The organism is Baekduia sp. Peel2402 (genome assembly GCF_052567285.1).
In genome coordinates, this window is the sequence record NZ_CP199582.1 from 4,644,510 (window position 1) to 4,757,071 (window position 112,562).

106 protein-coding genes and 2 tRNA genes (2 of these 108 cut by a window edge) are annotated in these 112,562 nt (G+C 71.2%); 58 read left to right on the forward strand and 50 right to left on the reverse strand.

Annotated elements, in window-relative coordinates; translation table 11 throughout:
- Window positions 1-348 carry the 3' end of an alpha/beta fold hydrolase gene (locus ACT01A_RS22730; RefSeq protein ID WP_445149389.1) on the forward strand. Its footprint begins 837 nt before the window's first position, so the window shows 348 of its 1,185 coding nt (coding positions 838-1,185); the start codon falls outside the window, past its left edge; it ends in the stop codon at window positions 346-348.
- 14 nt (window positions 349-362) lie between these two features.
- On the opposite strand, the gene ACT01A_RS22735 is transcribed toward ACT01A_RS22730, so the two are convergent.
- A complete protein-coding gene (locus ACT01A_RS22735; RefSeq protein WP_445149390.1) occupies window positions 363-4,049 on the reverse strand; it encodes a hypothetical protein in 3,687 nt (1,228 codons plus the stop codon).
- A gap of 85 nt (window positions 4,050-4,134) precedes the next feature.
- Window positions 4,135-5,862: a GspE/PulE family protein gene (locus tag ACT01A_RS22740; RefSeq protein WP_445149391.1), complete on the reverse strand. Its 1,728-nt coding sequence runs from the start codon at window positions 5,860-5,862 to the stop codon at window positions 4,135-4,137.
- A gap of 167 nt (window positions 5,863-6,029) precedes the next feature.
- Here ACT01A_RS22740 and ACT01A_RS22745 point away from each other — a divergent pair, with 167 nt between their 5' ends.
- Window positions 6,030-6,638 carry a class I SAM-dependent methyltransferase gene (locus ACT01A_RS22745; protein WP_445149392.1) on the forward strand — a complete coding sequence of 203 codons (609 nt, stop codon included), beginning with the start codon at window positions 6,030-6,032 and terminating at the stop codon, window positions 6,636-6,638.
- Here the strand turns inward: ACT01A_RS22745 and ACT01A_RS22750 are convergent, their stop codons facing one another.
- Window positions 6,639-7,253, reverse strand: a complete 615-nt coding sequence (locus tag ACT01A_RS22750; RefSeq protein WP_445149393.1) for a hypothetical protein — start codon at window positions 7,251-7,253, stop codon at window positions 6,639-6,641.
- A gap of 172 nt (window positions 7,254-7,425) precedes the next feature.
- Here ACT01A_RS22750 and rplM point away from each other — a divergent pair, with 172 nt between their 5' ends.
- The 10 genes from rplM (at window position 7,426) to ACT01A_RS22800 (ending at window position 17,968) form a co-directional block, all read left to right on the forward strand.
- Window positions 7,426-7,860 (forward strand): 50S ribosomal protein L13, encoded by a 435-nt coding sequence (rplM, locus tag ACT01A_RS22755; RefSeq protein ID WP_445149394.1) that lies wholly within the window; start codon window positions 7,426-7,428, stop codon window positions 7,858-7,860.
- A gap of 2 nt (window positions 7,861-7,862) precedes the next feature.
- On the forward strand, window positions 7,863-8,702 hold the full coding sequence (gene rpsI / locus ACT01A_RS22760; RefSeq protein ID WP_445149395.1) for a 30S ribosomal protein S9: 840 nt from the start codon (window positions 7,863-7,865) through the stop codon (window positions 8,700-8,702).
- An 11-nt stretch (window positions 8,703-8,713) separates the two neighbouring features.
- A complete protein-coding gene (gene glmM / locus ACT01A_RS22765) occupies window positions 8,714-10,057 on the forward strand; it encodes a phosphoglucosamine mutase (protein WP_445149396.1) in 1,344 nt (447 codons plus the stop codon).
- 139 nt (window positions 10,058-10,196) lie between these two features.
- On the forward strand, window positions 10,197-12,071 hold the full coding sequence (gene glmS / locus ACT01A_RS22770) for a glutamine--fructose-6-phosphate transaminase (isomerizing) (protein ID WP_445149397.1): 1,875 nt from the start codon (window positions 10,197-10,199) through the stop codon (window positions 12,069-12,071).
- A gap of 27 nt (window positions 12,072-12,098) precedes the next feature.
- Entirely contained in the window at window positions 12,099-12,446 is a 348-nt protein-coding gene (locus tag ACT01A_RS22775) for a holo-ACP synthase (RefSeq protein WP_445149398.1), read from the forward strand.
- A 3-nt stretch (window positions 12,447-12,449) separates the two neighbouring features.
- Complete coding sequence (locus ACT01A_RS22780) at window positions 12,450-13,958, forward strand: NAD(P)H-hydrate dehydratase (RefSeq protein ID WP_445149399.1); 1,509 nt, start codon at window positions 12,450-12,452, stop codon at window positions 13,956-13,958.
- A 420-nt stretch (window positions 13,959-14,378) separates the two neighbouring features.
- Complete coding sequence (locus ACT01A_RS22785) at window positions 14,379-14,858, forward strand: CBS domain-containing protein (RefSeq protein ID WP_445149400.1); 480 nt, start codon at window positions 14,379-14,381, stop codon at window positions 14,856-14,858.
- A gap of 6 nt (window positions 14,859-14,864) precedes the next feature.
- Window positions 14,865-15,992, forward strand: a complete 1,128-nt coding sequence (gene alr / locus ACT01A_RS22790; protein ID WP_445149401.1) for an alanine racemase — start codon at window positions 14,865-14,867, stop codon at window positions 15,990-15,992.
- Window positions 15,989-17,401 (forward strand): HD domain-containing protein, encoded by a 1,413-nt coding sequence (locus ACT01A_RS22795; RefSeq protein ID WP_445149402.1) that lies wholly within the window; start codon window positions 15,989-15,991, stop codon window positions 17,399-17,401. Before alr ends, ACT01A_RS22795 begins: the two co-directional genes overlap by 4 nt.
- A gap of 3 nt (window positions 17,402-17,404) precedes the next feature.
- Complete coding sequence (locus ACT01A_RS22800) at window positions 17,405-17,968, forward strand: GrpB family protein (RefSeq protein WP_445149403.1); 564 nt, start codon at window positions 17,405-17,407, stop codon at window positions 17,966-17,968.
- 36 nt (window positions 17,969-18,004) lie between these two features.
- Here ACT01A_RS22800 and ACT01A_RS22805 read toward each other — a convergent pair whose 3' ends face one another.
- The gene (locus ACT01A_RS22805) at window positions 18,005-19,213 is read right to left on the reverse strand and encodes a M28 family peptidase (RefSeq protein WP_445149404.1); all 1,209 of its coding nucleotides are present in this window, start codon (window positions 19,211-19,213) and stop codon (window positions 18,005-18,007) included.
- Between the two features lie 45 nt (window positions 19,214-19,258).
- On the opposite strand from ACT01A_RS22805, the gene ACT01A_RS22810 reads away from it, so the two are divergent.
- The 4 genes from ACT01A_RS22810 to ACT01A_RS22825 are packed head-to-tail and all read left to right on the forward strand — an operon-like array spanning window position 19,259 to window position 21,393.
- Window positions 19,259-19,684, forward strand: a complete 426-nt coding sequence (locus ACT01A_RS22810; protein WP_445149405.1) for an HIT family protein — start codon at window positions 19,259-19,261, stop codon at window positions 19,682-19,684.
- Entirely contained in the window at window positions 19,681-20,460 is a 780-nt protein-coding gene (locus tag ACT01A_RS22815) for an enoyl-CoA hydratase/isomerase family protein (protein WP_445149406.1), read from the forward strand. Before ACT01A_RS22810 ends, ACT01A_RS22815 begins: the two co-directional genes overlap by 4 nt.
- Before the next feature lies 1 nt (window position 20,461).
- Window positions 20,462-21,046: a hypothetical protein gene (locus tag ACT01A_RS22820; RefSeq protein WP_445149407.1), complete on the forward strand. Its 585-nt coding sequence runs from the start codon at window positions 20,462-20,464 to the stop codon at window positions 21,044-21,046.
- Window positions 21,043-21,393 (forward strand): cupin domain-containing protein, encoded by a 351-nt coding sequence (locus ACT01A_RS22825; protein WP_445149408.1) that lies wholly within the window; start codon window positions 21,043-21,045, stop codon window positions 21,391-21,393. Before ACT01A_RS22820 ends, ACT01A_RS22825 begins: the two co-directional genes overlap by 4 nt.
- Here the strand turns inward: ACT01A_RS22825 and ACT01A_RS22830 are convergent.
- Window positions 21,372-22,595 carry an MFS transporter gene (locus ACT01A_RS22830; RefSeq protein ID WP_445152856.1) on the reverse strand — a complete coding sequence of 408 codons (1,224 nt, stop codon included), beginning with the start codon at window positions 22,593-22,595 and terminating at the stop codon, window positions 21,372-21,374. The genes ACT01A_RS22825 and ACT01A_RS22830 overlap by 22 nt on opposite strands.
- A 104-nt stretch (window positions 22,596-22,699) precedes the next feature.
- Here ACT01A_RS22830 and ACT01A_RS22835 point away from each other — a divergent pair, with 104 nt between their 5' ends.
- Window positions 22,700-23,341, forward strand: coding sequence for a hypothetical protein (locus ACT01A_RS22835; protein ID WP_445149409.1), 642 nt, complete (start codon window positions 22,700-22,702; stop codon window positions 23,339-23,341).
- Between the two features lie 48 nt (window positions 23,342-23,389).
- Here ACT01A_RS22835 and ACT01A_RS22840 read toward each other — a convergent pair whose 3' ends face one another.
- Window positions 23,390-23,884 (reverse strand): hypothetical protein, encoded by a 495-nt coding sequence (locus tag ACT01A_RS22840; RefSeq protein ID WP_445149410.1) that lies wholly within the window; start codon window positions 23,882-23,884, stop codon window positions 23,390-23,392.
- 13 nt (window positions 23,885-23,897) lie between these two features.
- A complete protein-coding gene (locus tag ACT01A_RS22845; RefSeq protein WP_445149411.1) occupies window positions 23,898-24,179 on the reverse strand; it encodes a hypothetical protein in 282 nt (93 codons plus the stop codon).
- A gap of 59 nt (window positions 24,180-24,238) precedes the next feature.
- Between ACT01A_RS22845 and ACT01A_RS22850 the strand changes: the two genes are divergently transcribed.
- Window positions 24,239-25,780 (forward strand): glycosyltransferase family 4 protein, encoded by a 1,542-nt coding sequence (locus ACT01A_RS22850; protein WP_445149412.1) that lies wholly within the window; start codon window positions 24,239-24,241, stop codon window positions 25,778-25,780.
- 51 nt (window positions 25,781-25,831) lie between these two features.
- The gene (locus tag ACT01A_RS22855; protein ID WP_445149413.1) at window positions 25,832-26,557 is read left to right on the forward strand and encodes a c-type cytochrome; all 726 of its coding nucleotides are present in this window, start codon (window positions 25,832-25,834) and stop codon (window positions 26,555-26,557) included.
- On the opposite strand, the gene ACT01A_RS22860 is transcribed toward ACT01A_RS22855, so the two are convergent.
- The 7 genes from ACT01A_RS22860 to ACT01A_RS22890 form a co-directional block, all read right to left on the reverse strand.
- Window positions 26,550-27,323 (reverse strand): hypothetical protein, encoded by a 774-nt coding sequence (locus ACT01A_RS22860; protein WP_445149414.1) that lies wholly within the window; start codon window positions 27,321-27,323, stop codon window positions 26,550-26,552. The two genes, ACT01A_RS22855 and ACT01A_RS22860, sit on opposite strands and share 8 nt — an antisense overlap.
- An 87-nt stretch (window positions 27,324-27,410) precedes the next feature.
- Window positions 27,411-27,569: a hypothetical protein gene (locus ACT01A_RS22865; RefSeq protein WP_445149415.1), complete on the reverse strand. Its 159-nt coding sequence runs from the start codon at window positions 27,567-27,569 to the stop codon at window positions 27,411-27,413.
- 4 nt (window positions 27,570-27,573) lie between these two features.
- Window positions 27,574-28,200: a cytochrome c oxidase subunit 3 gene (locus ACT01A_RS22870; RefSeq protein ID WP_445149416.1), complete on the reverse strand. Its 627-nt coding sequence runs from the start codon at window positions 28,198-28,200 to the stop codon at window positions 27,574-27,576.
- 8 nt (window positions 28,201-28,208) lie between these two features.
- The gene (locus tag ACT01A_RS22875; RefSeq protein ID WP_445149417.1) at window positions 28,209-29,048 is read right to left on the reverse strand and encodes a hypothetical protein; all 840 of its coding nucleotides are present in this window, start codon (window positions 29,046-29,048) and stop codon (window positions 28,209-28,211) included.
- Window positions 29,049-29,070: 22 nt separating this feature from the next.
- A complete protein-coding gene (gene ctaD / locus ACT01A_RS22880; RefSeq protein WP_445149418.1) occupies window positions 29,071-30,984 on the reverse strand; it encodes a cytochrome c oxidase subunit I in 1,914 nt (637 codons plus the stop codon).
- Window positions 30,981-32,030 (reverse strand): cytochrome c oxidase subunit II, encoded by a 1,050-nt coding sequence (gene coxB / locus ACT01A_RS22885; RefSeq protein ID WP_445149419.1) that lies wholly within the window; start codon window positions 32,028-32,030, stop codon window positions 30,981-30,983. The genes ctaD (ACT01A_RS22880) and coxB (ACT01A_RS22885) overlap by 4 nt, the downstream gene beginning before the upstream one ends.
- A gap of 175 nt (window positions 32,031-32,205) precedes the next feature.
- The gene (locus ACT01A_RS22890) at window positions 32,206-32,601 is read right to left on the reverse strand and encodes a helix-turn-helix transcriptional regulator (protein WP_445149420.1); all 396 of its coding nucleotides are present in this window, start codon (window positions 32,599-32,601) and stop codon (window positions 32,206-32,208) included.
- 129 nt (window positions 32,602-32,730) lie between these two features.
- Here ACT01A_RS22890 and ACT01A_RS22895 point away from each other — a divergent pair, with 129 nt between their 5' ends.
- On the forward strand, window positions 32,731-33,156 hold the full coding sequence (locus ACT01A_RS22895) for a CBS domain-containing protein (protein WP_445149421.1): 426 nt from the start codon (window positions 32,731-32,733) through the stop codon (window positions 33,154-33,156).
- 475 nt (window positions 33,157-33,631) lie between these two features.
- Window positions 33,632-34,066 carry a hypothetical protein gene (locus tag ACT01A_RS22900; protein WP_445149422.1) on the forward strand — a complete coding sequence of 145 codons (435 nt, stop codon included), beginning with the start codon at window positions 33,632-33,634 and terminating at the stop codon, window positions 34,064-34,066.
- 67 nt (window positions 34,067-34,133) lie between these two features.
- Here the strand turns inward: ACT01A_RS22900 and ctaF are convergent, their stop codons facing one another.
- The 5 genes from ctaF to ACT01A_RS22925 form a co-directional block, all read right to left on the reverse strand.
- Entirely contained in the window at window positions 34,134-34,376 is a 243-nt protein-coding gene (gene ctaF / locus ACT01A_RS22905) for an aa3-type cytochrome oxidase subunit IV (RefSeq protein ID WP_445149423.1), read from the reverse strand.
- A gap of 133 nt (window positions 34,377-34,509) precedes the next feature.
- Window positions 34,510-35,427 (reverse strand): heme o synthase, encoded by a 918-nt coding sequence (locus ACT01A_RS22910; protein ID WP_445149424.1) that lies wholly within the window; start codon window positions 35,425-35,427, stop codon window positions 34,510-34,512.
- Window positions 35,428-35,451: 24 nt separating this feature from the next.
- Window positions 35,452-37,179, reverse strand: a complete 1,728-nt coding sequence (gene ctaD / locus ACT01A_RS22915; protein ID WP_445149425.1) for a cytochrome c oxidase subunit I — start codon at window positions 37,177-37,179, stop codon at window positions 35,452-35,454.
- Window positions 37,180-37,202: 23 nt separating this feature from the next.
- Window positions 37,203-38,147 carry a cytochrome c oxidase subunit II gene (gene coxB, locus ACT01A_RS22920; RefSeq protein ID WP_445149426.1) on the reverse strand — a complete coding sequence of 315 codons (945 nt, stop codon included), beginning with the start codon at window positions 38,145-38,147 and terminating at the stop codon, window positions 37,203-37,205.
- A 165-nt stretch (window positions 38,148-38,312) separates the two neighbouring features.
- Window positions 38,313-39,116 (reverse strand): enoyl-CoA hydratase/isomerase family protein, encoded by an 804-nt coding sequence (locus tag ACT01A_RS22925; RefSeq protein WP_445149427.1) that lies wholly within the window; start codon window positions 39,114-39,116, stop codon window positions 38,313-38,315.
- Between the two features lie 86 nt (window positions 39,117-39,202).
- Between ACT01A_RS22925 and ACT01A_RS22930 the strand changes: the two genes are divergently transcribed.
- On the forward strand, window positions 39,203-39,991 hold the full coding sequence (locus tag ACT01A_RS22930) for a gamma-glutamyl-gamma-aminobutyrate hydrolase family protein (RefSeq protein WP_445149428.1): 789 nt from the start codon (window positions 39,203-39,205) through the stop codon (window positions 39,989-39,991).
- On the opposite strand, the gene ACT01A_RS22935 is transcribed toward ACT01A_RS22930, so the two are convergent.
- From ACT01A_RS22935 to ACT01A_RS22945, 3 genes are read right to left on the reverse strand one after another with little or no spacing between them, the layout of a single operon-like run.
- Complete coding sequence (locus ACT01A_RS22935; RefSeq protein WP_445149429.1) at window positions 39,919-40,479, reverse strand: gamma-glutamylcyclotransferase family protein; 561 nt, start codon at window positions 40,477-40,479, stop codon at window positions 39,919-39,921. The two genes, ACT01A_RS22930 and ACT01A_RS22935, sit on opposite strands and share 73 nt — an antisense overlap.
- Window positions 40,476-42,581 (reverse strand): hypothetical protein, encoded by a 2,106-nt coding sequence (locus ACT01A_RS22940; protein ID WP_445149430.1) that lies wholly within the window; start codon window positions 42,579-42,581, stop codon window positions 40,476-40,478. The genes ACT01A_RS22935 and ACT01A_RS22940 overlap by 4 nt, the downstream gene beginning before the upstream one ends.
- A 54-nt stretch (window positions 42,582-42,635) precedes the next feature.
- Window positions 42,636-43,235: an RNA polymerase sigma factor gene (locus ACT01A_RS22945; protein WP_445149431.1), complete on the reverse strand. Its 600-nt coding sequence runs from the start codon at window positions 43,233-43,235 to the stop codon at window positions 42,636-42,638.
- A 319-nt stretch (window positions 43,236-43,554) separates the two neighbouring features.
- Here ACT01A_RS22945 and ACT01A_RS22950 point away from each other — a divergent pair, with 319 nt between their 5' ends.
- Entirely contained in the window at window positions 43,555-44,103 is a 549-nt protein-coding gene (locus ACT01A_RS22950; protein WP_445152857.1) for an FHA domain-containing protein, read from the forward strand.
- Window positions 44,104-44,111: 8 nt separating this feature from the next.
- Here ACT01A_RS22950 and ACT01A_RS22955 read toward each other — a convergent pair whose 3' ends face one another.
- Window positions 44,112-46,160, reverse strand: a complete 2,049-nt coding sequence (locus ACT01A_RS22955; RefSeq protein WP_445149432.1) for a protein kinase domain-containing protein — start codon at window positions 46,158-46,160, stop codon at window positions 44,112-44,114.
- A 29-nt stretch (window positions 46,161-46,189) separates the two neighbouring features.
- On the opposite strand from ACT01A_RS22955, the gene ACT01A_RS22960 reads away from it, so the two are divergent.
- Genes ACT01A_RS22960 through trxB form a run of 3 tightly spaced genes read left to right on the forward strand, consistent with a single transcriptional unit; the run spans window position 46,190 to window position 49,363 of the window.
- Window positions 46,190-47,176, forward strand: coding sequence for a phosphatase PAP2 family protein (locus tag ACT01A_RS22960; protein WP_445149433.1), 987 nt, complete (start codon window positions 46,190-46,192; stop codon window positions 47,174-47,176).
- Window positions 47,173-48,327 carry a lysylphosphatidylglycerol synthase transmembrane domain-containing protein gene (locus ACT01A_RS22965; protein ID WP_445149434.1) on the forward strand — a complete coding sequence of 385 codons (1,155 nt, stop codon included), beginning with the start codon at window positions 47,173-47,175 and terminating at the stop codon, window positions 48,325-48,327. Before ACT01A_RS22960 ends, ACT01A_RS22965 begins: the two co-directional genes overlap by 4 nt.
- A gap of 19 nt (window positions 48,328-48,346) precedes the next feature.
- Window positions 48,347-49,363, forward strand: a complete 1,017-nt coding sequence (trxB, locus tag ACT01A_RS22970) for a thioredoxin-disulfide reductase (RefSeq protein WP_445149435.1) — start codon at window positions 48,347-48,349, stop codon at window positions 49,361-49,363.
- Between the two features lie 3 nt (window positions 49,364-49,366).
- Here trxB and ACT01A_RS22975 read toward each other — a convergent pair whose 3' ends face one another.
- Window positions 49,367-50,734, reverse strand: coding sequence for a hypothetical protein (locus tag ACT01A_RS22975; protein WP_445149436.1), 1,368 nt, complete (start codon window positions 50,732-50,734; stop codon window positions 49,367-49,369).
- Between the two features lie 124 nt (window positions 50,735-50,858).
- Complete coding sequence (locus ACT01A_RS22980; RefSeq protein ID WP_445149437.1) at window positions 50,859-51,410, reverse strand: matrixin family metalloprotease; 552 nt, start codon at window positions 51,408-51,410, stop codon at window positions 50,859-50,861.
- A 328-nt stretch (window positions 51,411-51,738) separates the two neighbouring features.
- Between ACT01A_RS22980 and ACT01A_RS22985 the strand changes: the two genes are divergently transcribed.
- Complete coding sequence (locus tag ACT01A_RS22985) at window positions 51,739-52,539, forward strand: LuxR C-terminal-related transcriptional regulator (RefSeq protein ID WP_445149438.1); 801 nt, start codon at window positions 51,739-51,741, stop codon at window positions 52,537-52,539.
- Between the two features lie 62 nt (window positions 52,540-52,601).
- Here the strand turns inward: ACT01A_RS22985 and ACT01A_RS22990 are convergent, their stop codons facing one another.
- From ACT01A_RS22990 to ACT01A_RS23000, 3 genes are all read right to left on the reverse strand, one after another.
- A complete protein-coding gene (locus ACT01A_RS22990; protein ID WP_445149439.1) occupies window positions 52,602-54,095 on the reverse strand; it encodes a S8 family peptidase in 1,494 nt (497 codons plus the stop codon).
- A 3-nt stretch (window positions 54,096-54,098) separates the two neighbouring features.
- Window positions 54,099-55,277 (reverse strand): hypothetical protein, encoded by a 1,179-nt coding sequence (locus ACT01A_RS22995; protein WP_445149440.1) that lies wholly within the window; start codon window positions 55,275-55,277, stop codon window positions 54,099-54,101.
- Window positions 55,278-55,397: 120 nt separating this feature from the next.
- Window positions 55,398-56,918: a hypothetical protein gene (locus ACT01A_RS23000; protein ID WP_445149441.1), complete on the reverse strand. Its 1,521-nt coding sequence runs from the start codon at window positions 56,916-56,918 to the stop codon at window positions 55,398-55,400.
- A gap of 447 nt (window positions 56,919-57,365) precedes the next feature.
- Here ACT01A_RS23000 and ACT01A_RS23005 point away from each other — a divergent pair, with 447 nt between their 5' ends.
- Together ACT01A_RS23005 and ACT01A_RS23010 are read left to right on the forward strand one after the other, a co-directional pair.
- Window positions 57,366-58,877 carry an MlaD family protein gene (locus tag ACT01A_RS23005; protein ID WP_445149442.1) on the forward strand — a complete coding sequence of 504 codons (1,512 nt, stop codon included), beginning with the start codon at window positions 57,366-57,368 and terminating at the stop codon, window positions 58,875-58,877.
- On the forward strand, window positions 58,874-59,632 hold the full coding sequence (locus tag ACT01A_RS23010) for a hypothetical protein (RefSeq protein ID WP_445149443.1): 759 nt from the start codon (window positions 58,874-58,876) through the stop codon (window positions 59,630-59,632). The genes ACT01A_RS23005 and ACT01A_RS23010 overlap by 4 nt, the downstream gene beginning before the upstream one ends.
- Before the next feature lie 335 nt (window positions 59,633-59,967).
- Here the strand turns inward: ACT01A_RS23010 and ACT01A_RS23015 are convergent, their stop codons facing one another.
- From ACT01A_RS23015 to ACT01A_RS23030, 4 genes are all read right to left on the reverse strand, one after another.
- Entirely contained in the window at window positions 59,968-60,558 is a 591-nt protein-coding gene (locus ACT01A_RS23015; RefSeq protein WP_445149444.1) for a methylated-DNA--[protein]-cysteine S-methyltransferase, read from the reverse strand.
- Entirely contained in the window at window positions 60,555-61,022 is a 468-nt protein-coding gene (locus ACT01A_RS23020) for an RNA polymerase sigma factor (RefSeq protein ID WP_445149445.1), read from the reverse strand. Before ACT01A_RS23020 ends, ACT01A_RS23015 begins: the two co-directional genes overlap by 4 nt.
- A gap of 125 nt (window positions 61,023-61,147) precedes the next feature.
- The gene (locus ACT01A_RS23025) at window positions 61,148-61,606 is read right to left on the reverse strand and encodes a hypothetical protein (RefSeq protein WP_445149446.1); all 459 of its coding nucleotides are present in this window, start codon (window positions 61,604-61,606) and stop codon (window positions 61,148-61,150) included.
- A 106-nt stretch (window positions 61,607-61,712) separates the two neighbouring features.
- Complete coding sequence (locus ACT01A_RS23030) at window positions 61,713-63,275, reverse strand: 3-hydroxyacyl-CoA dehydrogenase NAD-binding domain-containing protein (RefSeq protein WP_445149447.1); 1,563 nt, start codon at window positions 63,273-63,275, stop codon at window positions 61,713-61,715.
- Between the two features lie 35 nt (window positions 63,276-63,310).
- Between ACT01A_RS23030 and ACT01A_RS23035 the strand changes: the two genes are divergently transcribed.
- The 3 genes from ACT01A_RS23035 (at window position 63,311) to ACT01A_RS23045 (ending at window position 65,342) form a co-directional block, all read left to right on the forward strand.
- The gene (locus ACT01A_RS23035) at window positions 63,311-63,730 is read left to right on the forward strand and encodes a hypothetical protein (protein WP_445149448.1); all 420 of its coding nucleotides are present in this window, start codon (window positions 63,311-63,313) and stop codon (window positions 63,728-63,730) included.
- Entirely contained in the window at window positions 63,727-64,185 is a 459-nt protein-coding gene (locus ACT01A_RS23040) for an NAD(P)H-binding protein (RefSeq protein ID WP_445149449.1), read from the forward strand. Before ACT01A_RS23035 ends, ACT01A_RS23040 begins: the two co-directional genes overlap by 4 nt.
- 71 nt (window positions 64,186-64,256) lie before the next feature.
- Complete coding sequence (locus ACT01A_RS23045; protein WP_445149450.1) at window positions 64,257-65,342, forward strand: hypothetical protein; 1,086 nt, start codon at window positions 64,257-64,259, stop codon at window positions 65,340-65,342.
- Here ACT01A_RS23045 and ACT01A_RS23050 read toward each other — a convergent pair.
- The 5 genes from ACT01A_RS23050 to ACT01A_RS23070 all read right to left on the reverse strand — a co-directional run bounded on the left by ACT01A_RS23050 (window position 65,320) and on the right by ACT01A_RS23070 (window position 69,180).
- Window positions 65,320-66,276, reverse strand: a complete 957-nt coding sequence (locus tag ACT01A_RS23050; RefSeq protein WP_445149451.1) for a nucleoside hydrolase — start codon at window positions 66,274-66,276, stop codon at window positions 65,320-65,322. The two genes, ACT01A_RS23045 and ACT01A_RS23050, sit on opposite strands and share 23 nt — an antisense overlap.
- A complete protein-coding gene (locus ACT01A_RS23055) occupies window positions 66,273-66,872 on the reverse strand; it encodes an NUDIX hydrolase (RefSeq protein WP_445149452.1) in 600 nt (199 codons plus the stop codon). Before ACT01A_RS23055 ends, ACT01A_RS23050 begins: the two co-directional genes overlap by 4 nt.
- Window positions 66,844-67,248 carry an OsmC family protein gene (locus ACT01A_RS23060; RefSeq protein ID WP_445149453.1) on the reverse strand — a complete coding sequence of 135 codons (405 nt, stop codon included), beginning with the start codon at window positions 67,246-67,248 and terminating at the stop codon, window positions 66,844-66,846. Before ACT01A_RS23060 ends, ACT01A_RS23055 begins: the two co-directional genes overlap by 29 nt.
- A gap of 22 nt (window positions 67,249-67,270) precedes the next feature.
- Entirely contained in the window at window positions 67,271-68,545 is a 1,275-nt protein-coding gene (locus tag ACT01A_RS23065) for a DUF1015 domain-containing protein (RefSeq protein ID WP_445149454.1), read from the reverse strand.
- Between the two features lie 77 nt (window positions 68,546-68,622).
- Window positions 68,623-69,180 (reverse strand): CAP domain-containing protein, encoded by a 558-nt coding sequence (locus ACT01A_RS23070; protein WP_445149455.1) that lies wholly within the window; start codon window positions 69,178-69,180, stop codon window positions 68,623-68,625.
- A 250-nt stretch (window positions 69,181-69,430) separates the two neighbouring features.
- Between ACT01A_RS23070 and ACT01A_RS23075 the strand changes: the two genes are divergently transcribed.
- Both ACT01A_RS23075 and ACT01A_RS23080 read left to right on the forward strand, forming a co-directional pair.
- Window positions 69,431-69,504: transfer RNA gene (locus tag ACT01A_RS23075), tRNA-Pro, on the forward strand.
- Window positions 69,505-69,870: 366 nt separating this feature from the next.
- Window positions 69,871-70,302 (forward strand): hypothetical protein, encoded by a 432-nt coding sequence (locus ACT01A_RS23080; protein WP_445149456.1) that lies wholly within the window; start codon window positions 69,871-69,873, stop codon window positions 70,300-70,302.
- Here ACT01A_RS23080 and ACT01A_RS23085 read toward each other — a convergent pair.
- Window positions 70,299-71,255: an SIS domain-containing protein gene (locus ACT01A_RS23085; protein WP_445149457.1), complete on the reverse strand. Its 957-nt coding sequence runs from the start codon at window positions 71,253-71,255 to the stop codon at window positions 70,299-70,301. The two genes, ACT01A_RS23080 and ACT01A_RS23085, sit on opposite strands and share 4 nt — an antisense overlap.
- The gene (locus tag ACT01A_RS23090) at window positions 71,252-72,424 is read right to left on the reverse strand and encodes a hypothetical protein (RefSeq protein ID WP_445149458.1); all 1,173 of its coding nucleotides are present in this window, start codon (window positions 72,422-72,424) and stop codon (window positions 71,252-71,254) included. The genes ACT01A_RS23085 and ACT01A_RS23090 overlap by 4 nt, the downstream gene beginning before the upstream one ends.
- A 78-nt stretch (window positions 72,425-72,502) precedes the next feature.
- On the opposite strand from ACT01A_RS23090, the gene ACT01A_RS23095 reads away from it, so the two are divergent.
- The 3 genes from ACT01A_RS23095 to ACT01A_RS23105 are packed head-to-tail and all read left to right on the forward strand — an operon-like array spanning window position 72,503 to window position 75,669.
- Window positions 72,503-72,964 carry an Lrp/AsnC family transcriptional regulator gene (locus tag ACT01A_RS23095; protein WP_445149459.1) on the forward strand — a complete coding sequence of 154 codons (462 nt, stop codon included), beginning with the start codon at window positions 72,503-72,505 and terminating at the stop codon, window positions 72,962-72,964.
- Entirely contained in the window at window positions 72,961-74,232 is a 1,272-nt protein-coding gene (locus ACT01A_RS23100; RefSeq protein WP_445149460.1) for a glycosyltransferase, read from the forward strand. The genes ACT01A_RS23095 and ACT01A_RS23100 overlap by 4 nt, the downstream gene beginning before the upstream one ends.
- Window positions 74,233-75,669 (forward strand): NAD(P)/FAD-dependent oxidoreductase, encoded by a 1,437-nt coding sequence (locus ACT01A_RS23105; protein WP_445149461.1) that lies wholly within the window; start codon window positions 74,233-74,235, stop codon window positions 75,667-75,669.
- On the opposite strand, the gene ACT01A_RS23110 is transcribed toward ACT01A_RS23105, so the two are convergent.
- Entirely contained in the window at window positions 75,666-76,607 is a 942-nt protein-coding gene (locus ACT01A_RS23110; RefSeq protein WP_445149462.1) for a phytanoyl-CoA dioxygenase family protein, read from the reverse strand. The genes ACT01A_RS23105 and ACT01A_RS23110 overlap by 4 nt on opposite strands.
- A gap of 37 nt (window positions 76,608-76,644) precedes the next feature.
- On the opposite strand from ACT01A_RS23110, the gene ACT01A_RS23115 reads away from it, so the two are divergent.
- Window positions 76,645-77,025, forward strand: coding sequence for a GtrA family protein (locus ACT01A_RS23115; RefSeq protein WP_445149463.1), 381 nt, complete (start codon window positions 76,645-76,647; stop codon window positions 77,023-77,025).
- On the opposite strand, the gene ACT01A_RS23120 is transcribed toward ACT01A_RS23115, so the two are convergent.
- Complete coding sequence (locus ACT01A_RS23120; protein ID WP_445149464.1) at window positions 77,012-77,374, reverse strand: DUF1330 domain-containing protein; 363 nt, start codon at window positions 77,372-77,374, stop codon at window positions 77,012-77,014. The genes ACT01A_RS23115 and ACT01A_RS23120 overlap by 14 nt on opposite strands.
- Window positions 77,375-77,385: 11 nt before the next feature.
- A complete protein-coding gene (locus ACT01A_RS23125) occupies window positions 77,386-78,033 on the reverse strand; it encodes an aminoacyl-tRNA hydrolase (protein WP_445149465.1) in 648 nt (215 codons plus the stop codon).
- A 59-nt stretch (window positions 78,034-78,092) separates the two neighbouring features.
- Between ACT01A_RS23125 and ACT01A_RS23130 the strand changes: the two genes are divergently transcribed.
- A tRNA-Arg gene (locus ACT01A_RS23130) sits at window positions 78,093-78,166 on the forward strand.
- Here the strand turns inward: ACT01A_RS23130 and ACT01A_RS23135 are convergent.
- From ACT01A_RS23135 to ACT01A_RS23145, 3 genes are all read right to left on the reverse strand, one after another.
- Entirely contained in the window at window positions 78,128-80,107 is a 1,980-nt protein-coding gene (locus ACT01A_RS23135; protein ID WP_445152858.1) for an MMPL family transporter, read from the reverse strand. The genes ACT01A_RS23130 and ACT01A_RS23135 overlap by 39 nt on opposite strands.
- A 327-nt stretch (window positions 80,108-80,434) precedes the next feature.
- Window positions 80,435-81,100, reverse strand: coding sequence for a response regulator (locus tag ACT01A_RS23140; RefSeq protein WP_445149466.1), 666 nt, complete (start codon window positions 81,098-81,100; stop codon window positions 80,435-80,437).
- Window positions 81,097-82,260, reverse strand: coding sequence for a sensor histidine kinase (locus ACT01A_RS23145; protein ID WP_445149467.1), 1,164 nt, complete (start codon window positions 82,258-82,260; stop codon window positions 81,097-81,099). The genes ACT01A_RS23140 and ACT01A_RS23145 overlap by 4 nt, the downstream gene beginning before the upstream one ends.
- Before the next feature lie 167 nt (window positions 82,261-82,427).
- On the opposite strand from ACT01A_RS23145, the gene ACT01A_RS23150 reads away from it, so the two are divergent.
- The 8 genes from ACT01A_RS23150 (at window position 82,428) to ACT01A_RS23185 (ending at window position 91,682) form a co-directional block, all read left to right on the forward strand.
- A complete protein-coding gene (locus ACT01A_RS23150) occupies window positions 82,428-83,621 on the forward strand; it encodes an alkane 1-monooxygenase (protein ID WP_445149468.1) in 1,194 nt (397 codons plus the stop codon).
- Entirely contained in the window at window positions 83,618-84,211 is a 594-nt protein-coding gene (locus ACT01A_RS23155; RefSeq protein ID WP_445149469.1) for a TetR family transcriptional regulator, read from the forward strand. Before ACT01A_RS23150 ends, ACT01A_RS23155 begins: the two co-directional genes overlap by 4 nt.
- A gap of 32 nt (window positions 84,212-84,243) precedes the next feature.
- Window positions 84,244-85,926: a calcium-binding protein gene (locus tag ACT01A_RS23160; RefSeq protein WP_445149470.1), complete on the forward strand. Its 1,683-nt coding sequence runs from the start codon at window positions 84,244-84,246 to the stop codon at window positions 85,924-85,926.
- Between the two features lie 39 nt (window positions 85,927-85,965).
- Window positions 85,966-86,283, forward strand: a complete 318-nt coding sequence (locus ACT01A_RS23165) for a hypothetical protein (protein WP_445149471.1) — start codon at window positions 85,966-85,968, stop codon at window positions 86,281-86,283.
- Between the two features lie 140 nt (window positions 86,284-86,423).
- Complete coding sequence (locus ACT01A_RS23170) at window positions 86,424-86,900, forward strand: hypothetical protein (RefSeq protein WP_445149472.1); 477 nt, start codon at window positions 86,424-86,426, stop codon at window positions 86,898-86,900.
- A gap of 126 nt (window positions 86,901-87,026) precedes the next feature.
- Window positions 87,027-89,387 carry a protein kinase domain-containing protein gene (locus ACT01A_RS23175; RefSeq protein WP_445149473.1) on the forward strand — a complete coding sequence of 787 codons (2,361 nt, stop codon included), beginning with the start codon at window positions 87,027-87,029 and terminating at the stop codon, window positions 89,385-89,387.
- A 340-nt stretch (window positions 89,388-89,727) separates the two neighbouring features.
- Window positions 89,728-90,222: an SHOCT domain-containing protein gene (locus ACT01A_RS23180; RefSeq protein ID WP_445149474.1), complete on the forward strand. Its 495-nt coding sequence runs from the start codon at window positions 89,728-89,730 to the stop codon at window positions 90,220-90,222.
- A 155-nt stretch (window positions 90,223-90,377) separates the two neighbouring features.
- On the forward strand, window positions 90,378-91,682 hold the full coding sequence (locus tag ACT01A_RS23185; protein WP_445149475.1) for a hypothetical protein: 1,305 nt from the start codon (window positions 90,378-90,380) through the stop codon (window positions 91,680-91,682).
- On the opposite strand, the gene ACT01A_RS23190 is transcribed toward ACT01A_RS23185, so the two are convergent.
- The 3 genes from ACT01A_RS23190 to ftsH form a co-directional block, all read right to left on the reverse strand.
- On the reverse strand, window positions 91,672-92,670 hold the full coding sequence (locus tag ACT01A_RS23190) for a hypothetical protein (RefSeq protein ID WP_445149476.1): 999 nt from the start codon (window positions 92,668-92,670) through the stop codon (window positions 91,672-91,674). The genes ACT01A_RS23185 and ACT01A_RS23190 overlap by 11 nt on opposite strands.
- 90 nt (window positions 92,671-92,760) lie before the next feature.
- A complete protein-coding gene (locus ACT01A_RS23195; protein WP_445149477.1) occupies window positions 92,761-97,539 on the reverse strand; it encodes a hypothetical protein in 4,779 nt (1,592 codons plus the stop codon).
- On the reverse strand, window positions 97,536-99,425 hold the full coding sequence (gene ftsH, locus ACT01A_RS23200) for an ATP-dependent zinc metalloprotease FtsH (RefSeq protein WP_445149478.1): 1,890 nt from the start codon (window positions 99,423-99,425) through the stop codon (window positions 97,536-97,538). The genes ACT01A_RS23195 and ftsH overlap by 4 nt, the downstream gene beginning before the upstream one ends.
- Window positions 99,426-99,689: 264 nt before the next feature.
- Here ftsH and ACT01A_RS23205 point away from each other — a divergent pair, with 264 nt between their 5' ends.
- Genes ACT01A_RS23205 through ACT01A_RS23245 form a run of 9 tightly spaced genes read left to right on the forward strand, consistent with a single transcriptional unit; the run spans window position 99,690 to window position 109,576 of the window.
- Window positions 99,690-100,634 carry a hypothetical protein gene (locus ACT01A_RS23205; RefSeq protein WP_445149479.1) on the forward strand — a complete coding sequence of 315 codons (945 nt, stop codon included), beginning with the start codon at window positions 99,690-99,692 and terminating at the stop codon, window positions 100,632-100,634.
- A gap of 46 nt (window positions 100,635-100,680) precedes the next feature.
- Window positions 100,681-101,031 carry a hypothetical protein gene (locus ACT01A_RS23210; protein WP_445149480.1) on the forward strand — a complete coding sequence of 117 codons (351 nt, stop codon included), beginning with the start codon at window positions 100,681-100,683 and terminating at the stop codon, window positions 101,029-101,031.
- The gene (locus ACT01A_RS23215) at window positions 101,028-101,912 is read left to right on the forward strand and encodes an MBL fold metallo-hydrolase (RefSeq protein ID WP_445149481.1); all 885 of its coding nucleotides are present in this window, start codon (window positions 101,028-101,030) and stop codon (window positions 101,910-101,912) included. Before ACT01A_RS23210 ends, ACT01A_RS23215 begins: the two co-directional genes overlap by 4 nt.
- A gap of 22 nt (window positions 101,913-101,934) precedes the next feature.
- A complete protein-coding gene (locus tag ACT01A_RS23220) occupies window positions 101,935-102,306 on the forward strand; it encodes a hypothetical protein (protein ID WP_445149482.1) in 372 nt (123 codons plus the stop codon).
- Between the two features lie 12 nt (window positions 102,307-102,318).
- Entirely contained in the window at window positions 102,319-103,089 is a 771-nt protein-coding gene (locus ACT01A_RS23225) for an AAA family ATPase (RefSeq protein ID WP_445149483.1), read from the forward strand.
- Between the two features lie 12 nt (window positions 103,090-103,101).
- Window positions 103,102-103,512: a DUF3224 domain-containing protein gene (locus tag ACT01A_RS23230; RefSeq protein WP_445149484.1), complete on the forward strand. Its 411-nt coding sequence runs from the start codon at window positions 103,102-103,104 to the stop codon at window positions 103,510-103,512.
- A gap of 54 nt (window positions 103,513-103,566) precedes the next feature.
- Window positions 103,567-106,332 carry an ATP-binding protein gene (locus tag ACT01A_RS23235; RefSeq protein ID WP_445149485.1) on the forward strand — a complete coding sequence of 922 codons (2,766 nt, stop codon included), beginning with the start codon at window positions 103,567-103,569 and terminating at the stop codon, window positions 106,330-106,332.
- The gene (locus ACT01A_RS23240; protein ID WP_445149486.1) at window positions 106,329-107,411 is read left to right on the forward strand and encodes a class I SAM-dependent methyltransferase; all 1,083 of its coding nucleotides are present in this window, start codon (window positions 106,329-106,331) and stop codon (window positions 107,409-107,411) included. The genes ACT01A_RS23235 and ACT01A_RS23240 overlap by 4 nt, the downstream gene beginning before the upstream one ends.
- The gene (locus ACT01A_RS23245) at window positions 107,408-109,576 is read left to right on the forward strand and encodes an alpha/beta fold hydrolase (protein ID WP_445149487.1); all 2,169 of its coding nucleotides are present in this window, start codon (window positions 107,408-107,410) and stop codon (window positions 109,574-109,576) included. Before ACT01A_RS23240 ends, ACT01A_RS23245 begins: the two co-directional genes overlap by 4 nt.
- A gap of 6 nt (window positions 109,577-109,582) precedes the next feature.
- Here ACT01A_RS23245 and ACT01A_RS23250 read toward each other — a convergent pair whose 3' ends face one another.
- Window positions 109,583-110,737 (reverse strand): zinc-binding dehydrogenase, encoded by a 1,155-nt coding sequence (locus ACT01A_RS23250; RefSeq protein WP_445149488.1) that lies wholly within the window; start codon window positions 110,735-110,737, stop codon window positions 109,583-109,585.
- Between the two features lie 80 nt (window positions 110,738-110,817).
- Between ACT01A_RS23250 and ACT01A_RS23255 the strand changes: the two genes are divergently transcribed.
- Entirely contained in the window at window positions 110,818-111,585 is a 768-nt protein-coding gene (locus ACT01A_RS23255; RefSeq protein ID WP_445149489.1) for a hypothetical protein, read from the forward strand.
- A 15-nt stretch (window positions 111,586-111,600) separates the two neighbouring features.
- Here the strand turns inward: ACT01A_RS23255 and ACT01A_RS23260 are convergent, their stop codons facing one another.
- Window positions 111,601-112,170, reverse strand: coding sequence for a hypothetical protein (locus ACT01A_RS23260; protein ID WP_445149490.1), 570 nt, complete (start codon window positions 112,168-112,170; stop codon window positions 111,601-111,603).
- 22 nt (window positions 112,171-112,192) lie between these two features.
- Here ACT01A_RS23260 and ACT01A_RS23265 point away from each other — a divergent pair, with 22 nt between their 5' ends.
- A protein-coding gene (locus ACT01A_RS23265) for a limonene-1,2-epoxide hydrolase family protein (RefSeq protein WP_445149491.1) crosses the window boundary here: on the forward strand, window positions 112,193-112,562 show its 5' portion. Its footprint extends 56 nt past the window's final position; the window shows 370 of its 426 coding nt (coding positions 1-370); its start codon is at window positions 112,193-112,195; the stop codon falls past the right edge of the window.

Sequence of the window (112,562 nt, forward strand, 5' to 3'; positions counted from 1 at the left end):
GCGGGCGTGTCGCTCGCGTTGAGCACGCAGTCGAAGTGCCTGGGCGACCTGCCGGTCGCGGGCGTGGCGCCGTCGTCGCTGTTCAAGCCGGGCATCGACCTCGCGCCGGTCGCCAAGCTGCTGGACGCCAACGACCCGTCGCACCTGAAGATCAAGACCCCGGTCTTGGTCGAGCAGGGCCGCGCCGACACGACCGTCATCCCGCTCTTCACCGACCAGCTCGTGACCGAGTTGAAGGACAACGGCGGCAAGCCGACCTACCAGCGCTTCGCGGGCGTCGACCACGTCGGGATCACCGACAAGGGCGGGCCGGCGGCGACGAAGTGGATCAAGCAGCGGCTGCGCTGAGCCGGTCGCGCCGCCTACGCCACCCAGGCCGGCGCGCCGTGCGCGCTGCGCTTCGTCTTGGCCTTCGCCTTGACCGCTTTGACCCGCGCCGTCGCGCGCGGGCCGGCCACGCTGCGCTTGTCCTCGCCGCGGACGGTGATCGTCGCGGAGGTGGTCTTGGCGACCGCCGGGATCGTCAGGCGGGGCGTCTTGGTCGAGGTCATCAGCACGCGGCCGTCGCTGAGCTGCGTCGCGACGGTGAAACGGCGGCTCGCGGCGTCCTTCTTCCACGTCACGACCAGCTTCGTCCCCGAGCGCTTGACGTGCAGCGCGGGCTTGGCCGGGCGCGGCGGGGCCGGCGCGACGAAGCGCGCGACCACGATCGTCTGGCGCGGGATCCCGCGCTGGGCGACCTGGGCGATGACCGTGCGGGTTCCGCTCGGGCCGGCGGTCGGCGTGAACGCGACCGTCCCCTTGGTGTGGGTCCCGGCGTCGGCGATCTGCGCGCCGAGGCCGCCCTTGCCCTGCTCGGAGAACGCAACCGTCTGGCCCGGCAGCGGATCGATCTTGTAGGTCAACACCCGCTTGGCGCCGGCGCCTTTGGTCACCTTCGCGGTGACCTTCGGGGCGGGCAGGCCATTGGCGGCGCGCACCTCGGTGATCGGCGTCGAGTCGGCCTCCGGCACGATCTTCCACGCGCCCGCGGCGGGGCCCTTCACGGCGAACCACGTCAGCCGCTGCTCCACCGCCTGGAACGCGAACGCCTTGCCCGTGTTGATCGGCGCGGCGGGCTCAGGCTCCACGCGCGTCCCGTCGGGCCCAACCAGCGCGACGTGCGGCGGGCCGTCGCGCCCGACCACGCCGACCATCCCGGACGGCAGGCCCGCGTCGAACTTCACGGTGCGCTCGCCGGGCGTCTGCGCCGCGTGGGCGCGGGCGGCCACCGCCCGGTAGTCGCCGACGTCGCAGCCGACCGGCATCAGGTCCAGGTGCGAGATCAAGAACACCGGGTTGATCAGGCCCGCCCACAGGTTGCTGCCCCACGTGACGCCCGCGCCGATGTCGGCCACTAGCGCGTGTGCGCAGCCCGCAAAGCCCTTGGACGAGAACACGATCCGCCCGCCGATGCAGACGCCGGCGCAGATGTCGGCGTGCCCCTCGATGCTGAACGCGCGGTCGTAGAACCAGCCCTCGATGCCCGCCTCAGCCTTGAACGGCCCGATGCTGGCGTTGACGCTGCCGCCGGCTTTGATGTGGCCGTCGGTCACGTACTCCAAGAACGCCTTGGCCAGCGGGACGCCCATCACGCTGCCGACGCCGTCGCCGCGGATCGTCACCGGCTCGTTGTCGGGCAGCGTCACCCGCAGGTCGCCGTCGACCCGGACGACGCGGTCCGAGCCGTCCTTGGACACCAGCGGCCCGGCGCCGATGGTCAGCCCGCCGCTGAGCGACAGCGGGTTCTGATCCAGCTCCGCGCGGATCTCGGTGAGGTACGCGACGCTGAACGGGTCCAGCGGGAAGCCGGGCGCCGGCGGCGAGAACGCGCCGGCCAGCTTGGTCAGCACGCCGTCGCGGAACTCGATCGACGCCGCCAGCTGCATGCCCGGCGGGATCGCGAACTTTGCCGAGCCGCTCCACAGGCCGCCGTCCGGATCAAAGCCCAACGACGCGTCAGCGACGTCGAGCGGCCCGAGCTTGGCCAGCGAGAACCCGAACTTCAGCTCGCGCACGTGCAGCGAGGCGATGTTGTCGGAGCGCAGGACGAGGTTCGCCGTGACGCCGCCGAGCAGCTTCGGGAGCCCGACGTTGCCGGAGATCTCGACCGCACCGCGGACAAGCTTGATGTCGGCGCTGCCCACGAACTTGAACCCGAAGACCTTCGAGCCGACCTTGCCGACGTCGATGTCGCCCAGCGGGAAGATGTTGCCCTTGGGAACCGTCCAGTCGATCGTGCCGCTGAACAGCTTGATGGGGCTGGTCTTGCCGACCGAGATGTTGACCGGCCCGGTCGAGGTGACCTTCAGCTTGGTCGGGTCAAATCGGATCGACGCGCCCGCGATGTCCATGCCATTGACATGCACCCCGCCCTTGGCGACGAACGCGGTGCCGTCGCGCTCGAAGCAAGCGTCGGCGACGACGTCGAGCGCGGCCAGCTGCAGGACGCGGCAGCGCCGGTCCTCCGGCGAGGCCGGGGGTGGCGTGGGGGAGGGCGGCGGGGTCGTGCCGCCACCGTTGGAGCCGCCGCCGTTGGAGCCGCCACCACCACCGCCACCGCCGCCGCCCGTCCCGGGGTCCGGCCCCGGCCCCACCGGCGGCGGGGGCGTCGTCACGGGCAGCAGCGCATCGCCGAACGGGTAGTTGTAGCCGTACTGCGTCCCCTGGCGGGACCAGCCGACCAGGCCGCCGAAGCCCTGCGCGCCGGTGGCCTCGGCCAGCCATGGGTCGAGGTCGTTGGACGCGCCCCCCGTGCCAAGGTCGCGGTTGGCCCACTCCGGCTCGGGCACGAACGCGTTCGGGCTCCAGCCGATGCCGTCGTCGGAGGTCATGTACTGGACGTGGTTCCAGCGGGTCGAGCCGTCGCCGGGGAGCGCGAAGACGAAGTGCAGGCGCCCGTTGGCCTGATCCTCGACGAGGTTGGCCCGCGCCTTCCCGCAGCAGTTGAGGTAGGTCGAGTTGTGTCCGAAGCCCTGGCCGACGCTGAGATCGGGGTCCGGGATCTTCTTGTAGGCCCCGAGGACGCCGTTCTCCAGACGCCGCAGCCGCCACTCGTACAAGGTGTAGCCGGTGCTCGCCTCGTGAACGACGTGCCGGTACATCAGGAACGTCCCGAGCGGCCCCGTCACAAGGTGCGGCTCGTCGGACTCGACCTCGTCGGGGCCGGCGATCGGCGTCCACCGCGACGCGTCGTTGATCGCCGTCTGGGTCTCGTCCTCGGGATGGTCGTACTGGCGCAGCGCGATCTTGCCGTCCGGGTCGGTCCACGCCACGACGAACCGGCCGGGCCCGCGCTGGACGATCGCGGGATGGTCGCCGCCACCGGCGCGATTGCGATGGTCGGCGTCGTCGCTGAGTCGCGCGAGCGAGTGGGTGGCGACAATCCCCAGCGGCGCGCCCTGGACGAAGACGCCGCCGCGGTACTTGAGGTCCTGGGCGTCGGCGGAGACCGTGTTGTCGGCCTTGCTGACGACCGTCACGATCCGGCGCTGGGCGAGGTCGAGGACCGACGCCGTCCAGGTGAAGTAGGCCGCCGGGTTCTGCCAGGTGGAGTACGCCCGGCGCGAGAAGACCATGCCCCCGTCGAAGGTGTCGCCGTCGTCGGTCGACTGCCAGATGATGTTCATGTCCGGCGCGTACTCGTCGCCGGGCGGGTCGGCGCCGCAGGTGCCGTGCGTCATGACGATCACGTCGCCGAACGGCGAGATCATGACCTTCGGCCCGTCGATGTCCTGGCTGGACCCGTCGTAGCCGACGTAGCGGCACGGGTTGATGAACGTCTTGGTGTCCGCGCAGGTCTGCGCGCCGTGCGGGATGCGGCAGTAGACGACGCGCTCGTCGTCGAAGGTGTGGACGCCGGAGACGAGGTGCGTCGTGCCGTCGCGGTCCATGGCCGCGCTCGCGCCGTAGCCGTCGGCGATGTTCTCCGTCGCGCTCGCGCCCGCCGGACAGCAGGCGAGGGTGGCGAGCAGCGTCAGCAGGGCCCAGCGAGCCGCGCGCGTGGTCATGGCGTGCCACGCTAGACGCGCCGACTAGTGGCGTCATCGCTCCGAGGAGTGATCCTGCTCTTTTGGTCAGGGCAGGCCGGCGCGCCTACCCGGAGGTGGTGACGCGCAGCACTTCTTCGGGTGAGGTGAGCCCGAGGAGGACCTTCTCCTGGCCGTCCTCGCGCAGGCGCCTCATGCCCTTGCCCACAGCGCTGGCGGCGATCTCGTCGGCGGAGGCGCGGCGCAGGATCAAGGAGCGGATCTCCTCGTCCATCCGCAGGACCTCGAAGATGCCGACGCGGCCGCGGTAGCCGGTCTGGTTGCAGCGGTCGCAGCCGCCGGCGTTGAAGATCTGGACGGCCTCGCCCTGGACGTCGAAGCCGTGGTCGCGCATGACGGAGGCCTCGACCATCTTGGGGGCCTTGCAGTGGTCGCAGAGCTTGCGGGCCAGGCGCTGGGCGACGACGCAGTCGATCGCCGAGGACAACAAGAACGGCTCGACGCCCATGTCCAGCAGACGCGAGACGGCGTTGGGCGCGTCGCGCGTGTGCAAGGTCGACAACACGAGGTGGCCGGTCAGCGCCGCCTCGACCGCGATGTGCGCGGTCTCGCCGTCGCGGATCTCGCCGACCATGATGATGTCGGGGTCGGCGCGCATGATCGCCTTCAGGCCGCCGGCGAACGTCATCTTCGCCTTGGCGTTGATCGCCATCTGCTTGACGCCGTCCATCCGGTACTCGACCGGGTCCTCGACGGTCACGATCGTGCGCGTGCCGTTGTTGACGTGCGCCAGGCACGAGTACAAGGTGGTGGACTTGCCCGAGCCGGTCGGGCCCGTCACGAGCACGCCGCCGTACGGGCGCGCCATCGCGGCCTCGACGTTGCCGCGATCGGTGTCGAGCATGCCGATCTGCTCCAGGCCGACGGGTGCGCTCGACGAATCGAGGATTCGCGCGACGACCGCCTCGCCGTAGACCGTCGGCAACGTCACGATGCGCAGGTCGATCTCGTGGCCGTCGATCAGCAGCGACACGCGGCCGTCCTGCGGCTGGCGGCGCTCGGCGATGTCGAGGTTGGCCATGACCTTCATGCGCGAGATCACGCCGACCGACATGCGGCGAGGGATCGTGACGGCCTGGTCGAGCATGCCGTCCACGCGGAAGACCACGTGCATGTCCTCGGAGGACGGGTCGAAGTGGATGTCCGAGGCGCCGCGGCGGATCGCGCGCTTCAGGACCGAGTTGACCAACTTGATGATCGGCGCCTGGTCGTCGGCGCCGAGGTCGGTGACGTCGTTGGCGACCGGCGCGGTCAGGTCGACCTCGCCGTTGTCGTCGGAGCCGTCGTCGGAGAGGTCCGGGATGTCGTTGCCGAGCTTGACGCTCAGGCGGTGGATGTCGTCGTAGGCCGCGACGACCGGGCGCACCGCCATGCCCGTGATCATCGTGACGTCGTCGATCGCCAGCATGTTGGCCGGGTCGGCCATCGCCAGCAGGAGCTGCCCGTCGTCGTCCTGCCCGACCGGGATCGCGTCGTAGCGACGCACGAAGCTCGGGTCGACCAGGCGCGCCAGGTCGGTGTCGATCTTGAGGACCGTGAGGTCGACGCGCTCGATGCCGAACCGCTCGGCCAAAACCCGCGCGAGCTGCTGCGGGGTCAGGACGCCGTCCTCGATCAGGACGCGACCGGTGAGCCGGCCGGACTCGCGAGCGTGCATGACCGCGCGCTCGACGGCCTCTTCCTTGGCGAAGCCGAGCTCGACGACGACCTGGCCGATGAGGCGCGTGGAGCGGCCCCGGGCCAGCGGCGGAATCAGCCCAGGGACGTCCGACACCGCATGGTGCTCCGGGACTGCCGGCGACGTCGTGGCAGAGCTGTGGTGCGTGCTGGGGGGAGGGACCGACACACCCGGTACGTCGGCCGCATACGCAGACGAGTCCAGCCCATGGACGGATGTTCGGTCCGTCCGCGGACGCCGCCCCGCTCGCTACGGTCCGACGCATGGACGATCCCGTCGCCCGCAGCCTTGCGATCGCGCGCGTGCTCAACGATCCGCCGCAGGCCCATCCGCAGGCCGAGGGCGGCGTCTGGCGCACGAACACCGACTGCTATGAGTTCCTCGCCCAGCACGTCACGCCGGCCAGCCGCACGCTGGAGACCGGTCTCGGGATCTCGACCGGCCTGTTCGCGGTCTGGGGCACGGAGCACACGTGCGTGGTCCCGGACGCCGGCGAGGTGCAGCGCCTACAGGCGTGGGCCGACGAGCGCGGGATCGACCGGTCGCGGATGACCTTCGAGGTCGGGCCCAGCGACCAGGTGCTGCCGCGCCTAGAGCCGACCGAGCTGGACCTCGTCTTCGTCGACGGCGCCCACAACTGGCCGATGGCGATCGTCGATTGGTACTACGCCGCCGGCCGCCTGCGCGACGGCGGCGTGGTGGTCTTCGACGACGTCCAGCTGCCGCAGGTCCGGCTCGGCCTGTTCGAGTTCCTCCAGGCCGACCCGCGCTGGGAGCCGGTCGCGATGACCAACAAGTGGGCGGCGTGCATCCGGCGCTCGTCGGGGTCGCTGGCCGAAGGCCACCAGGACCAGGCGTTCCTCGGCGGCTGACTACGCGCGCGCCCGGTGCGGGGAGACGCCGAAGTAGCGGTCGACCGCGGGCCGATCAGCGGCTAGGAGCTCCTGCTCGGCCGCGGCCTGCTGCGCGGTCGAGACGTCGTCGGCGACCAGGACGCCGGGGTAGAAGTCGAGCACGAGCGCGCGCACTTCGAGCCAGTCGGACGGGTCGGTCAGCCGCGCCAGCTCCTCGTCGAGGTCCAACTGCGCGATCGCACTGCGCACGAGCCCGGTCAGCTCGCGCGAGGCGGGCCGGCGTCGCGCGATCAGGTCCGAGCAGAGGCGCTCGGCGAGATGGCCGCGCCACAGCGGCAGCGCGTCCTCGGTGAGGATCCGCCGCTGTAGGCGCCAGTCGCCGTCGGCCCACCAGCGCGGCGTGACCAGCGTGGCGTCCGGCGCGATCGCACAGCACAGGCGCGGCGCCATGCGGGTGCGCAGGAACTCGTCGCGTTCAGAGGCCGCCACGCGCGCGAGGTGCTCGGCGGTGGTGGGGCGGCCGCGGTCGGCGAGCAGCACGCGCACGGCGGCGGTGGGGAGCGGCACGCCGTACTGTGCGAGCAGGTCTTCGATCTCGCTCGCGATCGCTCCAGCGCGGCGTGCGCGTCTCATACGTAGAGCTTAACGTAGAGCACAGCGTGCGCCGAATCCCTTGTGTTCGTTGAGCGTGCGAGGATCGAACCGGCCCGGGATGCACACCGCACTGCACCCGAAGCGGCACGCACGCTAGACTCCTCCGGCCGGAACGGGTGGCATCCAGCCGCCCGGCCGAGCACTACAAGCCGTGAAGACCTACGTCGCCAACTCAGAAACCCGCGAGCGCAACTGGCTCGTCGTCGATGCGAACGGGCAAACGCTCGGTCGCCTCGCGACGCAGATCGCCGACGCTCTGCGCGGCAAGCGCAAGCCCGAGTACACCCCCCACGTGGACACCGGCGACTTCGTCGTCGTCATCAACGCGGAGAAGATCTCGGTCAGCGGCAACAAGCGCGCAGAGAAGCGCTACTACCGCCACTCCGGCTACCCGGGCGGGATCAAGTCCCGCACGCTCGAGGAGATGCTCGAGCGCCGGCCCGAAGAGGTCATCCGGCTCGCGGTCAAGGGCATGCTGCCCCGCAACCGCCTTGCCCGCAAGCAGCTCACGAAGCTGAAGGTGTACGCGGGCCCGGAGCATCCGCACGCCGCGCAGCAGCCCCAGCCCCTGGAGATCAAGTCTTAGGCATGTCCGACCAGACCCCGCAGGACCCGAAGGACGAGCAGGCCGCCGAGGAGCAGCTTCAGGCTGCCGGTGGCATCCCCGACGAGCCCATCGTCGAGGCCGACGTCGAGTCGATCGAGGCCGCTGACGAGGCGCCCGCCGCCGAGGCCGAGGCTGCCGACGAGGCGCCCGCGCCCGCCGCTGCCGAGGCCCCCGCTGCCGAGGCGCCCGCTGCTGAGGCGCCTGCCGCCGAGGCCGCCGAGGCCGAGGGCGACGAGGAGTACGAGGAGCCCAAGCCGCGCGAGAAGCCGGCGATCCCGGGTGCCGACCTCGAGGTCGACATCGTCCTGGACAGCGAGGATCGCCCCTCCTGGTCTGAGGACGAGGACCCTGACGGCGACGAGTCCCAGGCTTCCGGCGACGAGGACGACGTCGTCGACGAGCAGCCGATCACGGCGCAGATCCAGCTCGCCGAGGACGCGCGTTATCGCGCGACCGGCAAGCGCAAGACGGCGATCGCCCGCGTGATCCTCAAGCCGGGCACGGGCAACTACCTGATCAACGGCCGCACGCTGGACGAGTTCTTCCCGCGCGCCACGTTGCAGCGCACGATCCGCCAGCCCCTGGAGACGGTGGGCTATGAGGACCGCATGGACGTCATCGCCCGCATGCACGGCGGCGGCGTCTCGGCCCAGGCGGGCGCCCTGCGCCACGGCATCTCCCGCGCGTTGCTGGAGGCCGACCCGAACCTGCGGACCGAGCTCAAGCGCCGCGGCTTCCTGACGCGCGACGCGCGCGCCAAGGAGCGCAAGAAGGCCGGCCTCAAGAAGGCCCGCAAGAAGCCGCAGTTCTCGAAGCGCTAGGAGCGCCAGGTTTGGCGACGCCGAGCCGACGGCTCTTCGGAACCGACGGCGTTCGCGGCGTCGCCGGCCAGGTCCTCACCGCGGAGCTCGCTTTGGCACTGGGCCGTGCGGTCACGGCCCAGTCGCCCGCGGAGCGCCCGCAGGTGCTGGTCATCCGCGACACGCGCGAGTCGGGCGAGATGCTCGAGGCCGCGCTGGCCGCGGGCGTCACGTCCGCCGGCGGCGACGTCCTGCTCGGCGGCGTGCTGCCGACCCCGGCTGCGCCGCTGCTGATCGGCCGCTACGGATTCGACCTCGCCGCGGTCATCTCGGCGTCGCACAACCCGTTCGCCGACAACGGCATCAAGTTCTTCGGCCCCGACGGCTTCAAGCTGTCGGATGCCGACGAGGCCGCGATCGAGGCGCAGCTGGCCGAGCACGCCGACGCCGCGCCAACGGCGCCGCCCGCGATCGGCCGCGTCCGCCAGCAGCACGGCACGCTGGAGGACTACCTCCGCGAGCTTCAGACGCGCTTCGGCGACTTGGACCTCTCCAGCGTCGACGTCGTCCTGGACTGCGCCCACGGCGCGACCTACCGCGCCGCGCCGGAGATCTTCCGCCGCCTGGGCGCGACCAAGGTCACGGTCCTGGCCGACGAGCCCGACGGCCGCAACATCAACGCGGGCTGCGGCTCGACGCACCTCGACCTGCTGATCGCCACGATGCGCGAGGGCGGCCACGACCTCGGCTTCGCCTTCGACGGCGACGGCGACCGCGTGCTGGCCGTCGACCGCCACGGCGTGGTCGTCGACGGCGACGAGTTGATCGCGCTCGCCGCGCTGAGCCTGCGCGACGCGGGCCGCCTCACCGGCGGCGTCGCCGTGACCGTGATGACCAACTACGGCTTCCACGCGGGCATGCGCGAGGCGGAGGTCGAGGTTGCGATCACCGCGGTCGGCGACCGCTACGTCCTCGAAGAGCTGCGCACGCGCGGCTGGTCGTTGGGCGGCGAGCAGTCCGGCCACATCATCGACATGAACTTCGTGCCGTCCGGCGACGGCATCGCCAGCGCGCTGCTAACGCTGGAGGCGCTGCGCGGGGGCGACCTCGCCGACCGCGCCGCGATGGAGAAGATCCCGCAGAAGCTCGTCAACGTCCCGGTCGCCGACCGCGACGCCGCAATGACCTCGGAGACGCTCAACGAGGCCGTCCAGCGCGAGAGCGAGGCCCTGGAGGGCCGCGGTCGGGTGCTCGTGCGCCCGTCGGGCACCGAGCAACTCGTGCGCGTGATGGTCGAAGCGCCGACGCAAGACGAGACGGACGCGGTGTGCGCCCGACTGGTCGCGATCGTCGAGCAGCTGCCCGCCAACGCCTAGGCGCCGCAGCGCTCTCCTACCCGCCCGTCAGTCCAGGGCGGCAGGAATCCCCATTGCTACTCTCGAACGACCCTCCGACGGGCCGCCTCACGCGCCCGATCGGCCCGCCCCATCCCACGAGATCCCGAAGGAGGCGCACATGTGTGGCATCGTCGGCTACGTCGGCCAGCGTCCCGCGCAGGACATCCTGCTCGCCGGACTGCAAAAGCTGGAGTACCGCGGCTACGACTCCGCCGGGATCTCGGTCATCACGGCCGCCGATGAGATCGAGTCGGTCCGCGCGGTCGGCAACCTCGCCAACCTGAAGGCCGCCATCGACGCCGACGAGGCGCTGCGCGCGCCCTCCGAGGGCGGCGTCGCCACCGCCACGCGCGGCGCCACGACCGGGATCGGCCACACGCGCTGGGCCACGCACGGCCGCGTCAACGAGTCCAACGCGCACCCGCACTTCGACACGACCAACCGCGTGCACGTGGTCGTCAACGGGATCGTCGAGAACTACCTCGCGCTGAAGACGCGCCTGACCGACATGGGCGCGCAGTTCACCTCGGAGACCGACGCCGAGGTCATCGCGCACCTGGTCTCCCACCACCTCGCGACCGGCTCCCTGGTCGACGCCGTGCGCGCCGCCTACGCCGAGCTGCAGGGCCACTTCGCGTTCGTCGCGATGACGCTCGACGAGCCCGACGTCCTGGTCGGCGCCCGCCGGGAGTGCCCGCTGATCATCGGCCGCGGCGAGGGCGAGACGTTCCTGGCCTCCGCCATCCCCGCCTTCCTCGCGCACACGCGCAAGGTCCAGTACATCGAGAACGGCGAGCTGGTCGTCGTCACCGCCGAGGGCACCACGTTTCTGACGCCTGAGGGCGAGGAGCTGCCGCGCGACATCGTCGAGATCGACTGGGACGAGGAGACCGCCGAGAAGGGTGGCTTCGAGACCTTCATGTTGAAGGAGATCCACGAGCAGGCCGACGCGGTGGCGGAGACGATCGCCGACCGCACCGTCCGCCCGGACGGCGTCGACCTGGCCGAGGAGGCCTCCTTCGACGAGGACATGCTGCGCGGCGTCACCCGTATCGTCGTCGTCGCCTGCGGCACCTCCTACCACGCGGGCCTGATCGGCCGGTACGCGATCGAGGAGTGGGCGCGGATCCCGGTCGAGATGGACGTCGCCTCCGAGTACCGCTACAGGAACCCCGTCGTGGGCCCGGACTGCCTGGTCATCGGCATCACGCAGTCGGGCGAGACCGCCGACACGCTGGCCGCGATGCGCCTGGCGAGCGAGCGCGGCGCGAAGGTCATCGCGGTCACCAACGTGATGGGGTCGCAGGCCACGCGCGACGCCGACGGCGTCCTGTACACCCGCGCGGGGCTGGAGATCGGCGTCGCGGCGACCAAGACGTTCCTCTGCCAGGTCGCGGTCATGTACCTATTGGCCTTGCGGTTGGCGGAGCTGCGCGGGACGCTCGGCGTCGAGGACCGCACGCGCCTGATCAGCGAGCTCAAGCGCGTGCCGCACGAGATCGATCAGTTGTTGGCGTCCTTGGACGTCGAGGCGATCGCCCAGCAGCACTTCACCCGCGAGTTCTTCTTGTACTTGGGTCGGCATGTGGGGTTGCCGGTTGCGTTGGAGGGCGCCTTGAAGTTGAAGGAGATCTCCTACATCCCGACCGACGCGTACGCGGCGGGCGAGATGAAGCACGGCCCGATCGCGCTGCTGGACGAGTCGACGCCGGTCGTGTGCATCGCCACCGACTCGCCGATCCTCGACAAGGTGGTCTCCAACGTCCAGGAGGTCCGCGCCCGCGGCGCGCACGTCGTGGCGGTCGCCTCCGAGGGCAACGTCGAGATCGGCGAGCACGCCGAGGACGTCATCCGGATCCCGGCGCTGGACTGGATGCTCCAGCCGCTGCTGGCGGTCATCCCGCTGCAGGTGTTGGCGTACCACATCGCCCGGCTGCGCGGCCTGAACGTGGACCAGCCGCGCAACCTGGCCAAGACGGTCACGGTCGAGTAGGACCCGCCCGCCGGTAAGGTCGACGTCGTGAGCGGCGTCGGCCTGGACCTGCTGGAGATCGAGCGGCTGGAGCGCGCGCTGGCGCGCCGGCCGGCGCTGGCCGCGCGGCTGTTCACCGACGCCGAACGGGCGTACGCGGAGGGCAAGGCACGGCCGTCACAGCATCTGGCCGCGCGGTTCTGCGCGAAGGAGGCGGTGGCCAAGGCCTTGGGGTTGGAGGCGTGGTCGTGGCGCGACATCGAGGTGGCGGTGCCGGACGGCGGCGGCCCGCCGCGGATCGTCCTGCACGGCGCGCTGGCCGCGCGGGACGTGGTGGTCGATGTGTCGCTGACGCACTCGCGGGGAACGGCCGGAGCCGTGGCGGTGGTCCGCTAGATCATGGAGGCCTTGCTCGACGTCGAGCAGCTGCGCGCGAGCGACGCGTGGGCGATCGAGGAGCGCGGGATCCCCGGGCTGGAGCTGATGGAGCGCGCCGCGGAGGGGTTGGCGACCGTGGTGGGCGACGTCGCGCCGCGGGGTCGGGTCGTCGTGGTGTGCGGTGGCGGCAACAACGGCGGCGACGGGTACGCGGTGGCGCGGCTGCTGCGCGAGATCGGGCGCGAGGTCGACGTCGCGTGGACGAGCGATCCGGAGAAGCTGAAGGGCGACGCGCGGGCTAACTGGGAGCGGCTGGGCGGCGCGGGCGTGGCGCGCTTCGACGCCGCTGTGCTCCGGGGCGCCGCGGTCGTGGTCGACGCGATCCTCGGCACGGGGTTCAGCGGGACGCCGCGCGAGGACGTGGCGGGCGCGATCGAGGCGATCAACGACGCGGGCGTGCCGGTGGTCGCCTGCGACGTGCCGTCCGGGGTGGACGCGTCGAGCGGCGCGGTGGAGGGCGCGGCCGTGCGGGCCGTCGCGACCGCGACGTTCCACGCGGCGATGCCCGGCCTGTGGATCGCGCCGGGCAAGGGGCACGCGGGGGAGGTGCACGTCGTCGACATCGGGATTCCGAGCGACGATCCGGAGTACCCGATCGAGCCCCACACGTGGCTGATCGACCGCGACATCTTGAAGTCCTACGTCCGCCGCGGCGCCGAGTCAACCAAGTTCGCCTCCGGCCACGTGCTCGTCGCGGGCGGCTCGCGCGGGCTCACGGGCGCGCCGTGCCTGTCGTCGCTGGCCGCGATGCGCGCGGGCGCCGGCTACGTGACCGCGTGCGTCCCGGACAGCCTGAATGACATCTTCGAGATCAAGCTCACCGAAGTCATGAGCGTCCCGCTGCCGGATGACGGCGGCTCGGGGGCACACACCGAGGCCGGTGTCGACGGCGTCCTGGAGAAGGCCGAGCGCGGCGGCGCGCTCGTGCTCGGCCCGGGCCTGGGCCGCAGCGACGGCGCGTTCGCGTTCGCGCGGCGGCTGGCGCGCGAGGCGCAGGTCGCGCTGGTGCTCGACGCCGACGGGCTCAACGCGCACGCCGGCGACCTCGAGGCGCTCGCCGCGCGCAAAGCGCCCACGATCCTCACGCCCCACGCCGGCGAGCTGGCACGGCTGCTGGACACCGACAGCGCCGCGGTCGGCGCTCACCGCCTTCACCACGCGCGCGAGGCCGCCCGCCGCTCCGGCGCGATCCTCGTCCTCAAGGGCGACGACACGATCGTCGCCGAGCCCGAAGGCCGCGTCGCGATCTCGCGGGGTGGCGCGCCGGCGCTCGCCACCGCCGGCACCGGCGACGTCCTCTCCGGCATCCTTGGCGCTTTCTTGGCCCGGGGGATGGCGCCCTTCGAGGCGGCGGCTGCCGCCGTCTTCGTACACGTCGAGGCGGGCCGCGCCGCGGCGCGGGCGCTGGGTGGGCCGGATGGCGTGATCGCGAGCGATGTGGTGGAGGAGCTGGCGCGGACGCTGGAGTAGGCGCGGCGTCGGCGCTCAGCGCGGGCGCTTGTCGTGCCGCGCGGCGTGGTCCGGAGGCGGCGAGGGAGTGAAGGTGTGTGGCGTGGCCGCCGCCGGGCGTCGTCCGCGGGCGCCGGGGGAGAGGGCGGTTCGGGTCCGAATCGCGAACGGTTCGCATCTAACCCGCGTATATCGCGGGTTACGTGTGAACCATTTCGCTCACCGGTCGTCGATGGCACCTGACCCGCGCATATCGCGGGTTAAGTGCCATCGGGCTGCGGATCGCCCCCGGGAGCCCGGCGCGAGGCCTGCGGATGACACCAGGCGGTCGCCACGCCAACCCGGCTTCACTCCCTCGGTGCCCTCGAACCACATTCCGCGCCGCCGCGAGCCCCCGCGCTGAGCGCCGCGACCGCGAGCGCCCTTTAGAGTCCCGGGCGAATGCCCGTTCCCAGCACTGTTGCCGACATCATGGAGCGCGAGGCGCCGTCGATCGCGGAGACCGCGACCGTCGAGGAGGTCATCGCCCAGTTCCGGGAGCAGGATGTGCCGGCGCTGCCGGTCGTCAACGATGGCGGGCGGTGCGTGGGCGTGGTCACCGAGAAGGACCTCGTCATCGCGGACGAGGAGGGTGACCTGCACGTCCCGCACTACATCGAGCTGTTCGGCGGGCTCGTGTTCTTCCCGCCGGAGCTGCGGATCTTCGAGAAGCGCCTGAAGAAGGCGGCGGCGGCGAAGGTCTCTGACCTGATGAGCGAGCCGCCGGTCGTCGTGGAGCCGTCGACCACGATCCACGCGGCCGCGCACGTGATCGTCGAGCGCGGGCACTCGCGCCTGCCGGTCGTCGAGCACGGTCGCTACGTCGGCCTGGTCACGCGCGCCGACGTGCTCTCCGCCCTCAACACGCCGGCGGAGGACTGAGCGGGCGTGGCGGTTCGCGCGCTGGCGAAGGTCAACCTCGGCGCCGTCGAGCGCAACGTCGCGCGGCTGGCCCGCGAGGCGTCCGGCAGCGCGGTCTGCGCGGTCGTCAAGGCCGACGGCTACGGCCACGGCGCGGTCCCGTGCGCGCGCGCCGCGCTGGCCGGTGGCGCGACGTGGTTGGCGGTCGCCACCGCCAACGAGGCACGGGACCTGCGCGCGGGGATCGGAGACGCGATCCCCGTCCTCGTCCTCGGCGCGCTGAGCGGCGAGGAGCTGCCGATCGCGCTGGACGCGGGCGCCGACGTCGCGGTCTGGACCGTCGAGCGCGTGCAGGAGCTCGTGGCGCTCGGGCGCCCGGCGCGCGTGCACGTCAAGTTCGACACGGGCCTCGGCCGCCTCGGCACGCGCTCGGAGGAGGAGGCGACCGCGGTCGCGGAAGCGGTCGCCGCGGCGGAGCACCTCGAGCTCGTCGGCGCCTGGACGCACTTCGCGACCGCCGACGAGCGCGGCGACGCGTTCTTCGGCGAGCAGCTCGCGCGCTTCCGCGCCTGGGCCGAGCCGCTGCGCGCCGCCCATCCCGGCCTGCTGCTGCACGCCGCCAACTCCGCGGCGACGCTGCGCGATCCCGCCTCGCACTTCGACCTCGTCCGTCCCGGCATCGCGATCTACGGCCTGGACCCCTTCGGCGAGGACCCGGCCGCGCGCGATCTGGAGCCTGCGCTCGTGTTGTCGTCCTACGTGGCGGCACTCAAGGTGGCGCAGCCCGGCGACTCGGCCGGCTACGGCCGCCGCTGGACCGCGTCCAAGGAGACGCTCGTCGCGACCGTCCCGATCGGCTACGGCGACGGCTACCGGCGCGCGCTGACCAACAAGGCCCATGCCTTGCTCCACGGTCGCAAGATCCCCTTGATCGGAACCGTGTCGATGGACAACATCACCTTCGACGTCGGCGAGCACGGCCTCGGCGCCAAGCTCGGTGACGACGTCGTCCTGCTCGGCGCCCAGGGCGCCGAGCAAATCACCGCCGAGGACCTCGCCGCGCTGATCGACACCATCAACTACGAGATCACGACGGGCTTGACGAGCCGCATCACGCGCGCCCACCATCGTGATGGGGAGCCGCTCGAGGCGTGAGCGAGGCGGCGCTCGACGCGGTCGAAGCCGCGCTGAGCGGCGAGCGCGCGTGGATCGTCGGCGGAGCGCTGCGCGACGCGCTGCTGCGCCGGCCGGTCGCCGACGTCGATGTCGCGCTGCCCGCCGAGGCCGTCAAGGGCGCGGCGAAGGCGCTCGGCCGCGCGGTGCGGGGCCCGTCGTTCGAGCTGTCGGGTGCGTTCGGCGCGTGGCGCGTGATCGGCCCGAACAAGGCCTTCCAGGTCGACCTCGCGCCGCTCCAGGGCGAGACGATCGAGGACGACCTCGCGCGCCGGGACTTCACGGTCAACGCGATGGCACGACGCGTCGGCGGCGGCGAGCTGATCGACCCCCACGGCGGCGCGCGCGACCTAGAGGCCAAGCAGCTGCGGATGGTCGTGCCGCAGGCCTTCGACGACGACCCGCTGCGCGTCCTGCGCCTCGCGCGCTTCGCCTCCGAGCTGCCGCTCACGCCGGACGCCGAGACGCTCACAGAAGCCGCCGCCCGCGCATCGCGCATCACCACCGTCGCCGCCGAGCGCGTCTTTGCCGAGCTCAAGCGCGTCATCGCCGCCGACCGCGTCCTCGACGGCCTGGAGCTGATGGCCACGCTCGGCCTCACGCCGCACGTGCTGCCCGAGTTGACCGCGCTCCAAGGCATCGAGCAGAACCGCTACCACCACCTCGACGTCCACGACCACACGCTGGAAGTGCTCGCCGAGACCGTCGCGCTGGAGCTGGCGCCCGCCCCGGTCCTCGGCGACGACGCGCTGACCGAGCGCCTGCGCGCATACCTCGCGCAGCCGTTCTCCGACGAGCTCACCCGCGGCACCGCGCTGCGCTTCGGCGCGCTCCTGCACGACGCCGCCAAGCCCGAGACCCAGGCCTTCCACGACGACGGCACGGTCCTCGGCTTCCCCGGCCACGCCGACCTGGGCGCCGACGTCTCGCGCGCCGTCCTTACCCGCCTGAAGGCCTCCGAGAAGCTACGCGCCCACATCGCGCTGCTGGCCCGCCACCACCTCGGCCTCGGCTACTTGGTGCACAAGGCGCCGCTGGACCGCCGGACCATCCACAGGTACTTGACCAGGACCGCGCCGGTCGAGGTCGACGTCTCGCTGCTGTCGATCGCCGACCGCCTCGCCACCCGCGGTCGCAAGGCCGAGGAGGCGATCGCCAAGCACCTCGACGTCGCTCGCGTCGTCCTGCCGCTGGCGCTGGACTTCGCGGGCTGGCGCGCGCAGCCGCCGCTGGTCCGCGGCGACGAGCTCGCGCGCGCGCTGGACACCAAGCCCGGCCCGCAGATCGGCGCGCTGCTGGCGGAGATCGACGCCGCGCGCTACGCCGGTGAGATCACCACACCCGACGAGGCGATCGCGCTGGCGCGCGCCGCGCGTCGCCCTGAGGCGTGACGAATGCAGCGCCATCCATCGCTGGACGACCGCTTCGACCCGGCGATCCGCATCGTCGAGTACGACCGCGCGTGGCCGGCGCTGGCCGAGCGGGAGCTGCGGCGGATCGAGGAGGCGGTCGGCGACGCGGTCGTGCGGGTGGAGCACGTCGGCTCGACGGCCGTGCCCGGCCTTGCCGCCAAGCCGATCGTCGACCTCCAGCTCTCCGTCGACGCCATCGAGCCGCAAGAGCGCTACGTCGTCGCGCTGGTGGGTCTGGGCTACCTGTTCGCGCCAGCGCCGGAGTCGCCCGACTACCACTTCTTCGGCAAGCCGCCGGAGCGACCCCGCACGCACCACCTGCACGTCTGCGAGGCCGGCAGCCAGCACGAGCTCCGCCATCTCGCGGTGCGGGACTTCCTGCGCAGCCACCCCGACGAGGCGGCTCGTTACGCGGCCCTCAAGCGCGACGTCGCCGCGCGCCACCCGCAGGACCGGCTGGCCTACATCGAGGGCAAGGACGCGTACGTCACCGCGCTCGAGCGGCGTGCGGTCAGCTGGGCGCGCGCGACTTCTGCTTCGCCTTGACGGACGACTTGTAGGCCTTGGCCAGAGGAGCCGGCCTTAGGCCAGCGGCTCGCCGGTGCGGGCGATCGTCCCCATCACGACCTCGACCGCGCCCGCGACCGTGTCGTAGTGCACGCGGTCGGCTGTGTCGGTCGGCCAGTGGTAGTTGGAGGGGACGAGGTGCTCGGTGACCGAGCCGATCGAGGCGGCCTGGTAGCCGCGGCGCAGCGGCACGAGGCCGTCGGTGGCGAAGGTGAAGCGCATGCCGCGGTGCAGGTGGACGCCGGCGTCGCGCGCGGCGGCGGCGACGCGCTCCTTCATCGCCGACGGGTACTCGTACATCCTCAAGAAGCCCTCGCCCTCGATCAGCACCAGGTCGGGCGAGCCGATCGTGTCCAGCGAGAGGAAGGACGTGTTCGACGGCGTGAGCGCCGCGCCGAAGTAACGACGCGCGTAGGCGAGCATGCCCTCCTGGTTGGCCTCCTCGGCGCCGGCCGAGAGCAGGATGACGCGGACGCCGTCGGGCAGGACCGCGGGGGCGCTGCCGTCGCCCAACCGCCGCGCGACCTCCAGCAGCGCCGCGACGCCGCTCAGGTTGTCGTTGGCGCCGGGCACGACCGGCTCGTGGATCATGTGGCGCATCGTCGCCGCGGTCGCCGCCGCGGCGACGGTGCCGGCGGCGACGGTCTTGCGGTGGCGCATCGTCGCGCCGAAGGCCACCAGCGCGGGGCCACCGAAGACCAGGCCCATGAGCGGCGGCCACCGGTCGGACTTCTCCATCAGCGATGTCTTCTCCGCCACGAACTTCGTGAGCGTCTGATCGAAGATGAACGACGTGCGCGCCGCGTCGTGGTGGGCGTGCACGACGAGCGTGTAGGCGGCGTCGGCCGGGCCGAACTCCGCGACCACGTTGGTGGTGTGGCGGCGCTTGAGGAAGCGCCGCAGCGTGCGTTTGCGGGCGCCGGTGAGGTCCTGCCAGAGCCCGGCCGCCGCGACCGCCGCGACGACGCCGCCGACGACGCGCCGGCCGCCGAGCACCGCGATCCCGCCCAACGCGCCGACCGCGTTCAGGACGCCCAGCGGCGTGAAGTAGGTGCCGTGGACGAGCTCCTCGTCGACCCGCACGCGCTGGGCGCCCGCGGCCTCGAAACGCTGCGCGATCCAGGCTGCCGCCTCGGCCTCGCCGGGCGAGCACGGCAGTCGGTCGATCGTGGCGAGATGCGCCACGTCGGCGTTCAGCGCCGCCTGCGTCGGGGTCCCGGACATCCGCACCTCAGCGTACTGAGCGACGCGATGGATAAGGTCCATCCCATGTCCGCCACCGATCCGGATTGCCTGTTCTGCAAGATCGTCGCCGGTGAGATCCCCGCGACGGTCGTGGCCAGCGACGAGCGCACGGTCACGTTCATGGACATCAACCCGGCGACGCGCGGGCACGCCCTGGTCGTGCCTCGCACCCACGCGCGCGACCTGCTGGAGATCGACCCCGACGACCTCGCCGCCGTGGCGCAGGCCGGCCAGCGCCTGGCGAAGGTCGCCAAGGACACGCTCGGCGCCGACGGGATCAACCTCATCAACAGCTGCGGCGCCGACGCGTGGCAGACCGTCTTCCACTTCCACCTGCACGTGATCCCGCGCTACGCGGGCGACCCGCTGAAGCTGCCGTGGGTGCCCGGGCCGGGCGACATGGACAAGATCGCCGCGACCGGCGCCGAGTTGAAGGAGCACTACGCGTGAGCGACGTCGTCAAGCTGGAGCAGGACGGGCCGCTTGCGGTCATCACGTTCGACTCGCCGCCGCTGAACCTCTTCGACAACGCGGTCTTCGAGGGCTTTGACAAGGCGATCCGCGCCGTGGCCGCCGACCCGCCGCGCGGGCTGCTGATCCGCGCCGAGGGCAAGGTCGTCAGCGGCGGCGTCGACGTCGGCAAGGTCTTCGACGGGATGTCGCCCGAGGCTGGCGGCAAGCTCTGGGACGACCTCCTGGAGACGATCCACATCCTCGACGAGCTGCCGCTGCCGACGGTCTTCGCCGCGCACGGGCTGTGCCTGACGGCGGCGTTTGAGATCGCGCTGGCGTGCGACGTTCTGCTGGCCAGCGAGAAGGCGAAGTTCGGCCTGGTCGAGATCGTGGTCGGGCTGACGCCGTCGATGGGCGGTCCGCAGCGCCTGGCCGAGCGCGCGGGTCCCAACCGCGCCAAGGAGCTGATCTTCACCGGCGAGCTGTTCGGCGCCGCCGCGCTGGAGCGCTGGAACGTCGTCAACCGCGTCTACGCGCCCGAGGAGTTCGAGGCCGCGTCGCGCGCGTTCGCCGAGAAGGTCGCCAACGGGCCGACCAAGGCGCACGCGGCGACCAAGCGCCTGGTCGCCGCCCAGAAGGAATCGGGCGCGCGTGCAGCCGACGCGATCGTCGCCGAGGTCTCGGGCCCGCTGTTTGCGACCGAGGACCTCCAGAACGCGGTCAAGTCGTTCCTGACCGACGGCCCCGGCAAAGCGACCTACGAGGGCCGCTGAGATGCGCCGCCGCGCCGTCGTCCCGCTCGCGCTGCTCGCCGCCCTCAGCGGCGCTGCTGCGACCGTCGCCGTCGCGGCCACGCCCAAGCCGGTCACGCAGGTCGATCCCAAGGGCGACGTCAACGGGGCGCTGGACCTGCGCCAGGTTGTGCTCGCGCGCGGGACCGACGGGCGCCTGCGGGCGTCGCTGACGCTCGCCGCCGCCTGGGACGCCGACGACCTGCTCAGCGAGACCGGCCCTCCTGGCTCGCTGTGCCTGAAGGTCTGGACGGCGTCGACGCCGCCCGACGAGACGCCGGACTACCTGATCTGCGCGACCGCGAACGCTGACGGCGACCTGCGCGGCTCGGTGCTCAAGCAGCGCCCCAACCAGCTCCCCGAGCGCACCGGCGCCGCGACGATCACCAAGCCCACCGAGCGCACGATCACGATCCGCTTCTCGCAGACCGCGATCGCCAAGCCCGCGACCGTCCAGATCCAGGCGGAGACCACGCGCGCCGGGTGCCCGCGCGGCTCGTGCATCGACCTCGCGCCCGACGCGGCCAAGTACATGACCTTGAAGCTGCGGGAGAGCGACGCGAAGTGAGCGACGCGCCGTGGGTGCTGCGCGTCGCCGACGCGGAGCTGGGGGTCGACGAGCTGGACCCGACGAGCGTGCTGGCCGGGGATCCGGTGACGTCGAGCAAGGAGCTGTGGACATCCAAGGACGACACGGTCCACCACGGCATCTGGGAGATCACGCCCGGGACCGTCACCGACGTCGAGGCCGACGAGTTGTTCGTGGTGTTGAGCGGCAGCGCGACGATCGCCTTCGAGGATGGCCCGACGCTGAACGTCGGCCCGGGCGACGTGGTCCGCCTGCCCGAAGGCGCGCGCACGGTCTGGACCGTGCACGAGACGCTGCGCAAGATCTACGCGATCGTCTCGGACTGAGCCCGATGCGCCGCGCGGGCGCGCTCGCCCGTCGTGTGCTCGTGCGCCCAGCCGAGCAGGCCGAGCGCCGCGAGCGTCAGGCCGAGCACGCTGACCGCGCCCCAGCCGCCCGCGCTCCAGGCGATCGAGGCGGCCGCGCTGCCGAGCGCGCCGAAGGCGAAGTTCGACGACATGTAGGCCGTGGTGATGCGCGAGCGCGCGTCCGGCGCCAGGGCGTAGATCGTGCTCTGGTTGAGGATGTGCTGGCCCTGGATGCCGAGGTCGAGCAGGATCGCGCCGGCGATGATGAGCGTGACTGAGGTCCCGCCGAACGCCAGCAGGACCCAGGCGACTGCGATCGCGAGTAAGAACGCGCCGGTGGCGGCGTGCGTGCGGCCGGCGTCGGCCAGGCGGCCGGCTCTCTGCGCGGTGAGCGCGCCGACGAGACCCGCCAGGCCGAACAGCCCGATCGTCCCCTCGCCGTAGTTGAAGGGGTCGTCGCTCAGCAGGAACGCGATCGCCGTCCACAGCACGCTGAAGCTCGCCATCCCGAGCGCGCCGTAGAACATGCGGCGGCGTAGCAGCGGCTCGTCGCGGACCAGCGCGACCACCGAGCGCAGCGCAGCGCCGTAGGCCATGTCGGTCTCCGGCGGCGTCGGCGGCAGCATCCGGCGCAGGACGAACGCCAGCGCGACCATCAGCACCGCGCCGATCACGTAGACCATGCGCCACGACGTCGCCGCCGCGATCAGCCCGGAGGCGGTGCGCGCCAGCAGGATCCCGAGCAGCAGGCCGCTCATGACGTCGCCGACGACCTTGCCGCGCTCGTGCTCGGCGGCCAGCGTGCCCGCTAACGGCACGAGCACCTGCGCGACGACCGCGGTCACGCCCACGATCCCGATCGCGATCGCCAGGACCGCGAACGACGGCGCGGCGGCCGCGAGCGCGAGGAAGACCGCGGTGACGACGAGCATCCGCGAGACCATCTTGCGGCGGTCCAGCAGGTCGCCGAGCGGGACGAGGAAGACCAGGCCCGCGGCGTAGCCGACCTGCGACGCGGTCACCAACAGCCCCGCGGCGCCGGACGAGACGCCGAGATCCCGCGCGATGACGTCCAGCAGCGGCTGGGCGTAATAGAGGTTGGCGACAGACGCGCCGCACGCGATCGCCAGCAGCCAGACGACGCGCCGATCGAGCGAAGAGGGAGCGGGGGAGACGGCGATGTCTTCAGGCTAGCTGGAGGTCACGCTTCCTGAGAGCGGTCGCGCTGGGCGATTCCGCCCGCAACTTCGCCGCCGCGTCGTGTTGAATTCCCACGATGCCTCGTTTGCGCACCTTGCTGGCCGTGTTCGTCGGCGCCGGTCTGGCCCTGCCCGCCGTCGCCCCGGCCACGCTGGACCCGATCCCCACGCTCGATCCCGGCGACGCGACGCCGTCCTGCCCGGACAAGCCCTGCTACGCCCTCGGGCGCACGACCGGCTACCAGGCGAAGATCGGCACCAACCGCGGTCTGTACACGGTGCAGAAGGACGGCGTGCTCGTCTCCTGGACGCTCAAGCTGGCCAAGCCGACCCAGAAGCAGATCGACTTCTTCGACAAGTCGCTGGGCGGCGAGTCGCAGGCGGCGATCGCGGTCCTGCGCACCGGCAACAAGCTCCACGCGCGCCTGATCGCCCAGGGCGAGGTCCAGAAGCTCGAACCGTACTTCGGCCAGACCGTGGAGTTCGCGCTGCAGAAGTCGATCCCGGTCAAGAAGGGCTGGGTCATCGGCGTGACCGTCCCGACCTGGGCGCCGGCGCTGGCCGCGGGCCTCGGCGGCGACACGTCCTGGCGCGCCTCGCGCAAGAAGGGCACCTGCGACGACTCGCAGACCCAGACCGCCCAGGCCGTCAACCAGGTCGGCCAGTACTACTGCCTGTACCGCACCGCGCGGATCGTCTACTCGGCGCGGATCATCTCGACGCCGTAGGGCGCAGCGTCACGCGAGCTCGGGCGCGCCACGCGCGTCCGAGCGCGATCAGCCTGGGCAGGCGCCCGGGTTCTGCGAGCAGAAGTCGCTGAAGCCGCCGGAGTCCGTCGTGCTCGTGCCCGAGCCAGACGTTCCGGACGAGCCCGTGCCGCCGGTGGAGCCGGTGCCGCCCGTGGTCCCGCCCGACGACGTGCCGCCGGTCGAGCCGCCGCTGGTGCCGGAGGTGCCCGACGAGGACGTGCCGGAGGACGACGTGCCCGAGGACGTGCTCGGGGTCACGGCCGTGCCGGAGGTGCCCGACGAGGTGCTCGGCGCGGTGGTGGTGCTCGGCGAGGTGTTGGACGGCGACGTCGAGGACGCGTCGTCGCTGGAGTCCGAGTTGGTGCTCGCTGCCGAGCCCGACCCGATCGACGTGTTGCTGGGCGCGACCAGCTCGGCGGTCGTCTTGGGGACGACGTCGTGCGCGGCGCTTCCGCCGCCGCAGGCGGACAGGCCGCCTCCGGCGAGGAGCATCAAGGCTACGGCCGCGGCGCGACGGCGCACGAGAAGGCTCCGTCTAGCTGACGACGGGGCCCGCGAGGGGCTCCATGCGCCGGCCACAGGTCGGGCAGTCGTTGAGGTCCTTCTGCGCCATGGCGTCACACCAGTTGCAGAAGCGGAGGTTCTCGACCGCCCACGGCAGCTCGGACGGGCTGGGAGCCAGCGGCACGACCTTGCCGATGACCTCGAGCTCTTCGCCCGTGTCACGATCGCGATAGACCTTGCCGGGCTCGGCTTCGAGGAAGATCTCGCGCCCCGTCGAGGGGGTGCGCATGCGGTAGCGCTGCTTCGTGCTCACGAGGCAAAGCCTACCGGCCTGTGGTGTCGGAGGCGGCGTGAGCAGGCACAATCAGGGGCTTGCGGATCTTGATCTTCCACGGCTACCTGCTGCGAGGCACGGGCTCGAACGTCTACAACGCGCGGCTGGCGGGCGCGCTGGCACGTGCCGGCCACGAGGTGCACCTGCTCTGCCAGGAGCGCCGGCCGGAGGAGGTCGACGTCGTGGATGCGGCCGGCGACTGGGACTCAGGCGTGTTGCAGGTGCGGTCGCTGCGCTCCGAGCGGGCGGGAGCGGGCTCCGTGACCGTCTACCGGCCCGACATCGGCGGCGTGCTGCCGGTCTACGTGGCCGATCGTTACGAGGGCGTCCAGGCGCGGACGTTCGCGGAGCTGAGCGACGACGAGGTCGCCGAGTACGTGGCGCGCAACGTCGCGGCGGTGCAGGAGGTGGCCGCGCTGGTCTCGCCGGAGCTCGCGCTGGCCAACCACATGGTGATGGGTCCGCTGGTGCTGGCCCGCGCGCTGGGCGACACGGTGCCCTACGCGGTCAAGATCCACGGCAGCGCGCTGGAGTACATGGTCAAGCCGCAGCCGGAGCGCTTCATGGACGCGGCGCGCGAGGGGCTGGCGCGGGCGCAAACGATCCTCGTCGGCTCGCGGCACACGGCGGAGTCGCTGTGGGCGGCGATGGAGGATCCGTCCGTGCGCGAGCGGACCCGCCTGGGCCCGCCGGGCGTCGACGTCGAGGCCTTCAGGCGCCACGCGCCGCAGGACCTGGCCGGCGTCGCCGCGCGCCTTGCGGCCCTGCCAGCGACCGCGGCGGCCGACGACGCCTTCGCGCGTGACACCGCCGCCGCGGGCCGCGCGCTGGCCACGATCGACCCCGCGCGCGACCGGATCGTCACCTACGTCGGCAAGCTGATCGTCTCCAAGGGCGTCGATCTGCTGATCGCCGCCTGGCCGCTCGTGCTGGCGAAGGTCCCCGACGCCAAGCTCGCGATCGTCGGCTTCGGCGGCTACCGCGCGACGCTCGAGGAGCTCGTCGCGGCGCTTGCGCGAGGTGACGTGGACGCCGTCCGCGCGATCGCCGCCGCCGGCCGCGCGCCTGAGGGCGGCCCCGCGAAGCCGCTCGCCCACCTCACGGCCTTCCTGGACACGATCGACGCGTCCTACCTCGCCGCCGCCCGCGCGCTGCCCGAGCGCGTCGTCTTCACCGGCCGCCTGGAGCACGACGAGCTGCCGCCGCTGCTCGGCGTCGCCGAGGCGCAGGTGGTGCCGTCGACGTTCCCCGAGGCGTTCGGGATGGTCGCCGTCGAGGCCGCGGCCTGCGGTGCGCTGCCGGTCGTGGCGGATCAGTCCGGGCTGGGGGAGGTGCGGACGATCCTGGCGGGCGTGGTGCCCGAGGAGGCCGCGAGCTGGCTCGGCTTCCCGCTCGGCGACGGCACGGTCGAGGCGATCGCAGCGCGCCTGATCGCGTGGCTGACGGCGCCAGAAGCGACGCGTCAGGCGACCCGCGACGCGCTCGTCAGCGTCGCGCGGGAGCGGTTCTCGTGGGATGGCGTCGCCCAGACGATGGTGCGCGCTGCCCTAGGGGACGCTGCCGATCTGCCCAGGCCCTGACGCACGCCCTTGCTTTCCGGTCCTAGGTTGCGGTTAGGATCGCTCTCGATCATGGGGAAGAGGATCATGCCGCGCGCGGCGCTCTGCGCTGTCATCGTCGCCGTCGTTCCGGCGCTGTCTGCCTGTGGCGGGGTCAAAGACCCGCAGGCCGACGTCGTGGCCGGGAAGCAGCTCTTCGTGAAGAAGTGCGGCGCCTGTCACACGCTGTCGCGTGCCGGGACCAAGGGCACCACAGGCCCGGACCTCGACGAGGCGTTCCAGCAGTCGATTAAGGAGGGCTTCGGCACGACCGCGGTCCGCGGGGTGATCTACAAGCAGATCCTCTACCCGAACCGGCTGCCGAACGACAAGGGCATCAAGATGCCCGCCAAGCTGGTCAGCGGACAGGACGCCCACGACGTCGCCGCCTACGTCGCGAGCGTGAGCTCCAGGACCGGCAAGGACACCGGCCGCCTGGCGACCGCCGTCCAGGCCGCCGGCGGCGGCACCGCGACCGAGAAGGACGGCGTCCTCAGCATCGCCGCCGACCCCAACGGTCAGCTCGCCTTCGCCGCCGCCAAGGCCTCCGGCACCGCCGGCCCCGTGACGATCGAGATGCCCAACAAGTCCGGCATCCAGCACGACATCGTCATCGACGGTCTCGGCAGGGGCGAAGTCGTCTCCTCCGGCACCTCCTCCTTCAAGGCCTCCCTCGACGCCGGCAAGAGCTACACCTACTACTGCTCCGTACCCGGCCACCGCCAGGCCGGCATGCAGGGCACGCTGACCGTCAAGTAGCGCGGCGCAGGACCGCCAGGCGCGCGTCGCGCGTCCGCGGCCAGAGCTCGATCAGGAAGCGCTCGTCGTCTTGCTCGAACTCGTGGGCGTTGCGGCCTGAGACGCGCAGGCGGTACTTGCCAGAGGGCACGGAGACGATCGCGTCCGTGCCGCCGGTCTGGGTGAAGGCGAGATCGCCGGTCTGGAGGTCGAGATCGACCTCGCTGGACTCGCTCCAAGCCGCTGAGGGCGCCTTAGGGTCACGGTCGCGCAACGCGAGGGTCACGGGCGCGTCACCGCCCTCACAGCAGCCCGCGACCATCGCCTCGCCCGGGCCTCCGGCGACGACCGCGCCGGTGTCGCTGATCTGATCGATCGGATCCACGTCGTGGTCGGTGACGCGGTACCAGACGTCGGAGAGCATGAAGTAGCCGTCGCTGTAACTGACGCGCAACGCGATCTCGTCGCCCCGCTTCAGCGTGCGGCGCTCCGTGCCCGCGTCCGTCTCGACGTGGTTCCAGTGCGGCGTGAAGTGCGGCTTCTCGCGCAGCGCTTCGTACTCCGCCTCGCTGAGCCTGATGCGTTCGAGCTGGTCGACTTCGCCGTGCGCGTCGCGGACCTGCTGGGCGACGTGCGCGGCCGCGCTCGCGCGCGTCGGGTGGTGGTTGATCACGTAACCGGCGCCCAGCGCGAGGACGACGGCGATCGCGGTCGCGCCGAGCAGCGCGTCGACGGTGTGGCGGCGGTACCAGGCCAGCAGGCGCGGCGGAATGGAGAGACGGCGCACACCGGTGTGAGTCGTCCGTCGGTCGCTGGATCTTGAGCGCGACGTCAGCGCGCCCGGACGCGCGGCTAGAGCGCGTGGACGATCGGCTCAGAAGGCCGCGCGCGCGATCAGCACGACCGCGATGACGACCGCGAAGACCGCGATCGTCCACAGCAGCACGCGGAATGCGGCCGCCTCGGACCGGAACGGCTCCAGGACCTTGTTCAGGAGGGCGTTCCAGTCCCGCTGCGGCGCGTCGGAGTCCATCGGGTCAGATCACGTAGATCGTCGTGTACACGACGATCCACATCACGTCGACGAAGTGCCAGTAGATCCCCGGGATCTCGACGCCGTGGTGGTGCTCGGGCGAGAAGTGCCCGCGGAACGCCCGGACCGTGACGATCCCCAGCAGGATCAGGCCGATCGTCACGTGCGCGCCGTGGAGGCCCGTCAGCGAGAAGAAGACCGTCGCCTGCGCGTTGTCCTGCGGCGCCATGCCGATGTGGACGTACTCGTTGATCTGGATGAACAGGAACGTCAGGCCCAGCAGGAACGTCGCGGCCATGCCGGCCTGCAGCCCGAAGCGGTTGCCGTTCTTGATCGACGTCTGCGCCCAGTGCAGCGTCAGCGACGACGACACCAGGATCGCGGTGTTGACGCCCGCGACGGCGACCGGGAGGTCCTTGCCGTCGATCGGGAACCACCCGCCCGGCTCCGCGACGATCCGGATGAAGAAGTAGGCGGTGAAGAACGCCCCGAACACCATGATCTCGGAGATGATGAACAACAACATCCCGAGCAAGGCGGGCTCGACCCGCGAGCTGCGGTTGGCGGGCGGCGGTCCGTGGTGGTCGTGGCCGTGCCCGTCGTGGGCGGCGGCGATCGAGGCGGCTTCCATCTGCTCTCCTAGGCGGCGCTCGCCGCGCGATCGGCGGCTTCGATGTGCTCGACGGGCTTGTTGGTGACCTTGCGGACGCGGTCGATCAGGTCGGCGCGCAGCCAGCCCGAACGCGTTGCCGGCAGCGTCGAGATCACGATGTCATCGACGCGGAAGAACTGCAGGGCGTTCATCGTCGCCGTGTACGGATCGGGGTCGCCGATCATGCCCGCGGCGATGAGGCCCTCGGACACGAGCCGGTCGACGACCTGCGCCATGCGCGCACGGGCGCGCCCGGCATGCTGGCCCTCGCCGCCCTCCTGCGGGACGATCACGATGAACAACGTCGACTTGGCGTTGTCGCCGGCCTTCGCCTTCAGCGCGCTCAGCAGCTCGTCGCCGGAGGCCGTCTTGGCGGCGACCACGAGCGTCACGTCGAACGGGATGCCCTCGGCGTCGATGTCCTGCTCGACGTGCGTGACCGGCAGGCCTGAGGCCTGCTCGATGCGCTCGATCAGGTCACGGCGCAGCCAGCCCGAGACGGTCGCCGGGTAGGTCGACACGATGATCTCGTCCGGGTGATGCTCGGCGACCGCGTCGAGCGTCGCCGTGTACGGGTCCGTGTCGCCGATGTCGCCGATGGCCTGGATGCCCTCGTCGCGCAGGAAGCGGCGCGCCAGGTCGATCCGGACCTTCGCCGCGTCAAAGACGAAGTCGTCGTAGATGATGTTGCCGTGCTTGGGCTTGTTGCGGGGCACGCAGACGATCACGCGCGTGCCCTCGCCGCCGGCAGCGGCGCGCTCCTTGACGGTGTCCAGCAGCTTCGCGCCGGCCAGCGTCTCGTTTGCGACAACCAAGATGGTGCTCATGAGCTAGCTCCTCCCGCTAGGTTCATTCGGTTGGTGGCTGTGCATGGGTACCCGCCGGCGTGCCTTTGGCCTCGGCCGGCGCCGCGGGACCGAAGATCCCGTGGACCGCGCCCGGCACGCCGTACTCGTACGGACCGCCCACGACCGTCGGCACCTGGTCGAAGTTGAAGACCGGCGGCGGCGAGGAGACCTGCCACTCCAGCGTCAGCGCGCGCCACGGGTTGGCGGGCGCGCGGGCGCCGCCGCGCCACGAGGCAACCATGTTGTAGGCGAAGATCAACGTGCTCAGGCCGAGCCCGAACGACGCCAGCGAGATCACCAGGTTCCAGGTGGCGAACTGATCGGAGTAGTCCGCGACGCGGCGTGGCATCCCGTTGACGCCGATGATGTGCATCGGCGCGAACGTGGCGTTGAAGAAGATGAACGTCGACCAGAAGTGCAGCCGGCCGAGGCGCTCGTCGAACATCCGGCCCGTCATCTTCGGGAACCAGTAGTAGACGCCCGCGAAGATCGTGAACAACGATCCGCCGAAGAGCACGTAGTGGATGTGGGCGACGATGAAGTAGGTGTCGCTGACGTGGATGTCCAGCGGGACCATCGCGAGCATCACGCCCGAGATGCCGCCGCAGGTGAACATCGTCAGGAACCCGAGCGCGAACAGCATCGGCGTGTCCACGCGCAGCACGCCGCGCCACAGCGTGGCCAGCCAGCTGAAGATCTTGATGCCCGTGGGCACCGCGATGATCGCGGTCGTCACCATCATCGGGACGCGGATCCACGACTGCATGCCCGACACGAACATGTGGTGGGCCCAGACGGTGAAGCCCAGGACGACGATCGCCAGCAGCGAGAACGCCATCATCCGGTAGCCGAAGACCGGTTTGCGCGACTTCACGCTGAGGACCTCGGAGATGATCCCGAAGCCCGGCAGCATCATGATGTAGACGGCCGGGTGGCTGTAGAACCAGAAGACGTGCTGGTACATCAGCACGTCGCCGCCCTTGTTGGCGTCGAAGAAGTGGAAGCCGAGCCCGTAGTCCAGCAGGACGAAGAACTGCGACGCGGCGATGAACGGCGTCGCGATGACGACCAGCAGCGAGGTCGAGAAGTTCGCCCAGGCCAGCAGCGGCATCCGGAAGAACGACATGCCGGGCGCGCGCATGGTGATGATCGTCACCAGGAAGTTCAGCGCTGTGGCGATACTCGACGCCCCCGCGAACTGGACCGCGATGGTGAAGAACATCTGCCCGAGTGGCGCCGTGGTGCTGAGTGGCGCGTACGCCGTCCAGCCCGAGGCGAACGAGCCGCCGGGGGCGAAGAACGACGCCATCATCAGGACGCCTGCGCACGGCAGCAGCCAGAACGACAGCGCGTTCAGGCGCGGGAACGCCATGTCCGGCGCGCCGATCATCAGCGGCAGCACGTAGTTCGCCAGCCCGGCGAACACCGGGATGATGAACAGGAAGATCAGGATCGAGGCGTGGACGGAGAACAGCCCGTTGAAGGTGTTGGAGTCCACGAACTGACGGCCGGGCTGCGCGAGCTCGGCGCGCATCAGCATGGCCATCAGGCCGCCCACGAACAGGAAGAAGAACGAGTGGACGGTGTACTGGATCCCAATGACCTTGTGATCCGTGTTGGGGCGGAAGTAGCTCTTCCACGAGGTCGCGCCGTGCGAGGAGTGGTCCTCGGGGCGCGTCGGCTTGCCGGCCGCCCAGTAGAACCAGTAGTCAAAGCACCCGAGGCCGACCAGGAACGCCAACGGCAGGGCGAACATTCCGATCAGGATGATGGCCTCGGCGTCGAGGAAGTGCCTGTACGTGTCGTGCCCGTACAGCATGCGGGTCAGCCAGCTGAGCCCCAAGCTGAACGCCGCAGCGACCAGCATGTAATAGGCCGCGCGGTACCACCCGGCCGTGCGCACCTTCGCGATCACTTGCCCGCCACCTCCTCCAGGTACTTGACCATCGCGTCGAGCTCTGCCGCGTTGAGCAGCTTGCCGTAGCTGTCGGGCATGATGTTGGCGTTGAAGCCGTCGGCGATCTCGGCGTTCGGGTTGACGATCGACTCCTTGATGAACGCCGCGTCCTTGCCCGCCAGGACCTTGTCGAGATCCGGGCCGACGCCGCCGGTCGTGCCCGCGTCGGCGAGCTTGTGGCAGCCCCCGCAGGCGGTAGCGCCGGTCGTCGTCTCGCCCTGGGTGAAGAGGGCCTTGGCGTCGACGGCAGCGCCTGCGCCCTCGTCACCGCCGCCGGCCGCGCCCGCCGCGGGTGCCGCGGCCTGCGTCGTCATCTTCGTGACCCACTTGTCGTAGTCGGCCTTGCGGAGGACGTGCGCGGTCTGGCGCATGAAGGCGTGCCCGAGGCCGCACAGCTCGGCGCAGACGACCTCGTAGTTGCCGATCCGGTTGGGCGTGACGCGGTAGTTCGTCGTCAGACCCGGGACGGCGTCGATCTTCATCCGCCAGGCCGGGACCCAGAAGTCGTGCAGCACGTCGGCGGTCTTCACGTTGAACTTCACCGACTGGCCGATCGGCACGTACAACTGGGCGGAGGTGAACTTCTTGCCGCCCTCGTTGTAGTCGAAGGTCCAGGTGAACTGGGCGCCGTTGACCTGGATCTGGCGCTCAGCGCCCAGGGACTTCGCCGGCGCCTTCTCGATGTCGTGCAAGACGATGTAGGCGTAGGAGCACAGCGCGACGAGCATGATCGCCGGCACCGCGGTCCAGACGACCTCGAGCTTCGTGTTGCCGTGGATCGGCGGGCCGTCGAGGTGCTCCTCGCCGGGCTTCACCCGGAACTCCAGCGCCGAGTAGAGCACCACGGTCGTCACGAGGACGAACACGGGGACCGAACAGATGATCAACACGTCCCAGAACGTGTCGATCTTCTCGGCCTGCGTTGACCCCTGCGTGGGGAACCAATCGATGACGAGCCCGAGGGCGATGCCGAGGGCTGATGCGATTAGGCCGACGACCACCATCTGCGTGATGGTGCGTCGGCCTCCTCGTCCGCCCAGGGGATCGGCCTCCGCTCGAGTGCTCTCCTCACCCATAGCGTGGCGAGCCTATCCGCGGGGAGGGACGGGACGCAATGGAGATCCGCGAAGCGCGGACCTCCTGGCGTGCCGAGACGGCTAGAAAGCCGGTGCTAGAGGCCTAGGCAACGGCGGTGCCGCGGGGCACCGTCGGGGCGTCGGGACGCGTGAAGCGGCCGCTGGCGCGGTAGTCGGAAGGCGCGATGCCGTGGTGACGGCGGAAGGCCTTCGCGAACTGGGCGGGCTGGCGATAGCCCACCCGATGGGCCACGTCGCGGACCGTGAGCCCGCGGATCCGCAGCAGCTCGGCGGCGCGGTCCATCCGGACGGCGGTGAGGTGCTCACGGAACGTGGTCTCACCGATCTCCGAATAGGCGCGCTGAAGCTGGCGTCGCGACGAGGCGACCCGCCGCGCGATGTCGTCCAGCGACAGGTCGGAAGCGAATTCGGCTTCGACGATGGCGACCGCGTCCTCGAAGAGGCTGGTCCGCAGGCGGATGGTGGCAGGTCGGTGCATGGCTCCGTAGGGGATTACGTCACTGACGTGAGAACAGATCATCAACCGCCGTTGGCGGGACGGACATCACCTGATACGGTGATGCTTGAGGCAATCGTTGCAAAGTCGTCGAGAGGGAGAGAACTCGGGATGCAGGTTCGAGACGGGATGAGCAGCATGGTCCTTACGGTGGGACCTGGCCACACCTTGCGCGAGGCGTCGAAGCTGATGGCCGACCGCAGAGTCGGTGCGGCCGTCGTCCTTGACCCCGACGCCGCCGGCCCGGGCATCCTCACCGAACGTGACGTCCTCGACGCCATCGGCCGCGGCCAGGACGTCGACGCCGAAGTCGTCGCCGACCACCTCACCAGCGACGCCGTCTTCGCCTCACCGGACTGGTCGCTCGAAGAAGCCGCCGTCGCCATGGTGCGCGGCGGCTTCCGCCACCTGATCGTCTGCGAAGCGGGGGAGATCCAAGGGATCCTCTCCGTCCGCGACGTCGTGCGCTGCTGGACGGACGACGGCGCGATCTGCGACGTCCCGGCACCAGTTGCCGCTGGGCGCTTCGAGCGCTGACACGCCTGGCCTGTCGCGACTCCGCGCAGGCTTCGTCACGGAGCTCCTGAGCGCGCTCTCCGCACGATCCGGCGACCCTACGGTCGCCGGTCGTGGCGCAACATCGTGGACGTCTTCAGGTGCAAGGTCGAGATCTGCCGGGCGCGGGGTACTCGTGGTCGTGGGATCAGCGGTGGCCTCCGCGTGCGCATACGGGGATCTTCCGGCTACGAGGGCTGCGGACGCGTTTGGCTCCGCGGCAGCTGGCGGTCCGGGATGAGGCGTTTGCACTCGCCGAGCGCTGGGTTCAGGGAGCGGGCGAGATGGGTGGGGTATATGCCGCCGAGCCGATCTTCAGGACGTTCCAGAACCGGAATTTGCCGGCGCGGTTCGCGGATGCGCGGGTGGACTTAGAAGTCCTTGCGGGACGTGCGTTCCAGCGGGAGACTTCTTTGTGATGATGAAGGTGCTTCGTGGACGTGTGAAAGAGGGCACGATGGCCGATCTGCCGATCGGGCGCGCGCTTGTCGAGGCGGTGGCTCGCGTCCGGTGTGGAGAGGAGCCGCAGGCGCAGACGGTCGCGTTCGCGGTCGCCTGCGCGGTGCGTGATGGTGCAGAGGGTGCGACCGAGGCTCTGACGGGACTGCTCGGCGCAGTAGCGGCGGGCAGCGACGTACCGTCGGGCACGCTCGTGAACACGCTGACCGCCGTGCAGTTCGCGGCGATGCCGGCGAGTGAGACGTTCGCGGGGTGGACGCCGCCGGCAAAGGCGCTTGCTGGCGTGGTCGAGCGTGCGTTGGAACGCGACGTGATGCTGCAGGAGCAGGTCGATGACCTGCTCGGCACGCTCGTGCACCGAGCGTTGGTCGCGACGTGGCTCGGCGAGCCGCTGCGGCCGGCGATCGCCCGCCGCATCGAGCTCCTCTCCTAGAACGACGAAGGGCGGCCAAGAGGCCGCCCTTCGAGCGAAGCGTGTGCGCCGAGGCGCGGAAGGTGGGCTAGTGCCCGTGCCCGTCGCCGTCGTGGTGCAGCGGGAGCTCGGACATCTCCTTGCGGGCGTCGGAGATCCAGTTGACGAGCGTCCAGAGGGTGAGGGCGCCGCCGATGACGCAGAGGATCCAGGAGAAGGTCACGCCGATGAGCGCGATCGTGATGCCGATCGTGAGCAGGAGCGGCTGGGCGGATCCGGGCGGGAGGTGTATCTCCTCGCCGATGGGCGGCAGGTTCGGATCTCGGCTCATGCGACGTAGATGGCCGCGGCCAGGAAGGTCAGGCCGAACATGACGAAGCAGACGGCGCCGGCGATGAGGCCGGTGCGCACGTTCTTGCGGGCGAGGTTGCGATCCATACGGGCTTGATTCTCCCAGAAGAGGCTTACAGCTTGACGTCCGCCACCATCGAGGCGAACAGCAGGGCCAGGTACAACAACGAGAACAGGTACAGGCGCAGCGCGGCCTTGCGGGTCTTCAGGCGCGACAGCGCGACGGCCAAGGCGATGAACATCAGGCCCAGCAGGGCGGACGCGGCGACGTAGATGTAGTCGAGCCCGCCACCGCCGCAGAACGGCAGCTGCGTCACCGCGTACAGCAGGATGCTGTAGAGCAGGATCTGGCGGCGCGTCTCGTCCTCGCCGCGCACGACCGGCAGCATCGGCACGCCGACCTTCGCGTACTCGTCCTTCATCAGGATCGACAGCGCCCAGAAGTGGGGCGGGGTCCAGAAGAAGACGATCGCGAACAGGTAGATCGGCAGGCCCGTCAGGCCGCCGGTCACGGCAGCCCAGCCGACGAGCGGCGGCACGGCACCCGCGGCGCCGCCCCAGATGATGTTCTGCCACGTGCTGCGCTTCAGCCACATCGTGTACATCAGCGTGTAGCCGAGGAAGCCGGAGGCCGACAGCGAGGCCGCCAGGACGTTGGTCGTGAGCGTCAGCCAGACGAAGGCCAGGACGCCTAGCCCGATCCCGAACCACAGCGCCGTCCGCGGGGCGATGCGCCCCGCCGGGATCGGCCGCGTCGCCGTCCGCGCCATCTGCGCGTCGATGTCGCGATCGAACCAGTGGTTGACGGCGCCAGCGCCGCCGGCGCTCAGGTAGCCGCCGATGCACGTCGCGAGGATCAGGCCGATCGACGGCGACCCGGCGATGAGCATCGTCGTCACCGTGGTCAGCAGCAGCAGCGACTGGACCTTCGGCTTGGTCAGCGCGACCAGGTCGACGATCAGCTGCCGCGTGCCCGAAGACGCGGGCAGCGCGGCGGCCGGGGCAGCGCTATGAGCGCGTGAAGCCTCCATGGCGAAGCGAGCCTAACAGGCGGCCTAGTGGCCGTCGCCCGGCAGGCGACCAGCCTCCATGGCGGTCATGTAGGCCGGCTCAGCGGCGCCCGTCTGGGCGATGATCTGGCGGCGGATGTCCTTCATCGGCTCGACCGAGCGGATGCGCGGCACGGCGTCGAAGTTGTTCACCGGCGGCGGCGACTGGGTGTACCACTCCAGCGTGTTGCCCTTCCACGGATCCGGGCCCGCGACCGCGCCGTTCTTGACCGACTTCAGGACGTTGATCAGCGTCAGCAGGATGCCGAAGCCGAGGATGAACGCGCCGATCGTCGAGATCAGGTTGAGGATCGCCAGGTCCTGCGTGTCGCTGTACTCGTAGATCCGTCGCGGCATGCCCTCCATGCCGGCGGAGTGCTGCACGAGGAACGTCACGTGGAAGCCGACCAGCATGAACCAGAAGGACGCCTTGCCCAGTGGCTCGCTCAGCAGGCGGCCCGACATCTTCGGGAACCAGTAGTAGAGGCCCGAGAAGATCGTGAAGACCGCGCCGCCCATCAGCACGTAGTGGAAGTGCGCGACGACGAAGTAGGTGTCGTGCAGCTGCCAGTCGATCGGGAACACGGCGACGAAGATGCCGGTGATGCCGCCGATCAGGAACGTGCCGATGAAGCCGACGGCGAACAGCAGCGCCGTCGTGAACTCGATCGTGCCGCGCCAGAGGGTCGCGATCCAGTTGAAGATCTTGACGCCCGTCGGGACCGCGATCAGGAACGAGCTCATCATGAAGAAGATCAGGACGAGCGACGGCGACGGCGTCGTGAACATGTGGTGCGCCCAGACCAGCAGGCCCAGGAACGCGATCACCAGCGTCGCCGCGGCGATCGCCTTGTAGCCGAAGATCGGCTTGCGGGCGAAGACCGGCAAGACCTCCGAGATGATGCCGAAGCCCGGCAACACCATGATGTACACCTCGGGGTGCCCGAAGAACCAGAAGAGGTGCTGCCACAACAGCGGCGAGCCGCCGTTGGACGCGTCGTAGAAGTTGGTCCCGAAGTGGCGGTCGGTCAGCAGCAGCGTGACCGCGGCGGCGATGACCGGCAGCGCCAGGATCAGCAGCACCGCGTAGGTCAGGATCGCCCAGACGAACAGCGGCAGACGGCCCCAGCCCATGCCGGGCGCGCGCATGTTCGCGATCGTCGCGTAGAAGTTGATCGCGCCCACCAGCGAGCTGAGGCCCGTGAGGTGGATCAGGAAGATCCAGGCGTCGACGCCGCCGGAAGGCAGGTACTCCGTGTCGCTCAACGGCGAGTAACAGGTCCAGCCGCACTCCGGCGGGGAGAAGAAGATCGACCCGTAGAAGACCAGGCCACCGGCGGCCAGGAGCCAGAACGACAGCGCGTTGAGCTTCGGGAACGCCATGTCGCGCGCGCCGATCATCAGCGGCACGAAGTAGTTGCCGAACCCGGCCATGACCGGCACGACGAACAGGAAGATCATCGTCGTCCCGTGCATCGTGAACAGCTCGTTGTAGGTCTGCGGCGTCAGCAGGTCGTTGTTCGGGACCGCGAGCTGCAGGCGGATGAGTAGCGCCTCGACGCCGCCCAAGATGAAGAAGGCGAACGTCAGGACCAGGTACATGATCCCGATGCGCTTGTGGTCGGTCGTGGTGACCCACGACGCCCAGCCGGTGGCGGGCTTCTCGACCTTATGCGCGACGACCTGCGGAACAGGCGCGACGGTGGTGGTGGGTGCTTCGACGGTGGCAGCCATGCGTTTAGGTCAGGTCCTCGGGACTACTCGGTTTCCGCCTGCGAGTCCGACACGTCGCCGGGCTCAGCGGGGTTCTGGCCAGCGGCGGCAGGGCCGGTCGTGTTGCCGCCGTCCTGCAGCTTCTTGCGCTGCGCAGCGCCCTGCTCCTCGGCGGACTTGATGTCGGCCTTCCGCTGGTCGAGCCACTTCTGGTACTCCTCGACGGAGACGGCTCGGACGCGCGCGGTCATGTTGGCGTGGTTGCGGCCGCAGAGCTCAGCGCACTGGCCGAAGAAGACGGTGCCGCCGGGCTTCTCGCCGAACTTGCCGGGGACCTTGAACCAGGTGTGGTTCGTGTAGCCCGGGATGGCGTCCATCTTGCCGCCGAGCTTCGGGATCCACCAGGAGTGGGCGACGTCCTGGGCGTTGATGTCCAGCGTGACGGTCGTGTTGACCGGGACGACCATCTCCTCGTAGGAGAAGACGGCGCCCAAGTTCTTGCCGGCCTTGCAGTCCTCGGCGTAGGTGTAACGCCAGATGTACTGCTGGCCGTTGACGCAGATGTTCAGCGACTTGCCGCTCGGGGGCAGGCGGCGCGAGGTGTCCGCCAGCTGGAGGCCGTCGGCCGAGGAGTCCGGCGGGTTGCGGATCCCGTCGAGCTTGATGAACGTGAGCGTCGCGAGCACGACGAGGATGACGGCGGCACCGACCGTCCAGCCGATCTCCAGGCGCGTGTTGCCGCGGATCTGGGCCGGGACGGCGCCCTTGCGCGCCTTGAACTTGACGATCGAGTAGATCAGCACGCCCTCGACCCCGACGAACACGATGATCGCGACGGCGAAGACGAACTTGTAGAGCGTGTCGATGTCGTCGGCGTTCGGCGAACCGCCCGACTCCGGCGAGAAGAGATCTGCGCTCGCGACGGGGGCCAAAAGCAGGGCGCCCGCCACGACGGCGAGAAGGGTGAGGATGAGTCTGCGCGAAGTCATGAGGTTGCGAAGGCGTGAGGTCTCCAAGGCGGCGCGGATTCTATTCATGAACGCCGGTCTGACGGCCGCTCCCTGGGTAGTGCGGGCGCGGCCGGACTCCATTCGGGGCCGTACGGGTGTTCGACGGTCGTGATGCTGACGGTAAATCGGGCCCGCCTACCCGCGTTAGCGGCCCTTGAAGTTGGCGCCACGCTTCTGCAAGAAGGCCATCACGCCCTCGACGAAGTCGTCGGAGGCGGCCATCTCGCGCTGGATCTCGGCCTCGAGCTCCAGTTGGTCGTCCATCTTGGCGAACAGCCAGGCGTTGAGCTGGCGCTTGATGCCCGCGTAGGAGGCCGTGGCGCCGGACGCGAGGCGGTCCAGGAGGCGGTCGACGGTGGCCTCGAAGGCGTCGTCGGCGACGACCTGGTTGATCAGGTTCCACTCGAGGGCTTGGGGCGCGGGGATCTTCTCGCCGAGCATCGCCATCTCGATCGCGCGCGTGAACCCGACGCGCTCGGGGACGAAGAGCGAGCTGCCGCCGTCCGGGACCAGGCCGATGTTCGTGAAGGCCAACAGGAAGTACGCGGATTCCTTGGCGACGACGAGGTCGGCGGCGAGCGCGAGGCTGAGCCCGATGCCCACCGCGGGGCCGTTGACCGCGGCGACGACCGGCTTGGGCATCGTGCGCAGGCCCGTGATGATCGGGTGGTAGCGCTCGGTGAGCACCTTGTAGACGTCCGGGCGGCCGTTGGGCGTCTGCTCGTCTGAGATGTCGCGCAGGTCAGCGCCCGAGCTGAACCCGCGGCCCTGGCCGGTGATGCAGATCGCGCGGACCTCGTCGTTGTCGCGGACCGTCTCGACCGCCTGGAGCAGATCCAGCCCGAACTGCTTGTTCCAGGCGTTCATCGTCTCCGGGCGCGCCAACTCGATCGTCGCGACCCCGCCGCGCCGCTTGATGTGGATCGTCTCCAGCTCGATCGTGCTCATGGGCGGGCATCCTACGGCTCCTGGCTGTCCGGCCAGCCGGTCCGCGTGCGCCTGAGTCCGCCACGAGGCGCAATATCGTTGAAGGTATGGCCAGCAGACCTGTGATCGGGTTGTGTGCCGCGACCGAGACAGCGGCGTGGGGCGTGTGGACGACGCCGGCGCATTTGCTGCCGCGGGAGTACGCGGACGCCGTGCAGCGGGCGGGCGGGGTCGCGGTGCTGTTGCCGCCGGATCCCGCGGCGGTGGCGGACCCCGACTCGATCCTGGAGCTGCTGGACGCGCTGGTGCTCGCGGGCGGGAGCGACATGGATCCCGCGACCTATGGCGCGGAGCGCCATCCGCAGACGCTCGGGACCAACGCGGAGCGGGATGCGTTCGAGCTCGCGCTCGCGCAGCGGGCCGTCGAGCGGGACATGCCGTTCCTTGGGATCTGCCGCGGGATGCAGGTGCTGAACGTCGCGCGCGGCGGGACCTTGTTGCAGCACTTGCCGGAGTCGCACGGCCACGAGGACCACCGGCGCACGGCGGGGGCATGGGACGGCAACGACCACCAGGTGCGGCTCTCGGCCGGGTCGCTGGCGGCGCGGGCGGCGGGCGAGGAGTCCCACCGGACGCTCAGCCACCACCACCAGGCGGTGGACGCGGTCGGCGAGGGGCTGGTCGTGACCGGGCTCTCGGAGCTGGACGACCTGCCGGAGGCGGTGGAGCTGCCCGGCTCGCGGTTCGTGCTCGGCGTCCAGTGGCACCCGGAGGTCGACGAGACCAGCCGTCTGATCGCGGCGCTGGTCGAGGACGCGCGCGACTACGCGGCCGGCAAGTCCACGCGTGAGAGCTCAAGCACCGGGAACGGCGGCGGCTCGGTGCTGGCCCGGTAACGAGCCAGCGCGTCCTCGCCGAGCGACGCGAACGCGCGCTCGACGAGCTCGGCGTAGGAGCGCTGGATGACGACGGCGGCGTCGCCCGCACGACCGGCGGCGACGCGCGCGCGGCCCGGCTCGCGGCCGACGTAGGTCCAGACGCGCGCGCCTGAGAGCGCGGCGGGGACGGCGGCGGTGACGTCGATGCGCTCGTATTGGCGCTCGCGCGCGTCGAGTGCCTCGAGGGTCGAAGCGGTGGCCGGCAGGAGCGCGCCGTCGATGCTGGAGGCCGGCGACGGGGCGAGGTCGAGGAACGCAACGGCGCAGGCCGGCCGCGTGCCGTCGGGCAACTCGTACACCTTGTAGCCGGGGACCGCCACCGAGTTGTCCATGGCCACGCCCCAGACGCGGCGGAAGCCGTGGAGGGTTGCGGGCGTCGTGCCCGGCAGGGCGACGAGCGACGCGTAGCCGAAGACGACGTCGACGGCGCCGGCCTCGGCGCTCATGCCAGGCGCGAGATCGCGCCGTCGGACCCGACGAGGTCCACGCCCGCGATCGTCGGCGTGTTCGCGCTGGACGTCCAGCCCTGCGTCACCACCGACTGGGTGTAGCCCCGCGACACCGCGACGCGCACGTCCACCGACCCGCGCGCCGGGATCTTGTAGGTCTTGCCGTTCGCCTTCACGGTCTCCGCCGTCGGCCCGCCGCGGTAGTGCACCACCAACGTCGCCGGTGCGTCGAGCCACAGCGCGGCGGTGAGGTCCGCGGCGCACTGGATTGGGACGTCGGCTGGGACGATGTCCGGTGTCGACGCCGAGTAGCCGGGGGTCCGGCGCGGGCAGGGCAGGACGACCAGCGAGCGTGCGCGGGGCGGCTTGGACGGGTCGACCTCGACCAGCCGGCCGATCGTCGGCTCCGACCAGGACGCCAGCTCGTCCTTGAACGTCAGACGTGCCGAGGGATCGTTGACCAGCAGCCAGTGCGGCGTCGCACCGCAGCCGCGGCCCAGGACCACCAGCCCACTCGTGTCGAACCGCAGCGAGCAGACCTTGCCCTGGATCGCGCGGCCCAGGATCCCGGCCGCCGGCGCGTAGGCCTGGGTGATCTTGCGGTTGAAGAAGTCGATGTCGTCGAACTGCGGCGCGTTCTGGGTGACCGCGAGCAGCGCGACGTCGCCGCGGGCGTGGTCGTCGACCCACTCCAAGTTGTCGGCCATGACCGACCTGAAGGACTTGCCGGTGGTCGTCATCTGCCACCACGCCGCTTGGGACTGCACGACCAGCAGCAGCCCGACCACGCCGGTCACGATCAGCACGCCGTTGCGCCCGTCGCGCCGCAGCGCATAGGTCAAGGCCACCAACATGAGCGACACCACCACCAACCCGGCGGCGACGTCGACGCTGAAGACCTGGTGCAACCTGTAGGTCAAGCCCCAGGTCGCGCGCTCCTCGCCCATCATCTGCACCGTGGGCCGCACGACGAACGCCACCGCGCCCAGCGCCGCCACGACGTAGGACGCGCGCGTCAGCAGCTTGCGGTCCGCCAGCACCACGACCATCAGGATCAGCGCCAGCGGCACCGCGTAGGTGACGTAGCGTCCGATCGCCCACGGCGCCGGCGGGTAGCCCGCCAGGAAGAACCCCGACAGCAGCACGGTCGCGATCGCGCTCGGCCAGAAGACCGCCAGCAGCGGACCGCTGCGGTCATCGCGCCATGCGCGCCGCGACACGGCCGCGCCCGCCGCCAGCAGCACCGGCAGCAGGCCCGCGACTGCCGCCAGCTCGGCGAGTTGCAGCGCGCTCTTGTCCACCACCTTGCCCAGGCCGGGCCGGAACGAGAAGACGACGTCGTAGTCGCCGAACGCGTCGGGCGCGGCGAGCGCGATCAGCGCCACGAACAGGAACGCTGCGGCGGAGATGATCAGGTACGGCGCATAGGCCCGCACCCGCGCCATGCGGTCATACGGCGTCACGCGCGCGATGTCGATGAGGAACGCGGCCAGCAGCGCCGGGGCGAGGATCGCGTTCTGCAGGCGCACCCACGTCGCCAGCCCGAGCAGCACCAGCGCGAGCCATCCGAGGCGGGAGCCTGGCCGCCGCAGCGCCATCACCGCGCAGCACAGCGCCGCGGTCACCAGCGGGAAGGCCAGGACCTCGGTGACCGTCTCCGCGCTGGACAGCATCCACGTGCCGAGCACCGACAGCACGGCGGGGATCAGCGCGAGCCGCGCGTCGCGCAGGACGTCGCGCGCCAGCCACCAGACCGGGAAGACCTGCGCGCAGAGCGCGATCGTCCCCATCACCTTGCTCGCGTGCCACGCGTCGACCGACGACGAGAACAGCGCCCACGCGGGCACGATGAAGTAGACGTAGAGCGCCGCGGTCTGGTCGATCGGCGTGCCGCGCCAATCGCTGCCGGTCCCGTCCGCCATGCCGCGTGCCAGGTGCGAGTAGCGGAACTCGTCCGGGAACAGCACCGGCAGCGGCGAACGCAAGGCGAGCACCGCGTAGACGACCACGGAGATCAGGAAGAGCGCGGTGACCGGCAACCAGGCCGGTGCGGGGGCGCGCTGGGCAGCGTGGGGCTCGGCGGCCCGCGCGGTGCTCATCGCCCACGAGGGTAACCGCCGAGCCGGAGGAGAGCGCCGGCCCCGGGCCTGGCGCTACGCGACGCTGCGGCCGCCGACGGCGGCGGCGACGCCCGCGCGCGCCCGGCAGACCAGCGCCTTCGACGCGCCGGCCGAGACGCCGAGCACGCGGCCGATCTGGGAGTGGGAGCGGTCCTCGAGCTCGTGCATGACCAGCGCGCGGCGCTGGCGCTCGGGCAGCGCCTCCATGCCGCCGACGACCGCGTCGAGCTTCTGGCGGCTGGCGATCATCGAGACCGGGCCCGGGCCGTGGTCGGCCAGGACCGCCTGGTGGGGCTCCAGGTCGGTGGTCCGGTGCGGCTTGCGCAGCTGGTCGAGGCAGCGGTTGCGGACGATCGCGTGCAGCCACGGGCGCAGCGCGATCTCGGCGTCGTTGCGGCGCAGCGAGGACAGCGCGCGGACGAACGCGTCCTGCACGCACTCCTCGGCGTCGTGGTGCTGGCCGCCGAGGACCTGGCGGGCGTAGGCGACGAGCTGGGGCTCGTAGCGCTGGACGATCGCGGTGAAGGCGGCGTCGGACCCGACGCGCGTGGCGGCGACCAGGGCCTCGTCGGTGGCGTTGCCGGCGCGCGGGGAACGCGTCTTGGAGGGGAGGGAGGGGGCCGTGGTGCTCATGTACGACATGTTCGCCGGCCCCTGATCGTCCGGCTACCGACCCCGGGGTCACACCTTGGCCCCCACAGGTGAGGCGATTGCACACCTAGGTGTGAAGGACGGGCGGGCGGGTCCGTCTCCCCGCGGCGAGGGTGCGGTTGTCCTCACCTGACCGCGCCGGAGGGGTCTCTAGCCTTGGGCGCAGATGTCCGCCGACGACTCACCGCTCGCCGCCCACGCCGCGTCGCCCGCCGAGCTGCAGGAGCGCCTGAGCGCCGAGCGCGATGGCGCGCCGTTCCTGGTCCTGCGCGACGGCGCGGGGCGCCAGCGGCTGCTGCGCATGGACGGCGACCGGCTGAGCATCGGCCGCGCCGAGTCAAACGGCGTGCCGCTGCCGTGGGACACCGAGGTCAGCCGCCTGCACGCCGAGCTGGAGCGGATCGCCGGCGAGTGGACGCTGATCGACGACGGTCTCAGCCGCAACGGCACCTACGTCAACGGCACGCGCGTCAGCGGCCGCGCGCGGCTGCGCGACGGCGACGTCATCCGGATCGGCCAGACCACGCTCGGCTACCGGCGGCCGGACGCCGAGGAGACCGTGGAGCGCACGGTCGTCGCGGGCGAGCCGGTCGCGCTCGGCGACCTGCCGCCGACCCAGCGCGCCGTCCTGGTCGCGCTCTCCCGCCCTTACAAGAGCGCGGAGTTCGCGACGCCTGCCACCAACCAGGAGATCGCCGACGAGCTGCACCTCAGCGTCGACGCGGTCAAGGCGCACCTGCGGTCGCTGTTTCAGAAGTTCGGGATCGAGGCGCTGCCGCAGAACCAGAAGCGCTCGCGGCTCGTGGCCGAGGCGCTACAGCGTGGCCTCGTCACGCAGCGCGACCTGTAGGCCTAGGCCTACGGCACGTCCAGCCGCGTGACCGACCCGGACGCCAGGTTGGTCACCCACAACGCCTTGCCGTGCGCGGCGATCGCGAACGGGTTGCGCCCGACGTCGATCGGGTCGCCGATCGGCTTGCCGGTCTTGGCGTCCAGCCGCACGACCGCGTCGTCGAGGTTGCTGACGACCCAGACCGAGCCGTCGGCGACCACGAGGTCCTGCGGGCCGCGCACGTTGAGCGGGATCGTCGCCGCGTTGTCCAGCGCGCGCGTGTTCTGGGTGACCGTGCCGTCGTCGTAGTTGGTGACCCACACCTGGCCGGCGCCGTAGGCGACGCGGTGCGTGCCCAGGCCGATCGGCGTCGACTTGCGCTCGCCGGTCCGCGGCGAGATCCGGCTCAGCCGCGCCCGGCGCCGATTGGGGACCCAGACGAAGTCGCCGCCGGTCGTCAGGTCCCCGACGCCCTCCTGGCCGAACTGGATGTCCTGCGTGGCGGCGTCGCCGTGCGGGGCGATCTTGACGATCGAGGACGGCGGGTCGGTGGTCTTGACGGCGCGCCGCCCGACCCAGACCGCGTTCTCGCCCGTAGAGACCACGACCGCCTCGCCCTCGCCGACCAGCCGGTCGCCCTGGATGTGGCCGGTCTTGGGGTCGATCCGCAGGACGCGCGCCTGCGGGCCGTTGGTGACCCAGAGCGAGCCGAAGCCGGCGGCGATCGACGTCGTCCCGGCCTTCCACGGCAGGCGGATCGTGCGGTTCTTGCCCTTGCCCTCGGCGGGCAGGCCGATCAGCCGGTTGGTGCGCGGGCTGCCGACCCAGACGCGGCCGGAGGCGTAGGCGATGGTGTTGGGGCGCGGGTCGACGTCGACGGTGGTGGTCTTGACGCCGCCGTCCTTGGTGGCGGTCGTCGACGTCGTGGCCGAGGTCTGGGTCTGCGGGGCGTTTGCGTTCTTGTCGTCATCGCCGCCGGTGGCGAGCAGGACGACGATCAGGACGAGCGCGGCGCCGGCCAGCAGCGAGAGGAGCGGCGTCAGCCACGGCGGCAGGCCGCCGCGCGACGTCGGCCGCGGATGCGCCTCTCCTGGCCCCAGCGCGGTGGCGGCGGTCTGCGTGACCTTGGTGCGATCGCCGGTCGCTCCGGGCACGACCGTCTCGTCGTCGGGCAAGCCGCCCGGTGCCGCCGCGCCGCGCGCGACCGTTCGCTCCGGGCCCGGCGCCGGCCCGTCGCCGACGGCGGCCAGCGCGGCGCGTCCGAGGTCGCCGGCGCTCGGGAAGCGGTCGTCGGGATCCTTCTCGAGCGCGCGCTCGACGACCTCCGCCAGCGCGGTTGGCACGCCCGGCTCCAGCGCGTGCGCGTCCGGCGGCGCGTCGTGCAGGTGGGCGTAGAGCGTCGCCTCGTCGGAGTCGCGCCGGTACGGCGCGACGCCCGTCAACACGTAGAACAACAGGCAGCCGAGCGCGTAGACGTCGGCGCGCGCGTCGACGCCCGTGCCGCGGATCTGCTCGGGGGCGATGTAGCCGAGCGTGCCGACCCAGCGCCCGGAGCCGGTCATCGACAGCTCGCCCTCGCCGTGCAGACGCTTGGTCAGCCCGAAGTCGGTGAGGTAGGCGTGGTCGCCGTCGAGCAGGACGTTGGCCGGCTTGATGTCGCGGTGGACGAGGCCGCGCGCGTGGGCCGCGTCGAGCGCGTTGGCGATCTGCGCGATCACCGAGGCGGCACGGTGGGCCGGCAGCGGACCCTCGCGCTGGACGAGCGTGCGCAGGTCCTCGCCGTCGACGAAGCGCATCGCCAGGTACAGGCGGCCGTCGTCCTCGCCGGCGCTGTAGACCGGGATCACGTTGGGGTGGTCGATCGCCGCGGCGGCGCGCGACTCGCGCACGAAGCGCTCGCGGAAGTCCTCGTCGCGGGCCAGCGGCGTGGCGATCAGCTTCAGCGCGACCGGGCGCTGCAGGTCGAGCTGCTGGGCCTTGTAGACCACGCCCATGCCGCCGCGACCGGCCAGGCCGGTCACGCGGAATCCGGCGATCTCATCCCCGGGCTGGAGCTCCTGGTCGAGGGGGCCCACCGCTCGCGAAGGTATCGACAAAGGCGGCGGTGACGCGCCGTCGCAAGGAGACGCCCGCCCCGCGCAATAGAATGCCCCGCCTCGTGCGCCTGTCCTCTGCCGTCCGCGTTGCCGCGTGGAGTGTGGTCGCGGCCGGTGTGGCGGTTCCGCTTGTTCGCAAGCGTGGCCGGATTCCGCCGCCCGTCGTCACCGCTGCCGCGGCGGCCGCACCCTTCGCCCTCAGCGTCGCCCTCCCGCGCTCCAAGAAGCGCGACGTCGTGCTGGTGATGTTGCAGATGTACGCCTACACGGTCACCTACCAGATGCCCAACGACGATCCGGAGGCGCTGGAGCGCCGGGTCCACCTGGATTACCCGGTGCGGATCGACCGGATCCTGGGCTTCGGCGAGATGCCCAACGTGCGGCTGCAGCGCTGGTTCGCGGTGCCGGGCAAGATCCGCAAGCGCGACCAGGTGCTCGTGTGGTCGCACTGGCTGTGGTTCCTGTTCCCGCACGGGACCGTTGCCTACGTGATGTGGCGCCACCCGGACCGCTTCCCGCGCACGGCGGCGCTGACCTACGCGGTCTTCGACCTGGGCCTCATCGGCTACTGGGCGGTCCCGACCGCGCCGCCGTGGTACGCCTCGCTGCACGGGCGCCTGGGCGAGCGCGGGGACGTCGCAATCCGCCGCATGATGGTCGAGCACGGTGAAGCGTTCTGGCGTGACAGCTGGGAGCCGCTTTACAGTGTCCTGGGAGGAAACCCCCTGGCCGCCATGCCTTCGCTTCACTTCGCGACGTCGCTGATGGCCGCGCACCTGCTGACGGAAGCAGGGCCCGTTGAGGGCGCGGTGGGGTGGACCTATGCGCTGACGCTCGGCTTCGCGCTCGTCTACCTGGGCGAGCACTACCTGATCGACCTCCTCGTCGGCGCGTCGTTGACCGAGGGCGTCCGCGCGGCCGCGCCGGTGGCAGCGCCCGCCATCAGCCGGGTCGGCCGCCTGCTGCAGGGGCTCGAACGGCTGGCGCGCGCATGACGACCGACGCGCGCGCGCTCCAGGACCACCACGACGTCGACGAGGTCGACGACGAGGAGCAGATCCCGCTCATCAAGGTGACGCGGCGGACGCTCGTGCTCGGCGTCCTGTTCATCGTCTTGTGCATCGTGTTCCTGGCGGTCGTGCTGCCGCAGCTGGCGGGGCTGGGGGACACGTGGCAGAAGGTCAAGGACGGCGACCCGCTGTGGCTGATCGTCGCGCTGGTGTTCACGCTGCTGTCGTTCGCGGGCTACGTCGTCTTGTTCCAGGGCGTGTACGTGCGCGACGGCTTCCGGCTGACCGCGCGCGAGTCCTACGAGATCACGATGGCCGGGCTGGCGGCGACGCGCGTGTTCGCGGCCGGCGGCGCGGGCGGGATCGCGCTGACGGCGTGGGCGCTGCGGCGCGCGGGGATGCCGAAGCGGGCGGTCGCCGACCAGACGCTGGCGTTCTTGGTGTTGACCTACGGCGTGTACATGGCCGCCGTGGTCCTGGGCGGCTTCGGGCTGTACTTCGGCGTGCTGCCGGGCAGCGACGACTGGGCGATCACGCTGCTGCCGGCGATCATCGGGCTCGTCGCGTTCGGGATCGCGCTGCTCGCGTCCTTGACGCCGACCGACTTGCAGCGCCGGCTGGACGGCTACGCGCGGCGCCACGGGCGCGTGGGGCGGCTGGCGCAGAAGGCCGCGAACCTGCCGGCGGCGATCTCGGCGGGGATCCGGATCTCGGTCGCGCTCGTGCGCTCCGGCGACCTGGCGCTGGTCGGCTCGATCGCCTACTGGGGCTTCAACATCGCCGTGCTGTGGGCGTCGTTCAAGGCGTTCGGCGAGGCGCCGCCGTGGGCGGTCGTCGTGATGGGCTACTTCGTCGGGATGCTCGCCAACCTGCTGCCGCTGCCGGGCGGCGTCGGCGGGGTCGACGGCGGGATGATCGGCGCGTTCGTCGCCTTCGGCGGAGAGTCGAAGGACTCGATCGTCGTGGCGGTGCTGACGTACCGGCTCTTCGCGTTCTACCTGCCCACGATCCCGGGCGCGATCGCCTACTTCCAGCTGCGTCGTACGGTGGCCCGGTGGACGGAGGAGCGACGCGCGGCCCGAGCGGCGCGTAACGCCCGTCCGGGTGTCGGTACTATACAAAGTGAAGCGACCTGAAACGGGAAGGACCCACAGCATGGCCGACATCGAGAACGTCATCATCATCGGAAGTGGCCCGGCGGGCTACACGGCCGGGCTGTACACCGCGCGTGCGAACCTCACGCCGCTGGTGATCGAGGGCTTCATGTGGGGCGGGCTGCTCCAGCAGACGACCGAGGTCGAGAACTTCCCCGGCTGGCCTGATGGCGGCATCTCCGGCCCCGAGCTGATGACCAAGATGCGCGCGCAGGCCGAGGACTTCGGCGCGCGGTTCATCACCGATCAGGCGACGTCGGTCAAGCTGGCCCAGGAGCCGGGCGGGATCCACGAGGTCCACGTCGGCAGCGACGTGCACCGCGCGCGCACGGTGATCCTCTCGATGGGCGCCGAGCACAAGAAGCTGGGCGTTCCGGGCGAGGCCGAGCTGGCCGGTGCGGGCGTCTCGTACTGCGCCACGTGCGACGCCGCGTTCTTCAAGGACCAGGTGATCATGGTCGTCGGCGGTGGTGACTCCGCGCTCGAAGAGGCGATGTTCCTGGCCAAGTTCGGCCGCAAGGTCGTGCTCGTCCACCGTCGCGACGAGCTTCGCGCCTCGCAGATCATGCAGGCGCGCGCCCGTGCGATGGAGAACATCGAGTTCAAGACGCCGTACGTGGTCGAGGAGTTCCACGAGGGCGACGGGCCGTTCAAGCGCGTGGCGAAGCTGAAGAAGACCGGGACCGACGAGACCGAGGAGGTCGAGATCGGTGGCGCGTTCATCGCGATCGGCCACGAGCCGCAGTCGGAGATCGTCGACGGCGTGATCGAGGTCGACGACGAGGGCTACGTCAAGGTCGACGGCCGCTCGACGCGGACCAACCTGCCGGGCGTCTTCGCCGCGGGCGACCTGGTCGACCACACGTACCGCCAGGCGATCACCGCCGCGGGCAGCGGCTGCCAGGCCGCGCTGGACGCCGAGTGGTACCTGCGCGACACGCCGCAGGTGCCGACGCCGGAGGGGTTGCCGGAGGGCGACCTCGCCGAGGCGCAGTGGGCGCCGACGCAGACCGCGTAGCGCCTACGCGACGGTGAACTTGAGGACGTTCCGGCCGCTCGCCGGGGCGTCCTTGAAGCCGTTCTCGTCGCGCGCGAGGACCTCGAGCACGTAGCTGCCGCGAGGCAAGGCCATTGCGAACGAGTAGGTGAACTCGTTGCGCAGGTCGCTGAGGTCGGCGTTGAAGTAGGTGCCGCTCGCCGTCCCGCACTTCTTGGTGGTCTCGAGCAGCAGCGTGCCGTCGTCCCAGGCCGAGCAGCGCTTGACGGTCTTGGTCTTGTACTTCGGCTTCTTGGTCTTGCGCTTGGTCTTGACCTTCACCTTGGTCTTGACCGTGACCGTGCGGGTCAGGCGCAGGCGGACGTCCTTGACGCCGTTGGGGTCGACGTCGATCGTGCCCTTGACCTGGCCGGGGCCCTTCTTGGCCTTGAACGCCTTCTTGCTGGTGATGTTGGTGACGTGCGTGATCGGCCCCGACGTGTCGGTCGTGCCGCACAGCCCGTCGTGGCCGTTGGTCGCGCACGGCGACGGCGTGACGTAGGGGATGTCCGGTGGCGATTGCGTCTTGGTCGAGCCGCAGTAGCCGTCGTTGCCCTCCGAGACGCAGACGGCCATGCGCACGGGCGGGCGGGTGCCGTCGCCCTTGGAGACCATCAGCGTGTGCGGGCCGGGCTCGTTGAACGGCACGCTGGTCTGGCCGTAGATCGGGCCGGTGTCGAGCGAGACCGCGGAGGCGCCCTCGTCGGTCGCGACGGTCGCGCCGGTCGGGGCCTTGTCGCCGATCGTGCGGACGAGCACCGGCGCCTTGCGGCCCGGGACGGTCTGGGCGTCGACGTCGTACGGGCCGCCGTCTCGGATGCGCGCGTACAGCGGCGTGCCGGAGAAGCAGCCCGTCGTCTTCGATCCACACGCCTGGTAGAGCAAGACCTCGGAGCCGGCGGGGACCGTCGTGTTGCAGGCGTCCTGGTAGAAGGCGGAGCTCATGCCGTTGTCGACCGGGCCCTGGTCGACGTACAGGCGCCAGTACCACGCCGGCTGCGTGGCGGGCGGGACGACCGCGGGCTCGGCGACGTTCTTGACTGCGGAGATCCGCCACTTGCCGCTCACGGGGTCCTTGACGGTCTTGACCGGCGCCGCCGTGGCCGCCGCAAGCACCGCGGCGATCGGGCTCTCCGCCGCGCACGTCGTGGTCTCCGGGCTGGGCGCGAGCGGATCGGTGGCGTCCTTGATCGTCACCGCCGCCGGCGCATCCACCGCGACGCGGTTGACCCACGCCGACGCGATCGTCGTCGCCGACTTGCTCTCGACCCGCACCACCGACGAGTACGCGCTCGCCGAGCCCGCGCCGACCAGCGTCGCGACCACCGTCACGACACCGACGCCGCCGAGCATCCTTGCCTTCTGACCCATGTTCCCCTGGCCGCCCCGGGACGGGCGCCCTCTCCTCCTGGGCCGATCCTACCCTCGCCAACCCTGCCATTTCCACCCCTCCTTTGGCGAGGAGTGGGCTCGGCGGCTAGCGACGGCGGGGCTTGGCGGCGCGCTTCTTGGCGGCGGCGCGCTTCTTCTTCGTTGCCGCGGCCGCGCGCTTCTTCGGGGCGGGCGCCGGCGCACCGGTCTCGAGGGGCGCGGGCGTTGTGAGGCACTCGGCGACCGGCTCGACGTAGGTCGCGTACATGACGTCATCCATGTCGTCGATGTGGTCGTGGCCGGTGAGGTGGCCGACCTCGTGGACGACGACCGTGCAGAGCTTCTGCCAGTCCCAGTCGACCTGGAGCGAGAGGGCGATCTCGCAGTCGGTGTTGAAGGAGGGCTGGAGGTAGGGGTCGACGTCGTTGGCCCAGGAGGACTGGGCGTTGGTGGCGGAGCCCAAGGCGTCCCAGCTCATTACGACGCGACCGCGGCAGGGCGTCATGCCCCAGTGCTCGGAGCCCATCCACAGCGCGGTGCGCAGGGTGGAACCGCCGACGGGCCAACGTGTAGCCGGGGAGTCGGCGGCGTTCGTGACGCTCGGGAGCAGCAGCGCGAGCGCGAGCAAGGGGATGAGCAGGAAGCGGCGGCCGTCCATGGCGGGGAAGAGGCGGCGGGCATCCGTGCCCAACCGCCCACAACCATCGGTTTGGTCAGCCCTTTGGATGAGCTCAGAGGTCCGCTTTGGCCACATTTGCTCCGGCGTTAGGACCGGACGTTCGTCCAGCGGGATTCCGGTGTGCCAGATCGGCAAAAGCAAATCGAAAGACCTAAATTCTGAGTCTTGCTTTTCCACCCGAACCGGGGGTACGATCGCCTCCTTCTTAGGGAGGAGAAAGGGTCACTTGTCAGCCATGGATGTGCTCACTCGTCCATTGGGTCCTGTTGCGGAGGCGGCTCGACGGCTTCGCGGCGTGCAGCGCGCGATGACGAGGTTGTCCAGCCTCGATTCCGTCGCGCGGCTGGTCGCCGCCGCGCCGCGCGAGGCGTGCCGCGCCGTCGGCTTCGAACGCGCGATGTTGTCCCACATCCGCGGTGACCGGGTCGTCTTCGCGAGCGTCAGCTTCGAGGCCGATCCGATCATGGCCGCGGACTTCGCGCGGCTCGCTCGCGCCGTCCGCCCGCGGCTGGATCGCTGCGCGCCCGAGCACGAGGCGGTCGTCCGCCAGATGCCGGTGCTCGTCCGCGACGCCCAGACCGCGACCGGCCTGTTCCGGCCGCTCACGCACGTCGCGCGCACGACCTCGTATGTGTGCGCCCCCATCGTCCGCGACGGCCACACCGTCGGCCTGCTGCACGCCGACTACTTCGGCACCGCCCGCGACCTCGACGAGCTCGATCGCGAGCTGCTGTGGACGTTCGCGACCGGGATCGGCTGGGCGATGGACGACATCGCCGGCCGCGGTCAGCGCCGCGGCCACGGCGACGGCGGCCACGACGGCATGACCGACGACGTGCCGGTCGAGGCCCGCATGGGCGGCGCCGAGCTCGACGGCGAGCTGTCCGGCGCGCCCGGCCGCCTGGCCACGATGACCGCCCGCGAGCTCGAGGTCCTCCAGCTCATGTCCGAGGGCGCGTCCAACGCGGCGATCGGCGAGGCGCTCGTGATCTCGCAGGCGACGGTCAAGTCCCACGTCCGCCACATCCTGCGCAAGCTGGGCGCGGCGAACCGCACCGAGGCCGTCAGCCTCTTCCTCGCCGGCCGCCGTCGCACGACGGCGGTCTGAGGGAAGAGGCTCGGCCTCTTCCTCGCCGGCCGCCGTCGTACGACGGCGGCCTGAGGCAAGGCCTACTTCTTGGCCTTGGCCTTCGCCTTCTTGCGCTGCTTGTAGGCGCTGAGCGTGTAGGGCTCGACCTCGGCCGCGGTCTGCGCCGCGTCGTCGGGGTCGACCGCCGGGGCGGAGGTCACCGCGATGTAGAAGGTCCCGGACCGCGCCGCGGTGATCTCCAGCTGCGGGTCGCTCGACAGGCCGCCGGTCGCCACCAGCGCCCATTCGGCGACGTCGTCGGTCACGTCGAAGCTCTCCACGCGCGGGTCGAGGATCGCCAGCTCCAGCAGCGCGTTGGGATCCGCCGCGCTCACGTTGACCACCAGCCGCTCGCGCTTGAGCAAGGACACGCGGTAGACGTCGGCCGGGTCCTTGGCGGGCGACACCGTCCCGGTCGCCTTGAACCTCATCTTGGTCTTGGTCAGCAGCGCCGGGTGCTTCTTGACGTAGGCCGAGGACCGCACCCAGTACGGGTCGTCGTCGGGCTCGACCGACGTGTCCTTGGCCAGCGGCGCGGCGGACAGCGCGGTCGGCAGGCTCAGCAGCCCGTAGCCCGAGTCGTCGTCGCGCCCGCCAGTGCCCAGGTCGGTTCCCGCGCGCCGAATGACCTCGAAGAGCTGCTGGGTGGTCAGCGTCGGCCGCGACGCTTGGACGAGCGCGACCGCCCCGCCCAGCGCCGGCGCCGCGAACGACGAGCCCGTCGCGAAGCCGAAGCCGACCGGGCACAGCGCCAGCGGCAGCGGCGCGGTCACGCCCTCGCCCGGCACGAGCAGGTCCAGCCACGGCCCCGTGTTGACCGGCGCGCTGCGGCTCGGCGTCGCGGTTGCCGCGCCCGCCGTCAGGACGTGGGGGAGGCTCGATGGCAGGTTCGCGTCGGGCAGCGTGTCGTCGCCCATCCCCGTGACGACGATCACGCCCTTGGCGAACGCCGCGTCGACCGCCTTGACGAGCGCCCGCCACTCGTCGTCGCTCGCGCCCGCCGCGGGGACCGACCCCTCGACGACGACCACGCCAGCGCCGCGCGCGACCGCCAGCTCGATGCCCTTAGCGACGACGGCCAGCGCTGCCGTCCGCGCGCCCGGCGCGTAGATCCGCACCGGCAGGATCGGCGACCCCGGCGACACGCCGGCCATCCCCGCTCCGGCCGACGCCGCCAGGCCCGCGGCGCTCGTGCCGTGGCCGTCCCAGTCGCCGCTCACCGGCGCGCCCGTCGCCGCGTCCCAGCCCGGCAGGACCCGGCCCGCGAGCTGCGGGGCGTCCGGGTCCACGCCGGTGTCGAGGATCGCGATCGGCTCCGTCGCCACTCCGTTCGCAGCCAAGGCCACGGCGCCGAGCGCCCGCGGCACGTACGTCGCGTCGGTGGGCGCCGGGACGCAGAACCCCGCCGACGGCAGCGCCAGCGCGGCGCCGAACGCAGGTGAGGCCGGACCCGCCCACCCCGCCGCGATGGCGGCTCCGGCCCCGGTGACGACGGCGGCCGCGACCCGGACGGCGATCGCGACCCTCCGTCGCACCGCCTATCCGACCTTGATGCTGACCAGCAGGTTGGTGCTGACGATGATCGGCAGCGGGATGATCAACGCCGAGTTGTTGCACGGCGAGGTCGGCGACCCGGGCGACAGGCAGGCCTGCACGTCCAGCGGGTCGGGCGGCGAGGTCAGGGTCAGCTTCGCCAGGCCCGTGCCCTTGCCGATCTTCCCCTTCAAGAAGAACGTCTGGGTGAACTCGGTGAAGCCGGTCGTGATGTACGGCTGGTCGCAGCCGTCGTCGTCGTTGCGCAGCTCCAGCGGCAGCTGGATCTTGGTGTACGCCGTCGCGGTCACCCCGCCGGCCGCGGTCAGCGTCGAGATCGACTGGCGCGTCGGGTCGAGGTTGACGTTGGTCGGCGTGCCCGTGCGGATCGCCGCCGAGACCTGGCCGCCGTGGCAGTCGTCGTCGATGAAGACGTTGGTCCGGCCCAGCGTCAGGTTGCCGCGGGTCAGGTTGATCTGGTTGTCCTGGTTGAGCTTGTAGCCGCCCGGGATCAGGCCCGTCAACGTGCCGCTGATCGGCGCCTGGCGCTGGAAGGCGCCGAAGTCGAGCAGGGCGTAGGAGCCGTCCAACATGGTGACCTTGACCGGCGAGCCCGCGGCGCTGTCACCCGAGGTCTTGCACTTCTCGTAGGTGTAGGCCTTGACCTTCTTCTTGACCTTGACGATCCGGTTGCCCTTCTTGACGGTGACGGTCTTCTTCACCGACTTGTAGACGGGCACCGTGACCTTCACGGACTTGGGCTTGCCGGTCCGGACCTTGACCTTCTTGCCCTTCCGGACGACCGTCTTGTACTTGTAGCGCTTGACGGTCTTGGTCTTCGTCCGCACGCACGAGCGGGTGCAGGAGACCATCAGCTTGCGCTTGGCCTTGACGACGGCCTTGCGGTACTTCTTGGTGCCCTTGATCTTCTTGTACGCGTACTTGTAGTAGGACTCGTACACGTCGGTGAGCTTGCCGCTCTTGAGGATCTGCGCGGGGCACGTGTCGGCGGCGGAGCGCGCGGTGGGCGCGCTGGCGGCCGCGGAAGTCGTGATGCTCGCCGGGGCGGCGGCTACGGAGCCGGCCACGAGGGCGAAGGCGAGGGCGGCGACGGCCACCATCTGCGTGAGGATCCGCCGGCCGTGGCGGAGGGGCGACGTCGTGTCGGGGTGATGCGGGTGCATCTGCTCTCTCTCCCAGAGAAGTTTTCCAACCCTGCCGGAGGGCCGGGCCCCGATCCGAAGACCGGGGCCCGTTCCGTCCGTGAACTGCTTGAACTGCCTAGGGCGTGAGCCCGTCCTGAACTAGTTGACCGCCACGTCGCCGACGAGGACGTCGAGCGAGATCTGGTTGACGTTCAGGTCAGCGGCGACCGAGACGGACGAACCGCTGTTGGACACCGTGTAGCCATCACCCGGGACCGTCGGGGCGAGCGTCGTGACCTGCGACGGGGCCAGGGCGCTCGAGGCGACCAGGCTCGTCGGGGCCGCGTTGCACGCCGCAGCCGGAGCCGGACGGGCAGCGCCGGTGTTGGCCGGCAGGCCCGCGTTCGGAACCGTGCCGCCCGGACCCGTCGCCGCGGAGCCCGCGGGGATGGTCGGAGCGACCGTGTCGGAGCTCAGCTGCTCCGCGTCGACGCCGGAGTACGGAGCCAGGCAGGCGGCGACCGCGAAGCGGGCCTCCGAGCCGGGCAGCGACGAGACCTGCGCCTTGGCGATGCGGAGCTTGCCGTCGGCCGTGATGCCCGGGGCGATCTTCAGGTTGCCGGCGAGCCGGATCGAGGGGATGTAGTTGGTGATCCCACCGGTCCAGATCTGGCGGCAGTTGAAGATGCCAGCCGGGTAGTTGTTGCCCGTGATGAGCGGCGAGCCGAACGAGTCCTGATCGACCACACGCAGGATCGAGTTGATCCGGGTCTTCAGGGACACCGTCACGTCGATGCCGTAGGCCTTGCCCGGGATGTTCCCGAACAGGTTGGCCTGGCCACCGGACTTGCCGATCACGATGTTCTGCGAGCCGGCGACGCCGTCCGCGTTCGTGTCCTGCTTGACCTCGTCACCGACAGAGGCGACGTTGAGGTCCAGCGCGTTGGTGCGGAGCACCGTGTCCTTGGGGCTCGGGGGCTGGGTGAAGCCGCCGGGCGTGGACTGCGCCGTGTAGGGGAACGGCTGCGGGTTGCCGCCGACCTGGTTGTTGTCACCCGTGACCTTGCCGGCCACGACCTGGTCGATCGAGTCGACACCAGGGGTGACGGGCAGGAAGCCCGCGGGCGTCGAGACGCTCACCGACGGATCGATGAACGGGAAGCCCGGGAGACCGCCCGGCTGCGGGATGCCGCCGACCGTGCCGGACGCCGCCAGACCGCCGCCGAACGACAGCGCCGAGGTGCCGGTGAAGTTGCCGCAGCCCGAAAGAGCCTCCGGCAGACCCAGCGAGTTGGCGTCGTAACGCGTCGTCGAGTTAGAGACCTGCGTGTTCCACAGAAGCGGAATCGAGGTCGACGACAGGTGGTGGGTGCTGGACGGCAGGATCGACAGATCCACGTTGCCCAGCGCGCCGCCGTCGTAGGAGTCGTGGAACACGAGCTCCGCGGACAGCGAGCCGCCCAGGTTGACCTCACGCTGACCGAGCGAGGCGCCCAGGTCGATGGTCGCCCGGTTGGGGTTCGCAGCGGTCTTGCCGCCGCGCAAGGCGATCGTGACCGGAAGCTTGAAGTTCACCAGCGACGCGCGCTTGACGAACGACTTCCGGCTGATCGCCTTCGGGTTCTTCTTGATCTCCTTCTTGAGCTGCGCACGGACAGCGGCACGCTGCTTCGCGGACATCTTCTTCGCAGATGCCGGGCCGGCGAGAGCGCCGACCGCCAGAGCGGCAACTGCGAGGAGCCCGAGGTAGCGCCAAAGGCTACTTCTGAGGGACACCGTTCCTCCTCCTTGATGAATTGACCTTCCCCTGCTGACCCGTGCTGCCTTCTCGGTTCCTCCCTGGATCCGAGCTCCCGCAGCACGAGAAGGCGACCGTAGAGCGGGCGCATCACCCGGGGCATCCACCCGAAGGCTGATCTTCGTCATCCCAAAGGGTGAAATCGCGTTCAGAAGCGCAGGATCCTGGCGAAGACGGCCGAGTTCGCCTGGAAATCGCAGGGTCTCGGCGTGTACGGTCGCCGCCCTCGCCGGGCCGTCCCGGGCTCGGCGCGGCCCGTCGCGAGCCGTGTTCTACGCCCCTAACCGGTCAATTCTCACCCTCAGGTCGAGCCTCAGGGATGACGTCAGGTGATCACCGAACGCCTCGGCTTCGGCCGGATCCTGGTGGTCGTCGCGTTCACGCTGACCTGCTTCGGGCTGATGCTCTACCTGTGGAGCGCGTTCGGCGGCTCGGTCCCGCTCAAGCCGCACGGCTATCGCGTGCGGATCGCGCTGCCGGAGGCTGATCTGCTGGCGGTGCAGGCCGACGTCCGCGTCTCGGGCGTGTCGATCGGACACGTGGTCGAGACCGAGCGCTCGCCGGTGGACGGCAACCGGCTGGACGCGGTCGTGGAGGTCGACGCGCGCTACGCGCCGCTGCGGGGCGACGTGCAGGCGACGATCCGGCGCAAGTCGCTGGCCGGTGAGGAGTACCTCGAGCTGACGCCGGGGACGCGGGACACGGTGGCGATCGCCGACGGCGGGCGGCTGCCGAGCGCGCAGATCGCGCCGAGCGTGGAGATCGACGAGCTGCTGCGCGCGTTCGACGCGCCGACGCGGCGGGCGCTGGAGGTCTGGATCCAGTCCCAGGCCGCGGCGCTGGATGGGCGGGGCGGGGAGTTGAACGCGGCTTTGGGTCAGCTCCCAGGCTTCGAGGAGGGGCTGACGGGGTTGTTGGAGGCCTTGAACCGGCAGGCGCCGGCGGTGCGCGCGGCGGTGTCCGGGACGGGCGAGCTCTTCGACGCGCTGAGCGAGCGGCGTGCGGCGCTGCGGGGCGCGATCGTCAACGGGTCACGCGCCACCGACGCGCTGGCGGCCCGGGCGGACTCGATTGCCGCTGCGTTCCGGGCGCTGCCGGAGTTCGAGGCGCAGTCGCGCGCTCTGTTGGCGCGGGTCGACCGGTTCCGGGTCGACGCCGACCCGGTGCTGACCGCGCTGCGGCCGGGGATCCGGGAGCTCAGCGCCACCGCGGGGGAGATCCGCAAGACCGCGCCGGAGCTGGCGTCGCTGGCGCACGGGGCGCTGGCGCTGAGCGCGGCGTCGCGGCGCGGGCTGCCGGCGACGCAGCGCTTCCTGGATCGCGCACGGCCGTTGGTCGCGCAGTTCGCGCCGTTCCTGGACCAGCTCGCGCCGGTGTTGGGCTACATCGGCCCGCGCGCTGACGCGGTCTCGACGCTGGTCGCCAACCTGACAGCCGCGACCCAGGCGACCGCCTCGGCGTTCGGGACCGAGGAGCCGCTGCACTACGCGCGCGGCGGGATGCTGACGGGGCCGGGGATGCTCGCGCAGTACGCGTCGCGTCAGTCGTGGATGCGAAGCAATGCCTATGCCTCGGAGCCGGCGGGGACCGAGCTGCAGAAGTCGGTCTTCGACGTCCGGGGTTGCAGCGATGCTCCGGCCTTTCCGACGATCGCGCGGACGCCGGAGCTCGACCAGCTCTGGTCGCCCACGATGGTCGCGCGGATCGAGAAGTACGTGTTGAACGGGGGCGTCGGGGCGGCGCCGCCGTGCCGGTTGCAGAAGACGCCCCAAGGGGAGACCGCGTTCCCGCGCGTCGAGCCGCTGTCCCATTCGCCGTCCGCAGGAGGAGCAGGACCATGATCTGCCGTCGCATCGCCGCCACCGCCGTCGTCTTCGCGGTGGCCGTCGTCGTCACCGCTTTGGCTGTCGCCGCGCCCGCCGCGCAGGCCGCCGACCACACGCAGCGCCTCGACGTCGGCGCCGAGCTCGTGCGCCAGCAGCCGGGCGGCAAGCCGTGGATCGTCAACCTCGTGCTCGGCGCGCAGCTGGGCATGTCCGACGGCACCGCGCCGGCGCCGGTCAAGCGCATGGTCTTCTCGTTCACGCGTGGGGCGCAGGTCCACCCGGAGGCTTTTGCGACCTGCACGATGGACATCATCAACAAGCAGGGGCCGGGGGCGTGCCCGCAGGCGTCGCGGCTGGGGTCCGGCACCGCGAAGGCGGCCGCGCTGGAGATCCTGATCGACGCGACCGTCACGGTCTTCAACGGGCCGAAGGTCCCGGGCGGCCGGCAGCTGATCGTTTATGCCCGCGCGCTCGGGACGGTCGTCATCCCGCTGGTCGGCACGCTGAAGAAGACGTCGGGCAGGTACGGCTGGGTGCTCGACCTGCCGGTGCCGCGGATCATGACGGTGGGGGAGGAGAACGACGCGGCGATCACGAGCTTTGAGGTCAAGGTCGGCGGCATCGGGCGCAAGAAGGTCCCGTTCATCGAGGCGCCGACGTCGTGCTCCAAGCCGGGCTGGCCGTTCTTGGGGTCCTTCACCTACGCCGATGGCGCCGCGGGCTCCTCGTCGGCCACGATCCCGTGCCTCCTAAAGGCGGCCAATGACTGACGCGCCCAGTCGTCATATCCCGCAAGGAACCTTGCGGGCGACGGCGAACAACATCGCTTAATACGAGTACGGCGCAACTCCGGCCGATCTCTTGCGTAGTTGAGATAGAGCTTATGCCGCAGACCACCACACACATCTTCCAGTACCCCAAGGTCACCCCGATCGCCGCCGCCCAGGGCGCGCCGAAGCCCGCCGCTCCCGTGGCGCCGCCCGCGCCGCGCCCCGCCGCCTAGCTGGCCGTCCGTCCGTCCGTCCGTCTCGAGAAACGGCCCCAGGAGGGCCAGAACTCGAGATCTTCGCTCGGACCGCGCCAGTCCGGCGACCAGTAGGCGCGCCTAGAAGGCGATGCCTTCGAGGCGCAGCAGGGCTTCTTTGCGGTGCATGCCGCCGGTGTAGCCGGTGAGCTTGCCGGAGGTGCCGATGACGCGGTGGCAGGGGACGACGATCGGGATCGCGTTCGCGCCGAGGGCGCGGCCCGCGGCGCGCGAGGCCTTCGGGTTGCCCGCGGCAGCCGCGACCGCGCCGTAGCTGGCGGTCGTGCCGAACGGGATCTCCGCGGTCGCCTGCAGCACGCGGCGGCCGAAGTCGGAGTAGAGCGTCCAGTCGATCGGGAGATCGAAGGTTGTCCGGACGTTGTTGAAGTACTCGTCCAACTCGCGGCGGACCGGGTCCAGGCGCGTGGGATCTTCGAGCACGCGCGGGCTGAGGCGCTTGGAGAGGTCGTCGAGGACCGGGTCCAGGCCGCCGTTGAAGTCCTCGTAGGCAAGGCGCACCAGGCCCGTCGGGGTGGTCGCCGCGACCAGCGCGCCGACGGGGGAGTCGATCACGGCGTAGGCGACGTCCGGCTGCGCGCGCTCCACGAACCGGCGCGTGGCCGCGTCGAGCGCCTGCATGTCGATCTCCGGTCCTGGCAAGTTGTCGTTCATGTCGCGCTCATCTCCGCCCGCAGTCGCTTGAGCCCCTCATGCGCGGACCGCCGTGCGGCTTCCTCCGAGCATTCGAGCGCGACCGCCACCTCAGCGTGCGTCAGGTCCCCGGCATACCGCAGCAGCACCGCCGCCTTCATCTTCGGCGGCAAAGCCCGCACCCGCGTCCACGTCTCCTCATCGGCCAGCGGCGGATCCTCCACCGCGACCTCCGGCACATCCTCCACCGGCACCGCCCGCCGCACCCGCGCACGGTGGTGATCCATCGCCTTGCGATGCGCGATCGTCATCACCCACGCCCGCTCATTCGACCCCTTGCGCAGCTTCGGCCACGCCTTCAACGCCGACAGGAACGTCTCCTGAAAGCAGTCCTCTGCCGCCTCACGCCCAACCGACGCCACCAAGAACCGGAACACCGGCTCCCGCTGCTCATCGAGAAAGCGCTGAAACGGACCCACTGCCATCTACAACGCCCTGGCGCGCCGCGACGTGAGATCTACCGCCGCTTGCCGCCGCGCGTCTCCGGCAGCCCGATGCCGGGCGTGGGCGGAGGGGGAGGCGGAGGTGTGGGCTGACTCGCCTTCACGACCTAGAGGATACCCGTCGCCAGGACCGTCAACGACAGGACTTCTACGACGAGGCTCGACGCCGCCAACCGGAACGCACGTCGGACGGGTGCCATCCGCTGGTCGTTGTCCTCCCAGAAGCGCTGCATGTCGTAGGCCAGCCGTCGTCGCAGCTCTGCGGGATCGTTGCGGAACGCGAACAGCTCCTCATAGATGCGCGGGCCTTCGAGCGCGAAGACATAGCTGCGGGGCATGAGCACGAACAGGCTCGCGCCGAACGCGAAGGCGAAGGCGGCCAGCGCGACCGTTAGGACGACGACGGGGCGAAGATCGTCGAAGGCGCGGCCTCCAAGCAGCGAAACCGCCAGTGACGCCGCAGCGAGGAGCACGCCCGTCCGCGCGCGCAGCTCCTCCAGGAGCTTCTCCTGCTTGTCCAACGCGCGGATTGCGTTGTCGTATGCGATCTGTTCGAGGTCGCTCACCGGATCGGCGACAGTGGCACGCGATCCGGCGGAACGACCTCAGGTGATCACGGCTCGCCGTGCTTGGACCGCGGCTCGCGGCTGCAGAGGGACGAGAGGCCGCGGCTCACGGCTCGCCGTGGTCGTGCTCGAAGTGCTCGTGGTCGTGGAAGGCGGTGATGCGGCGCAGGAGCGGGGCGGTGCGGTAGCGCTCTTCGCGGTACTCGTCGTAGAGGCCGTCGAGGATCATCACGATGTGGTCGAGGGAGGTGGTGTCGGCCCATTCGAGGGGGCCGATGGGGTAGTTCAACCCCAACTGCATGCCGGCGTCGACGTCTTCGGGGGTGCCGACGGACTCGCCGACGGCGAAGGCGCACTCGTTGATGACCTGGGCGAGGATGCGGCCCAGCACCAACCCCGGGGCGTCGGCGACCCAGGCGGTGGGCAACCCCAAGGCGTTGAAGAACTGCTCGGCGCGGTCGGCGGCGACGTCGGCGGTGGCGACCGTCCTGGTCAGCTCGACGAGGCCGACCGGCGGCAGCGCGTGGAAGCCCGCGGCGTTGCCGCCCTGGTCCAGCGCCTGGAGCGGGCCTTCAGCGCAGAGGATCACGCGCGGCGCGCCCTGAAGCGGCGGGGCGTCGTCCTCGGCCGGACCGCACTCGACGATCAGCCACGGCACGTCGCCGTCGGCCTCCTCGGCGACCGCGAAGCCGGCCTCTTCAGCGCGCTCGCGGAGCTCGTCGGCGATCGGCAGGAAGCCGCTGATCAGGACTGCGCCCTCGGCGCCCTCGGGCACGCCCGGCTCGGGCGCGGGCGCGTCGTCGGGACGGTGCGGGACGCCGTCCTCATACGCGTACCAGCCCTGCCCGGACTTGCGCCCGAGGTGGCCGGCCGCGACCTTGGAGGCCTTGATCACGTTCGGCCGCCAGCGCGGCTCGCCGAAGCTCAACTCGTAGAACGACTTCGACACCTCGAAGCTCACGTCCAGGCCCACGAGGTCCTGGAGCTCGAACGGCCCCATCCGGAACCCCGCCGCGCGGACGATCCGGTCGATCTCCTCCAGCGGCGCGATGCCCTCCTGGAGCAACCGCAAGGACTCGAGCGTGAACGGCCGGTTACAGCGATTCACCAAGAAGCCCGGCCCGTCGACCGCGTCGATCACGCGCCGGTCCATCGCGCGCCCCGCGGCGCGCGCCAGCTCCAGCGACTCCTCCGAGGACGCGACGCCCGCGACGACCTCGACCAGCTTCATCAGCGGCGCCGGGTTGAAGAAGTGCATGCCGACGACCTTGCTCGGGTCGGCCGCCGCGCGCGCGATCGTCGTGATCGGGATCGACGAGGTGTTGGACGCCAGCACCGCGCTCGGTGCCACGCGCGACAGCTCGCGGAAGATCTCGTCCTTCAGCTCGGGGCGCTCCGGCGCGGCCTCGATGATCAGCTCGGCGTCGGCCAGGCCCTCGAACGACGTCACCGCCTCTAGCCGCGCGCCGATCTCCTCGGCGTCGCCGTCCAGGCGGCCCTTCTCCACCAACTTGGCGATCCCGCCGCGTGCTCGCGCTGCGCCCTTCTCGGCCGCGCCCTCAAACGCGTCGTAGAGCAGCGCCCGCGCGCCGCTCTGCGCCGCGAGCTGCGCGATCCCGGATCCCATCGTGCCGGCGCCAACCACGCCGATGACCTTCGGTGCGTCCATGCCCGGCACGCTATACGGGCGTAGACTCGATGGGCGTGGACCCCTTCGCCGTCATCATGATCGCCGTCCTCGGCGGACTGGTCGTCGGGCTGTTGCTGCTCGGACTCTTCCATCCCCGGACGGGGGCGGACACGCTGGACTGGCGGCCGACGCGCAGCGCCGAGCTGGAGGTCCAGAACGAGATCGACGATCTCGACCAGATGCTCGAAGCCGCCAACGCCCGTCGTCGTCGGCGCGGGGAGCCCGAGCTCACCGAGGACTCGGTCCGCGCCAGCGTCGGCGCCGACGTCGCCCAGTCCATCAAGCGCCGCGAGGACCACCTCGCCGACCTGGAGGTCGTCCAGATGCTCGACGCCAAGAACGCCCGCCGGCGTGCCAAGGGCCTGCCGGAGATCAGCCGCGAGGAGTACGAGGCCAAGCTCTTCGGCCCCCGACGCGGAGGTCCCGGCGCGTGAGGGTCCTGATGGTCGGCGGTGGCCGGCCCGGGCTGGAGCTGACGCGGCGCCTGGCCGCCGACGGCCACGCGGTCCGGTTCGTCACGCGCAACGAGGCGTTCGTCCCGGAGATCGAGGCCGCGGGCGGGGAGGCCTACATCGGCGACCCTGACCGGATCGGCTCGCTGCGCTACGCGCTGGACAACGTCACGATCCTGCTGTGGCTGCTGGGCCGCGCGCCCGACGGCGACCTGCACGGCTCGCGCTTGACGATGATGATGGAGCGCACGATCGACACGACCGTGCGCGGCGTGATCTACGAGGGGACCGAGGCCGGCGCCGCCGAGGTCGTGCGCATGGCGGGGTACAACGAGATCCCTTACGCGATCCTCGACGTGGCGCGCGACGACCCCGAGGCGTGGGCCGACGCGATCCTCGAGCAGATCGACGGCGTGCTCGCGGCGCCGCGCGGCTGAGGTCAGCGCAGCGCGGCGCGTCCGCACGCCTGGCCGGTTGCCGCTCGTCAGCGGTCTAGACTGCCGCGCGCATGCGCGCCATCCTCGCCGCCGTCGTCCTCGTCGCTCTCATGGCTCCGGCCGCCGCGCACGCGCTACCCGGCGACCCGCCGTTCGAGCCGCTGACGCCCGCCGACGGCGCCGCGCTGCCGGTCGACCCCGGCGGCATCCCGGTCACGTTCAGCTGCCCGGTCTACCGGACCTACGACGCGGGCGAGGGCTTTGCCCTCTACGGCGGGCCGAAGGACTACAGCGTGCTCATGTCCGCCGGGACCGCGACCGGCCCGGACGGCCGCCTCACCGACCCGGTCACGATCGTCTACGGCCAGGCGATCCCGGGGCAGGACGGCCAGTGCTCGGCGGTCCTGAGCGCCGGTGGCTCGGTCCGCCCGCAGGAGACGCCCGGCGCATACCACTGGCAGGTCTCCCGGCTCTGCACCGGCTGCACGACCGGCTACGAGACCGGGCCGATCCGCGCGCTGACGCTGGTCAGCACCGTCAAGCCCACGGTCAGCGCGCTCGGTCGCGCCTACGCGGGCTTCCCGTTCCTGGTCAAGGTCGCCGCCGACGGCGCCGCGTCCGGGACGACGGTCACGGTCGAGCGCCAGTCCGGGGCGGCGTGGGTGAAGGCCGGCGCCGGGACGGTGGCCAGCGGCGTGGCTGAGGTCGCGGTCACGGCGGCGCGCAAGGGCTCGGCGCAGCTGCGCGCGCGCCTGACGTCCGGCACCCAGGACGTCGTCGGGGAAGCCACCGCGATCGCGGTCCGCTCGGCGTCCGGCGGCAAGCGCACCGCCGTCCGCGCCGGCGCGTGGACCGGCAACCACGACGTCTCGTTCACCGTCTCCGGTCGCACGATCAAGCGCTTCACCGGGCGCATCCCGCTGCTCTGCCCGACGCCCGGGATGGTCTCGCCGTTCACCACCATGATCGGGACCGCGTCGTTGAAGTCCGCGCGCCTGGCGCCCGACGGCTCGTTCCTCGGCGCGGCGACCGCGTCGGGCAGCGCGTTCCGGATCCGCGGGCGGCTGTCGGGCTCGCGCTCCAGCGGCGGCCGGATCGAGCTCAGCCTCGGGGGCTGCACCGGCAACGCGTCGTTCAGCGCGAAGCGCGCGCGCTGAGCGTCGCGACCGCGTCGACCACGAGCGCCCAGAACGCGCCGTGGTCGAGCTCCAGCGCGACCTCCGCGTTGGGCACCCGGCCCGTGACCCCGAAGCGGTCGACGACCGTCGCGCCGCGCGTGAACTCCCCGCGCAGCTCGACCACGACGTTGGCCGCCTCACAGGTGACGATCGCCGGATCGATCACGCGCGCAACCGCGACCGGGTCGTGCACCGGCGCAGCCGGGAAGCCCCAGAGCGACTTGTAGCGGTCGGCGAAGAACCCCAACAAGTCGACGACGAGCGCGCTCAACGGCGACCGGATCGCGCGGAGTTGTTCCAGCACATCATCGGTCGCCAGCGCCTGGTGCGTGACGTCCAGCCCGCACATCGTCACCGGCAGCTCGCTGGAGAAGACGACGTGCGCGGCCTCCGGATCGGCCCAGATGTTGAACTCGGCCAGCGGGCGCCAGTTGCCGGTGGCGATCGCGCCGCCCATCAGCACGATCTCGCGGACGCGCTCGCGCACCAGCTCCGGATAGCGCGTGAGGAGCAGTGCGACGTTCGTCAGCGGCCCGGTCGGGATCAGCGTGACCGCGTCGGGCGATTCCCTTAACACGTCGGCCATCAGGTCGACCGCGTGGCGCGGGTCGAGCGCGACGTCCGGCTCGCCGAGATCCGCGCCGTCCATCCCGCTCTCGCCATGGACCGCGCTCGCGTGTTCGGAATCGCGCGCGCCGAGCAACGGCTCCGCCGCGCCCGCCGCCACCGGCACATCACGAATCCCCGCATGCGTGCACGTCAGCAGCGCGTTGCGCGTCACGTGCTCCAGCGACCCGTTCCCGCCGACCGTCGTGATCGCCCGCAGCTCCAACGCCGGCGACGCGGCCGCCAGCAGGATCGCGACCATGTCGTCGTGGCCGGGATCGCAGTCGAGGATGACGGGGACGCTCACGCGCCCGCCGCGGCGTCCAAGCGCTCGAACAGGTCTCCGAGCATCCGCGCCGTCGCGCCCCACACGAGGTGGTCGCCGACCACGTAGGTGTCGGTCCGGAACGGCACGCCGCGCCGGATCAGCCGCCGCCGTCCGTAGCCGGCGCGCAGCTCGTCGAGCGTGAACTCCAGGACCTCGGAGACCTCGGCCTCCTCCGGCCGCCAGGTCTGGCCGGGCTCGATTAGCCCGACGAAGGGGTAGACGGCGTAGCCGGTGGCGATCGTCGGCGTCGGCTGGAGCGCGCCGATCAGCTCGACGCCGTCCGGCGCCAGCCCGATCTCCTCCTCGGCCTCGCGCAGCGCGGTCGCGCAGAGGTTGGCGTCCTCGGGATCCTGTCGCCCGCCGGGGAACGAGATCTCGCCGGGGTGGCGCCGCAGGTCTTCACGGCGCCGCGTCAACACGACGCGCGGGGCGCCGTTGGCGTCCAGGAACAGCGGGACGAGCACGGCCGCGTCGGTGCGGCCGTGGACGTCGAGCGCGGCGGCCTCTTCAGGGTCCAGCAGGACCCCGTCGAGGAGCGCGCGCAGCTCAGCGCGCGAGGGAGACCCGCTCGACACGCTCGTCGAACATCACCTCGCCCTCGAGGGTGCGATGGACCGGGCACTTGGCGGCGATCACCCGCAGGCGCTCGACCTGCTCGTTGGAGAGCGAGTCCGGGAAGCGCATGATCAGGTTGAAGCGCGTGGGACAGCCGCGCTCGGCCGGGGTGTAGTCGCAGGCGACCTCCACGTCGCCCACGTCCCAGCCCTTGCGCTTGGCGTACATCTCCATCGTGATGGCGGTGCACGCCGCCAGGGACGCGGCGAGCATCTCCTGAGGGCTGGGGCCGCTGTCCTCGCCGCCCTTGTCTGTGGGCTCGTCGATGGTCAGCTGGTGGTCGCGGATGCGGATCGCCTGACGGAGCGATCCCGACCGCGTCGCGGTGGCCTTCATGTCATCGATGATGGCAAACGATCTAGGACAATGGGTTGAACAGGAGGCCGGTCGGCACCTTCGGGTAGAAGAACGTCGACTTCGGCGGCATGTTCACGCCCGCCGCGGCGATGTCGCGGACCTGCTGGACGGGCGCGCCACGGAGGAAGAACGCGGCGTCGTACTCGCCGGACTCGACGAGCTGCAACGCCTCGTCGTCGGTGCGGGAGTAGCCGAGGCCGTCGAGGTGGGCGATCGAGTCCTCGGTCATGCCCAGCACGCCTTGCAGGATCAGGGCCTCGAGGACTGCCGTGTCGAGGTGGCGATACGCGGGCGGGTAGTCGGCCAGCGCGGCGTCGGCGGTTGCCTGGTCCTTGAGCACCAGCCGGTAGGCCTGCTGGTGGTGGCTGTCGATGTAGCCCATCGTCAGCGGCGTCGAGGCGGTCGGGTCGTCTGGCGGCGCGAGCTCGCTCTTGTCGATCGGCGTGACGTCGAACAGCTCGCGCAGCGCCGCGCCGAGCTTCTGCTGGGTCGCCTCGTCCTTGAGCTTGTTCAACAGCCGGTGCGTCGGGAAGATCGTCAGCCCCGGGTCCTGCAGCGCGACCAGGCACATGAGGACGTAGCGGTGCTCGCCTTCGCCGCCGATCTCCTCGGCGTAGACGCGCGCGGTCTCGTAGCGGTGGTGGCCGTCGGCGATCAGCAGCTCGGTCTCGCCGAGCGCCATCTTCACGCGGGCGATCGCGGCGCCGTCAGAGATCCGCCAGAGCGTGTTCTCCGTGCCGTCGGCGTCGGTGGCCTTGCCGAAGGGGTCCTCGGCCGTGAACGGCTCGACCGCGCCCCACGCCGCCTGCGAGGGGTCGTCGTAGAGGCTGAAGATCGGCGACAAATTGGCCTGCGTCGCGCGCGTGAGCCTGAGGCGATCCTCTTTCGGCCCGGGATGCGTGCGCTCGTGCGGGCGGATCTTGCCGGGCCCGTACTCCTCGACGCGCACGCGCGCGAAGATCCCGCGGCGGGTGAGCGCGCGACCGTCGGGGCCGGTGTAGTCCTGGCGCAGCGCCCAGATCGCGGGCTCGGCGTCGCGGACGACCGCGCCCTGGCGCTTCCACAGCTCCAGCAACCGCGCGGCCTCCTCGTAGGCGTCGCCGCCGAGCGGCGCCTGCGGCAGGTCGATCGCCACCACGTTGTGCTGCGACCGCGCGGCGAGCGCGGCGCGCTGCTGCGGGTCGATGACGTCGTACGGCGGGGCGATCACCGACTGCAGCGAGCCGACGACGCCGAGGTCGTAGCGGAGGGCGCGAAGGGCTTGGACGTCGGCCATGCCCCGAACGCTACTGCCAGTCAACGAGGGCTGGCGAAGGAGCCTTTGGCGAGTTCGCCTTAAGGCTTAGGCGAGCGCTATGCGCGAGTCCTAAGCCCGAAGTCGTTGACGTACGTCGCGCCCGAGCCGCCGTTGGGCGCGCCAAGGGCGATCCCGATGCCGATCTCGCGGAACTTCCCGTTGAGGATGTTGGCGCGGTGGCCGGCCGAGTGCATCCAGGCGTTGACGATGCGGGCGGGCGTCGCGGCGCCGCCGGAGCCCCAGGCGATGTTCTCGCCCAGCGACCAGGCGCGGGTGCGCTTGAGGTAGTTGGTGCGCTTGACGCGCGAGGACATCGTCGAGCCGGCGGGGGAGACGTGGTCGAAGAAGCGCTTGGAGACCATCAGCCGCGCGTACTTCTTGGCGGCGTGGCCCAGCGAGCGGTGCTCGCGCAGACGGCGCAGGCCGTGGCGGGCGCGCTCGCGGTTGAGCAGGCAGAGCGTCGCGTGGCGGACGGCGACGGCGGCGCGCGGGGATGGCGTCAGATTCGCGCCGCGGCAGGCGGCAGCGTGGGCGGCGCTCGCGGAGGCGGTCGGAAGCGTGAAGAGCACCGCGAACAGGGCGATCGCGGGCAGCAGGAATCGGAGTCGGCTCATAGTCGGCTCGGGCACCAGGGTGGGTCGGAGGAGGGAGGGAAGACCGGGGGCGGGAATACACCGCGGCCTCTCTCCTGTACTCGGCCGCCGACGGTGCGTTATGTGGTCGTCCAGGACGGTTTTGGACGGTTGTTCTACTCAGAGTCATGGGGCAGACCCACCAAAGCGTCCACCCTCCCCTAGACACGGGATCCCCCAAATGCGTCACACCGCTTGGGGCGTTCAGACACGACCACTAGACTCGCCTCGACGGGACGTGGCGCAGCCTGGTAGCGCACCTGCTTTGGGAGCAGGGGGTCGCCGGTTCGAATCCGGCCGTCCCGACTTGTAGGCGAACCCTACGAAAGGCCTGGAGACAGAGTCCGTCAGGGTTCGCACTCCCGAAGTCGGGGGAGTTCCCGGGCCTTGGCAGTTCTGCCGGTCCACCGCCGGTCCACCGCATCCGGGATCTCTTGCCCGTGCTTCAGGACGAACGGCCACCGCGCCGGCGACGAGCACGACGTGCTGCCACTCATCGGTGAGTCGCACTTAACCCGCGCATATCGCGGGTTGAGTGCGATCGGTTGACGCTTCGGCCTCGAATCGCCCTCCGAGCCCGGGGACGCGCGTCAGAGTGCCGGGGAGTTCCGGGGCTCGCCTCCGGGGGATTCCGGATGGTGCGCTGGCGGTGTCGGGCCTAGCGTTCGGCAGGTGATTCGGTGGCCGAAGAGCAAGCTCGGGAAGCTGACGCTGTTCCTGGGCGGGCTGGTTGCCGTGGGCGTGATCCTGCCGCTGGCGTTCATCGGGGCGATGACGATGGCGGTCTCCTACGCGTTCCCGGCGATGGACGACGAGAGCGGGACGATGCCGGCGCCGGTGACGGCGGCGACGCTGTTCGAGGATCTGGGCTCGGCGGCAGCCGGTGACGAGCGGCGGGCCGGCGTGCGGTATCGCTGCGTGCGGCTTGCGACCGGCGACGGCAAGCGCCGGCGCTACCGCTGCGTCGTCCCGGGCCACGGCGCGGGTGACCTCGTCTACCGCGTGTCGGTCTCGGAGACCGACAGCTGCTGGCGCGCGCGGGGCGACGCGCCGCCGCTGGACGGGTGCGTCACGCAGCCCGCCGACCTCGGCGGCCTGGACTAGGGCATCAGGTTGGCGTCGAGGCGGCGGCGCCACCAGGTGGCGGCGGCGAGCTCGGCGACGGTGACGTCGACGAGCGACGCGACGAGCGGGTCGTCGGCGTTGTTGTAGGGGATGTGCAGGGCGGCGCCGGCGACGGGCTGGCCGATGGCGATGTACTCCGCGCCGCGCGGCGTGAGCCACTCCAGCGCCTCGGCGTCGTAGGGCGAGCCGGGGAAGAGCAGCGCGGTGTAGTTGGGGTACTTGGAGAGGTAGACGTCGACGTGGGACCAGTCGCCGGTCTCGGTCGCGTCGGCGGGAATGCGCGGACCCTCGCGGAGCATGAGGGCGGACTGCTCGGCGGAGGAGATCCGGGAGGCGGGAGCGACGGTGTAGACGGTGCTCGCTGGTTCGAGGATGTCGAGCAGCGGGTCGAGCCAGGTGGTGCGCGCGTCGAGGAGCGCCTGCTGGGCGTCCGCGGCGGGCTTCAGCGCGTCCGGGGTCGCTCCCGCCGCGAGGAGGAGGACGGCGAGCGTGGCTTGGAAGGTCTTGCACGCGACGCCGCCGGTCTCGGTGCCCGCGTGGAGGGGCACGGTCGCGTCGGCGAGCGCGCCGAGCTTGCCGCCGTCTGGCGCGTTCGTGATGGCGATGGTCTTCGACGTCCCGTGGTGGCGCGCGAGTGCGGCGACGGTCTCCGCGCTGTTGCCGGTCGCGCTGATGCCGATCGCGAGGACGTCGGGCGCGGGCTTGGTCGGGACGTCGGTCGACGCGTACTCGACGACGGCCGCGATCCCGGCGGTGCGCAGGCGCGCGGCGGCGGTGAGCGCGGCAAAGCGGCTGGAGCCCATGCCGGTGAGGACGACGAGGCGCGCCCGCGCGATGGCGGCGCGCAGCTCGCCGACGTCCGCCTGATCCAGCACGCGCGCCAGCGTCGCGGGCTCGTCGAGGACGTCGGCGAGGAAGCCGTCGGGGTTCATGGTGCTCCTTCTAGCAGTCGCTTCAGCCCGGCCCGCGGCGCGTAGAGCCACTCGGGGACGACGCGATGGGCGTAGACCAGCTCGCGGCACTCGCTCGCGACCTCGAGGGCGAGGAGCAGCTCTCGATCCACCGGCGCGCCGGTCGCGTTCTCATAGGCGTTGATCGCGGCAGTGGTCGCTGCGGCGACGAACGCGGTCGGATCGGCCCACTCCGCGCGCCGCGAGCCCGCCGTCCCGATGTGGTCGATCGAGCGCAGCAGCGCCGCGAGGTCGCGCAGCGGCGTGTCGGGACGGCGCCGGGTGGCGAGCGGCGCGGTCGGGTCGCCTTCGAGGTCGACGATCAGCATGCGGCCGTCGGGAGCTCGTAGGAACTGGGCGAAGTGGAGGTCGCCGTGGATGCGGCCCACGGGTGCCTCGCGCGCCGCGCCCAACACCACCAACATCGTGCGCAGGGTCTCCTCCGCGCCCGCCACGTCCGGCTCCAATGCCGCCGCTTCGGTTAGCGCACGCTCCGCGTCGGCGCGCCACCGCGCGGGTGCGGTGTCGTCCCGTTCCGTCCCGAGCCGCTCCGCGAGCGCCGCGTGCAGCGCACCCGCCGCCGTGCCCGCGGCCGCGTACGGCGTGACGTCCCCCGCCGCGCCCGCGCGCAGCGCCGCCGCGACCGCCTCAATCGGGACCTCCCAGCCGGACTCCGCGCCGCCGACGTACTCCTGCAACAACGCGATCGCCGTGCCGTCCCAGTGCAACGACCCGGCATGCCGCGGCACCGGCGCGCCTGAGCCCACGAGCGCCTCGCCCAGCTCGACCTCGGGGTGCACGCCGGCCTGAAGCTTCCTGTAGGCCTTGACGAGCAAGCTGTCGTCGATCGTCACCAGCGTGTTGGACTGGTCGGTGGAGGGGATCGCCTCCGCGCCGCGCGCGGCCACCAAGCCCGCGTCGCTCACGCGCAGCTCCAAGTCGCTCGCATGCAGCACGTCCGCCCACCGCGCGCCCTCGGCGATCAGCAGGTAGCGCTCGTCGCCCCGGTCGTCCGCGTAGGCGACGTCGGCGATCCGCAGCGCGCCGCCCGCCGGCTCGGCCACCATGCGCGCGCTCGCGATCGCCCGGCCCTTGCCGGCGAACCACCGCGCCGCTTGCAGCGCGTCCAGGTCGATCTCGTCGCTTGACATCTGTCTGCTGAATTCGGTACTTCTGGTTGCGCAAACCCTAGATCACGCAACTTCAACTCGCCAGTCTTGGGGAATTCCGTGAAGCTCGACGACGTCGACAAAGGCATCATCAGCGCGCTGCAGGCCGATGGGCGCCGACCATACAGCCGGATCGCCGCCGATCTCGACGTGTCCGAGTCGGTCGTCCGCTACCGCGCGCAGCGCCTGGAGCAGGCGGGCGTCCTGCAGGTCGTCGGCATCGCCGACCCGCTGCGGATCGGCTTTGACCGCATGGCCTTGATCGGCGTGAAGGTCCGGCCCGGGGCGCTTGACGACGTCTGCGCGGCGATCACCGCGCTGCCCGAGACGTCCTACGTCGCGGCGATCGCGGGGTCCTACGACGTCATCGTCGAGGTCGTCTGCCGCGACACGGCGCACTTCACCGAGTTGTTGAAGCGGTTGCACGTGGTCGAGGGCGTGACGTCGACCGAGTCCTTCCTCGTACTGGAGATCCACAAGATGGCCTACGGATGGGGTGTCGGCGAGGTCGCCGTCGCATGAGCAAGACCATCATCTTCTTCCCGGAGGGCGCCTACGGCCCCACCAACAACTGCGTGGGGATCGGCGACGTCCTGCGCCGGCGCGGCCATCGCGTGGTGTTCGTGATCGAGGAGTCGTTCGCGGGGACGTTGGAAGCCAAGGGCTTCGAGGAGCGGCTGATGCGCCTCACGCCCCCGCCGGAGGAAGAGGAGGTCCCGGGCCAGTTCTGGAAGGACTTCATCCGCGACACCGCGCCGGTGTTCCGCAAGCCGACGATCGAGCAGATCCGGGAGTTCACCGCGCCGACGTTCGAGGCGCTGCTCGACGGTGCGCGCTACGTGGACGATCGCCTGCGCGAAATCTTCAACGAGGTCCAGCCGGACGTCATCGTGGAGGACAACGTCCTGACGTTCCCGGCGATCCTGGCGAGCGGGAAGCCGTGGGTGCGCGTGGTGTCGTGCAACCCGGCCGAAGTCAAGGACGATGACGTGCCGCCGCCGTTCAGCGGCTACCCGACGGCGGACCGCTCGGCCTGGCCCGCCTACCGGGACGAGTACGCGGCCGCGCACGTCGAGCTGCACGGGTCCTTCAGCGCGTTCTGCGTCGAGCGCGGCGCGCCGGCGCTGCCCGAGGGCGAGTTCATGCACGAGTCGGACTGGCTCAACCTGTACCTGTACCCCGAGGTGGTGGACTACGAGCGGGCGGCGCCGCTCGGGCCGACGTGGCACAACCTGCAGACGAGCGTGCGCGCGACCGACGACGCCTGGGAGGTCCCGGATGCGTTGCGCGACGGGCCGGGCGCCTTGATCTACCTGTCGCTGGGCTCGCTTGGCAGCGCCGACGTGGAGTTGATGCAGGGGTTGATCGACACCATGGGCGCTTCGGGCCATCGCGTGATCGTCTCCAAGGGCCCGCAGCACGACCTGCTCACGTTGCACGACAACATGGTCGGCGCGGAGTTCCTGCCGCAGACCTCCGTGCTGCCGCACGTCGACCTCGTCATCACCCACGGCGGCAACAACACGGTCACCGAGTCCTTGTTCTTCGGCAAGCCCATGGTCTTGCTCCCGCTGTTCTGGGACCAGTACGACAACGCGCAGCGGATCCACGAGACCGGGTTCGGCGTGCGGTTGGACACCTACGGGCACACGCCGGAGGAGCTGCGCGGCGCGGTCGATGGGCTGCTGGCGAACTCGGCTCTGCTGGCTCGTCTGGCCGGCGTCGCGAGCGAGCTTCAGGCCGCGCCGGGCACGGCGCGCGCGGCCGACCTGATCGAGCAGTTGTTGTAGGTGAGCGATCCGGCGGTCGACACGGCGTCGTCGGTCTTCTGGCTCCAGCAGGCGCTGGCGCTCGAGGACGAGGTCTCGCCGCCGCTGGACGGCGCGGTGCGAGCCGACGTCTGCGTCGTCGGCGGCGGGTTCGCGGGCCTTTGGACGGCCTATGAGTTGATCGAGCGCGACCCGTCGCTGGATGTTGTAGTGGTAGACGCACGCCGGTGCGGCTTCGGGGCCTCGGGGCGCAACGGCGGCTGGGCGACGTCGTGGCACGACGAGATCGCCGAGCTCGAAGAGCGCTTCGGCAGCGAGCACGCTGCATGGCTGGCGGAGCGGTCGACGTGGGCGATCGACCGCATCGAGGAGGTCTGCGGGACCGAGTCGATCGACGCGCACGTGCGGCGCGCGGGCGCGCTGGTGTGCGCGACAGCGCCGGCGCAGATGGGCGGGTGGGAGCGGGAGATCGCGGTCGCGCGGCGCCTGGGGCGGCTGGGGTTCCTGGAGCCGCTGCCTGCCGAGGATCTGCGCGCGCGGAGTGGGTCGCCGGTGATCATCGGAGGCGTGCACGCGACCGATGGCGCGGCCGTCCAGCCGGCGTTGCTCGTCCGTGGGCTGCGCCGCGCGCTGCTGCGGCGTGGCGTGCGGATCTTCGAGTTCACGCCGATGACCGACGTGCGGCCGGGCGAGCCCGCGATCGTCGTCACCCCGCGCGGGCACGTGACGGCGCCGCGTGTCGTGTTGGCCTTGGGCGCGTGGGCGGCGCAGCTGCGGGAGCTCCGCCGCGCGGTCGTCCCGGTCGGATCGCACATCGTGTTGACCGAGCCGATCCCGGAGCGGATCGAGGCGCTGGGGTGGACCGGGGGAGAGCTGCTCGGCGACACCAGGCTGTTGGTGCACTACGCGCAGGTCACGCGCGACGGGCGGATCGCGTTTGGCCGCGGCGGCGGCGCGATCGGCTTCGGCGGGCGGGTCTTGCCCGGGCACTTCACGGACCCGAAGACCGTCGAGGCGGTGGCCAGCGGCTTCCGTCGCTGGTTCCCGCAGCTCGCCGACGTGAAGTTGACGCACGCGTGGGGTGGGGCGGTCGACCGCGCGCCGGGGCACATGCCGTTCGCAGGGACGCTCGGCGAGGGCGTCGAGTACGTCACGGGGTTCTCGGGCAACGGCGTCGCGCCGTCGGTGTTGTTGGGGCGGATCGCGGCGCGCCGGGCCTTGGGGCTGAAGGACGAGTACACGCGGTCGCCGATCGGCGACGGACCGCCGTCGTATCTCCCGCCGGAGCCGTTCCGGATCGCGGGCGGTGTCGTTGTGCGCGATGCGGTGCGCCGCGCCGAGGGCGCGGAGGAGCGCGGCGAGACCGCCGGCGCGGTCACGAGCGCGCTGCGCAAGTTGGTGTGGTTCACGACGCCGCGCGCGCTGGAGCCGCGGCTGCGGTCGCGGCGCGAGCGCTAGCGGCGCCCGCGGCGGCCGAGCATCCCGCGCACGGAGTCAACCAGGCCGCCGGAGCGGCGGGGTGGCGTCGCTGACGCCAGCGTCTGCGACGTAGCGGGGCGCGGCGCCTCCTCGGCGGCGTCGACGTCGTGCTCGCGCAGCGCCTCCTCGACGCGCTCGAGCTCCTCCGCGCGCGCGGGCGGCTCCGCGACGTCCTCCGGCTCGAAGGCGTCGACCAAGTCATAGTGCTGCGATGCGATCCAGGCGCGTCCGTCCTCGAAGGACGCGTGCCGCGCGCGCTCGGGGCGGTAGGCGAACCAGCCCGGCCGGACGCGCGAGGGGCAGAGGTGCGCGATCAACGCCGCGCCGGTCGCCGCGCGGTGCACCGTGTCGGCGGCAAGGACCAGCACATCGCCGGCGGCGAGCTCGATCCGCTCCGCGTCGCTCAGGCCTGCGGCCAGCTCCTCGCGGTGTTGCGCCAGCGCGCGCTCGCCGTCGCGCTCGGGGTTGAAGTGGCGGTAGCGCCCGGAGAACGCGGTCGTCTCGATCGCCTGCGAGCCCGGGTAGACCTCGATGCTCGCGTCGCCGCCCAGCGCGACAACCACGGTCACCAGCGTCTCGGGCTCGCTTGCCAGCGCCACGTAGGTCGCGTCGCGGTACGGCCCGTCCTCGAACGCGGCCGCGCCGGTCTCCGCCGCGTCGAACAGCAGCGGGGCGTCGTCGCCCGCCAGCGCCGCCAGCACGTCTTCGGCGAGCAGCACGCTCCGCGCGGCGTGGACGATCGCGTACGGATCCACCGCGCCTGCGTCCTCGCTGGCCTGCGACAGCAGCTCGACGTGCTCGGCGCCGCGCTCGCGCGCCAGCAATCCCTCGCGCACGGCTTCCCGCTCGCGCCCGTAAGCCTCGATGGTTTCCGCGGCGACCGCGCCGCGATGGACCTGGTACCCCTGCTCGTCCATGCGTCCCGACAATCTAGTCGTGTAGACCTAGAGGCGAATGAGAGAGCGATTCCACGAGCTCGCGCGCTTCGGGCTGGTCGGCGGCTTCAACGCCGCCACGTACTTCGGCGGCTACACCGCGCTGGTGATCCTCGGCGTGCCGTATCTGCTGGCCGCGCTGATCTCGTTCCTCGTGAGCGCGTCGCTCGGCTACTGGCTGCACGAGCACTGGACCTTCAAGGGCGCGACGCCGACGGTGCGCGGCTGGATGGCGTGGTTGGCGGCCCAGGGCAGCGCGACGCTGCTGAACCTCGCCTTGCTGGCGTTGCTCGTCGACGGCTTCGACATGAACTCGATCCTCGCCCAGGCCGTGCTGATGCCCGTGACGCCGATCGCGACCTACTTCGTCGGCCGGCGCTTCGTCTTCAGCCGCGCGTAGGCGGGGCCGTCGGCTGGAGGAGGGCCGCGTCCAGCGCCTCGGTGCGCAGGTGGGTGATCTGCTGGTACTCGGGGTTGGCGACCATCTCGGAGAACTTGGCGCGCGACGGGTAGCGCACGAGCAGCACCGCATCCCACGCGTCGCCGACGAGCGGCGTCGCACCCTCACCGAAGTACACCACCTCGCCACCCACGGCTTCGAGGAACGGCACGATCGCCTTCGCGTACTTCATGTAGGACTCGCGCCCGCCGTCCGGCTTGTAGCGCAAGAGGTTGAGCATGACGACGGGCCCGCCGTCGTCCTCGGCCAGGAACTGCTTGAGGTCTGCGCCCGTCGGATCCACGCTCATGGCGCGCGAGCCTACGCGATCGCCAACACGGTGATCGTGCCGGGCGGGACCTCGGTGAGGCCGGCGTCCTCGACCTTGGAGATCAACCGGTCGCTCTTGCACGCTTGCTCGAAGAGCGCGCGCGTCTTCGGCCGCACGACCGTCGCCGGGCAGCCCCGCTCGACCCACGCCTCGACCTGGCCGGTCGCCGCCGCCCCGGTCGCCGCGTGGGCGACCTGGGCCATGGTCTTCCCGCTCGACATCTCGACCGACGGGTTGACGACGAAGACGAGCCCGCCGTCGCTCTCGGCTTCCGGAAGCTCCTCGACCTCCGGGAGCGGCTCCAGCTCCGACGCCATCGCCTGAAGCTTGGTCAGCGTCTCGCTCCTCGCCGACCGCCGCCGCGGCGGCAGCGCCAGCACCGCCGCGCCATCCAGCTCACCCGCGTATGCGAAGTCCTCTTCACGCAGCACCGCATCCCACTGCCCACCGCGGGCGCGCAGCGCGACCTTCCCCGGCCGCTCCCTCCACGCCTCGACAGCCTCGCTCCACACCTCATCCTTGCCGAACCGCCGCAGACAGCTCACCGCTGCCGCCCCGGCAAGCGCACACGCCTCTTCAAGCGCCTCCACCGCACCCCGCCGCGTCACGAGGTACATCCGATACGGATCGTCCGTCACTCGCGCGCACGCTACTGGTCGCCAGGCCGCGCGCTACATGCGAGGATTCCATCCCACCTGCCCCCGTAGCTCAGCTGGATAGAGCGCCGGCCTTCTAAGCCGGATGTCGTTGGTTCGAATCCAACCGGGGGTGCTCCTCCAGGTGGACCTCCGGGATCAGGCGCTGCAGCCAGCGGGGCGTCCACCAGGCCTTGTCGCCCAGCAGCTCCATGACCGCGGGGACGAGGACCATCCGGACGATCGTCGCGTCGATGAGGATCGCGGTCGCGAGGCCGACGCCGATGAGCTTGAGGAAGACCTCGGGGCTCAGGGCAAAGGCGGCGAAGACCGCGACCATGATCAGGGCGGCGGAGGTGATGACCTTGGCGGTGCGGGCCACGGCGGCGACCACGGCCATGCGGGCGTCGCCCCCGGCGGTGAGCTCCTCCTTGATGCGGGACATCAGGAAGACCTCGTAGTCCATCGACAACCCGAAGAGGACCGCGAACATCATCACCGGGATGAACGGCGGCACGGGCAGTTCGGTGTCGATGCCGATCAGCTGGCCGGCCCAGCCGCCTTCGGCGATGAGCGAGACCACGCCGTAGGCCGCGCCGATCGACAGCAGGTTGAGCACGCCTGCCTTCAGCGCCACGAGCGGCGCGCGGAAGGCCAGCAACAGCAACAAGAACGAGAGGCCGATGACGCCGCCGATGAACAGCGGCAGGCGGCTCGCGGTGGCGCTGCTCTGGTCGACGACCATCGCGGTCGCGCCGCCGAGGTCGACGTGGAGTCCGGCGTGGGCGAGCGGCCCGTCGCGGAGGCGCTTGATCAGGTCGACGGTCGCGTCGTCCTGCGGCGACGTCGTCGGCATGATCGGGATCATCGTCGTCGTTTCCGAGGCGCTGGGCTGCGGCTTGCCGATCGCCTTGACGCCGCGGACGTGCTCCAGGCGCTCGGTCAGCGCCGCGAGCTTCGCCTTGGAGGCGGCGTCCGGTGTGGCCACGACGGCGAAGAGCGGGCCGTTCTCGCCCGGGCCGAAGCCCTTGGAGACCAGGTCATAGGCCACGCGGCTGGTCGCGGTCTGCGCGTTGTTGCCCGCGTCGGGGAAGCCGAACCGGATGCCGGCCAGCGGCGCGGTCATCACCAGCAGTAGGCCGGTCGCGGCGATGGCGGCGAGCGCCGGGCGGCGCTGCACGCCACGGGCCCAGCGGGCGGCGCGGGTGCTGTCCGGATCAACCGGGGTGCGGCCAAGGCCTGGAACGCGCAGGCGGTCGATCTTGGGGCCGGCGAAGCCGAGCAGGGCCGGCAGCAGCGTGACACTGGCGGCGAGCACGATCAGCACCCCGAGGCTCGAGGCCAGGGCGACGCCGTACAGGTAGGGCAACCGCATGAGGAACAGACCGAGCATCGAGATGATGACCGTCGAGCCGGCGATGACGACCGAGCGGCCGGCGGTGCTCATCGCCTCCGTGGCCGCCGCCAGCGGCGTCAGCCCGCGCGCCAGCGCCGTCCGGTGGCGGGTGAGGATGAGCAAGGCGTAGTCGATCCCGACGCCGAGGCCGATCATGATCGCGACCTGCTCGGCCCAGTCGGGCGTGTCGAGCACCGCGGCCAGCACGCCGCCGAGCGCCACGGTCACGCCGATGGCGAACAGCGCGGTCAGCAGCGGCAGACCGGCGGCGATCGCGCCGCCGAACGTCGCCAGCAGCACGAGCGCGGCGACCACGATGCCGATCAGCTCCGAGGACTCGGCGGCCTCCTCGTCCTGGCCGACCTCGGCGCCTCCGATCGCGACGGTCTGCGTGCCGGTGGTCAGCTCGCGGGCCAGCTCGCGCAGCGAGGCGCCGGTCGTGTCCGGGACGGATTCCGACCCTCGGTCGAGCGGGACGCTGACGACGGCCGTCTTCCCGTCGGGGCTGACCTCCGCGTCCTTGGTGGTCGCGTCGCCGGTGAGGCCTTCTAGGCCGCGCGCCTTGACCAGCATCGCGTCGACGGGCCGCGTGACGGCGGGGTCGGTGACCGACCGCGCGCCGGAGGAGGCGTAGACGACGTCGATGGTCTCGCCCGAGCGGCCGCCGTACTCGGCGTCCATGGTCTGGGCGGCGGCCTTGGACTCCGAGCCCGGCGTGTCGTACTCGACGCCGTAATCGCCGCCGAGGGTCATCGACGCGACGATCGCCAGGACCAGCGCGAGGACCCAGCCGGCGAGCACCGCGCGGCGGCGCTGGAAGGAGGCCGCGGCCAGGCGGCCGAGCCGGGATCCGGGGCGGTTGTCGTTCTGCGATGCGTCTGCTCGTTCGGGCACGGTGCGTCCTTGGAGAGGAGGGGAAGGTCGCCGTGCAGCGTGTCGGCCGGCGGGCCTCCCGTCATCGGCCGCGAGAACGGGGTGGGACTACATCCTGCGATGTAGGCGGAGGTGCTAGTCGCCCGGGACGACGAGGCCGCTCTCGTAGGCGGCGACCACGAGCTGGACGCGGTCGCGTGCGCAGAGCTTGCTCAGCACGCGCGAGACGTGGGTCTTGACCGTCAGCGGCGAGAGCCAGAGGCGATCAGCGATCTCGACGTTGGAGAGGCCATGGGCGACGAGCTGGAGGATCTCGCGCTCGCGCACGGTCAGCTCGTCGAGGCCTTCGAGCTGACCGGTCGCGCGCTCAGGCGTGGCGACGAACGCCTCGATCAACCGCGTGGTGACCTGCGGCGCGAGCAGCGACTCGCCGTCGGCGACGACGCGGATCGTGTGCAGCAGGTCGGCGGGCTCGAGGTTCTTAAGTAGGAAGCCGCTGGCGCCGGCGCGCAGCGCTCCGAAGACGTACTCGTCGAGCTCGAACGTCGTGAGGACCACAACGCGGGTGCCGGCCAGCGCGGGGTCGGAGGTGATCTCGCGGGTGGCGGCGATGCCGTCCTGGTGGGGCATCCGGACGTCCATCAGGACGACGTCGGGCTTCAGCTCGCGGGCCAGGACGACCGCGCGGCGACCGTCGCCGGCCTCGCCGCACACCTCCATCCCGTCCTCGACCTCCAGCAGCGCGGAGAAGCCCGCGCGGACCATGGCCTGGTCGTCGGCCAGCAGGATCCGGATGCTCATCGCAGGGGGAGCTCCGCGTGCACGCGCCACGTGCCGTCGGGACGGCGGCCGGCGTCGAGGCGCCCGCCGACCGCCGCGGCCCGCTCACGCATCCCGCGCAGGCCGTTGCCGGAGCCGGGCTCGACGGGGCCGCCGACCGGGACGAGGGCCGCGCCGTCGTCCTGGACGACGACCGACAGCGCCCGCTCGCCGACCTCGACCCGCAGGCTCGCACGGCTTGCGCCCGCGTGGCGCAGGATGTTCGTCGTCGCCTCCTGCGCGATCCGGAACGCGACGGCGCCGACCTCCGGCGGGACCCGGTCCTCGGCGCCCGTGATCGTCATCTCGACGGCGATGCCCGCGGCGCGCAGGGGGACGGCCAGCCCGGTCACCGCCTCCAGGCTCTCGGTCGGGTGCAGCGGCGCAGGCGCACCCTCCTCGCGCAGGAGCCCGAGCGTGCGGGTGAGGTCGGCCAGGGCGGCGTCTGCCGCGTCCTTGATCGTCCGCAGCGCGACGTGCGCCTGCCCGGGTCGGCGGTCGACCACGTGCGCGGCGGTGCCGGCCTGCACGCTGATCGCGACCATCGCGTGCGCGACGACGTCGTGAACCTCCTGGGCGATGCGCACCCGCTCCTCGGCGACCAGCTGTCGCGCATGCGCCTGCTGCTCGCGCTCGCGCTCGGCCTCGCGCGCCCGCTGCGACTCGTGGAACGCGCGCCGCGCGCGGACCGCGTCGCCGGTGACGACCGCGAGCAGCAGCAGGACCGAGTCGAGCACCATGTCGACCCACGTCGCGCCGACGTCCAGCGACAGCGCGACGCCTCCGCACGCCAGGGCCACCGTGAGGAGCGCCGTCAGCGCCGCGCCACGGCGATCGCTGTCGACCGCGACGGAGTACGCGCAGACCATCACCGGCACGACCACGACGTCGTAGGGCGCGATCGTCGGTACCACCGCCAGCGCCCCGGCGACGCTGGCGACGAGCGCCATCCGCGGCGCGCTGCGCCGCCAGAGCACCGGGGCCGTCGCCAGCACCAACGCGCCCACCGCCGCAACCGGCGGCTCGAAGATGTCCCCTTCGAGCTGCAGCAATCCGTCGACGACGAGCAGCACGGCCAGCCCGAACGCGAGCGGCAGCTCCCGCGGGTCGGCGCCGCGTCGTACGGCGTGCCACCACGTCACCGGGCCACCTTACCTCGCGGCCTGGCCGCCTCCGAGTCGTCAGGACATCGGCGACGGGCCGCTGGCATCACGGCCGGTTGACACCAACCGCCTGTCGTGTAAACCTCTCCCGGCCTCGGCTTTGACGGGGTGTCAAGTCGCTGTCCCGCGAAAGGGAGCCGTCCGCTGTGTCCGAGATCGCTCACGCCCATGACCATGACCACGTCGAGGTCAATCCCGCGACGTGGAGGGACCCCAAGCGCTACGCGTGGCTGCTCGGGCTGCTCGTGCCGCTGCTGCCGTTCATGGCCTGGGGGCTGGTTGCCGCCACGGGGCTCGGCGTCTTCTGGTTCTGGGGCCCGATCTTCATCTTCGGCGTGATGCCGTTCCTCGACACGATCATCGGCAAGGACTCGTCCAACCCGCCCGACTCGGTTGTGAAGTACCTCGAGCAGGACCGCTACTACCGCTGGTGCACCTACGCCTTCATCCCGCTCCAGTTCGTGGCGCTGGTCGGCGGTGCGGCGCTGTTGGCTGGCGATGACCTCGGTCTGATTGAGAAGCTCGGACTGGCGGTCACGCTCGGGTGTGTCAATGGCATTGGGATCAACACCGCGCACGAGCTCGGCCACAAGCGCGCGAGCCTGGAGCGGTGGCTGAGCAAGGTCGCGCTGGCGCCGACCGGGTACGGGCACTTCTACATCGAGCACAACCGTGGCCACCACGTTCGCGTTGCGACGCCGGAGGATCCGGCCAGCTCGCGGATGGGCGAGAGCTTCTACCGGTTCTGGCCGCGCACGGTGGCCGGCAGCCTGCGCTCCAGCTGGGAGCTCGAGGCGCAGCGGCTGGAGCGCGACGGAATCCGGTGGCTGTCACCGCGCAACGACATCATCAACGCGTGGGCCATGACGGTCGTGCTCTTCGCGGCGCTCGTGCTCGCCTTCGGCGTGAGCATCCTGCCGTGGCTGATCGTCCAGGCGGTCGTCGGCTTCTCGCTGCTTGAGGTCGTCAACTACCTCGAGCACTACGGGTTGCTGCGCGAGAAGCGCGATGACGGGACCGACCGTTACGAGCGCACGCAGCCGTGGCACAGCTGGAACTCCGACAACGTGTCGTCCAACGTGTTGTTGTACCACCTGCAGCGCCACTCCGATCACCATGCGAACCCGACGCGCCGCTTCCAGGCGCTCCGCCACTTCGACGAGGCGCCCGAGCTGCCCTCCGGGTACGCGACGATGATCCTGCTGGCGGTCATCCCGCCGCTGTGGCGGCGCACGATGGACCCGCGCGTGGCGGCCCATTACGGGGGAGACCTCGGTCGCGCCAACGTGGACGGGCGCAAGCGCGAGGCTCTGCTGCGCCGGTACGCGCCGTCGGCGTGACCGTCGCCGAGATCCGCTCGACCGACGACCGCCTGCTGGAGGCGACCGGCACGGTCCTGGCCGACGTCGGCTGGTCGCAGGTGACGATGGCGGCGGTCGCCGCGGCCGCCGACGTCAGTCGCCAGACGCTGTACAAGCGGTTCGGAAGTCGGGCCGAGCTCGCCCAGGCCTACGTCTTGCGAGAGGCCGGACGGCTCGTGGCCGTCGTCGACACGGCGATCGCCGGGCGTCGCGACGACCCGCGCGCCGCGATCGCCGCCGCCTTCGACGCTTTCCTGACGGCCGCATCCGAGCACCCGCTCGTTCGGGCGATCGTCAGCGATGGGGAGGGCAGCGACGAGCTGCTCGAGCTCTTCACGACCCGTGGCCGATCGGTCCTCGACGTGGCTGTCCATCATCTTGCCGCGGTCCTGCGCGAGACCTGGCCGGCGCTGTCGATCGCGTCCGCCGACCTCGCCGCCGAGATCGCCGTCCGGCTGGCGATCAGCACCGCAGCGCTCCCGGGCGGACCCGCGCAGCTCGACGGCAATCGCCTCGCCGACGCGCTGGCGCCGTACATAGAGCGGGAGCTCACGCGCAGCCCGACTTGACCAGCGGCGGGTGGCCCGGCAGGTTGTGCCGAATGCGAAAGCGCCTGACGGTGTTCACCGTCGTCGTCCTGCTCGGTGCGGCGTCCGCCGCCCAGGCCAACGTGACCTCGGTCAGCGTCACGGGCGCGTCGCTCACGGTGGTGGGAAGCCCGGGCGCCGACACGCCGACGTTCGAGTACCTCAACCCGGCGAACGGCGCCAGCCCCGGCTACACGCGCATCGTCGACAGCGGCGGCGTTCCGGTGAGCGTTGCGGCGCCATGCCAGAAGACCGCTCCGGCGGGGCAGTCCGCGGCCGCCAACGCCGTCTGGTGCCAGGACGGCGGCAGCGCGGCAGACCTCCCGACGCTCACGCTCTCCCTCGGCGCCGGCGACGACCAGCCGACGCTGGGCGAGTGCTTCACGACCGCCACCGTCGACCTCGCCGAGGGCATCAACACGTATATCGTGCCCAACTGCAACGGGGGTACCCTCAACTTCTCCTCGGGCTCCGGGCCGGACACGCTGACGGCCCCGGCCGCGACGGCCACGCACGTCACGGCCACCATGGGTGGCGGGGACGACTCGGCCTCCGGTGGCGGCGGGAACGACACGCTCGACGGCGGCCCCGGCGTCGACTACCTGGTCGGCGGGGCCGGGAACGACACGCTGCACGGCGGCGCTGACGGCGACGCGCTGCTCGCCGGTGCCGGCAGCGACCTGCTCGACGGCGGCGACGGCGACGACAGCTTCGACCAGAGCCGCGGGATCTCCAACGACCCGGGCCTCGGCGCCGACGACTACCGTGGCGGTGCCGGTACCGACACGGTGTACTTGGACGCGCACCCGGCGGGGATGATCATCAGCCTCGACGACGTCGCCAACGACGGCTCCCCGGGCGAGGGCGACAACCTCCATGCGGACCTCGAGGACATCCGGGGGACGACCAAGGGCGACAACTACACCGGGACCGCTGGGCCGGATCGCTTCGACGGCGGTCCCGGCGACGACATGATCCACGGCGGCGACGGAGCCGACACGCTCTTCGGCGGCACCGATGGCGACACGGTCTACGGCGACGCCGGCGACGACACGGTCTACGGCGACTACGGCAACGACACCGTCGACGGCGGGCCCGGCAAGGACAACATCTTCGGCGACCTCGCCGACTGCTCCTCGGCCGGCTGCCCCGCCTACAACGACACGATCCTCGCCCGCGACGGCGAAGCCGACCAGATCCAGTGCGGCGCGGGTGCCGACAGCGCGCAGGTGGACCTCGTCGACGTCGTCGCGCAGGACGGCTTCCAGGGCTGCGAGTCGGTCGACCGACCGGCGCTCGCCGTGCTCCCTGTTCCCGGTCCTAGTGGAGTTCCGGCTGGCTCTCCGAGCGCGCCGACCATCGTCCCGGCCAGCTACAAGACGGGCGGCACGCCCAGCATCAGCAAGGGCACCAAGATCATGGTGACCTGCCCGGCCGCGTGCACCTTCACGGCGAAGCTTGGGTTGAGCGCTGCCGTCGCCAAGCAGCGAGGCCTCGGGAAGAAGGCGCTGACGATCGGCACCGTCAAGGGCACGCTGCTGAAGGCCGGCAGCCGGACGGTGACGATCAACCTCACCAAGAAGGCCCGCGCCAAGCTCAAGAAGGTCAAGAGCGTGCGCACCACGCTGACGGTCAGCGTTCGCGGGCCGATCGGCAAGGCGGTCGTGCGCAGCAAGCCGCTGACGCTGAAGCGCTGAGATCGCGCGCCCCGCGGGCGTCCCGGTACCCTCGCGCACATGGAGAAGACCGTTGCAGGAGATCTCGTGAACGTCGCCGTGGGGCGACGGGAGGCCGACGGCATCGTCTTCGACGTCTCCGGAGGCGCGAAGGTGGTCGTCGCGCTGATCGACCGAGCCCGGGGCCCGGTCATGCGCACCGTCGAGTTGAAGGACTTGACCGAGCGCACCGAAGCCGGCCCCGACGACCACGCCCTCCAGATGCTCATCCGCCGCACACCCGGCGGCGTCCGCGGCGCGGCGCGCGCGGGTTCGGGGCCGGGTCAGCCTCGGGCGGGGCACAAGCGCGCGGCGATGCATCGCACGACCGGCAAGTAGCGGGCGGGCGGGACGTGCGCTGACCGCTTGAACACCGTCAGCACCGCGCGCTAGCATCAATCGCCAACAGCAACACCAATAACAAAGCGCCCCCGCGCCGCGCGAACGGCCGGGGGCATGGCCCAAGGAGCTGTAACTCCATGAGCACCGCGCAGCGTAACGACGCCTGCCTCATCTCCGTCGACCCGTCCACGGCCGACATCCTCCGCCGCCAAACGTTGATCGTCCTGGAGGCGAACCACTACTACTTCGAGGAACTCCTCGAATTCGGCCCGGAGGCGCAGTACGCCCTCTCGGTCATCTACCGCGACGCGTTCGCCGTCCTGGACGCCATCGGCTGGCGACGGCCGGACGATCCGCTGGCGTCTGTCGACGTCCCGTTCACCGTGGGCTTCGTCGAGCAGCTCCTCCAACGCCGCTACGACCTCGGTCACACCAACATCGACCGCTTGAGCGCACGGGACGAAGCGGTCGACGTGCAGACGGTGTCAGCGATCAATGCCGCGATCGAGTTCGACCGTTATACGGCGATTGCCCTTGACCGTTTGGTCGCAATGTCAGGAGCCCGGCTACGTGGACTCCCTAAGCGCCCCAGCTTCTGTTTCTCTAGTGAGTGATAAATACCACCTTGCGAGCGCGGGTGCACAACAAATACAAACAGAGTTGGCTACGGAGATGCGATCCGCTTGCCGCAGCCTGGACTTGTCGCCGGGCTGAACTGCTGGTCTCGCTCGGACTTCCCCATGTCTCTCCTGAAACGCTCCAAGGTCGAACTCAACGGAAGGACCTACGCCGACGTTGAGTACGTTGCGCGCGGCGGCTCGGGCGAGGTCTACAAGGCAAGCTTTGGCGACCAAACTGTCGCCATCAAGGCGTTCTTTCCCTTTTACGAACGTCGACAGCTAGAGATGTTGGACGTCGGGTCCACCCAGATGCCAAATCTGGTCAACGCCTCGTTGGAGTTCCAGCGTCGTGAATACGAGTTCCTTGCTCGCATCTCCCACCCCAACATCGTGCGCGTGCATGATGCCGGCAGCCTCAACCTCTCGGCTGCTGAGAAAAAGGGCATAAGCAAAGAGCTCTTGCTCGATGGCATTGATGCAGTCCCGCTGTTGATCACAGAGTTTGTGGATGGTTTGCCTCTCGACGAGGCGATCACTGAATTCGGGCTTACCTCCGCGGAGATTGCTTACGCGTTGGCGCGTGTTGCCGAGGCGCTCGACCACCTGCATGGCCGACACGAGTACCTACATACAGATGTGAAGCCTGCGAATGTGCTGGTGCGCGCTGACATCCGAGAGCCGGTGCTAATCGACTTCGCGCTGAGTAAGAACCTTAACTTCCAGCAGGTTGATGCAGAACAGGGCACGAAGCTACTCGGCGACTGGGACTTGTTCCCGGAGCTTCCAGATGCGCATCCGCTGAAGCAGGCACGAAAGGCCGGCGCGAGCCGCGAAGAGTTGCGCAGTCTCGCTTACCCCGGTCTTGACCTCTACCAGTTTGGGGTGATGCTCGATGAACTCGGCCCGCTTCTCGAAACGGTGTTCGAAGACAGAGAACGTAGGTACCTAAAGGTCCTGCACTACGAGCTAACGCGATGGGATCGAGTCCGTCTCTGGTCGCCCGGAGAGCTCGCGGAGCGCGTCCACCGGCTATCGCCGATCGAGTCCACGCCTTTCGGTGTGCCCGAGCTTGCTGCGCCGGGCATCCCCGAACGGACCCTTGTGATCCCGGGCGACATCGCCGTGCCGTTGACGCGAAAGGTCGAACCAGTCGTTCGAGCGGCGTCGTTTCGTCGGCTTGCCATGGTCAACCAGCTCTCGTTGCTCGACATCGTGTATCCGGGGGCGACCTACAAGCGTCAAGTCCACGTTTTATACACGTATGAGTTGACGCGTCAGCTCGTAGCTCACCTCTATGCCTCGCCGCGGTTTCGTTATTTCTTTGATGAGGCTTCAGTTCAGCAGTTGCTTGTCGTCGCGTTGCTACACGACATCAACCACTTTCCTTTCCTGCATACGTTCCAAGAGAGCAAGATTCCCGAGTTGCGTGATCTTGAGCTCTTCGACCTGTTGTGCGACGGGCGGCTGACAGGGGAAGCAAAGGCGGGTGAGCCATCGTTGTACGACTTGCTCGCTGATCAGGGCATCGAGCCGGCAAGGTTCAAGCGGTTGGTTTACGGAAGGTTCGAAGACCAGCCGGATCCTGTCGATCAGATCATCAGCTCGATCCTGAACTCAGGTGTCGATGTCGACAAGCTCTCGTACCTGCGCCTCGATGCATTTTTCACCGGAGTGCCGTACGGCGGCGCCATCGATATCCCGACCCTTCTGAAGGCCGCGACCGTGGCGCCGGTCGATGAGCGGTTTCATCTGGCTTTCGGGTCGCGGGCATTGGCCGCGCTGGAGCATGCGGTCTTCACGCGGTACTGGAACTTTCGGGCGATCTACTGGCATCACACCAACCGCGCGATTATGGCGATGGTGCTCGCCGTCGTGCGCGACCTCTACATGAGCAGACCAGGTATCCAGGAGTACCTGCGGCAGACCGTGCTTCGCGACGACTACCACGCTGTTCGCTTTTTGGACGAGGAGTTCGAGCGTGTCGAACAGGAGCCGTCGATCCTGCACGGTTTAGAACGAGATCGGTCGGTGGTTTATAAGCGGCTGTACACGCTCCATCCAACCACCGACCCGGCAGACCGCGACCTGTACCGCGGGCTAAAGGAACTAACCCTTGATCAGGAACGAAGCTTCCGAGGACGACTCGCAACGATGCTTGAGGAGGCTCTCGCTGGCCGTCCGGTCGCTCGCGACGTAGGTGTTAACGATGTACTTGTAGATATCCCTCGACGTGATCTCGACCTTGGTGGCAGCGTCTACATCGAGACAGACGGCAAGGTGGAAGCCCTCACCGCTCTGAGCAAGCCGGTCGAGTTCTTGTCCAACAACTACACCGAGCTTTCGCAACGAGCACGGATCTTTGTCGCTCCATGGCTCCGGGCGGCGCTTCGCGATACGGGTTTGATGAGTAGTCGCGAGGCGGTTCGAGGAATCGTCAGTGAGGCTCTTCGGAGCAGCGGCGGACCTGACGAAGTACGCTGACCGGTTCTGGGCGGGAGTCTCTCGCGCGAGAGTCCAGGTTGGCCCGAATCGGCTCGCGCCCGCGGCTGTTGAGGCCGCTTCCGCTCAGCCGTCCGCAGAGCGGCTTTGAGGCGATTGCGTAGGTTGTGTCCTAGGTCCTTTCAGGGGATCTGGCAAGAAGTCAGAGTGGCTGCAATGTGTCGCTTGGCCGATCGTGTGATGACGTACCGCGGTGATTGTGCCGCTCACGGAGTGACGGGTGAGCCTGACCCCGCGAACGAAGGTACTTAAGCGCCTCGCGTAAGCGGGGTGTCGCTCGTCTGTGTTTTCCCCCGATAACCACCAGCGAAGGGGCAAGTTGATGTTCGGACGGGGCAAGAAGGCGAAGGCGGAGAACCTGATCGCGAGTGGGTTGCGTGGGGTCGGGATCGTGACCGACGTGCGCGATACCGGGATGACGGTCAATGACAATCCCCGGGTCAAGATGGTGTTCCGGGTCGAGCCGCTGGATGGCAGCGCAGCGTTCGAGGCGAAGAAGACGAGCACGGTGTCGCGGGTCGCGATCCCGCGCGCAGGTGATCGGTACCCCGTCTGGTACGACGGCGAGGATCACGAGACGTGGATGTACGCCGTGATCGCCGATGACAACGGGCGGCAGCAGATCCGGTCGTTGTTCGGTGCGGCGGCGGAGACGATGACCGGAATGGGGAGCCCGGCCGTGGCGAGCGTGGCGCCGGCGGCGATGGAGCAGGGGCCGCTCGAGCGGTTGCAGAAGCTCAGCGAGATGCGGGCAGCGGGTGTGCTCGATGAGGCGGAGTTCGAGGCGACCAAGGCGAGGATCTTGGCCGGGATCTAGCGGGAAACGCCGTAAGCGCGGGCCTGCTGGGTTGTTGATGGAGTATGGCTCGCTCGCGCTCTCTCTCCCTCGCACTCTCCCTTTTCCTTCTCGGCTCGCTAGGCGCCGCATCGGCATCCGCGGCGCCGGTCAACGACCAGCTCGTCAATGCGACGGTGCTGCCGTCGCTCTCCAACCAGTCGTTCGCGGCGACGACGTTCGGCGCGAGCACGGAGGTCGGGGAGCCCGACCTGTACAACATCTTTCGCACGGTCTGGTTCCGCTGGACCCCGTCGGTCTCCGGCGGGACGTACCTGGCGGGTTGCCCGGCTGACGCTGACATCGAGGTCTACACCGGGAGCACGATTGGGACGCTCGACCGGGTCTCCGGTGGCGGTGCGAAGTGTGGTGGGGATGCGAAGTGGGTTGCGAAGGCGGGCGTGGCCTACAAGATCCGGGTCAACGCCAGGACGATCGCGGCGGGGAGTGCGGCGATGATCACGCTGAAGCAGGTGACGGCGACGCCCAACGCCGCCATGATCGAGACGCCGGCCGTCACGTCGCGCGCGGGCAAGTTGTACTTCAAGGAGACGACGGGCGCGGAGGGCGCGGCCATCGTGGACTGTGACGTCGACGGCAAGTCACAGTCCTGCTACGTCGAGGGCGATCACTTCGTCAGCGCGCTGCAGAGCGCCTTCAACCTGGCTGACGGCACGCACACCTTCCACGTCACGCTGCGCGACTTCTACGGCAACGTCGATCCGACGCCGCTCGCGTACACCTGGAAGGTGGACGCCACGTCGCCGGAGACGACGCTAGTCGGCCAGCCTGATCCGCTGTCGGGGACGCCGCTGTTGACGTTCGCCTCCAACGAGCCCGACTCGAGCTTCGAGTGCCGGCTGGACTCGTCGACGTGGGTGGCGTGCGGGTCGCCGTGGGCGATGAGCGTGGCGTTCGGGTCCCACATCGCCTCGGTGCGGGCGATCGACCCGGTCGGGAACGTCGACCAGACGTACGCGAGCGTCAACTGGACCCGCAAGGCGCCCGAGACGCCGAAGGCGCCCGTCGTGCCGGTCGTGAAGCCGGCGCCCGCCAAGACGCCGAGCGCCACCGGCCTGGGCTCGACGCCCGCGACCGGGACGACCGGGACGACGGGCGCCACCGGCGTCCAGTCGGGCGCCTGCTACGTCACGGTCTCGCGCCCGACGACGCTCACCCGTCGCCTCCTGCGCAACGGCATCCCGGTCCGGGTCTCCGCGCCGCGCGGCTGCCGTTGGACCGTGACGCTCCGGCGCGCCGGGTCGAACAAGGCATTGGCCTCGGTGACCGGTGTGGGCGGCGTCACGAAGGCGGCGCGGCTCAAGCCCTCGCGCCGCGCGGCGGGCAAGATCGCGATCCGCACGCGGCTGGAGCTCGTCGCGCAGGGGAAGGGGACGCCGGGCTCGTCGCGGACCGTCACCGCCCTCACCGTCAGGAGCTGAGGAGCACCGGAGTTCGGGCGCGGCGGACCGCGTAGGCCCCCGCCGTCGCGACGATCAGCAGCATCACGATGTTGTGCGTGTACTTGGGCACGGCCGCGGTCTCGCCGACGAGCGGGAAGTAGGTGAAGGCCAGGACGCCGCGGCTGATGACGGCGCCGGTGGCAAGGGCGGCGGCGTGCGCGATGGTCCATTCGCGAGTTCGAACGGTGTGGGCCAGGAGGGCGAGGCTTGCGGTGGTGATGAGCACCGCGCCCGCGACACCTAGCCAGGTCTCCGGCATGAGCGCGTGCGCGGAGGCAGCGAGGAAGGCGAGCGCTGCAACCGTGCGGAGGCGTGGGGCCTCGATGGGACGTGCTGGGCGAGGGCGCGGCGGGAGGCGCAGGGCACACATCACGAGCGCGACCACCACCGCGAGCGTCACCAGGACCTCGAGGAGCGTCCCGTGGTCGTCACCGCCGAGCGTGTCGGCGAGGATCGCGCCGGCCACGAGGAGCCAGCCCGCGCCGGCGGCGACGATCCCGCGCCGCCCCAGCCACGGCCGGTGCGCGATCCCGGGCCGCATCGCCTCGGCCACCGCCACCGGCGCGCCGAAGCTGTAGACCACGTGCCCGAGCACGAAGCCCTGTAAGAAGAACGCGCCCACGCCCAGCGGCGAGATGTAGGTGTCGCGCAACGACTTCTCCCAGCCCTTGACCTCGCCGTAGTTGTCGGCGAACAGCGACTGGTCGATCACGCCCGCCTGAAGCAGCCCGGCCGCCGTCATCAACATCAACATCGCAGGCCATCCTCGGCCCGTCCGGCGGGCGAGCTCGCGGATCAGGAGCGCGGGGCATCCGTAGAGCAGCGCGAAGAAGACGATGCTGAACAACAACTCGCCCGGGCGGCCGGTCGAGTCGTCGTAGGCGGCGAGGAGCTCGGCCCCGATCGGGCTGAGCACGAGCAGCGAGCCGATAGCGACCGCCCGGTCGCGCCTGGTCTGGGAACCCATGGCGCCAGCTTCGGCTCACCAACCGCAGCGCGCATCGGGCGCCGGTCGCTGAAGACCCCCGACTTCAGGAGGGGGCCAAGCCGACTTTGGTCAGCGGTCGCGCCCGACCGTCGCCCGCGCCGCCACCGCCGCGCCCGCGCGCCGCGCCCGCCCCGCGGCGACCCCGCCGCCCATCACCAACAAGAGCACCGCGGCACCGCCGCCCACCTCCCAAGCCATCGGCGACCGCGGGTGCGCATACGCGACCGCCGCGCTGTCGTTCTCGTAGGCGTACTCCTCGCGCCGTTGTTCCTGGTGTTGCATCGCCTGGAACGGCGACGCCTGCGGAGCCTGGACCTGCTGGACCTGCAACCCCTGGGGTGGTGCGGGTGGGGTCATGGGCGCCGGGGGCTTCGGGGCCGGGGCGACCGGCGGCTGCGCGTGGTCGGCAACCGGCGCCTGGACGGTCGGGGGCGGCGCCGGGATGTAGGTCGCGGGCGGCTGCGGCGCCGGCGCGGCGGCCGGCGTGTGGTGGTGGACTTGATGATGGTGATGCTGCGGGGCCGGGTGGTGGACCGGCGTGGGGCGCGGCGTCGGCGCGGGCTTGTCGGGGACCGGGGCCGGCTTGGTCTCCTCCTTGACCTTCGTGAAGGTCGGGAAGGCGCAGGTGCCGGGCGGGACAGGGTCGGCCTCGTAGTTGTCGCCGAGGTCGACGTCCTCGGCGGGGAAGACCCGGACGGGCTCGGCGACGCGGTGGCCGAGGGCGGTGGCGGTGACGGTCGTCGTCCCGAGGCCGATCGGGCAGAACCACCCGCGCGGATCGTCGACGACGTGGCCGGAGGCGTCGAGCAGGACCTGGAGGCGCCTGCCGTTCTTCGTCGGTGGCGCCACGCCGACCGCCACGAAGCGCGCGACCTGGGGATCGGACGACTCGAACGTGATGTCGGTCGGCACGACGGTCGTGCACGTGGCGATGAAGAACCGGCACGAGTCGATGAGGCTGCTGGTCGTGCCCGAGCTCGCCAGGCGTCGCGCGCCGCCGGCGTTGGCGTCGGTGGGCGGCAGCAGGAACCGGTTCGGGCTCGGGTCATAGCCGGTGACGAAGAGCGGTTGCGCCCAGCCCAGCGGCACCGAGCGCGAGCTCTGCCCTAACGACAGGCCGTCGAGGAGCGGCTCGCCGACGGTACTGACCGGTGCGACGCCGGTCGTGGCTTCGAAGTGGTCGACGACCACGTCGAGCATCAACAGCGCGGCGGTGACCTGGCGGGTCGCGTCGTCCTCGTCGATGCGTCCGGAGAAGAAGGTCTGCGCCGGCGAGTAACCGAGCGTCGAGGACTGCAGCAACGGCAGCGGCGCCGATCCGGTGGCCGCGGCGGCGAAGCTCTGTGACAGCACGCCGCCGAAATGGCGGTCGCTGGGGTCATCGACGCCCGCGGTCGCCACGTACGCCGACGCGTGGCCCGCGAGCAGCGCGATCTCCGTGTCGGCATCGGCGGCGGGCGTCATGCCCTGGCTGTCGTCCAGCGGGACGCTGCCGACGACGATCGAGGGGACGCCGATGCCGCGCCCCTGCTCCATCGCGTCGCGGATCCAGCGCGCCTGCTCACCGTCGGGCCCGCCCGCGAGCCGGCCCGCGGCGTTGTCGATGGCGATGACGCGCACGGTCCCGGCCGCCGCGCGGACGTCGAAGGCGAACGTGCTCCGGCCGGCGCCGCCAGCGGTCGCTTCGGGCTGCGGGGCGCGCGAGAGGTCGATGCCGGCCGGGGCGTCACCGCTGCCCTGAGGGGCGGGCGCGGAGCGGAACCCCTCACCGAAGGCGGCCGCGCCGCCGCCGGGGAGATCGCCCGGACCGGGCAGGACGTAGGTCGGCACGTCCGCGCCCTGCGTCAGCTCGCGGTAGCGGCGCGCGCCGCCGACGTCGAGCGGGTCGCCGCCCAACGACGCGCGCCCGCCGCCGATCAGCAGCGCCGCGGGCCCCGCTCCGCCGGCCGCCATCGCCCGGACGCGGGCGATCGCGGACCGCAAGTGGGTGTCCGGTGAGTAGCCCTGACCCGCCGCCGCGCCGCAGCGGTCCAGGCACGCCGGATGGCCGCCGATCGCCAGGCGCACCGAGCCAGGCGGCGGAGGCGTCTCGGCGGCTTCGGCGGGCGGGGCGGTCGCCGGCGACGCGACGACCGTGCCGCGCTCCAGCCGCCGCACCGAGGCGTCGGCGCCGAGCGTCGGCGCGTTGGTCGCCTCGTCCGGGTTGGTGTAGTACGGCGGGCTTGGCGCGGGGTCGGACACGCCGCCGAGCAGGAGCCCGTTGCCGTCGCCGTCGACCAGGATGGCGCGGGTGTTGGGCGTCAGCCCGGGCAGGTCGCGACCGCCGGACTGCTGGAAGCTCGTGCGATCGAGGTCGACCCAGCCGTCGGCGGTCTCGCGCAGCGTGACGGCGCCGACCGGGGACGGGGCGAAGGGCACCGGCTCGTGACGCTCGCGGTGCTTGGGGTCGTTCGACGGGTGCAGGTCGTCCTCGTCGGGCTGCAACGGCTCGGGCAGCGGCGTCGCTTCGGGCGTGGCGGAGACGATCGCGCGGACGGCGCCGCCGGCGTCCCGGTAGGCGGCCAACGCGAACGGGAACAGCTCCAGCGGCGCGCCGGTCGCCCGCCAGGACGACGTCGCGCGGTCACGGGCGAAGCGACCGTCGACGATGACGCCACCACCCTCGACGGTGGCGACCTGGCTCACGGCCGTGGGCAGGCCCGCCGCGTGCATGCGGGTAGGGAGGTCGTCGTCTCGGGTGTAGCTGTCGCCTTCGCCGGACGGCTGCCCGCGGTAGAGCCCGTCGGTCGTGGCCAGCAGCGGGGTGCGGCCGTCGAACGCGACGCCGGTGATGTCGGTGTGGTCGGGCGCCGACTGCGGCAGGAACTGGATGGTCCAGCTCTTGCCGTCGCCGCGCACGATCAGCCCGTCGCGTCCGACGGCGACGCAGTCCAGCGGATCGGACGGCGTGCAGGCGATCGCCAGGACCGTCGCCTGGACCGGGAGCGCGTCGAAGTTGACGCCGCGCTGCGGCGGCTCCGACGTCCCCTCGAAGCCGTTGACGACGCCGACCGGGTCGGCGTCGAGCGTGGCGAGCAGACCGGCCGCGCCGCCTGCGATCAGCAGGTTCGGCCGCGGCCAGATGAGCACGCGCGGCGACGCTGAGCGGTCGTGCGCGCGAATGGCGTACAAGGGGATGTTCGTGTAGGCCCAGCCGCTGCCCGGCGTGTAGAGCATCGTCCCGGACCCGCGCGCCAGGGCGAGGACGCGCCCGTCGCCGTTCGGGGCGGTCGCGCCGGCGATGATCGAGTCGCCCTGTAGCGGGATCTGCTCCGGGGCCGGCGGGGCGGCGGCGCCGCGGACGATCGCGCCGAAGGCGAGCGTCCCGCCGGTGAAGCCGGTGCCGTCGGCGGCGAAGGCGATCGCCTGCGTGGTCGAGCTGCCGTCCTCGCCGATGCCGTCGCGCAGGACGAACGCGTCGCCGTCCAGCGCCGCGTATCCGCCCTGGCGCTGGGCGTCGCGGACGCGTGCGTCGGCGGCGACGCCGCGGTCGACGGGGGCGCTGATCTGGCGGGTCCCGAACTTCGCGTCGGCCGTCGCGGGCGTGGCGACCGATCGGTAGCCGTGGTCGCCGTGAGCGAAGGTGAAGCCGAGCGGGTGGTCGCAGAGCGGGGCGGTGGTCGCATCGTCGTCGTCCGGGAGGTCGCACCAGCGGCCGTCAACGGTGAGCACCACCGCGCCCGGCGTGGTGGTCGATCCGGGATCGGTCCCGCTGGGCGCGGTCGTCGAGCCAGGGTCCGTCGTGGAGCCGGGAGCGGTCGTCGAACCCGGGTCGGTCGTCGAGCCGGGCGTCGACGTGGAGCCCGGCGTGGTGGTGCTGCCGCCGGCCGGCGCCGCGGCGACCTTCAGGTGCTCGGTCAGGTCGACCGGCGCGGTCGCCCCGGACGGCGTGACCCGCAGATCGATCCAGAGCCCGTCGGCCGTGACCGTGAGCGGGTCGGCGGGCGGTGCGGAGACCTCGACCTTCGCGATCCCGGTGGGCGGTCCGCCGGCGCGCAGGAGCGCGTCGTCGGTGAGCGGCACGAGCACCCAGCGCGGGGCGGTCGGCGTCGGCGTCGCGCCCGCGTCGCCCGGGACGCGCCGCAGCAGGACGACGCGGTCGCCGGACGTCCCCAGCAGCCACGCCCGGTCCGGGCCGGCGGCGGCCAACGCCACCGGGTGGACCGGGTCGGTCAGTGCCGGCGCGTCGATGTCCTCGCGGTGCCAGCCGTCGGCGTCCAGCCGCAGGACGGCGCGCGCGATGCCGTCGTCGGTCGTCGGCGCCACGAAGGTGGCGGCGTCCTCGCCGCCGATCGCGGCCAGGAGCGCACGGGCCTTCGCGAGCGTCGCATCACCTACAAGATGCTCGTCGGCCGGCAGCACCGCCGCCGTCGGATCGGGCGCGCGCAGGAAGCCCGAGCCGGGCGCGCGCGTCAGCAGCGTCGCCGGCTGCTCGGGATGCGCGGGATCGGCCAGCAGGATCGCGCCGTGGCCGTCGGCGGTCAGCTCGGCCGCGTGCTCCGGCGCGGCGTCACCGCCGACCGGGCGGCCGGCCGCCGGCAAGGGCGCCGCCGTCCAGGCGCCAGCGTCACCCGGGGTGCGCTGGAGCACGACGGTGTCGTCGTCGTCGCGGCCGAGCGCCCAGGCGCGGTTGCCCTGGGCCGTCGTCTCGATCCCGAACGGGACGAGCACGCGCGCCGCGCCGGGGACCTCCGGCCGGGTCGACCAGGTCGCGGGCGCGCCGGGGGCGCCGCCGGTCTGGGCGAAGGCGAGCGTCAGCCCGGCGGTCAGGGCCGCCGTCGTCGCGCCGAGTGCCAGCCGGCCCTTCACCGATCCGCGGGCCCGCCGTGGTCGGGGCCAGACCCGTTCGGCGCCGCGCGCACGGCCGCGAGGTGGCCGGCCAGCTGGACGTCGGCCAGCGTCTCGTGGGCGACCAGGTCGTCGGCGATCGCCTGCACCACCGGCCAGTTGGCCGACAGCGTCTTGGCGGCGCGCGTCTCGGCCTCCTCGACGATCTCGCGCGTCTCGGCGTCGATGCGCTCCAGCGTGCCGGGGCCGACCCCGCCGAGCTCCTGCAGCGACGCCCCGAGGAAGACCTCGGCGCTGTGCTCGCCGATCGTGACCGGGCCGAGCGAGGACATCCCGAACGACGTGACCATCGACCGCGCGAGCTGCGTCGCGGTGTGCAGGTCGTCGTTGACCGCGGTGGAGACCTCACCGAACGCGATGCGCTCCGCGGCGGCCCCGGCCATCGTGACCGCGAGCTGGCGCTCGAGGTCCGAGCGGCGCAGGACGGTCCGGTCGCGGTCGAGCATCAACGTGGTGGCGCGCCCGAGGCGCCGGCCGCGCGAGACGATCGACAGCTGATGCAGCTGGGCGCCGTCGCCGTGGGCCGCGGCCACGACCGCGTGGGCCGCCTCGTGGACGGCGATCGTCTCCAGCTCGTCGGGGCCGAGCACGTGCGTGTCGTTGCGCGGTCCGCCGACCACGCGCTGGATCGCCTCGTCGAGGTCGTCCACGCCGATCGCCGCCTGCCCGGCGCGCGCGCTGAGCAGCGCGGCCTCGTTGACGACGTTCTCCAGCTCGGCGCCCGTGAAGCCCGGGCAGCGGCGCGCGATCTCGGCCGGCGTCACGTCGGCCTCGCACGGCCGGCCCTTGAGGTAGAGCGACAGGATCTGGGCGCGGCCGTCGGCGTCGGGCGCGTCGACGGTGACCTGGCGGTCGAAGCGACCCGGGCGCAGGAGCGCGGGGTCCAGGATGTCCGGCCGGTTGGTGGCGGCCAGGACGATCAGCCCGCGGCCGGCGTCGAAGCCGTCCATCTCGACCAGCAGCTGGTTGAGCGTCTGCTCGCGTTCGTCGTTGCCCTGCCCGACGCCCGCGCCGCGCTTGCGGCCGACGGCGTCGAGCTCGTCGATGAACACGATTGCGGGCGCCGCCGCGCGCGCCTTGGCGAACAGGTCGCGGATGCGCGCCGCGCCGACGCCGACCAGCGACTCGACGAACTCCGCGCCGGAGACCGAGAAGAACGCGGCGTGCGCCTCGCCCGCGGTCGCGCGGGCCAGCAGCGTCTTGCCCGTGCCGGGCGGGCCGACGAGCAGCGCGCCCTTGGGCGGCCGGGCGCCGAGCGCGCTGTAGCGCTCGGGGAAGCGCAGCAGGTCGCACAGCTCCTGGAGCTCGGCGACCGCGGCAGGCGCGCCGGCGACGTCGGCGAACGACGGACCGCCCGTGCTCCCGGGCCCGAGCTTGGAGCGGCGCCCGGCCCAGCGGCTGAACGCGCCCATCCCGCCCGCGTCGGCCTGCTGGCTGACGCGCATGAACAGCGCGAACAGCGACGCGAGGATCAGGATCGGCAGCAGCACCTGGACGATCAGGCGCTTGGCCTGCTTGCCGCTTTGGGCGTCGATGACGACCGACGCGCCCTTGCGGTCGAGCTGGGTCAGCAGCTGATCCTGCAGGCCGCCGGTGGCGGGGAAGCTGGTCCACGCCTCGGCACCGGCGCGGTCGGTGATCAGGAGGCGATGGTCGTAGTCCAGCTGGACGGCGTTGCGAACCTCACCGGCCGCGGCCTTGCGCTGCACGGTCGTGTAGGGCAGCTCCGTCCCGTTGCTGCGCGGCTGCGTGGAGCCGAGCATCACCAGGAAGACGATGAGCAGCACCAACGCCAACGCGGCGAACAGCGCCGCGAGGGGATCGACGGACAGGCGGGGCAGGCGCAAGCGGAGATCCGATCTGAGAAGGGGGCGGAAGCGAGGGGAGAGGTTCGCGCACGTCACCGGACTGGATGAAGCGAACGCAGTAGTCACTCCGCGCGCGAGAATAAGTTGCGCGACGGCCGGATCCTGTGACGAACCCGCGCCCGAGGTTCATCAAGGATTAACGCGCGCGCGGTGGTCGGTGCGGAAGGTGGCCAGGCTGCGGTCGGGGATGTCCTGGCCATCGGTCCAGGCGGCGCGACGCGACGCCAGGAGTAGCGTGCGGCCATGAAGATCTCCTACGCGAACGTGGTTGCGACGATGGCGCTGGTCTTCGCGATCGGCGGCACCGCGTTTGCGGCGTCCGGCTCCGGCTCGTCGGCGCCGGCCACGCTGAAGCTCTGCGCGGCCAAGAAGGACGGCGGTCTGCGGCTGCTGTCGAGCGGCGGCGGATGCAAGACGAGCGAGCGATCGGTGGTCGTCGACCGCGAGGGGATCAAGGGCGCGACGGGCGCCACCGGCCCGACGGGTCCCGCTGGCCCGGCGGGCGCAAACGGCGCGGCGGGCGCGCAGGGCGAGCGTGGTTCGCAAGGCGAGCGCGGCTCCCAGGGCGAGCGTGGTCCGGCCGGACCCGGCACGACCCTCACCAGCCCGGACGGGCGCTTCAGCGTGGCCGCCACCAACAGCGGGATCGTCATGGCCGGCCCCAAGGGCTCGGCGACGTTCGACGGCGAGGCGCTGACGACCACCGGGAACCTCACGGTCACCGTCCCGCTGAACTTCGCGTTCACCGCGGGCGTGAACGCGTCGTGGACGGTCGGCGCGAACTTCCAGCAGGACGTGGGCGCGAGCTTCTCCCAGAACGTGGGCGCCACGTTCAGCCAGAGCATCGGCGGCGCGCTCAGCCAGGCCGTGGGCACCAACTTCACGCAGGACGTCGGCGGGGCGGCCAGCCAGAGCGTCGGCACCACGTTCGGCCAGACCGTCGGCGGCGCGTTCAACCAGTCCATCGGCGGCAACGCCGTGCAGCAGTTCGGCGGCGATCTCAAGTCGGCCATCAACGGCGCGTACGCCCTGACCGCCAAGGCGATCACCCAGAAGTCCACCACCACCTTCGGCCAGACGAGCACCGGCGCGATGACGATGAACGCGGCCAGCATGACCCAGACCGCGTCGCCCGGGTGCTGGAAGGCCCAGGGCGGCAACTACTCGATGAACCTCTGCACGCCGTGATCGCCGGGCGGGGATAAAACCAACGTGTAGGGGTATGGCCGACCCAATGAACCGCACTTCCATCGCGTCGATCCTCGTTCTCCCGGTGCTCGCCCTCTCGGCGTGCGGGGGCGGCGGCAACAGCGACGAGGACAAGGTCCGCGACGTCGTGACCGAGAGCGGGAAGACGCCGTCGAAGCTCTGCGACAACCTCGCCGCGGCGCCGCTGAAGCAGATCGGCGGCAAGGACAAGTGCCTGGAGGCTGCCAAGGGGCAGAAGGGCACCGACGTGAAGATCGACTCCGTGACCGTCAACGGCGACAAGGCGACGGTGAAGGGCGGCGGGGGCGGCTCCAGCTCGGGCGAGATCAAGCTCGTCAAGGAAGACGGCGACTGGAAGATCACGCTGGAGTCGTGATACTCCGCGCCGTGTCGGGCGCGGACGATCTGCAGGCGATGGCCGAGCTGGAGCGGGAGACGGTCGAGCTGCCGCCCGGCCTCGACATCCGTTGGCTCGGCGTCTCCGGCTACCGCATCGCCTACGACGACGTCTCGCTGTTCATCGACCCCTACGTGTCGCGCGTGCCGCTGCGCTCGTTGCTGCTGCGCCGGACCGCGCTGCCCGACCCGGAGACGATCGCGCGCTACGGGCAGGCGCCCGGCGAGGTCGTCGGCGTCCTGGTCGGCCACACGCACTTCGATCACGCCGTCGACGCGCCCGCGCTAGCGCGCGTGCACAACACCAAGGCCTATGGGTCGGCCTCGCTGGTGCACCTGATGCGCTTGCATGGCCTACAAGAACAAGCCGTCGAGGTCGCCACCCACCGCCGCTATGAGCTCGGCCCGTTCGTCGTTACCTTCATCCCGAGCCGCCACTCCAAGCTGCTGTTCGGCCGCAAGGTCCCGATGGACGGACCGCTTACGTGCGACCACCTCGACGGCCTCGCCCCGGGCGCGTACAAGTGCGGTGCGGTCTACGGGATCCGGATCGAGGTCGCCGGCCTCTCCATCTACCACCAGGGCAGCGCCGACCTCCTCGACGCCGAACTGCAACACCAACCGGTGGACATCTTCCTCGCAGGCGTCGCCGGCCGCCAGGTCACGCCCCGCTACTGGGAGCGCGTGCTGCCCAAGCTCGACCCGCGCCTGATCATCCCGACGCACTACGACAACTTCTTCTCCCCGCTCGGCGCCGAAGCCGACATGGTGCGCAAGGTCGACCTCGCCGGCGTCCCCGACGAGATCCACCGCGTGTCGGGCGCCGCCCGAGTCGCCGCGCTGCCGCGCATCGACGCCTGACGTCTGGGTACGCCAGTCCTCCGTGCGCACCCTCTCGACGCGAAGCGTGCTCGTCGCCGCGCTGCTGGTCAGCGGCGTGCTGATCTTCGCCGACGTGGGCACGCTCGCCGTCGGCGGGTTCGCCGTCACGGTCGGGCTCCTGCTGGCCATCGGCTTCCACGAGCGCCGCCTGACCGCCGCGCTCTGGGCGTTCGTGCTGGTCGGCAGCGCCGTGGTCGCCGACGCGCTCTGGCAGGCCAACTGGGAGCCGTTCAACCGCTCCGACGACTATGAGGCGATCCCGCAGACGCCGTTCGTGCTGATCGGGGTGCCGATCCCGATGGTCGTCATCCTGCTCGGCGTGGCGGTGGCGCGCATCGCGAACCGCCCCGCTGACGACGACCGCGCGTCGTAGGCTGACCGGCGCATGAGCTCGTCGCGCGATCGCCGCTCGTTCGGCCGCGGCCCATACCTCCTCGGCGTCGCTCGCACCGAGGAGCCGTGGCCGGAGGGCTTCCCCTTTGACGTCCCCGCCGTCGCCGCGCTGCCTCAGCTGCGCTTCGACGCGCCGGTCACGCTGCTGGCCGGCGAGAACGGGACCGGCAAGTCCACCATCATCGAGGCGCTCGCCGCTTCGATCGGCTTCGCGCCCGAGGGCGGCGAGCTCGAGCGCTCCGGCGACCTGCCCGCCGGCCGCCCACGCCCGGTCCTCGACGGCACGCTTGAACCCGACCTCTCCCACCACAAGCCCCGCAGCGGCTACTTCCTGCGCGCCGAGAGCTTCTTCAACGTCGCCGCGTTCATCGGCAGCGACCACGAGCACGCGCCCGACATATCGCTCTACGGCGGCCGCCAGCTGCACGAGCAGTCCCACGGCCAGTCGTTCCTCGCGCTGGCCTCCAACCGCTTCGCCGGCGAGTCGATCTACGTCCTGGACGAGCCCGAGGCCGCGCTCTCGGCCACGAGCTGCCTCGCGCTGCTCAGCATCATCGCCCGCGCCACCCAGGCGGGCGCCCAGTTCATCATCGCCACCCACTCGCCGATCCTGCTCGCCTGCCCCGGCGCGCGGATCTACGAGCTGGACGACGACGGCGCCGCCGAGTGCTCCTACGACGCGCTCGACGCCGTCCGCCTGATGCGCGGCTTCCTCGACGCGCCCGACCGCTACCTGCGCGCCACGCTGGACGACCTCGCGTAGGATCGCCCGCCGATGCCGCACGCCGAGGCCACGTTCACCGTCAGCGATTTCACCCCCGCCGCCGTGGAGCCGCCCGGCGAGCCGATCGTCACCGCGCTGCCCGTTGGCGTCACGACCATGGTGAAGTCCTACAGCGGCGCGATCGAGGGGCGTTCGACGACGATCTTCACGTCGGCGTTCGACCCGGCCAGCGGCGTCGGGACCTACGTCGCGCTGGAGTCCTTCGAGGGCACCGTCGACGGCTATGCCGGCAGCTTCAACTTCATCCACACCGCCTCGACCTCCGGCGCCGACCGCGTCGGCGAGCACTTCGAGATCGTCCCCGCCTCGGGCACCGGCGACCTCGCGACCATCGCCGGAACCGGCTCGATCGCCATCGACGCCGACCGCACGCACCACCTGATCCTGGACTATCGGCTGTAGCGCCAGCCGTACCGGCAAGCGCCTGTCGCGGGCGTACGATCGGCCGCGACCGCCATGTTCTTCGGCCGCGCCCAGGAGCTGTCCCGGATCGACCAGACGCTGGCCGCGGCCCGTCTGGGCACCAGCGGCGTGCTCGTCCTCTCCGGCGAGCCGGGGATCGGCAAGACCGCGCTCCTGGACCAGGCCGTCGCCCGCGCGACCGCGCAGGACATGGCCGTGCTGCGCGCTCGCGGCGTCCAGCAGGAGGCCGACGTCCCGTTCGCGGGCCTGCTCAGCCTGCTGCGGCCGATCGCCCAGCACCTCGACGCGCTGCCCGACCCGCAGGCCCGCGCGCTGAAGGTCGCGCTCGCGCTGGAGACCGGCGGCGACGCGTCCGGCGACCGCTTCGCCATCGGCGCCGCCACCCTGGGCCTGATCGCGCTCGCCGCCGAGCAGCGCGCCCACCTGCTCGTCGTCGACGACGCCCAGTGGCTGGACGACGCCTCGCTGCACGCGATCGCCTTCGCCGCCCGGCGCCTGCTCGCCGACCAGATCGCGCTGCTGATCGCGACGCGCCCCGGAGCGCTGGCGGACGACAGCTCGCTCGCGACCCTCCGCCTCGAGGGCCTGGACCGCGACGCCTCACGCGCGATGCTCGAACACCGCGCCGGCCGCGCGCTGCCTCCGGGCGCCGCCGACCGCACCTACGAGCGCACCGCCGGGAACCCGCTCGCGCTCGCGGAGCTGGCGGACGTCGCACCCGAGCTCGGCGCCGCGGCGCCCGGCCCCGCGCTGCCGGTCGAGACGAGCGTCGAGCGGGCCTTCGCCCAGCGCATCGCCGCGCTCCCAGAACCCGTCCGCGACCTGCTCGCGCTCGCCGCCGCCGAGGCCACGGGCGACATGGAGGCCTTGCATGCGGCGGCAGCCACGCTCGGCCTGACGTGGGACGACCTGGACGACACCACCGCCGGGGTCGTGACCCCGAGCACCAACGCCATTGCCTTCGTCCACCCGCTGGCCGCTGCTGCCGCCTACCGCGCCGCCACGCCCGCGACCCGTCGCGCCTCCCATCGCGCGCTGGCCGTGGCCGTCGCGGATCCCGACCGGCGCGCGTGGCACCTCGCGGCTGCCGCGACGGGGCCGGACGCGGACGCCGCGGCCGCGCTGGACGCCGCCGGCGAGCGCGCCCGCGCACGCAGCGCCTATGCGGCCGCCGCCTCCGCACACGAGCGCGCCGCGCGCCTGACCGCGCAGACCGCCGAGCGTCGCACCCGCCTGCTCGCCGCCGCCGACGCCGCCTGGCTCGCCGGCCAGGGCGAGCGCGCCGACCGCCTGTTGCAGGACGCCGACCCGGCGCACCGCGACCCGGCCGTCGCCCACCAGCGCGGCCACGCCGCCCTGCGCGCGGGTCGGGTGGATGAGGCCTACAACCTGCTCACCGCCGCCGCCGAGCACCACCCGGACCACGCCGTCGTCCTCCTGACCAACGCCGTCGACGCCGCCGTCTGGGCGGCGCGGCCGGCCGCGATGCTGACTGCCGCGCAGCAGGCCCACGCCGCGCTGCCGCCGCACGCCACCGACCACGACGCCTTCCTCGCCAACCTCGCGCTCGGCATGGCCTACATCTACAACGGCCGCGGCGAGGACGGCGCCGCGCTGGTCCGCGTCGCCATCGCCATCCTCGAAGACTCCGACGTCCTCAACAACGACCCACGGCTGCTGGCCTCCGCCGCGTTCGGCCCGTTGTGGCTGCGCGAGCGCAGCGCCTCCCGCCGCCTCATCGCCCGCGCGATCGACATCGGGCGGGCCCAAGGCGCCGTCGGCGCGCTGCCGTTCGCGCTCTGGCTGGCCGCACGCGACGCCGCCACCAGCGACCGTCCGGCGGTCGCCCGCGCGCTTTACGAGGAGGCGATCCGCCTCGCGCGTGAGACCGGCCAGGCGACCGCGCTGGCCGCCGCGCTCTCCGGCATCGCCTGCGTCGAGGCCCGCCAGGGCGATGAGGTCGCCGCGCGCGAGCACGCGGGCGAGGCGCTCGCGCTCTCCGGGCGCCTCGGCCTCGGCTTCTTCCGCCTCTGGGCGCTCGACGCGCTCGCCGAGCTGGAGCTGGGCCTCGGCCACCTCGACGCCGCGCTCGCGCGCCTGACCGAGAAGGAGCGCGTCCTGGCCGAGCGCGGGATCGCCGACCCCGACGTCTCACCCGCGCCCGAGTTGGTGGAGGCCTTGGTCCGCGCCGATCGCGCCACGGAGGCCGCGCAGCGCCTCGGGCCGTTCGAGCAGCACGCGCGCGACAAGGGCCAGCCGTGGGCGCTGGCCCGCGCCGCGCGCGCCCGCGGAATTGTTGATGGTGATGACGACGCGTTCGCCGAGGCGCTCGAGCACCACGAGCGCACGCCCGATCGCTTCGAGGAGGCGCGCACGCGCCTGTGTCGCGGCGAGGCGCGGCGCCGCGCGCGCCGCCGGGTTGACGCGCGCGACGACCTGCGCCGCGCGTTGGAGCTGTTCGACGAGCTCGGCGCCGCGCCGTGGGCCGAGCGCGCCCGCAGCGAGCTGGAGGCGACGGGGGAGACCGCGCGCCGCCGCGACCCGAGCACGATCGACCAGCTCACGCCGCGCGAGCTACAGGTCGCGCTCGTGCTGGCTGAGGGCGCGACGACGCGCGAGGCCGCGGCCAAGCTGTTCCTCAGCCCCAAGACGGTGGACTACCACCTGCGCCACGTCTACCGCAAGCTCGGGATCTCCGACCGTGCGGCGCTGGCGGAAGCGGTGGCGCCGGATCCGGACGAATCCCAGGAGGGGGTCCTGATGCGAGGCCCGGACCCCGCGCCTACGGTCGCGCCATGACCACCACCACCTCACCCAACGCGCCGCTTGACGAGGCCAAGGTCGGCGCGTTCGTCGGCCAGGCGCTCACCGAGCTCGGCGCGACGCTCAACGCGGCGCTCGTCGTCATCGGCGACCGCCTCGGCCTGTACAAGGCGATGGCCGACGGCCAGCCCGTGACCGCGGCCGCGCTGGCCGAGCGCACGTCGACCGACGAGCGCCACGTGCGCGAGTGGCTCAACGCCCAGGCCGCCGGCGGGTACGTCACCTACAACTCGGAGAACGAGACCTACACGTTGCCGCCCGAGCACGCCTTCGTGCTCGCCGACGAGAGCAGCCCGTACTTCCTGCCGGGCGCCTTCGAGCTGATGGCCGGTGCCGTCCGCGACGAGCCGCGGATCACCGAGTCCTTCCGAAGCGGGGCCGGCGTCGGCTGGCACGAGCACGGCGAGGGCGTCTTCCACGGCTGCGAGCGCTTCTTCCGGCCCGGCTACCAGCACAACCTGGTGCAGTCGTGGCTCCCGGCGCTCGACGGCGTCGCCGACAAGCTCAACGCGGGGATCCGCGTCGCCGACGTCGGCTGCGGCCACGGCGCTTCGACGCTGATCATGGCCCAGGCCTTCCCGAACTCCGAGTTCGTCGGCTTCGACTACCACGCGGAGTCGATCGAGCAGGCGACCGCGCGGGCGCGCGCGGCGGGGCTGAGCGACCGCGTGCGCTTCGAGGTCGCGCCCGCCCAGGGCATCCCGGGCGGCACGTACGACCTCGTCTGCACGTTCGACTGCCTGCACGACATGGGCGACCCGGTCGGCGCCGCGCGCGAGATCCGGCGCGCGCTGGCCGACGACGGCACGTGGCTGATCGTCGAGCCGTTCGCGGGCGACACGGTCCAGGACAACCTCAACCCGGTCGGGCGCATCTACTACGGCGCCTCCACGCTGCTCTGCACGCCGGCGTCGTTGTCGCAGGACGTCGGTTTGGCGCTTGGCGCGCAGGCGGGCGAGGCGCGGCTGCGCGACGTCGTGACCGCGGGCGGGTTCTCGCGCTTCCGGCGCGCGACCGAAACGCCCTTCAACCTGGTGCTGGAGGCGCGCCCGTGACGGCAGCGCCGACGGCGGCGACCGACCAGCGCGCGCGGGAGCAGTCCCGCGCGCGTTACCCGGACGCCACCGGCTTCGTGGAGGACGCCGACGGCGTCCGCGTCTTCTACGAGGTGTACGGGAACGGCCCGCGGACGCTGTTGCTGCTGCCGACGTGGTCGATCATCCACTCGCGCCTCTGGAAGGCGCAGATCCCCTACCTGTCGCGCCACTTCCGCGTCGTGACGTTCGACGGGCGCGGCAACGGCCGCTCGGACCGCCCGCAAGGCCCCGAGCACTACGGCGTCGACCACTTCGTCGCCGACGCGCTGGCCGTGATGGACGCGACCGCGACCGAGCGCGCGGTGCTGATCGGGATCTCGTGCGGTGCGCTGTGGGGCTCGGTGCTGGCCGCCGACCACCCGGAGCGCGTCGAGGCGTTCGCCGTGATCGGTCCGGCGACGCCGCTGGCGCCCGGCCACGCGGAGCGCACGGCGTTCAGCGACCGCTTCGAGGAGCGGCTGGATCGCAACGACGGCTGGGCACGGTACAACCGCTACAACATGCAAGAGGACTATCTGGGGTTCTTGGAGTTCTTCTTCTCCCAGATGTTCAACGAGCCGCACTCGACCAAGCAGATCGAGGACTGCGTCGGCTGGGGACTGGAGTCTGACGGCGCGACGATCGCCGACACGATGTCGGCGCTCAACCTCTGCCGCAGCGAGGCGTTCGCCGACATCGCGGCGCGGATCGCCTGCCCTGTCCTGGTCATCCACGGCGACCGCGACCTGATCCGTCCGCTTGCCCAAGGCGCGGCCTTGGCCGAGGCGACCGGCGGCGAGTTGGTGGTGATGGAGGGCTCCGGCCACGGGCCGCACGCGCGCGACCCGGTCAAGGTGAACCTGCTGCTGCGGGAGTTCGCCGCGCGCGGGATGGCGCCGGCGTCGAGCGGCCCGCGCCCGCCGCGCACCTGGGCCCGCGCCCGGGCGCGCCGGCGCCGCGCGTTGTTCGTGTCCTCGCCGATCGGCCTCGGCCACGCGCGGCGCGACGTGGCGATCGCGCGCGAGCTGCGCGTGTTGCACCCCGACCTGGAGATCGACTGGCTTGCGCAGGACCCGGTCACGCGCGTGCTGGCCGCCGAGGGCGAGCGGATCCACCCGGCCAGCGCGCTGCTGGCCGGCGAGTCGGCGCACATGGAGAGCGAGTCCGGCGAGCACGACCTGCACTGCTTCCACGCCTTCCGCCGCATGGACGAGATCTTGGTCGCCAACTTCATGGTCTTCGACGAGGTCGCGCGCGAGGGCGACTACGACCTCTGGATCGGCGACGAGGCCTGGGACGTCGACCACTTCCTGCACGAGAACCCGGAGCTCAAGCGCGCCGCCTACGTCTGGCTGACCGACTTCGTGGGGTGGTTGCCCGTCGAGGACGAGGGCGCGCTGACCAGCGACTACAACGCCGAGATGATCGAGCAGATCGACCGCGCGCCGCGCGTGCGCGACCGGGCGCTGTTCGTCGGCAACCCCGAGGACGTGGTGCCCGCGCGCTTCGGCTCCGACCTGCCGGAGATCCGCGCGTGGACCGAGAAGCACTATGACTTCCCGGGGTACGTGACGGGCTTTGACCCGGCGGCGCTCGGCGACCGCGACAAGTTGCGCGCCGCGCTCGGCTACCGCGAGGACGAGCAGGTGTGCCTCGTGACCGTCGGCGGCTCCGGCGTCGGCGGCGCCCTGCTGGCGCGGGTGATCGCCGCGTTCCCGGAGGCCAAGGCGCGCGTGCCGGACCTGCGGATGATCGTGGTCGCCGGGCCGCGGATCGACCCGGCGGCGTTCGGCGTAGATGATGTGGATGGGCTGGAGGTCCGCGCCTACGTCCACGACCTCTACCAGCACCTGGCGGCCTGCGACCTGGCCGTCGTCCAGGGTGGGCTGACGACCGCGATGGAGCTGACCGCCAACAAGCGCCCGTTCCTGTGCTTCCCCTTGAAGCACCACTTCGAGCAGAGCTTCCACGTCCGCCACCGGCTGGAGCGCTACGGGGGCGGGCGGTACATGTCCTATGACGACGATGGCCCGGCGGAGATCGCGCGGGCGATCGCCGAGGAGATCGGCCGCGAGGTCGTCTGCCGCGACGTCGAGACCGACGGCGCGGCGCGGGCGGCGGCCGCGATCGGCGAGCTGTTGTAGGCCTCGCTAGGCGCGCGCGGGCAGCCGCGGGTCCACGAGGATCTTCGCCTGCGCCTCGGGGTCGCCGAGCGCGGTGAACGCGTCGGCGACGCCGTCCAGGCCGACCGTCGAGGTGACCATCGGCCGCGGGTCCATCTTGCCCTCGGCCAGCAGGTGCAAGGTGTCGCGGAACTCGAGCGGGGTGTAGGCCAACACGAACCGCAGGTCGATCTCCTTGTTGATGGCCATGAACGGCGTGAAGTGATCGGTGCCCACGCAGACGCCGACGACGACCACGCGCGACATGATCGGCGCGGCGTCGACGATCGACTCGATGATGCCCGGCACGCCGACGCACTCGAAGATCACGGGGCGCTTGGGCATCGCGCCGAGCTTCTCGCCCAGCCGCCACAGGTGCCACCAGCCGACCGGCAGCTTGCCGAGCTTCTCACGCGTCCCCATCAACAACTCGAACGCGTCGCGCGAGTTCGTGAGGTGCCCCCAGCGCTCGGCGCCTTCGAAGGGCGATCCGACGGCCGGGTCGATCACGACGTCGGCGCCGCAGCGGGTCGCCAGCGCGCGGCGGCCGGGGGAGAAGTCCGACGCCACCACGGTCGCGACGCCGCGCGCCTTGAGCGCCAGGATCACGCCGAGGCCGACCGGCCCGCAGCCGATCACGATCGCCACGTCCTTCTTCTTGACCTCGCCGCGCCGGACCGCGTGCCACGCGACGGCCATCGGCTCGGTCATCGCCGCGACGTCGGCGGGCAGGCCGTTGGGCACCGCCATCATCATCGGCTCTTGGACGATGACCTGCTCGGCGTAGGCGCCGTCAGCGTGCGGCGAGAGGCCGATCGGGTCCACGTCATCCCCATTGCGAACGATCGGGACCGCCACGACCGGCGTCCCGGTCGGCAGCTCCTGCTTGCACTTGGGGCCGTACTCGGCGACCGCTCCCGAGAACTCGTGGCCGAAGACAAGGCCATCGCCTTGACGTGCCAGGCGCGCGTAGCCGATCTTCGCGCCGAGGTCGGCCCAGTCGTCCATGCCCGTGCGCGCGTGGAGGTCCGACCCGCAGATCCCGCAGCGCAGCACCTCCAGCCGCACCTGCCCGCGGCCCAGCGGAACCTCCGGCCGATCCTCGACGGTGAGCTTCTCGTGACGGCAGACGACGGCGCGCATGGAAGGCACCGTACGTGAGATTTACCGAAGACGTGCCTCAAGCTCAGCCCAGATTTAGGTCGGTGTCCCACAGTGCCCGCATGCGTTCACGCCGTTTGCCCGGCGCACTGTTGTGCGTCGCCTCCACGTCCGCCCTTGCCTTGGGTCTCTCCGCCTGCGGTGGTGACGACGGCGGCTCCGGCAAGTCGGCCACCGACGCCGCGACCGGCATCACGGTCACCGTCGCCGATGACCAGGTCAAGGTCAAGCGCTCAGCGAAGTCGACCTCCGGCACCGGCGGCACGTCGGGCACGGTCTCCTGCACCGACAACTACGCCAAGCTCGCCAAGGCCAGCGCGATCCCGGCGCCGAGCACGTCCTGGTACGCGACGACGCTGATCGACTGGCCGGCCACGAACAAGGAGACGACGGCGCACCTGTCGCACTCGCTGAAGGGCGACCCGCAGCTCTGCGTCCTGCAGACCGCGGACTCCAGCGCGTCGGCCGTCATCTACTTCTCCACCAACATCAAGAACGCGGTCACCAAGCTCCAGACCGACAGCTCGCGCCAGCAGCAGGCCGCGCAGGCGACCGCCGCGCTTCAGGCCGGCGCGCAGGCCGCGGTCGGCACGGTCTCCAAGAAGGCGTTCGCGAGTGCCGACGACCTCGTCGCCGCGATCACCGCGCAGGGCCTCTACGCCAAGAAGGCCGCGACGCAGGCCGACGTCACCGAGGCCGGCACGGTGTACGTGATCGTCGACAAGACCACCAAGACGACCGCGACGCTCGGGCTCATGGACACCAAGAAGGTCGTCCACCTCGCCACGCAGGGCGTCTCGGGCAGCCCGAAGATCACGACCGCGAAGTAGCGCCGCCCGCCGCCGCTAGGCGCCGGCGTCCATCGCCGCCGCGATCCGCGCGAGGTTGTCGTCCCAGACCTCTTGCGGCGTCGGCGGCAGGACGTCGTTCCAGATCTCGGCGAAGCTCGTCGCCATCTGGGTGAAGCCGGCGGGGCGCGCGATGAACCACCAGTGCAGGTGCTCGGCGCCCTCGCCCCAGCGCCCGATGTGGACGCGCCCGATGTTCCCGACGCTCAGCACCGCGCGCTCGACGCGACCGAGCATGACGCCCATCTCGCGCAGCAGGTCGTCGTCCATCGTCGCGGGGTTGTCGACGTGCACGCGCGGCTCGAGCACGATCACGATCGGCAGCCCGCCGGGCGGCATCGCCAACAGCCGCCACGTCTCATCGGTCCAGAAGTAGTCGTCGTCGGGCTTCCCGCACGCCGTGCAGTCGACGCCGCCCTCGCCGTCGCGGACGATCTCCTCGCCCGGCGCGCGCAGGACCTTCGGCGCGATCTCGCCGGTGAACGGCCACGAGTCCCACTCGTCGACCGGCGGGACCTGGAGGTGGGCGGCGGCGCGAGCGTGCAGCTCTTGCGGGGTCTCGGGCATCGATCGGGGATGCTATGCGCCTATGACCGATGCCGACATCGTCCGCGCGTTCCTCGAGGCCTTGCAGGACGGCGACCTCGATGCCGCGATGGCCCTGCTCACCGAGGACGCCGTCTGGATCAACGTGTCCTTGCCCGCCGTGCGCGGCAAGCGGGCGATCGAGAAGATCTGCCGCTGGTCGCTGAACCAGGGCGGCGGCTTCAAGGTGCACTTCCACGGGATCGCCGACGCCGGCGACGGCGTCGTCCTGACCGACCGCGCCGACGCGCTCAGCATGGGCAAGTTCGAACAGCGCTTCTGGGTCTACGGTCGCTTCGAGCTGCGCGACGGCCGCATCGCCGTCTGGCGCGACGCCTTCGACTGGCGCGACATCACCGCGTCGCTGGTCCGTG

Bases quoted from the DNA above. Each gene is read 5' to 3' on its own strand.
- ACT01A_RS22735 (WP_445149390.1), bottom strand. From the start codon at position 4,049: ATGACCACGCGCGCGGCTCGCTGGGCCCTGCTGACGCTGCTCGCCACC.
- ACT01A_RS22745 (WP_445149392.1), top strand. From the start codon at position 6,030: ATGGACGATCCCGTCGCCCGCAGCCTTGCGATCGCGCGCGTGCTCAAC.
- ACT01A_RS22750 (WP_445149393.1), bottom strand. From the start codon at position 7,253: ATGAGACGCGCACGCCGCGCTGGAGCGATCGCGAGCGAGATCGAAGAC.
- rpsI (WP_445149395.1), top strand. From the start codon at position 7,863: ATGTCCGACCAGACCCCGCAGGACCCGAAGGACGAGCAGGCCGCCGAG.
- glmS (WP_445149397.1), top strand. From the start codon at position 10,197: ATGTGTGGCATCGTCGGCTACGTCGGCCAGCGTCCCGCGCAGGACATC.
- ACT01A_RS22780 (WP_445149399.1), top strand. From the start codon at position 12,450: ATGGAGGCCTTGCTCGACGTCGAGCAGCTGCGCGCGAGCGACGCGTGG.
- ACT01A_RS22785 (WP_445149400.1), top strand. From the start codon at position 14,379: ATGCCCGTTCCCAGCACTGTTGCCGACATCATGGAGCGCGAGGCGCCG.
- ACT01A_RS22800 (WP_445149403.1), top strand. From the start codon at position 17,405: ATGCAGCGCCATCCATCGCTGGACGACCGCTTCGACCCGGCGATCCGC.
- ACT01A_RS22805 (WP_445149404.1), bottom strand. From the start codon at position 19,213: ATGTCCGGGACCCCGACGCAGGCGGCGCTGAACGCCGACGTGGCGCAT.
- ACT01A_RS22810 (WP_445149405.1), top strand. From the start codon at position 19,259: ATGTCCGCCACCGATCCGGATTGCCTGTTCTGCAAGATCGTCGCCGGT.
- ACT01A_RS22820 (WP_445149407.1), top strand. From the start codon at position 20,462: ATGCGCCGCCGCGCCGTCGTCCCGCTCGCGCTGCTCGCCGCCCTCAGC.
- ACT01A_RS22855 (WP_445149413.1), top strand. From the start codon at position 25,832: ATGGGGAAGAGGATCATGCCGCGCGCGGCGCTCTGCGCTGTCATCGTC.
- ACT01A_RS22865 (WP_445149415.1), bottom strand. From the start codon at position 27,569: ATGGACTCCGACGCGCCGCAGCGGGACTGGAACGCCCTCCTGAACAAG.
- ACT01A_RS22870 (WP_445149416.1), bottom strand. From the start codon at position 28,200: ATGGAAGCCGCCTCGATCGCCGCCGCCCACGACGGGCACGGCCACGAC.
- ACT01A_RS22875 (WP_445149417.1), bottom strand. From the start codon at position 29,048: ATGAGCACCATCTTGGTTGTCGCAAACGAGACGCTGGCCGGCGCGAAG.
- coxB (WP_445149419.1), bottom strand. From the start codon at position 32,030: ATGGTGGTCGTCGGCCTAATCGCATCAGCCCTCGGCATCGCCCTCGGG.
- ACT01A_RS22890 (WP_445149420.1), bottom strand. From the start codon at position 32,601: ATGCACCGACCTGCCACCATCCGCCTGCGGACCAGCCTCTTCGAGGAC.
- ACT01A_RS22895 (WP_445149421.1), top strand. From the start codon at position 32,731: ATGCAGGTTCGAGACGGGATGAGCAGCATGGTCCTTACGGTGGGACCT.
- ACT01A_RS22900 (WP_445149422.1), top strand. From the start codon at position 33,632: ATGGCCGATCTGCCGATCGGGCGCGCGCTTGTCGAGGCGGTGGCTCGC.
- ctaF (WP_445149423.1), bottom strand. From the start codon at position 34,376: ATGAGCCGAGATCCGAACCTGCCGCCCATCGGCGAGGAGATACACCTC.
- ACT01A_RS22910 (WP_445149424.1), bottom strand. From the start codon at position 35,427: ATGGAGGCTTCACGCGCTCATAGCGCTGCCCCGGCCGCCGCGCTGCCC.
- ctaD (WP_445149425.1), bottom strand. From the start codon at position 37,179: ATGGCTGCCACCGTCGAAGCACCCACCACCACCGTCGCGCCTGTTCCG.
- coxB (WP_445149426.1), bottom strand. From the start codon at position 38,147: ATGACTTCGCGCAGACTCATCCTCACCCTTCTCGCCGTCGTGGCGGGC.
- ACT01A_RS22925 (WP_445149427.1), bottom strand. From the start codon at position 39,116: ATGAGCACGATCGAGCTGGAGACGATCCACATCAAGCGGCGCGGCGGG.
- ACT01A_RS22930 (WP_445149428.1), top strand. From the start codon at position 39,203: ATGGCCAGCAGACCTGTGATCGGGTTGTGTGCCGCGACCGAGACAGCG.
- ACT01A_RS22935 (WP_445149429.1), bottom strand. From the start codon at position 40,479: ATGAGCGCCGAGGCCGGCGCCGTCGACGTCGTCTTCGGCTACGCGTCG.
- ACT01A_RS22940 (WP_445149430.1), bottom strand. From the start codon at position 42,581: ATGAGCACCGCGCGGGCCGCCGAGCCCCACGCTGCCCAGCGCGCCCCC.
- ACT01A_RS22945 (WP_445149431.1), bottom strand. From the start codon at position 43,235: ATGAGCACCACGGCCCCCTCCCTCCCCTCCAAGACGCGTTCCCCGCGC.
- ACT01A_RS22950 (WP_445152857.1), top strand. From the start codon at position 43,555: ATGGACGGCGACCGGCTGAGCATCGGCCGCGCCGAGTCAAACGGCGTG.
- ACT01A_RS22965 (WP_445149434.1), top strand. From the start codon at position 47,173: ATGACGACCGACGCGCGCGCGCTCCAGGACCACCACGACGTCGACGAG.
- trxB (WP_445149435.1), top strand. From the start codon at position 48,347: ATGGCCGACATCGAGAACGTCATCATCATCGGAAGTGGCCCGGCGGGC.
- ACT01A_RS22975 (WP_445149436.1), bottom strand. From the start codon at position 50,734: ATGCTCGGCGGCGTCGGTGTCGTGACGGTGGTCGCGACGCTGGTCGGC.
- ACT01A_RS22980 (WP_445149437.1), bottom strand. From the start codon at position 51,410: ATGGACGGCCGCCGCTTCCTGCTCATCCCCTTGCTCGCGCTCGCGCTG.
- ACT01A_RS22985 (WP_445149438.1), top strand. From the start codon at position 51,739: ATGACGAGGTTGTCCAGCCTCGATTCCGTCGCGCGGCTGGTCGCCGCC.
- ACT01A_RS22995 (WP_445149440.1), bottom strand. From the start codon at position 55,277: ATGCACCCGCATCACCCCGACACGACGTCGCCCCTCCGCCACGGCCGG.
- ACT01A_RS23000 (WP_445149441.1), bottom strand. From the start codon at position 56,918: ATGTCCGCGAAGCAGCGTGCCGCTGTCCGTGCGCAGCTCAAGAAGGAG.
- ACT01A_RS23010 (WP_445149443.1), top strand. From the start codon at position 58,874: ATGATCTGCCGTCGCATCGCCGCCACCGCCGTCGTCTTCGCGGTGGCC.
- ACT01A_RS23015 (WP_445149444.1), bottom strand. From the start codon at position 60,558: ATGAACGACAACTTGCCAGGACCGGAGATCGACATGCAGGCGCTCGAC.
- ACT01A_RS23020 (WP_445149445.1), bottom strand. From the start codon at position 61,022: ATGGCAGTGGGTCCGTTTCAGCGCTTTCTCGATGAGCAGCGGGAGCCG.
- ACT01A_RS23030 (WP_445149447.1), bottom strand. From the start codon at position 63,275: ATGGACGCACCGAAGGTCATCGGCGTGGTTGGCGCCGGCACGATGGGA.
- ACT01A_RS23045 (WP_445149450.1), top strand. From the start codon at position 64,257: ATGCGCGCCATCCTCGCCGCCGTCGTCCTCGTCGCTCTCATGGCTCCG.
- ACT01A_RS23060 (WP_445149453.1), bottom strand. From the start codon at position 67,248: ATGAAGGCCACCGCGACGCGGTCGGGATCGCTCCGTCAGGCGATCCGC.
- ACT01A_RS23065 (WP_445149454.1), bottom strand. From the start codon at position 68,545: ATGGCCGACGTCCAAGCCCTTCGCGCCCTCCGCTACGACCTCGGCGTC.
- ACT01A_RS23070 (WP_445149455.1), bottom strand. From the start codon at position 69,180: ATGAGCCGACTCCGATTCCTGCTGCCCGCGATCGCCCTGTTCGCGGTG.
- ACT01A_RS23085 (WP_445149457.1), bottom strand. From the start codon at position 71,255: ATGAACCCCGACGGCTTCCTCGCCGACGTCCTCGACGAGCCCGCGACG.
- ACT01A_RS23090 (WP_445149458.1), bottom strand. From the start codon at position 72,424: ATGTCAAGCGACGAGATCGACCTGGACGCGCTGCAAGCGGCGCGGTGG.
- ACT01A_RS23100 (WP_445149460.1), top strand. From the start codon at position 72,961: ATGAGCAAGACCATCATCTTCTTCCCGGAGGGCGCCTACGGCCCCACC.
- ACT01A_RS23110 (WP_445149462.1), bottom strand. From the start codon at position 76,607: ATGGACGAGCAGGGGTACCAGGTCCATCGCGGCGCGGTCGCCGCGGAA.
- ACT01A_RS23115 (WP_445149463.1), top strand. From the start codon at position 76,645: ATGAGAGAGCGATTCCACGAGCTCGCGCGCTTCGGGCTGGTCGGCGGC.
- ACT01A_RS23120 (WP_445149464.1), bottom strand. From the start codon at position 77,374: ATGAGCGTGGATCCGACGGGCGCAGACCTCAAGCAGTTCCTGGCCGAG.
- ACT01A_RS23135 (WP_445152858.1), bottom strand. From the start codon at position 80,107: ATGGACGCCGAGTACGGCGGCCGCTCGGGCGAGACCATCGACGTCGTC.
- ACT01A_RS23140 (WP_445149466.1), bottom strand. From the start codon at position 81,100: ATGAGCATCCGGATCCTGCTGGCCGACGACCAGGCCATGGTCCGCGCG.
- ACT01A_RS23160 (WP_445149470.1), top strand. From the start codon at position 84,244: ATGCGAAAGCGCCTGACGGTGTTCACCGTCGTCGTCCTGCTCGGTGCG.
- ACT01A_RS23165 (WP_445149471.1), top strand. From the start codon at position 85,966: ATGGAGAAGACCGTTGCAGGAGATCTCGTGAACGTCGCCGTGGGGCGA.
- ACT01A_RS23170 (WP_445149472.1), top strand. From the start codon at position 86,424: ATGAGCACCGCGCAGCGTAACGACGCCTGCCTCATCTCCGTCGACCCG.
- ACT01A_RS23175 (WP_445149473.1), top strand. From the start codon at position 87,027: ATGTCTCTCCTGAAACGCTCCAAGGTCGAACTCAACGGAAGGACCTAC.
- ACT01A_RS23180 (WP_445149474.1), top strand. From the start codon at position 89,728: ATGTTCGGACGGGGCAAGAAGGCGAAGGCGGAGAACCTGATCGCGAGT.
- ACT01A_RS23190 (WP_445149476.1), bottom strand. From the start codon at position 92,670: ATGGGTTCCCAGACCAGGCGCGACCGGGCGGTCGCTATCGGCTCGCTG.
- ACT01A_RS23205 (WP_445149479.1), top strand. From the start codon at position 99,690: ATGAAGATCTCCTACGCGAACGTGGTTGCGACGATGGCGCTGGTCTTC.
- ACT01A_RS23210 (WP_445149480.1), top strand. From the start codon at position 100,681: ATGAACCGCACTTCCATCGCGTCGATCCTCGTTCTCCCGGTGCTCGCC.
- ACT01A_RS23225 (WP_445149483.1), top strand. From the start codon at position 102,319: ATGAGCTCGTCGCGCGATCGCCGCTCGTTCGGCCGCGGCCCATACCTC.
- ACT01A_RS23230 (WP_445149484.1), top strand. From the start codon at position 103,102: ATGCCGCACGCCGAGGCCACGTTCACCGTCAGCGATTTCACCCCCGCC.
- ACT01A_RS23235 (WP_445149485.1), top strand. From the start codon at position 103,567: ATGTTCTTCGGCCGCGCCCAGGAGCTGTCCCGGATCGACCAGACGCTG.
- ACT01A_RS23240 (WP_445149486.1), top strand. From the start codon at position 106,329: ATGACCACCACCACCTCACCCAACGCGCCGCTTGACGAGGCCAAGGTC.
- ACT01A_RS23250 (WP_445149488.1), bottom strand. From the start codon at position 110,737: ATGCGCGCCGTCGTCTGCCGTCACGAGAAGCTCACCGTCGAGGATCGG.
- ACT01A_RS23255 (WP_445149489.1), top strand. From the start codon at position 110,818: ATGCGTTCACGCCGTTTGCCCGGCGCACTGTTGTGCGTCGCCTCCACG.
- ACT01A_RS23260 (WP_445149490.1), bottom strand. From the start codon at position 112,170: ATGCCCGAGACCCCGCAAGAGCTGCACGCTCGCGCCGCCGCCCACCTC.